The following is an 82,865-nucleotide window of genomic DNA, read 5'->3' on the forward strand; positions in this document are numbered from 1 at the left end:
GTTCATGGCCCTGAATGGCGGCGGCAACGGCACCGAAACCTTCACCTATCAGCTTAACGATCTCGACGGCGACACCAGCACCGCCAACCTGGTGTTGCAGGTGCATAACAACGACGACCCAGTGGTGTTGACCGGCCTGAACGTCAATGGTGGAGAAGTCACCGTCTACGAGAAAAACCTGCCGTTAGGCAGTGCTAACGATGGGTCTGCTCTGACCCAATCCGGCACCTTCACGGTGACGGCATTGGATGGCCTGAAAAACCTGACTGTGGGCGGCATCAGCGTCGTCACCAACGGCGTAGCCGCGACCTTCCCACAATCGGAACCCACCGGCCTCGGCAACACCCTGACCATCACTGGCTACAACGCCAGCACCGGGGTGATCAGCTACAGCTACACCCTCAACGGTATCGACAGCCACCCAAACGGCGCGGGCACCAATAGCATCAGTGAGTCGTTCGCGGTGGTCGCCACCGACAGCAACAACAGCAGCGACAATGGTTTACTGGACGTCAATGTGGTCGACGACGTGCCAAAAGCCGTCGACGACAACCCCGCTGGTATTGCTTCTGAGAGCCAGCTCATTCTGAGCGGCAGCGTGCTGGGCAATGATGTACAAGGTGCTGACCGCATAACGACCGGGCCTGTTACGCCAACTACCATCGTGGGTACCTACGGCACCCTGCAACTGTTTGCCGATGGCAGTTATGTCTACACCCTCGACAAGACTGACCCGCAGTTCATGGCCCTGAATGGCGGCGGCAACGGCACCGAAACCTTCACCTATCAGCTTAACGATCTCGACGGCGACACCAGCACCGCCAACCTGGTGTTGCAGGTGCATAACAACGACGACCCAGTGGTGCTGACTGGCCTGAACGTCAATGGTGGTGAAGTCACCGTCTACGAGAAAAACCTGCCGTTGGGTAGCGCTAACGATGGGCCTGCGCTGACCCAATCCGGCACCTTCACGGTGACCGCCTTGGACGGCCTGAAAAACCTGACTGTGGGCGGGATTAGCGTCGTCACCAACGGCGTCGCCGCGACCTTCCCACAATCGGAACCTACCGGCTTTGGCAACACCCTGACCATCACTGGCTACAACGCCAGCACCGGTGTGATCAGCTACAGCTACACCCTCAACGGCACCGATAGCCACCCAACCGGCGCGGGTGCCAATAGCATTAGCGAGTCGTTCACGGTGGTTGCCACTGACACCAACAACAGCAGCGACAATGGTTTACTGGACGTCAATGTGGTCGACGATGTGCCAAAAGCCGTCGACGACAATCCCGCAGGTATCGCCTCCGAGAGCCAGCTCATCCTGAGCGGTAGCGTGCTGGGTAACGACGTACAAGGCGCCGACCGCATCGCCACCGGCCCGGTTACGCCCAACACCATCGTCGGTACCTACGGCACATTGCAGTTGTTCGCCGATGGCAGCTATGTCTACACCCTGGACAAAACTGACCCACAATTTATCGCCCTGAATGGCGGCGGCAACGGCACCGAAACCTTCACCTATCAGCTTAACGATCTCGACGGCGATACCAGCACCGCCAACCTGGTCTTGCAGGTGCATAACAACGATGACCCAGTGGTGCTGACTGGCCTGAACGTCAATGGTGGCGAAGTCACCGTCTACGAGAAAAACCTGCCGTTGGGCAGCGCTAACGATGGGCCTGCGCTGACTCAATCCGGCACCTTCACGGTGACGGCCTTGGACGGCCTGAAAAACCTGACTGTGGGCGGCATCAGCGTCGTCACCAACGGCGTCGCCGCGACCTTTCCACAATCGGAACCCACCGGCCTCGGCAACACCCTGACCATCACTGGCTACAACGCCAGCACCGGGGTGATCAGCTACAGCTACACCCTCAACGGCACCGATAGCCACCCAACCGGCGCGGGTACCAATAGCATTAGCGAGTCGTTCACGGTGGTTGCCACTGACACCAACAACAGCAGCGACAATGGTTTACTGGACGTCAATGTGGTCGACGATGTGCCAAAAGCCGTCGACGACAACCCCGCAGGCATCGCCTCCGAGAGCCTGCTGACCCTGAGCGGTAGCGTGCTGGGCAACGACGTACAAGGAGCCGACCGCATCGCCACCGGCCCGGTTACGCCCAACACTATCGTCGGTACCTACGGCACATTGCAGCTGTTCGCGGATGGCAGCTACACCTACACCCTGGACAAAACTGACCCGCAATTTATCGCCCTGAATGGCGGCGGCAACGGCACCGAAACCTTCACCTATCAGCTTAACGATCTCGACGGCGACACCAGCACCGCCAACCTGGTCTTGCAGGTGCATAACAACGACGACCCAGTGGTGCTGACTGGCCTGAACGTCAATGGTGGCGAAGTCACCGTCTACGAGAAAAACCTGCCGTTGGGTAGCGCTAACGATGGGCCTGCGCTGACCCAATCCGGCACTTTCACGGTGACGGCCTTGGACGGCCTGAAAAACCTGACTGTGGGCGGCATCAGCGTCGTCACCAACGGCGTCGCTGCGACCTTCCCACAATCGGAACCCACCGGCTTCGGCAACACCCTGACCATCACCGGTTACAACGCCAGCACCGGGGTGATCAGCTACAGCTACACCCTCAACGGCACCGATAGCCACCCAACCGGCGCGGGTGCCAATAGCATTAGCGAGTCGTTCACGGTGGTTGCCACTGACACCAACAACAGCAGCGACAATGGTTCATTGGACGTCAATGTGGTCGACGACGTGCCAAAAGCCGTCGACGACAATCCCGCAGGTATCGCCTCCGAGAGCCTGCTGACCCTGAGCGGTAGCGTGCTGGGCAACGACGTACAAGGCGCCGACCGCATCGCCACCGGCCCGGTTACGCCCAACACTATCGTCGGTACCTACGGCACATTGCAGCTGTTCGCGGATGGCAGCTACACCTACACCCTTGACAAAACTGACCCGCAATTTATCGCCCTGAATGGCGGCGGCAACGGCACCGAAACCTTCACCTATCAGCTTAACGATCTCGACGGCGACACCAGCACCGCCAACCTGGTGCTACAGGTGCATAACAACAACGACCCGGTCGTGCTCACCGGCCTGGACGTCACTGGCGGCGAGTTGACCGTCTATGAGAAAAACCTGGTTGATGGTTCCAGCCCGAACATCCCGTTGTTGACCCAGACCGGTACCTTCACGGTGACCGCCTTGGACGGCCTGAAGAACCTGACTGTGGGCGGCATCAGCGTCGTCACTAACGGCGTCGCCGCGACCTTCCCACAATCGGAACCTACCGGCTTCGGCAACACCCTGACCATCACTGGCTACAACGCCAGCACCGGGGTGGTCAGCTACCGCTACACCTTGCTCGACAATGAAGCGCACCCCAATGCCAGCGGCGATAACAGTCTGTCGGAGCAGATCACGGTCACGGCCAGCGATAACGACACCAATACTGCGACGGGTACGATCGACATCAACATCATTGATGACCTGCCCACTGCCAACCCCGACGCGCGCTCGGTGATAGAAGGCGGTGTGGTCAGCGCCAATGTGCTGGGCAATGATGTCGGCGGCGCCGATAGCCCCACATTGGCTGGCGCGGTAGTCGGGGGGCGGGCGGGCAGCAACATCGGCACCCCGGCCTCTGGCGGCCTGGGCGCTAACATCAACGGCACCTATGGTTACCTGACTCTGGATGCCAACGGCAACGCCGTGTACCACAGCAACCCCAACGCGGTGAGCCCTCCGGGGGCGGTGGACACCTTCGTCTATACCGTGCGGGATGCCGACGGTGACCTAAGCACCACCACCCTGACGATTACAGTGACCGACAGCGGCCTCAAGGCGGTGGTTGACGGCGACGTCACGGTCTACGAGAAAGCCCTGGACCTGAACCTCGACGGCCAGGACCTAGCGCCTGGCACCGTGGTCGGCAGCGACCCGACGGCCACCACGGAAACCGCCAGCGGCAACCTCGCAGATTCGGTAACCGGCGGCAGTGGTCCGCTGAGTTTCAGCCTGGTCGGCAGCGCTACCGGCACTTATGGGCAGATCCTGCTCAACCCCAACGGCACCTACACCTACACCCTGACCTCGGCACCCAAGACCTTGCCCAACAGCAACGACGGGCCGAATGTATTGACCGAGACTTTCACTTATAAGGCCACCGACCAATTGGGCAACACCACCACCAGCAGCATTGTGGTGAGCATTGTCGATGATGTGCCCAAAGTGGTGTCCAGCGCGCGTGAAGTCACGGCGACGGAGGTGGACTCCAACCTGCTGCTGATCATTGATATTTCCGGCAGCATGAACGACGCCTCGGGGGCCGGCGGCACGCGGCTTGACCTGGCCAAGGCGTCCATCACCGAGTTGCTTAACCGCTACGACGAGATGGGTGATGTGAAGGTGCAGATCGTGACCTTCAACGACAGCTCCCAGCAATTGAGCAGCCAATGGGTCAGCGTCGCCACGGCCAAGACCCTGGTCAACAACCTCACGGCGTTCAACGGCACCAACTACGACTCGGCCCTCGGCACCGCGCAGACCGCCTATGGCACCGCCGGCAAGCTGGAAGGCGCGCAGAACGTGGCGTATTTCTTCTCGGACGGTAACCCCACCACGTCTAACACCAATAATCCGAACAACCCCGGCAACGTGGTCAACCCGGAATACGGCGACGGGATCGACGCCACTGAAGAGGGCGTATGGCGGGCCTTCCTCGATGCCAACGGCATCAAGGCCTATGCCATAGGCCTGGGGGCGGGGGTCAACAGTATTTACCTGGACCCGGTGGCCTACGACGGCAGCACCCACACCAACACCAACGCGGTGGTGGTGGCCAACCTGGCGGGCCTGGATGCGGTGCTGGCCGGCACGGTACAGGGCGCGCCGGTCACCGGCAGCCTGCTGACGGACGGCTCGTTCGGCGCTGACGGTGGCTTCGTCAAAGCCCTCACGGTGGATGGCATCACCTACACCTACAACCCGGCGGCGGGGGGCTCGATGAGTGCCAACCTGCCAGGCGGCCACGGTACGTTCGACACCGTCAGCAACAGTGTCACCATCACCACCAACCAGGGCGGCACGCTGGTGGTGGACATGGACAACGGCGAGTTCCGCTACACGCCGCCGAAGCTGACCGACTCGCTGGTCACCGAAACCTTTGGCGTGACCGTCAGCGACAACGACGGCGATCTCGCGACGTCCAGCCTGGTAGTCAAGGTCAACCCGAACGTGGCGCCGGTGGCGGGTGATGACCATGTGATCACCAATATCCTGTTGAGCAATATTGTGGTGCCTGCCGAGTTGCTGCTGGCCAATGACAGCGATGCCAACCATGACAACCTGACGGCTATCCCCACCAGTTTTCCAACCGGCTGGGTGGCCAAAGGCGCGGCCTTTACCGGGACGGGGACCAGAACGCTCACCGGTACAACTGTGGGGGATGTACGTACCTCGTTTGCCGGTGATGCGGCGAACCTCACTGCAGCACTTTTGATCACCGGCAGTCTCGGCAATGTCGGTGGCGCTACGGCCGACGATCGTTTAACGGTCACGCTCAAGGCGGGTGAGACCCTCAGCCTGGATCACAACCGGCCGGTCGGTAACATCGTCATGGCCTATTCGATCAACGGTGGCAGCGAGCTCCCTCTTGCGGATGGCACGACGCTGACTGCGTTAGCGGACGGTAGCTATCAGATTCACATTACCAACACCTCCAATCCAACAGGCGGCAACCCCAATGGCACAGAAAGCTACCAGTTGGACATGAAGATCAACTACGCCGGCGCCCAGGACTACACACCGCAGTACCACGGCAACTACTCGGTCAGCGATAACCACGGCGGCAGCGACAGCGCCGCGGTAGACATCAGCTACCAGGCCGGTACGACCCTCACCGGTACCAACGGTGATGACATCATCATGGCCGGGCCCGGCAACAACATCCTCAATGGCGGCGATGGCAACGACGTGCTCACCGCCGGCACCGGCAACAATCAGATGCACGGCGGCAATGGCAATGACCTGCTGTTCAGCGGCATCGGCAATGACCTGCTCGATGGCGGGGCGGGCCTCGACACCGTCAGCTATGCCCATGCCACGGCAGGCGTGACCGTCAACCTTGGCCTGGCGACGGGGCAAATCACTGGCGGCGCCGGAACCGATACATTGATGGCCCTGGAGAACCTGGTGGGCTCCAACTTCAATGACTTCCTCACGGGCAACGGCAACAACAACCTGATCTCCGGCGGGCTGGGCAATGACACCCTCAAGGGCGAGGGGGGCGATGACATCCTGATCGGCGGCCTGGGTAACAACACCCTGACCGGTGGCCCTGGCGCCGATACCTTCCAGTACCTGACCGGCGGTAGCGGGCACGATGTCATCACCGACTTTGCGGTGGGCACCGACAAGCTCGACCTGTCGCAATTGCTGCAAGGCGAGAATGCGACGACGGCGTCCCTGGATGACTACCTGCACTTCAAGGTGGTGGGCGGTACGACCACCATCGACATCAGCGCCGTTGCAGGTGCCACGCCGAACCAGACCATCGACCTGGCCGGGGTCAACCTGGCGACCCAATACGGCGTCACGCCGGGCGCGGGCGGGTTGATTGCGGGCGGGGCGGATACGGCGACGATCATCAATGGGATGTTGAATGACCATTCGTTGAAGGTGGATACCGTGTAATCCCCTGTGGCGAGGGAGCTTGCTCCCGTTGGACTGCGTAGCAGCCCCATTCAGGGCCGCTTCGCGCCCCGACGGGAGCAAGCTCCCTCGCCACGTCTCTCGCCACAGACAGGTACTGGCCTGTGGCTTTAGCTCATTGAGTTATAAGCACCATACTTTGCGTGATATGGCCCGCCAGCGTTTGCCGGTATGATAGGCGCCCCCGCAGTCTGGATTGCGAATACGCCATGACCCTGCAATACCCAACCATCGCCGATTGCGTCGGCAACACACCTTTGGTCCGCTTGCAGCGCATGGCGGGTAACACCAGCAATACCTTGCTGCTCAAGCTCGAGGGGAATAACCCGGCGGGCTCGGTCAAGGACCGTCCGGCGCTGTCGATGATCGCCCGTGCCGAGCAGCGCGGGCAGATCAAGCCCGGCGACACCCTGATCGAAGCCACCTCCGGTAATACCGGGATTGCCCTGGCCATGGCCGCAGCGATCAAGGGCTACAAAATGATCCTGATCATGCCCGACAACGGCAGCGCCGAGCGCAAGGCCGCAATGACCGCCTATGGCGCCGAGCTGGTCCTGGTGACCCAGGAAGAGGGCATGGAAGGCGCGCGTGATCTCGCCGAGCGCATGGCCGCCGAAGGCCGTGGCCAGGTGTTGGACCAGTTCGCCAACGGTGACAACCCCGAGGCGCACTACACCAGCACCGGCCCGGAGATCTGGCGCCAGACCCAGGGCACCATCACCCATTTCGTCAGCTCCATGGGCACCACCGGCACCATCATGGGCAACTCGCGCTACCTCAAGGAGCAGAACCCGGCGATCCAGATCGTTGGCCTGCAACCGATGGAAGGCGCGGCGATCCCGGGGATCCGCCGTTGGCCCGAAGAGTACCTGCCCAAGATCTACAACGCCGCCCGCGTCGATCGCATCATCGACATGGCCCAGCGTGAAGCCGAAGACACCACCCGTCGCCTGGCCCGTGAAGAAGGCATCTTCTGCGGCGTGTCCTCCGGCGGTGCGGTGGCAGGGATGTTGCGTTTGTCTGCAGAACTGGAAAACGCGGTGATCGTCGCGATCATCTGTGACCGAGGCGACCGCTACCTGTCGACCGGCATTTTCGACGCGCCCAACTGATGGCCAAGCAAGAGCGAGGCCTGCGCTTCCAGCCCACGGGTGGCAGCCGGGCGCCCCAAGTACCGGTCGGCAAAAAGCAGCGCCTGACCATTGAGCGCCTGGCCAATGATGGCCGGGGAATCGTGTTTTTCGAAGGCCGCACCTGGTTTGTGGTGGGTGCCCTGGCCGGCGAGGAAGTCGAGGCGCGGGTGCTGGGTGCCCATGGCAAAGTGGTCGAGGCCCGCACCGAGCGGGTGTTCAAGGCCAGCGAACTGCGCCGCCCGGCGCCGTGCGTCCATGCCGGTCGCTGCGGCGGTTGCAGCCTGCAACATTTGCCCCATGGCGAACAGCTTGCCCTGAAACAGCGCATGCTCGCCGAGCAATTGTCCCGTGTCGCCGGGGTCGAGCCCCAGGAGTGGGCCGCGCCGTTGAGCGGGCCCGAGTTCGGCTATCGCCGCCGCGCCCGTGTCGCGGTGCGCTGGGACGCCAAGGCCAAGCGCCTGGACGTGGGTTTTCGCGCCGTGGCCAGCCAGGACATCGTGGCCATCGACGATTGCCCGGTGCTGGTACAGGCCTTGCAACCGATCATGCAGCGTCTGCCCAATATGTTGCGGCGCCTGAGCAAACCTCAGGCCCTGGGGCATGTCGAGTTGTTCAGCGGCTCGTCGATTGCCGTGTTGCTGCGGCATATGGCGCCGCTGTCCGACGCTGACCTGCTGGTGCTGCAGGAATTTTGCGCGTTCCATGATGCCCAGTTGTGGCTGCATGGAGAGGGCGAGCCGCAGCCGTTCGCGGCCGGGCAGGCCCTGGGCTATCGTCTGGAGCAGTGGGACCTGAAGCTGGCGTACCGGCCGGGGGATTTTGTCCAGGTCAACGCCGGGGTCAACGAAGCGATGGTGGCCCAGGCGCTGGACTGGCTGGCACCGCGCTCCGACGAACGGGTGCTGGACCTGTTTTGTGGCCTGGGCAACTTTGCCTTGCCCCTGGCCCGCCAGGTGCGTGAAGTGGTGGCGGTAGAGGGCGTGCAGGCCATGGTGGACCGCGCGGCCCTCAACGCAGGCAGCAATAATTTGCATAATGTGCAGTTTTTTCAGGCCGATTTGTCCCAGCCTTTGAGTGACGCGCAATGGGCCAAAGCAGGCTTTTGTGCGGTACTCTTGGACCCACCCCGTGATGGTGCCCTGGAGGTTGTGCGCAAGCTCGCCACTCTGGGGGCTGATCGCCTGGTGTATGTGTCCTGCAATCCAGCCACGCTGGCGCGGGACACTGTCGAGTTGGTCAAGCAAGGCTACCGGCTAAAACGTGCCGGGATCCTCGATATGTTTCCGCAAACCGCGCATGTCGAGGCGATGGCGTTATTTGAAGCGAGCTAGGATGCTCGCTTAGTCCGACTGGCCTGCGTTCTCCTGGGCCTGTGACCTGCCAGGGAGTTCGCGTTACAAGGGTCAGCGATTTTGACGCGCTACAGGCGCGTCGTAGGGAAGGTAAGCAAGATGGTACAGGTGAGAGCACACCAGCCGATCAACACCGACGGCAGTATCAATCTCGAGGCATGGCTGGATCATGCCGTCAGTGTCGATCCGGCACTGGACCGTGAAGCCTTGAAAGCCGCCTGCGAGTTCGCTCGCGAGGCCGAACAGCAAGACAATGCGGCCAAGAATCTGTGGGCCGAAGGAACCTCCAGTTTCCGTACCGGGCTTGAAATCGCCGAGATCCTCGCCGACCTCAAGCTGGATCAGGACTCGCTGATCGCCGCGGTGCTCTATCGCGGCGTGCGCGAAGGGCATATTGCGTTGCCCTTGGTCAGCCAGCGTTTCGGCGCGGTGGTGGCCAAGCTGATCGACGGCGTGCTGCGCATGGCTGCGATCAGCGCCAGCCTCAGCCCGCGCCAGTCGATGGTGCTGGGCACCCAGGGGCAGGTGGAAAACCTGCGCAAGATGCTGGTGGCGATGGTCGACGACGTACGCGTGGCGCTGATCAAGCTGGCCGAACGTACCTGCGCGATCCGTGCGGTGAAAACCGCCGATGACGAAAAGCGCAACCGTGTCGCCCGCGAGGTCTTCGATATCTACGCGCCCCTGGCCCACCGCCTGGGGATCGGCCATATCAAGTGGGAGCTGGAGGACCTGTCCTTCCGCTACCTCGAACCCGATCAATACAAACAGATCGCCACCCTGCTGCATGAGCGGCGGCTGGATCGTGAGCGCTTTATCAGCGATGTGATGGGCCAGTTGCGCTCGGAGTTGCAGGCGACCGGCGTCGAAGCCGATATCAGCGGGCGCGCCAAACACATCTATTCGATCTGGCGCAAAATGCAGCGCAAGGGCCTGGCCTTCAGCCAGATCTACGACGTGCGCGCCGTACGCGTGCTGGTGCCGGAAATGCGCGATTGCTACACCGCGCTGGGCATCGTCCACACCCTGTGGCGGCATATTCCCAAGGAATTCGACGACTACATCGCCAACCCCAAGGAAAACGGCTACCGCTCGCTGCACACGGCGGTGATCGGCCCCGAGGGCAAGGTGCTGGAAGTGCAGATCCGCACCCACGCCATGCACGAAGAAGCCGAGCTGGGGGTTTGCGCGCACTGGCGCTACAAGGGTACCGACGTCAAGGCGGGCTCCAACCAGTACGAAGAGAAAATCTCCTGGCTACGCCAAGTGCTGGAGTGGCACGAAGAACTCGGCGATATCGGCGGCCTGGCCGAACAGTTGCGGGTGGATATCGAGCCAGACCGGGTCTATATCTTCACCCCCGACGGCCACGCCATCGACCTGCCCAAGGGCGCGACACCGCTGGACTTCGCCTACCGGGTGCACACCGAGATCGGCCACAACTGCCGTGGCGCCAAGATCAACGGGCGTATCGTGCCGCTCAACTACAGCCTGCAGACCGGTGAGCAGGTCGAGATCATCACCAGCAAGCACGGCACCCCGAGCCGCGACTGGCTGAACCCGAACCTGGGCTACATCACCACGTCGCGGGCGCGGGCGAAGATTGTCCACTGGTTCAAGCTGCAGGCGCGGGACCAGAACGTCGCCGCCGGCAAGACCCTGCTCGAGCGCGAGCTGGGGCGCCTGGGCCTGCCCCAGGTGGATTTCGACAAGTTGGCCGAAAAAGCCAACATGAAGATTGCCGAAGACATGTTCGCCGCCCTCGGCGCCGGCGACCTGCGCCTGGCGCAACTGGTCAACCTGGCCCAGCAGTTGGTGGAGCCGGAGCGCGGCAGCGAACAACTGGAGCTGATTCCCCGCAAGGCCACCGGCTACAAGCCGGGCAAGCGCGGCGATATCCAGATCCAGGGCGTGGGCAACCTGATGACCCAGATGGCCGGCTGCTGCCAGCCGTTGCCGGGCGACGCGATCGTCGGCTACATCACCCAGGGCCGTGGGGTGAGCATTCACCGCCAGGATTGTGCCTCGGTGTTGCAACTGGGCGGGCGCGAGCCGGAGCGGATCATCCAGGTCAGCTGGGGCCCGGTGCCGGTGCTCACCTACCCGGTGGACATCATCATCCGCGCCTACGACCGTTCGGGGTTGCTGCGTGACGTCTCGCAAGTGCTGCTCAACGAGCGGATCAACGTACTGGCGGTCAACACCCGCTCGAACAAGGAGGACAACACCGCGTTGATGTCCCTGACCATCGAGATTCCGGGTCTGGACGCGTTGGGGCGGCTGCTGGGGCGTATCTCCCAACTGCCGAACATCATCGAGACCCGGCGTAACCGCACGCCATGAATCGCTGGATGAGTGCGGCCTGAAATGTGGGAGCGGGCTTGCCTGCGATACAGGCGCCTCGGTCTACCCGATACCGAGGTGCCTGCATCGCGGGCAAGCCCGACGCCCACATTTGCTCGGTGGTTTTCCCACTTGATCGGATAGAGAACGATGTATTCACTTGAAGACCTGCTACACCTGATGAACCGTCTGCGCGACCCGCAATACGGTTGCCCGTGGGACATCAGGCAAACCTACGCCAGTATCGTGCCTCACACCCTGGAAGAAGCCTACGAAGTCGCCGACGCCATCGAGCGTGGGGATTTTGATCATCTGCAAGGCGAGCTGGGCGACCTGTTGTTCCAGGTGGTCTATTACAGCCAACTGGCCCGGGAAGAAGGGCGCTTCGAGTTCGCCGGCGTGGTCGACAGCATCACCCGCAAGCTGATTCGCCGGCATCCCCATGTGTTCCCCACCGGCGACCTGTATGCGCCGCTGGATATCCCTCAGTTAAGCGAAGAGCAGGTCAAGGCGCGCTGGGAGCAAATCAAGGCCGAGGAGCGCGCAGAAAAATCCGACGCCCCACAGCAACTGTCCCTGCTTGATGATGTACCCCACGCCTTGCCGTCCCTGTCCCGCGCCGCCAAATTGCAAAAGCGCGCGAGCCAGGTCGGCTTCGACTGGCCAGCGGCGCTGCCGGTGGTGGATAACGTGCGTGAAGAGCTCGATGAGGTGCTCGAAGCCATGGCCGACAACGACCCGGCAGCGATTGCCGATGAAGTCGGTGACCTGCTGTTTGCAGCGGTCAACCTGGCCCGGCACCTCAAGGTGGACCCGGAAACCGCCCTGCGCGGTGCCAATGCCAAATTCGAAAGGCGATTCCGATTTATCGAACAGGCATTGCGCGACACCCACCGTCCCATGGAAGATTGCACCCTCGAAGAGTTGGACGCCCTCTGGGGCGAAGCCAAACGCCAGGAAAAGAATGTGTCCAACTGCGGTTGAGCAGTTGCCTAAGTGAGTAAGCACCATGAGCATTTCCCTTCGCGACCAGTTGCTCAAAGCAGGCCTGGTCAATCAGAAGCAGGCCAAGCAGGTCGGCAAAGACAAGCAGAAGCAGCAGCGCCTGGTTCACAAAGGCCAGGCCCAGGCCGATGACACCCAGCAGCGCCTGGCCCTGGAAGCGCAGGCCGAGAAGGTCAAGCGCGACCAGGAGCTCAACCGCCAGCAGCAGGAAAAGGTCGAGGCCAAGGCCCGTGCCGCGCAGGTCAAGCAATTGATCGAGACCTCGCGCCTGCCCAAGTTGACCACCGAGGACTATTACAACTTCGTGGACGACAAGAAGGTCAAGCGCCTGTCGGTCAACACCTTGATGCGCAACAAGCTGAGCAACGGCTCGTTGGCGATTGTCCATCACGGTGGCGGTTACGAAGTGATTCCACGGGAGGCCGCGCTGAAAATCCAGGAGCGCGCACCTGAGCGTATCGTCCAGATGAACATCCTCACCGAGACCCAGGTGCCGGATGAGGATGATCCGTACGCCGCCTATCAGATCCCTGACGACCTGATGTGGTAAGGCGTTAAAAACAACAAACCCCGCTCAAAAGGCGGGGTTTGTGTTTATAGACACTGCGGCTGCGTGGGCCGGGTGGCTATGGGATTTCAGCGCTTCAGGCGCTTGATGCCTGGCGTCTCATTTCGAGGGTTTCGAGCTCGTTTTTATAGTTATGGGCGTCGCACTCGTTGTGAAACATACCGACCAGCAGGTCTTGTTGATGCACATCCCAGATATGAATCCCGTGGGCCAGGGCCTCGTGGGACATATGGGCATCGTCGCGTTCCGTTACTTTTACTGTCATCTGCTTGCTCCAGTCTCTGGTTGATCTGCGGCAAGGCGTCGCAGGCCTTTGTTATATATTTTGTTAGCTTGCTAAGTAAACTGACTTTGCACGCAACAATTCATTGCAGCAAACGCAACAATGCTCCAGGCCACGTAAACCGCGACATTGCGTCGCAGGGCCTGGAGTTTTATGACAAAAGCTTCATGTTCGAGTCAGGCTTTGGCCGGGTGCCAGGCCTTCCACCGCTATCCCAGGCGAGCCAGCTCCCACCTTGGAATGCACCACCTGTGGGAGCTGGCTTGCCTGCGATAACGTCAGTCGCCTCACTCCAAACGCCAGGCGAAAAAAAGCCCCGCATTTAGCGAGGCTCTTTTAAACACTCAACGATCAGCTGCCTTTCACAGCCTTGCCGTTGACCGTGCCGTCCAACAGCATGATGTTGTATTCCTTGCCGTCGGTTTCGACTTGTTGCAGGCGAACCAGCAGGTAATCCCAATCCTTGGCAAACCACATCACAGTAATGCGCTTGCTTTGCGTCGGGTCGCGCACGCGCTCAACCTTGATGGCGTCGATCTTGCCGGCCTTGGTCTCGACTTTCTCGGCACCCAGCACGCGGAAGTCATAGGTGTCGACTTCGCCGTCATCCACCACCTGGTAGCTCATGGTTTTCTTGCCGGCGGCCACGTCATGCTGCAGGGCCAACTGGTAAGTGGATTTGTCGACCATGCCACGGTTCAGCGGGATCTTCACCGCATCACCGCGATCGGTGCCGGTGACCATCTTGGCGGTCCAATCGAAGTCCAGGTCGGCTTTCTTGGCTTTACCCAGCCCACCCCGTTCAAAGTGGTAGGACTGTGGCAGCAAAGTATCCTTGTCCAGGGTCAAGGTGCTGGTTTCGGTCAGGCTGGCGATCATCATCGAGGCCTTGAAGCTGAGCTTCCAGGTACCGTCGGCGTTTTTTTCCAGGCTGCGTTCCGCAGTGCCGCTCATGGGCAACTGCTTCCAGTCGGCGGTATAGCTGGCGGAGAAAGGCTGAAGGTCTGCCGCGTGCACGGCAGGCAGTGCAAACAGAGCAAAAGCGAAGAGCAGGGCGCGACGCATAAAATCTCCTAGGTACGAATCAAGTGGCCGCTGGCCGCAAGTAACTGGCCATCCAACAATGCACCCTGTTCACCGAGAACCAAGCGGCCTTCGGCAAACCAGCGAACCGCCAGCGGGTAAATCCTGTGTTCCTGGGTGTGAACCCGTTGCGCAAGGCTCTGCGCTGAGTCCGCAGACTCTACCGGAACTACTGCCTGTACGACCAGAGGCCCGCCATCGAGTTCCTCGGTGACAAAGTGCACGCTGCAGCCGTGCTCCGTATCGCCGGCCTCAAGGGCCCGTTGGTGAGTGTGTAAACCTTTGTATTTAGGCAGCAGGGAAGGGTGGATATTCAGCAGGCGCCCCTGGTAATGGCGCACGAAATCAGCGCTGAGAATGCGCATGAAACCGGCGAGGACCACGAGCTTGGGGTTGAAGGCGTCGATCAGTTCGATCAAGGCTGCATCGAAGGCCTCGCGACCGTCGAACGCCTTGTGATCCAGGGCGCGGGTGTCGATACCCGCGTCCTGGGCGCGTTGCAGGCCGTAGGCGTCGCTGCGGTTGGAAATCACCGCAGCGATGCGCACCGGGCTGTCGCCGGCGCGCGTGCTGTCGATCAGGGCCTGCAAGTTACTGCCGGTGCCGGAGAGCAGCACCACGACATCACAGGTTGCTGGCATCAGTGAGCCTTGAGGTTCTTCAGTTCAACCTGGGCAGCACCTTCGGCAGCCGTGGCGATCTGGCCGATCACCCATGGCTGCTCGCCGGCTTCACGCAGAACGTTCAGCGCGGTTTCCACGTGCTCTTGAGCCACGCAGATGACCATGCCCACGCCGCAGTTCAGCACGCGGTGCATTTCGGTCTCGTTGACGTTGCCTTTCTCTTGCAGCCAGTCGAAGACCGCCGGGCGCTGCCAGCTGGCCACGTCGACGATGGCCTGGGCGCCTTTTGGCAGTACGCGCGGGATGTTGTCCAGCAGGCCGCCACCGGTGATGTGGGCCATGGCCTTGACCGCGCCGGTGTCCTTGATCAGCTTGAGCAATGGCTTGACGTAGATGCGGGTCGGGGCCATCAGCAGGTCGGTCAGAGGCTTGCCGTCGAGCTGGGTGTTCTCGATGTCGGCGCCGGACACTTCGATGATCTTGCGGATCAGCGAGTAGCCGTTGGAGTGCGGGCCGGACGATGGCAGGGCCAGCAGGGCGTCACCGGCCGCCACCTTGGAGCCGTCGATGATCTCGGCTTTTTCCACGACGCCGACGCAGAAGCCGGCCAGGTCGTAGTCTTCGCCTTCGTACATGCCTGGCATTTCAGCGGTTTCGCCGCCGACCAGGGAGCAACCCGACAGTTCGCAGCCAGCGCCGATACCGGTGACCACTTGTGCAGCGGTCTCCACGTTGAGCTTGCCGGTGGCGTAGTAGTCGAGGAAGAACAACGGCTCGGCGCCGCATACCACCAGGTCGTTGACGCACATGGCCACCAGGTCGATGCCGATGGTGTCGTGCTTGTTCAGGTTCAGGGCCAGGCGCAGCTTGGTGCCCACGCCGTCGGTGCCGGAGACCAGCACTGGCTGCTTGTAGCCGGCCGGGATCTCGCAGAGGGCGCCGAAACCGCCCAGGCCGCCCATGACTTCGGGGCGCGCAGTGCGCTTGGCGACGCTCTTGATGCGTTCGACCAATGCTTCACCGGCGTCGATGTCTACACCGGCGTCCTTGTAGCTCAGGGAGGGTTGCTTGCTCATGATCCAGGCCTTTAGGGGGGATTCAGGGGTAACGACCGATGCGGTGGGCACAGAAGCTGAACACTTCAGGACGCCCAGCCGTTGACGGTCTGCGAAGGCGCGCGATTTTATCAGGCTTGAGGGGCAGCGGCCATCCTCGGGCCGACGGGCAGGGGCATATGGTGCTAAAAAAACCTTAATAGGCGCCGCGATCGCCTGTATTAAGGTATAGCCTTTAACCCGCTATCGTTATGACAGTACGAAAACTTACCGGGGCCTTGTGAATGTTTTGCCGGTCGCTGTGGTCACAGCCTTGCTTAACCTTCTTCACGCGGCCTGTTCCAGCCGCTTTTTTGTCGTTCGGGAATCTTTTTTCATGGGTCTGAGTAGATACTTTTTTGTTGGCTGTTTGTCGTTGGTCAGCCTGGCCAGTCATGCCGAAACCGTTAATGGTCTTTATCAAGTGCTGGAGCCGGTCAGCAGCCAGGCGCCGGAGGAGCGTGAACAAGCTACCCAGCGCGCCCTGCAGACCCTGGTAGCCCGCCTCACCGGCGACGCCAAGGCCGCCCAGGGCCCTGGCCTGGCGGCGATCCGCAAGGATCCGCAACAGATCATCAGCCAGTACGGTTACGACGCCGGCCCGCCGGAAAGCCTGCAAGTGGATTTCGATCCGGTCAGCACCGACCGCGCCCTGCGCGATGCCGGCCTGGCGTTGTGGGGCAACAATCGGCCGTCGATCCTCGGCTGGTGGCTGAGCGATTCCACTGAAGGCAGCAGCCTGGTCGGTGATGGCCAGTCGGCTGCCGAGCCGCTGCGCCGTGCGGCGCAGCATCGCGGCCTGCCTTTGCGCCTGCCGCTGGGCGATCTCGATGAGCAGATCGTCGCCACCGCACCCACTCTTGAAAGTGCCGATCCGGCCCCTCTGCGTGCGGCCTCCGAACGTTATGGCGCCGACGCCTTGCTGGCGGTGCATGCCCGTGAAGACGCGGGCCAATGGCAAGCCAAGTGGCGCCTGTGGCTGGGTGATAAAGCCGAGCAGGGCACGGTGCAGGGCGCCGATCCCGCGGCGTTGGCCGATGCCGTGCTGCTGGCAGTCAGCGAGCGCCTGGCGCCCCGTTTTGCGGTAAAGACCGGGGTGTCCAGCGAGCAGTTGCTGCAAGTGCAGGGCATGACCCTGGAGCGCTACGCCGCCCTCGGTCATCTGCTGGAGCCGTTTGGTGCGCAGTTGCAGCGGGTGGAGGGTGACCGGATCGTCTATCGCGTCAACGGCAGCAGCGAGCAGTTGCGCAGCCAATTGAGCCTGGCCAAGTTGCAGGAAGTGCCGGCTGGTGAGGCGCTCGCGCCACAACCTGTGCCGTCGCCCGTGGCCGAAGGCGCGCAGCCGGTGCCGGTGCCGCAAGCCGAGCCTGAGCCGCAACTGCGTTTCCGTTGGTAAATGTTCTTCCTTATATAGAAGCAAATAACAGATGGAGTAGTTTATGGCGGATACGCGTCGTTGGGTGTGGCTTGGCGGGATTGTCCTGCTGTGCGTCTTGGTGTTCTTGCTGCATTCGATCCTGACGCCGTTCCTGGTCGCGTTGCTGCTGGCCTATCTGTTCGATCCGGTGGTGGATCGCCTGGAAAAGGCCGGGCTGTCGCGCACCTGGGGCGTGGTGGCGGTGTTTGCGCTGTTTACCCTGATCGTCATGGCGCTGTTGCTGGTGCTGGTGCCGATGCTGGCCAAGCAACTGTTGCGCCTGTACGAACTGGCGCCGCAAATGCTCGATTGGCTGCAGCACACGGCCATGCCCTGGGTGCAGTCCAAACTCGGCCTGGCCGATGGCTTCTGGAAGTTCGACAAGGTCAAGGCCGCGATCAGCGAGCATATGGGCCAGACCACCGATATCGTCGGGGTGATCCTCAGTCAGGCCACGGCATCCAGCCTGGCATTGATTGGCTGGCTGACCAACCTGGTATTGATCCCGGTGGTGGCGTTCTACCTGCTGCGTGACTGGGACATCATGATGGCCAAGATCCGCAGCCTGCTGCCCCGTGATCGCGAGGAGCGCATCGTGTCCCTGGCCGGGGAGTGCCATGAGGTGCTGGGCGCCTTTGTCCGTGGGCAATTGCTGGTGATGGTGGCGCTGGGGATTATCTACGCTGGCGGGCTAATGGCGATCGGCCTGGAACTGGGCCTGTTGATCGGCATGATTGCCGGCCTCGCGGCGATTGTGCCGTACATGGGCTTTGTCATCGGGATTGGTGCGGCGCTGGTGGCTGGCCTGTTCCAGTTTGGCGGCGACTTGTACCCGATGCTGGGGATTGTCGCGGTGTTCATGGTCGGCCAGGCTCTGGAAGGCATGGTGCTGACGCCGCTGCTGGTGGGCGACCGCATCGGCCTGCATCCGGTGGCGGTGATCTTTGCGATCCTGGCGGGCGGCGAGTTGTTCGGCTTTACCGGCATCCTCCTGGCGCTGCCGGTAGCGGCGGTGATCATGGTGCTGGTGCGCCATGTGCACGATGTGTACAAGGATTCGGACGTCTATACGGGCGCCGATGACCCTCAGTTGTAAGACTGATCACAAACCCGGCTCAAGGCCGGGTTTGTTGTCTGCGCGGCTTGGCATTTAGCCATCGCGCCAAACAATCTCCAAAAAATCCAATCAGTTAACGCAAACCTTTGATTTTGCTTATGGTCTGTTGCATTGTGCGCCCGGCGTCACGGGTATAAACTTTGCAAACTTTTCACAGAGGCCACTAACGGTTCGATTGGAACCGTTCAGTCAGCATGAAACCGATTCAGCTGCCCCTAGGTGTGCGTCTGCGTGACGACGCTACCTTCATCAATTACTACCCAGGCGCCAATGCCGCTGCACTCGGCTATGTCGAGCGGCTCTGCGAAGCCGACGCCGGGTGGACGGAAAGCCTGATCTACCTCTGGGGCAAGGACGGCGTGGGGCGTACCCACCTGTTGCAGGCCGCCTGCCTGCGCTTTGAGCAGATGGGGGAGCCGGCGGTGTATTTGCCGTTGGCCGAGCTGCTGGACCGTGGCATCGGCATCCTCGATAACCTCGAGCAATACGAACTGGTGTGCCTGGATGACCTGCAAGCCGTTGCCGGCCGGGCGGACTGGGAAGAAGCGCTGTTCCATCTGTTCAACCGCCTGCGCGACAGCGGCCGGCGTCTGTTGATTGCCGCCTCTACCTCGCCACGGGAATTGCCGGTCAAGCTGGCAGACCTCAAGTCGCGGCTGACCCTGGCGCTGATCTTCCAGATGCGCCCACTGTCCGACGAAGACAAGCTGCGTGCCCTGCAACTGCGCGCTTCGCGTCGTGGCCTGCACCTGACCGATGAAGTCGGGCATTTCATCCTCACCCGTGGCACCCGCAGCATGAGCGCGCTGTTCGACTTGCTCGAACAACTCGACCAGGCCTCCTTGCAGGCCCAGCGCAAGCTCACCATTCCCTTCCTCAAAGAAACCCTCGGCTGGTAGCCAGCCCTTTAAAACCGGGGTTCTTGGCAAATTACAGGCGTCAGAAAACCTGCGTTTGGGCCGCTCTGGCCACGCAAAAGGGTCTAAATGGGGTTTAAGGGCTTAGATGACATAGGTCAAACAAGAAGTCACATAGATCACGATTGAATTTGCAAATCGATGTCATAGAAGGCATAGTCTCGGCTTCTTTACATATCAGCCACGGTCGTGCCCATGCTAAATCGCTTCGCACCCCTCGTGCCTCTCGCACTCGTTACCCTGTTGTTTGGTTGCGCCACCCACCCCCAGCAGGTGGTCGAGCAGCAAAAGCCACAACAACAGCATCAAGCCAAATTCGTCGCAGCACAGTCTTCTTCTGTTTATGAAGAAGAGGTGGCGACCGAAAAAGAACTGGCCCAGTTTGCCGACAGCAAGCCTTATCAGCTGCCACTGCTGGCCGACAGTATCCTCGAACGCGGCATGTCGCTGATCGGTACCCGTTACCGTTTCGGTGGTACCTCTGAAGCCGGTTTCGACTGCAGTGGCTTTATCGGCTACCTGTTTCGTGAAGAAGCCGGCATGAACCTGCCGCGCTCCACCCGCGAAATGATCAACGTGGATGCACCGTTGGTCGCACGAAACAACCTCAAGCCCGGCGATCTGCTTTTCTTCAGTACCAACGGCCGTGGTCGCGTCAGCCACGCCGGTATCTACCTGGGCGATGACCAGTTCATCCACTCCAGCAGCCGCCGTAGCGGTGGGGTGCGGGTCGATAAGCTGGGTGACAGCTACTGGAGCAAAACCTTCATCGAAGCCAAGCGCGCTTTGGCGATGGCCCCGACTACCGTTACCGCTCGCAAGTAAAGTTAAAGTGATACTTGAAGTTTGACGCGTAAGCGCTAGAATCCTGAGATATTGTTGCGAACCAGACCGCGCAAGCTTGCTTGCGCGGTCTAGTTTTCAGCGTTCGGCAGCGAAAGCCGCATCCAGATCAGGATTGTTCTGCCCATGTCGACCTCGGCCCGCCTAATTCTTGTTGTTTGCGCCGCACTGCTCAGTGCCTGCGCCAGCCGTCCTCCACCTGCGCCTGTGGCCGTCAAGCCCAAGCCGGTATTCAACTATTCCACCCAGAACTTTTCGCCAGTGGCCGAAGATGTGCTGTTTCGCGCCCTGGGCCTGGTGGGCACGCCTTACCGCTGGGGCGGCAACACCCCGGATTCGGGGTTTGATTGCAGTGGTTTGATTGGTTTTGTCTACCGCGACGCCGCGGGCATCTCGCTGCCGCGCACCACTCGCGAGCTGATTGTGATGCGGGCCCAGGACGTGCGCGAAGACGCGCTGCAGACCGGCGACCTGCTGTTCTTCGCCACGGGCGGCGGCTCGCAGGTCAGCCATGCCGGTATCTACGTGGGTGAAGGGCGTTTCGTGCATGCGCCGCAAACCGGCGGTACGGTGAAGCTTGATACCTTGTCCAAGGCCTACTGGCAGAATGCCTATTTGAGCGCCAAGCGCGTGTTGCCGGCGGGGCAATTGGCGCGTAATCCCTAAGTCAAATATAAAACCCAATGTGGGAGCGGGCTTGCCCGCGATGGCGGTGTGTCAGTGGATAGATTCCTGACTGATCCACAGCCATCGCGGGCAAGCCCGCTCCCACAGTTGTTTTGGGGTGTTTACAAATCATTTATTTGGCTGAAGACACCCGCCACACCTTATTCCCCACATCGTCCGCCACCAGCAACCCGCCTTGCTGGTCGATCACCACGCCCACCGGCCGGCCCATGGCTTTCTCATCACTGTTGAGAAAGCCGGTCAGCACATCCACCGGCGCGCCGTTGGGCTTGCCCCCCGCAAATGGCACAAAGATCACCTTGTACCCACTGTGCGGCTTGCGATTCCACGAGCCGTGCTGGCCGATAAAAGCGCCATGGGCAAATTGCGCCGGTAGGGTGTTGCCCTCGGCAAAGGTCAGGCCCAGCGACGCGGTGTGGGGGCCGACGGCATAGTCCGGCGCAATGGCCTTGGCCACCAGGTCCGGGTCCTGCGGCGTGACCCGTACATCCACGTGTTGGCCGTAGTAGCTGAACGGCCAGCCGTAAAAGCCGCCATCCTTGACCGAGGTGATGTAGTCCGGCACCAGGTCGCTGCCGATTTCATCGCGCTCGTTGACTGCCGTCCACAGCTTGCCGCTTTGCGGCTCCCAGGCCATGCCATTGGGGTTGCGCAGCCCGGAGGCAAAAATCCGCTGCTTGCCGCTGGCCCGGTCGACTTCCCAGATCGCCGCACGCCCCTGTTCGGCTTCCAGGCCGTTTTCACCGACGTTGCTGTTGGAACCCACGCTCACATACAACGTGCTGCCGTCCTTGCTGGCCACCACGTTTTTCGTCCAGTGGTGGTTGAGCGGGCCGCCCGGCAGGTCGATGACCTTGGTGCCCTGGGCCTTGATCGCGGTTTCTCCCGGTTGATAGGGGAAGCGCAGCAGCTTGTCCGAGTCGGCCACATACAGGTCGTTGCCCACCAGGGTCATGCCAAACGGCGAGTTGAGGTTTTCCAGGAACACCGTGCGGGTCTCCGCCACGCCATCATGGTTGGCATCGCGTAGCAGGGTGATACGGTTCGGGCTGGGTACGCCGGCACCGGCACGGCCCATGACCTTTTCCATGACCCAGCCGCGAATGCCCTTGGAGTCATCCGGCTTGGGCGGCGCATTGGTCTCGGCCACCAGCACGTCGCCATTGGGCAATACATACAGCCAGCGCGGGTGATCCAGGCCTTCGGCGAAGGCGCCAACCTGGGTGCCGGCGGCGGCCTTGGGCTTGGCCCCGGCGGGCCAGCCAATCGCCGGAGCGATGTTGACGGTGGGGATCAGGGTTTTATTCGGTTCCGGCAGCTTGGGCGACGGCCCGGTGCCATCGGATACCTGCAAGGTTGAGCTTTCGCCACAGGCAGCGAGTGCGCCTGCGGCCATGATCAGTAGGGCGAGTCGGGTCTTGTGCATGTTTTTCTCCTCAATGCCTGTAGTCATAGAGGTATGGCGCGCGGCGATGGTTCAAGTACGTGGCCGGCTTTAATTGACGCTGTACCCCCAACCCACTAACCTTCGCCGCTTGTTTCAGGTGCTCTGTGGCGTACGCGCCGACCGAGTGAAACAGGGAAGCCGGTGAGTGCGCGCACTTTTCTACAGTGTGGCCACGATCCCGGCGCTGCCCCCGCAACGGTAAATGAGTCAAGACGCTGCTTTTGCCACTGTATCGCCTGCGATATGGGAAGGCGCATCGTCGGCTTGCCCTGGTCAATCGGGCGCCACTCATGAGCCCGGAGACCGGCCTGATTCATCCAACAGCATCACGGTGGGCGATGCTTGGCTTCATTTAAGTTGTCTTTTCCTGCCCGCCGTTTTTGTCCAGCCCCAACGGAGAGCTGCCATGACTGATACCCCTGATCGTGACGAACGCCACCTGGCGCGCATGCTGCGCAAAAAAGCGGTGATTGACGAGCGCATTGCCAATTCACCGAATGAATGCGGTTTGCTGCTGGTGTTGACCGGCAACGGCAAAGGCAAGAGCAGCTCGGCGTTTGGCATGCTCGCCCGGGCCATGGGGCACGGTATGCAATGCGGTGTGGTGCAGTTCATCAAGGGCCGTAACAGCACCGGTGAAGAGCTGTTCTTCCGCCGCTTCCCCGAGCAGGTGCGCTTCCATGTGATGGGCGAGGGCTTTACCTGGGAGACCCAGGACCGCCAGCGCGATCTCGCTGCCGCCGAAGCGGCCTGGAAGGTTTCCCGGGAAATGTTGCAGGATCCATCCATCGGCCTGGTGGTGCTGGATGAGCTGAACATCGCGCTCAAGCACGGCTATCTGGACCTGGACCAAGTGTTGAGCGACCTGCAAGCCCGGCCACCGATGCAGCACGTGCTGGTCACCGGCCGCGGGGCCAAACCGGAACTGATTGAAATGGCCGATACCGTCACCGAAATGGGCATGCTCAAGCACGCGTTCCAGGCGGGTATCAAGGCACAGAAAGGCATCGAACTTTGAACCAGCCGCGCCATTGCCCAGCAGTGCTGATCGCCGCGCCGGCGTCAGGCCAGGGCAAGACCACTGTCACCGCCGCGCTGGCCCGTTTGCATCGCAACCTGGGGCGCAAGGTCCGGGTGTTCAAGTGCGGCCCGGACTTTCTCGACCCGATGATCCATGAGCGCGCCAGTGGTGCGCCGGTCTATCAATTGGACATGTGGATGGTCGGCGAGCAGGAAAGTCGTCGCCTGTTGTGGGAAGCTGCGGGGGAGGCGGACCTGATCCTGATCGAGGGCGTGATGGGCCTGTTCGACGGCACACCGTCCAGCGCCGACCTGGCGCGCCACTTTGGCGTGCCGGTGCTGGCAGTGATCGACGGCACCGCCATGGCCCAAACCTTTGGCGCCCTGGCGCTGGGGTTGGCGCGTTACCAGGCGGACCTGCCGTTCGCCGGGGTCCTGGCCAACCGCGTCGGCACCGTGCGCCATGCGCAGTTGCTGGAAGGCAGCCTGACCGAAGGCCTGCGCTGGTACGGCGCGCTGTCCCGGGAAACCGGGATCGAGCTGCCCAGCCGCCACCTGGGCCTGGTGCAGGCCAGCGAGTTGAATGACCTCGACCTGCGCCTGGATGCCGCCGCCGCCGCCCTGGCCAGCAGTTGCGAGGTAGCGCTGCCACCGCCGGTGGAATTCGCTGCGCCCGAGGTGATCGAGGCCCAGCCGTTGCTGGCCGGGGTGCGGATTGCCGTGGCCCGTGACGAAGCCTTTGCCTTCACCTATGGCGCCAGCCTCGACTTACTGCGGGCGATGGGCGCGCAGTTGCACTTCTTCTCGCCGATCCATGACCGCGTGCTGCCCGACGCCGACAGCCTCTATCTGCCCGGTGGCTACCCGGAATTGCATCATCAGGCGCTGTCGCAAAACACCGCGATGCTGCAGGCGATCCGCGCCCACCACAGCGCCGGCAAACCATTGCTGGCCGAATGCGGCGGCATGCTCTACCTGCTCGACTCCCTGACCGATGTCGAGGGCACGCGTGCCGAACTGCTGGGGCTGCTGCAAGGCGATGCGGTCATGCAGAAACGCCTGGCGGCCCTGGCCCTGCAAACGGTCGAATTGCCGGAAGGCGAATTGCGCGGCCACACCTACCATCATTCCCTGACCAGCACGCCGTGGCAGCCGATTGCCCGTGGCCTGAGCCCCAATGGCGGGCGCGGCGCCGAGGCGGTGTATCGCCAGGGGCGGATGACGGCCTCCTATGTGCACTTTTATTTCCCGTCGAACCCGGTTGCAGTGGCCGCGCTGTTTGCGCCGGATCGAGACGCCGCCAACGCAGGCGATTGTATTGCAACGGTAGGCACGGGCTTGCCCGCGATAGTGTCATGACCGACAACGCCTTCCCCCAGGCCGAGCGCGACGCCATCTACCGCGCCATTGCCGAACGCCGCGACATGCGCCACTTCAGTGGCGGCACCGTCGCCCCCGAGTTGTTGCACCGCCTGCTGCACGCCGCGCACCAGGCGCCCAGCGTCGGCTTGATGCAGCCCTGGCGCTTTATCCGCATCAGCGACCGCAACCTGCGCGGGCAGATCCAGCAGTTGGTGGAAGCCGAACGCATCCGCACCGCGCAAGCCCTGGGCGAGCGCTCGGACGACTTTATGAGGCTCAAGGTCGAAGGCATCCACGACTGCGCCGAGGTGCTGGTGGCGGCATTGATGGATGACCGTGAACGGCATATTTTCGGGCGTCGGACCTTGCCGGAAATGGACCTGGCCTCACTGTCCTGTGCGATCCAGAATCTATGGCTGGCGTCCCGCGCCGAAGGCCTGGGCATGGGCTGGGTGTCACTGTTCGAACCCCGGGACCTGGCCGACCTGCTGGGCCTGCCACCCGGTGCCAAGCCCCTGGCCGTGCTGTGCCTGGGCCCGGTGACGGAGTTCTACCCGGCACCGATGTTGCAACTCGAAGGCTGGACCGAACCGCGTCCGCTGAGTGACATGCTGTATGAGAATTATTGGGGAGTGAGTCAATGAGTGTGGCCTTGCTGAGTGTCGCTGCAGTGGCGCTGGATGCGCTGCTGGGCGAGCCCAGGCGCTGGCATCCGCTGGTGGCGTTCGGCAATTTTGCCGGGCGCATCGAGCAACGTTTCAACTCCGCGGGGCGTGGCTGGCGCAGCCATGGCGTGAGCGCGTGGTTTATTACGGTGATACCGCTGACCTTGCTGGCCACGGCCTTGTCCTGGGCGCCTTACTTCGGCTGGGTGATCGAGATCCTCGCGTTGTACCTGGCCCTGGGCATGCGCAGCCTGGGTGAGCACGTGTTGCCGGTGGCCCAGGCCCTGCGCAGCGGCGACCTGGACGAAGCACGCACGCGCGTGAGTTACCTGGTCAGCCGCCAGACCAGTGAGCTGGACAGCACCGAAGTGGCCCGCGCAGCCACCGAGTCGGTGCTGGAAAACGGCAGTGACGCGGTGTTTGCCGCGCTGTTCTGGTTTGTCGTGGCCGGCGTGCCCGGCGTGGTGCTGTACCGCCTGAGCAATACCCTGGATGCCATGTGGGGCTATCACAATGAACGTTTTGAACGTTTTGGCTGGGCGGCGGCGAAGATTGATGACCTGCTGAATTACATTCCTGCGCGGCTGGTCGCGTTGACCTACGCCGTGCTCGGCAAGACGCGCCTGGCGCTCACATGCTGGCGTCGCCAGGGGCCGACCTGGGACAGCCCGAATGCCGGGCCGGTGATGGCTGCGGGCGCTGGTGCCCTGGGCGTCGAGTTGGGCGGGGCAGCGATTTATCACGGTGAGTTGCACCAGCGTCCGATCCTCGGCGAAGGGCCGCCGGCCGATGCCGATTCCATCGAGCGTGGCTGGCAGTTGGTGCAGCGCGGCGTGTGGCTGTGGGTGTTGATCCTGTGTGCGGGGGCGCATTTCTATGCTTGAACACGGTGGACGGCTGCGCAAGGCGGCGCTGCAGTACGGCATTGCCCAGGAAGACTGGCTGGACCTGTCCAGTGGCCTCGCGCCCTGGCCCTGGCCCATCCCGCCTATCCCGCTGCGGGCCTGGGCCCGCTTGCCAGAGACCGATGATGGCCTTGAACAAGCAGCCTGTGATTACTACGGCGCGGCCCAGGTATTACCGGTGCCGGGCTCCCAGGCGGCCATCCAGTTGCTGCCGCGCCTGCGCCGGGCGGGCAAGGTCGGCGTGTTGTCGCCGTGCTATGCCGAGCATGCCGAAGCCTGGCGCCGCGCCGGTTACATCGTGCGCGAGGTGCTGGAGCAGGAAGTCGACTTCTTCCTCGACAGCCTCGACGTGTTGGTGGTGGTCAATCCCAACAACCCCACCGGCCTGAGCCTCACGCCCCAGCGCCTGCTGGATTGGCATGCGCGCCTGGCCGAGCGCGGTGGCTGGCTGGTGGTGGATGAGGCCTTTATGGACAACACCCCGCACTTGAGCCTGGCGAGCCAGGCCAATCAAGTCGGGCTGATTGTGTTGCGCTCGTTCGGCAAGTTTTTCGGCCTGGCCGGGGTGCGCCTGGGTTTTGTGCTGGCCGAACGCAAACTGCTCAAGCTGCTGGCCGAACAGGTCGGGCCTTGGGCTGTAAGCGGGCCGACCCGGGAGTTGGGCCAGGTCTGCCTGCGCGACAGCGCCGGCCATACCTACCAGCGCCAGCGCTGTGAAGACGCCAGCCAGCGCCTGTTCCGCCTGCTGGAGCAGTATGGCCTGCGCCCGCAAGGTGGCTGCGCGCTGTTCCAGTGGCTGATCACCGATCACGCCGAGCAGTTGCATGAATTCATGGCCCAGCGCGGCATCCTGCTGCGCCTGTTTGTCCACGACAGCAGCCTGCGTTTTGGCCTGCCCGGGACTGATGCCGATTGGCTGCGCCTTGAACAGGCCCTGACTGCCTGGAAGCAAACCTCATGACCACCCTGATGGTGCAAGGCACCACCTCCGACGCGGGCAAAAGCACCCTGGTGACCGCACTGTGCCGTTGGGTCGTGCGCCAGGGCGTGCCGGTGGTGCCCTTCAAGCCGCAGAACATGGCGCTCAACAGCGCGGTGACGGCAGAAGGTGGCGAGATCGGCCGCGCCCAGGCTGTGCAGGCCCAGGCTGCCAACCTGGCGCCGCACACCGATATGAACCCGGTGCTGCTCAAGCCCAATAGCGACACCGGCTCCCAGGTCATCATCCATGGCCGCGCCGTGACCAGCATGAATGCCGTGGCCTATCACGACTACAAGGCCATCGCCATGCAGGCGGTGCTGGCCTCCCACGCGCGTTTGAGTGCGGCCTACCCGGTGGTGATGGTCGAAGGCGCAGGCTCGCCAGCCGAGATCAACCTGCGGGCCAATGACATTGCCAATATGGGCTTCGCCGAAGCGGTGGATTGCCCGGTGTTACTGATTGCCGATATCAATCGCGGCGGGGTATTCGCCCATCTGGTGGGCACCCTGGAGCTGTTGTCGCCGTCGGAACAGGCGCGGGTCAAGGGCTTTATCATCAACCGCTTTCGCGGCGATATCGCCCTGCTGCAACCGGGCCTCGATTGGCTTGAGGCGCGCACCGGCAAGCCGGTGGTGGGGGTGCTGCCGTATGTGATGGATCTGCACCTGGAAGCCGAGGATGGCATCGACCAGCGCCAGATCGACAAGGCGGCGCAGGTGCTCAAGGTGGTGGTGCCGGTGCTGCCACGCATCAGCAACCACACCGACTTTGACCCGCTGCGCCTGCATCCCCAGGTGGATTTGCAGTTTGTCGGGCCGGGCCAGGCAATCCCCGCCGCCGACCTGATCATCCTGCCCGGCTCGAAAAGCGTGCGCAGCGACCTGGCCTATCTGCGCGCCAATGGCTGGGACACGGCCATTGCCCGGCACTTGCGTTACGGCGGCAAGGTGCTGGGCATCTGCGGTGGCCTGCAGATGCTGGGCGAGCAGGTCCACGACCCACTGGGCCTGGAAGGGCCTGAGGGCTCCAGTGATGGCCTGGGCCTCCTGGCGTTCAGCACCACCCTGGAAGCCGAGAAACAATTGCGCAATGTGCGCGGCCGGCTGGTGCTGGAAGAGGCGCCGGTCAGCGGGTATGAGATCCATGCAGGCGTGACCCGAGGTGCCGCCCTGGCGCAGCCAGCGGTACGCCTGGATGACGGCCGCAGTGACGGTGCCTGCAGCGATGACGGGCAAATCCTCGGCACGTATCTGCATGGCCTGTTCGAAACCCCGGCGGCCTGCAGCGCCGTGTTGCGCTGGGCCGGTTTGCAGGACGTGCAGGAAGTGGATTACCACGGCTTGCGCGAGCGCGATATCGAGCGCTTGGCAGACCTGGTGGAGCAGCATCTGGATACCCGATTGCTGCGCCAGTTATGTGGGATTTGAGGGCTTGACCATGTTGCAACTGATCCTCGGCGGCGCCCGCTCCGGTAAAAGCCGCCTGGCGGAAAAACTCGCCAGCGACAGCGCCTTGCCCGTCACCTATATCGCCACCAGCCAACCCCTGGACGGTGAAATGAACGCGCGCGTCGCCCTGCATCGCCAGCGCCGTCCCAGCCAGTGGGGGTTGATCGAGGAACCGCTGGAACTGGCGCGGGTACTGCGTGAAAACGCGGCCCCTGGGCATTGCCTGCTGGTCGATTGCCTGACCCTGTGGCTCACCAACCTGTTGCTGCTGGACGACCCACAGCGCCTGGGCGTCGAGCGTGACTCCCTGCTGGACTGCCTGGCGTCACTGCCGGGCGAAATCATTTTTGTCAGCAACGAGACCGGTCTGGGTGTCGTACCGCTGGGCGAATTGACTCGCCGCTATGTGGATGAAGCCGGATGGCTGCATCAAGCCTTGGCCGAGCGGTGTCAGCGTGTAGTGCTGACCGTTGCCGGCCTGCCCCTGACTTTGAAAGGTACTGCGTTATGAGCCCATCCTGGTGGCTGGACCCGTGCAAGGCGCTGGACGCTGCGGCTTATGAACAAGCCCTGGCCCGCCAGCAACAACTGACCAAGCCCGCCGGGTCCCTGGGGCAACTGGAAGCGTTGGCGGTGCAACTGGCCGGTTTGCAGGGCCGGGTCAAACCGACGGTCGAGCAGGTGTGGATCGCCATCTTTGCCGGCGATCACGGAGTGGTCGCGGAAGGGGTCTCGGCCTATCCCCAGGAAGTCACCGGGCAGATGCTGCATAACTTTGTCAGCGGTGGCGCGGCGATCAGTGTGCTGGCCCGCCAACTGGATGCACAGCTGGAAGTGGTGGATCTGGGTACCGTGACGCCGTCGCTCGACCTGCCGGGCGTGCGCCACCTGAATATCGCCCCGGGCACGGCCAATTTTGTGCTGGGCGCGGCCATGACCGAGGCCCAGGGACAGTTGGCCCTGGCGGCGGGGCGTGACAGCGTGCAGCGCGCGATCAGCGCCGGTGCGCAGCTGTTTATTGGCGGTGAGATGGGCATCGGCAACACCACTGCCGCGAGTGCGCTGGCCTGTGCCTTGCTCGATTGCCAGGTCAGCGACCTGACCGGTCCCGGCACCGGCCTGAATGCCCAGGGCGTGAGCCATAAAGTGGCGGTGATCGAGCGGGCCCTGGCATTGCATGCCGGGCAGCGGGGCGACCCGTTGCAGACCTTGTTCAATCTCGGTGGCCTGGAGATCGCCGGGTTGGTGGGGGCCTATCTGGCCTGCGCCCAGGCGGGGGTGGTGGTGCTGGTCGACGGGTTTATCTGCAGCGTCGCGGCGCTGGTCGCCACGCGCCTCAACCCGTCGTGCCGGCCATGGCTGTTGTTCGGCCATCGGGGCGCCGAGCCGGGCCATCGCCATGTGTTGCAAAGCCTTGAAGCCCAGCCACTGCTGGAACTGGGCCTGCGCCTGGGCGAGGGCAGCGGCGCGGCGCTGGCGGTGCCGCTGTTGCGTCTGGCCTGTGCGTTACACGGGCAGATGGCGACATTCGCAGAAGCGGCCGTGGCGGACCGCCCGGCATGACCTTGCACCTGGACCTGCTACGCCATGGTGAGACCGAACTGGGCGGCGGTTTGCGCGGCAGCCTGGATGATGCCCTGACCGCCAAGGGCTGGGCGCAGATGCGCGAGGCGGTGCTGGCGCGCGGGCCGTGGGATCGTCTGGTCAGCTCGCCGCTGCAGCGCTGCGCGCGTTTTGCTGAGGAGTTGGGCGCACGCCTGAACCTGCCGGTGAGCCTGGAACAGGATCTGCAGGAACTGCACTTCGGCGCCTGGGAAGGGCAGAGCGCGGTGCAATTGATGGAAACCGATGCCGAGGCATTGGGGCTTTTCTGGGCTGATCCATATAGCTTTACGCCGCCGGATGGCGAGCCTGTCGAGGCGTTTTCCCAGCGTGTACGGGACGCTGTCCTACGTCTGCATCAGCTGTATGCCGGCCAACGGGTGCTGCTGATCAGCCATGGTGGCGTCATGCGTTTACTGCTGGCCCAGGCCCGCGGCTTGCCCCGTGAGCAGTTGCTGAATGTCGAGGTGGGCCACGGCGGCCTGTTCAGCCTGCGGGTCGAGGCCGACGGTGTGTTGAGCGAGGGCGCCTGAATGTTGCCATTCTGGATTGCCTTGCAGTTTCTCAGCAGCCTGCCGATTCGCCTGCCGGGCATGCCGCAACCCCAGGAACTGGGGCGCTCGCTGCTGTTTTATCCGCTGGTGGGGCTGTTGTTCGGGTTGCTGCTGTGGGGCTTGAACACGCTGTTGATGGGCGCGCCCTTGCTGTTGCACGGGGCCCTGCTGCTGACGGCGTGGGTGTTGCTCAGTGGCGGCCTGCACCTGGATGGCCTGGCGGACAGCGCCGACGCCTGGCTGGGTGGCTTTGGCGACCGCGAACGCACCCTGACTATCATGAAAGACCCGCGCAGCGGCCCGATTGCTGTCGTGACCCTGGGCTTGGTGCTGCTGCTTAAATTCACCGCGCTGGTGGCGCTGATCGAGCAACACAATGGCGCCGCCTTGATCCTCGCCCCATTGATCGGTCGCAGCTCGTTGCTGGCACTGTTTCTCACCACCCGCTATGTGCGTGCCGGGGGCCTGGGCCAGGCGCTGGCTGACCATTTGCCACGGATTGTCGGGCAGCAGGTGCTGATCCTCAGTGGCCTGGCGTGTGTGTTGATCGGCGGTTTCAGCGGCGGGATTGCGGTGTTGCTGGCGGCCATCTGCTTTGTGGGCTTGCGGCAGGTGATGATCAATCGACTGGGCGGCACCACCGGTGACACGGCCGGCGCCTTGCTGGAACTGCTCGAAGTGGCGGTGTTGATCGGTCTGGCTCTGTAACACTTTCTTGCATTTCCTTAATCGCGGGTATATACACGTTCCATGCTTGCCTCCCAATGTTTATGCACCAACCTGCGTCGTGCCGCCCGTGGCGTCAGCAGGCACTACGACGGCGCCCTCGATGGCTTCGGAATCAACGTCGCCCAGTATTCTTTGCTGTGTAACCTGCAGCGTCTGAATCAACCGAGTATTTCCAGCCTGGCCGATGCCATGGGCCTGGACCGCAGCACCCTGGGGCGTAACCTGCGGGTGCTGGAGGGCGAAGGCCTGGTGCGGTTGGTCGAAGGCGATGACCTGCGCAACCGTCTGGTGGTGCTCACGGAGCAAGGCAAACAGCGCCTGGCGGCCGCATTGCCGGCCTGGGAAGCGGCGCAGCAGAAACTGATCGATAAATTGGGCGTGCAAAAACGCGAAACCCTGTTGGCCTTGCTGGATGAACTCGCTTAAACGCGGGCTTGTTCGAATACAAGCGGGTATATACCCGTAGCGGAGAATAATAATGACCTCAATGTGGCGTACCAGTGGCTGGATTCTTGTCGGGAGTGCGCTGATCCTGGCCCTTTCCCTGGGCGTGCGGCATGGCTTTGGTTTGTTTCTGGCGCCCATGAGCGCCGAGTTCGGCTGGGGTCGTGAAACCTTTGCCTTTGCCATCGCCTTGCAAAACCTGATCTGGGGCCTGGCGCAGCCGTTTACCGGAGCCCTGGCCGACCGCTTTGGCGCGGCCAAAGTGGTGATGATCGGTGGCGTGCTGTATGCCTTGGGCCTGGTGTTCATGGGCTTGTCCGATTCGGCGTGGTCGCTGTCCTTGAGTGCCGGCTTGTTGATCGGTATCGGCCTGTCCGGCACCTCATTCTCGGTGATCCTCGGCGTGGTCGGACGTGCCGTGGCCCCGGAAAAGCGCAGCATGGCCATGGGTATTGCCAGCGCCGCCGGTTCCTTTGGCCAGTTCGCCATGTTGCCGGGCACCCTCGGCCTGATTGGTTGGCTGGGCTGGTCCGCCGCCTTGTTGGTGCTGGGTCTGCTGGTGGTGCTGATCGTGCCGCTGGTGACGATGATCAAGGACCGCCCGCTGCCGGTCATGGCTGGTCAGCAAACCCTGCGCGAGGCTTTGCATGAAGCCTGTTCCCATTCCGGTTTCTGGTTGTTGGCCTTTGGTTTTTTTGTCTGCGGATTCCAAGTGGTGTTTATCGGCGTGCACTTGCCGGCCTACCTGGTGGATCAGCACCTGCCGGCGACCGTCGGCACCACGGTGTTGGCGCTGATCGGCCTGTTCAATATCTTCGGCACCTACACGGCGGGCTGGCTCGGCGGGCGGATGTCCAAACCGCGTTTGCTCACCGCGCTGTACCTGCTGCGGGCGGTGGTGATCGTGTTGTTCCTGTGGGCGCCGGTGACGCAAATGAGTGCCTACCTGTTCGGCATGGCCATGGGCTTTTTATGGCTGTCGACCGTGCCGCTGACCAACGGTACGGTGGCGACCTTATTTGGTGTGAGAAACCTGTCGATGCTGGGTGGGATCGTGTTCCTGTTCCATCAGTTGGGCTCGTTCCTCGGCGGCTGGCTGGGGGGCGTGGTCTATGATCGAACCGGTAACTACGATTTGATCTGGCAGGTGGCGATCGTCTTGAGCCTGGTCGCGGCCGCCCTTAATTGGCCCGTGCGTGAGCGGCCTGTGGCCAGGTTGCAAGCGCAGATGGGGGTAGCATGAACTCGATCGGGTACTGGGTTGGCGCAGCCGGCCTGCTGACGCTATTGCTGCTGGCCTGGTGGGGCTGGCAGCGCAGCGGGCTGGCGTTGATGCAACTGGGTATGTCGATCTGTTAAGTTGTTTGCCTGACTTTGTCCAAGGACACCCGACATGTTAATGCGTTGGCTTGCAGTACCCGCCCTGATGATGGGCCTTGGTGGTGTCGCCATGGCCGCCGATTGCCCAACGTTGCTTGAGGGCCAGTTGCCCAAATTGCGCGCCAAGGAGTCCATCGACCTGTGCCAGCGCTTTGCCGGCAAGCCCCTGGTGATCGTCAATACCGCCAGTTTTTGTGGGTTCGCCCCGCAGTTCAAGGGACTGGAGGCGTTGTATCAGCGCTACAAAGGTGACGGCCTGGAAGTGATTGGTGTGCCCTCCGATGACTTCAAGCAAGAAGCCAAGACAGGCGAGGAAACGGCCAAGGTCTGCTATGTGAACTACGGCGTGACGTTCACCATGACCGAGCCACAGAAGGTCAGGGGCCCCGATGCGGCGCACCTGTTCAAGGTCCTGGCCGAGCAGAGCAACGCGCCGAAATGGAATTTCTACAAGTATGTGGTGGATCGCCAGGGCAAGGTGATCGCCAGCTTCTCCAGCCTGACCAAACCGGACAGCCCGGATCTGATCGAGGCCGTGGAGCAGGCATTGGCTTCCAAACCCTGATTATCGGCTACTAAAAAGCCCCGCCTCCTTTGCAGGAGAGCGGGGCTTTTTTATGCAGCGTTGGATCAGAACTTGTACGTCATGCCCAGGCCGAAACCGTTGGCGCTGTTTTCATACTTGGCGTTGTAAGTCTGGCCCAGCTTGTTGTGGCTGTTGACCTTGATGTCTTCTTCCTGCAGGTACGAGTAGGCCAGGTCGATGGTCATGTTATCCATGACCGCGTAGCCCAGGCCAACACTGAAGATGGTCCGGTCGCCGGTAGGGATACGTGGCGAACGATTAGTGTTGTTGGTAGGCGACTGGTCGAAGGTCAGGCCAGTGCGCAGGACCACTTGCTTGGTCAGCTGGTACGAGGTACCGACTGCGTAAGCCCAGGTGTCGTGCCAGTTCTGGTCTTCCTTGATGGTGCCCACCAGCTGTGGCCCTGCACCGCCGCCGTTGCCCGTAGTTACACCTTCGTTGTTGACGGTGATGTCTTTCAGGCGGCTCCAGCGTGTCCACGTCGCGCCGGCATACAGCTTCCAGGCATCGTTCATGTCCTGGGTCACCGACAGGTCCCAGGATTCAGGGGTGTCGATCTTCAGCGAAGCGTCGTAGCGGTTGCCGCGCAGCAGCTGCGGTGGAACGCCAGCGCCCGGGGACACTTCGGTGTGGCCTTCGAGTTTGTACTTCACTTTCGAGTGGTAGGTCAGGCCCACACGGGTGGTGTCGGTGGCTTGTACCAGCACGCCAACGTTAAAGCCCAGGGCGGTATCGTCACCCTTGATCTTGATGTTGTTGACGGCGTTAGGTGCTTGCGGCAACGAAACATCCGACTCCAGCGTACCGGCGATGCGGTTGAAGGTCGGACCAAAACCTACGGACACGCGGTCGTTGAAGGCATAGCTGACAGTTGGCTGGAAGGTAATGACCTTCACTTCGCTCTTGCTGCCAAAGCCACGGCCCTGGAAGCCACGTTCGTAGTCAGTGACCAGGCCGAACGGCGCATAGACGCCGAAACCGACTGCCCATTGATCATTGAGTTTGTTGGTGTAGAAACCGAACGGTACGGCAGTGAAAGGCACCATATCGCCTTTGTTGCTACCGGAAGTGTTGGTGTTGCCGCTGACCTGGCTGATATTGGTCGTGGCATCAATCGCCGCAACACCGCCCGTGACTTGCTGGCCTTCAAGGCGAGCCATACCGGCAGGGTTGCCAAAAACAGTGCTTGCATCATCGGCAGAAGAAGAACGGCCCGCGAACCCGGTACCCATCCCGCTGACGCTTTGTTCGTTGAGGGCAAAGCCGCTTGCGAACAGTTGGGAAGAGGCCATGGCAACGGCGAGGCTAAGTGTGGTCTTGAGCATTACTTTTTTCATTATTAGAACTCCGGGGTGATCACCGCTGCGGAAAGTATCAATAAAATTAACTTAGCGCTATAGGCTGTAATGCTGGAGATAGAGCGGTTTTGTAGGACAATCCGACCAAAATTGCCGCTTTTTGCCGAATCTTGCAAAGTGCCCGATCAGCACGCGACCTGATTCATTGGGTTTACACAGGTTTGCCAGGCCTGGGTGTAATCCCGTAGCCGACCCTGAGGGTGAAATATTTCTTTCCAGATACGCGCCATTGCCAGCAGATCGTCGGGTTGGGGCAGTTCGGGGCGATGTTGTTCCACCAGCAACCAGGCAATGGCGGTGGCGTAGCGCAGGTTGACCGTCAGCTCCAACTGCGGCCCGCTGAGGAAGGCATGCTGGCTGGCGAGGCCGCGCACCAGGCTGGCACGTTCCGGGTCGAGGGCCAGGTAGCTGTCCCATAAGGCTCTGTGGCGCGATTCGGTAATGCGATACAGGCCGTGGCCGCGCCGGTCATGCAGGGCCGAGCCCAGTTCCGATTGGCTGGCGGCAACCCCCAGCAGCAGGGATTCTGCGGTTTGGCTGTGGCGACCCAGGTAAATCAGCGTGGGTCTGATCACATAACGACACAATTCGCTGGCGGCAATGCCCATAGAACCCTCGGAACCCTTGAAAATGGTCGGCGATGCCTGAGAAGGGGGGGCTTGGCAGCGGTGGATCGGATCTCAGGCTCGCCGGAGGCGGATCATGCCGCCTGAGTTGAAGTGTAGTGTCAGATTCACGACGTAAAGGTCTGTTTTTAAAATATTTCCGGTGGGGGGTTATAAGCGTTATATCTGTTTGACCTAAAGCCAACCGACAAAAAACCGAATTCCAGGCAATAAAAAACCCTGCTTTGCGGGCAGGGTTTTCGATGTTCAGCGTCGGGTCAATCAGGCAACCAGGGCCTGACGGGTACGCTCGATCACGGCCTGCAGCGGCTCTGCGCTGGAGTATTGATCGGGGTACAGGCGTTCGCTGTGACGAGCGATGCCGTGTTCGTTGACCAGGGTGAAGCTGAAGCAGCCTTTGCGAGCGGCCATGATCAGGCAGTTCATTGGAGCAAAAGCATTGGTGAGGGTGCGAATGGCATCCTGAGTATGGATTTGAGTGGACATATTATTGGTGTTCCTACAAATGACACGGTTAAGAACCGTGCAACGTTAAAACGTTCCAGTGACGCTGATCACCATTGATCATGCGAAGAACCCGACTGGAACAAAGCAGCCAGTTTGAAGCGCTGAATAATTTGGCGCGCTTGGGCTGGCAGGTAGGTACTTAGGAGGGCAGGCAACACAACAGGGGCAAAGGTTCTGGGCCCAGGGCGAAGATCCTGATCAATTTGCAGGTTGGTTCGGTCAGAGTATGGAAACTTCGCGACACCCTTTGCATTGTTCAAAGGCAGTGTCGTCGCAAGTGATACCTGGAAACCATCGAGGTGGTCGATCCCATCAAGATTGACAAAACTTCTCTTTAGGGAAGCTACGTCGCGGGGATTTATTCGACCAGAATTGACTTTCAGCTTGGTACTAACGCTGCGGATAGTAATGGCTTGAAACCGGTAAAGCAAGTGTGTTAGCAAAAATACCTTACTTGGGCCCCTGGTACAGCCCACGCTTGTGTGTCACCCCTGTAACGTTTTGGGCCACAAAGCGGCGGCGATATAACCACCAGGCAGGTAGTTGTGCACATTGGTTGCGCAGTGTGTCACCCGGAAGGCGCATGGTCGGATTAGCCCACGAATGCCTGCATCGAAAATTTAAGTCAATGAAAAATCTGGCTTTTTTTTATTGGTGAAAAAATCGTCAGTTTAAGCGCGGCCCCCGTTCCATGGGCCTTTGCGCGAGTTAAAGCACGGTTGTCCACTGAGTTATCCACAGCTTCTGTGGATTGTCCCAAGCGCTTGCTCTAGAACGGGCGTGCCGGGTTTTTTCAGCTTTACCCGTACGAAAAAAGGAGTAGAGTGGCGCGCCTTCCGTTCTGCCCTACAGTGCTTTATGAAGTTTCGCTCAGTATCACCCGCTGTTACCGACAACCCTCCGAGTGTTACCCCGCCCAAGCGTTTCTCTTTGAAAGTCGCGCTGTGGCTGCTGGATAACCCGCGCATTGGCGATAACCCCAATATCAAGCACTTCGCCGGGCGTTTGCTCAAGCAGCCCGCCCGTGAAGGGGTGGTCGTGGCGCAGAGTCGCCTGGGCCTGTTGATGTGCCGTGAGTGCGGCAATGCCCGGGACCGCCGCATCGGCCACGACCTGCTGCGCCAGGCCGCCCGTGCCGGCGACCCTGGCGCTCAGCGTGAACTGGGTCAGATCAAAGACTGAGCTGTCCACGAAGCGCCTGCTTGGTTAACCTTCCTCTTTTACCGTAATGGCAGGAATGGCTATGGCTTTTGACTGGACCAGTGTGGCACTGGGCCTCGCCGCTGCGGCGTTGCCTCTGATGGTCCTGTGCTGGCAGATCCAGCGTCGCCTGAACGCTCGCAGCGCCGGTTGGGAGCTGTTGGAGGAGCGCCTGGCTACCGCGCAGATGGCCCAGGAAGGGCTGGCCGCACAACTGGACGCCAGCCGTGATGAGATCAGCGACCTGAGCCAGGCCAATGCGGCCAAACAGGCCGACCTGGCGGCGGTACGCCGGGAAGTCGAGCTGCTGCAGATCGACCGCGACAACGCCCGCGATGCGGCCCACGCCTGGAACCTCGAGCGCTCCGCCAAGGAAGGCGAGCTGCGCCGCCTGGACGCCTTGTCGGCCTCCCTGCGTGCCGAACTGCGCGAGCAGCAGGACAGCCATCAACAACGCCTTAACGACCTGCAAGGCTCGCGGGATGAGCTGCGCGCGCAGTTCGCCGAGTTGGCCGGGAAGATCTTCGACGAGCGCGAGCAGCGATTTGCCGAAACCAGCCAGCAACGCCTCGGGCAATTGCTTGACCCGCTGAAGGAGCGCATCCAGTCGTTCGAAAAACGCGTGGAAGAAAGCTATCAGAACGAGGCGCGGGAGCGATTTTCCCTGGGCAAGGAGCTGGAGCGCCTACAGCAATTGAACCTGCGTCTGTCGGACGAAGCCACCAACCTCACCCGCGCCCTCAAGGGGCAGAAGACCCAAGGCAACTGGGGTGAGTTGATTCTGGAGCGGGTGCTGGAACATGCCGGCCTGGAGAAGGGCCGCGAGTACCAGACCCAGGTCAGCCTCAAGGGCCCCGATGGCGAGCGTTTCCAGCCCGACGTGCTGATCATGTTGCCGGGCGACAAGCAGGTAGTGGTGGACTCCAAGGTCAGCCTCACTGCGTATCAGCAGTACGTGGCGGCCGATGACGAGGTGATCGGCCAAGCCGCCCTCAAGCAGCACGTGCTGTCGCTGCGCAATCATGTCAAAGGCTTGGCCGGCAAGGACTACAAGCGTCTTGAAGGCTTGCACAGCCTGGATTTCGTGTTGTTGTTCGTGCCCATCGAGGCCGCGTTTTCGGCTGCGTTGCAGGCCGAGCCGAACCTGTTCCAGGAGGCCTTCGACCGCCATATCGTAATCGTCAGCCCGACCACCTTGCTGGCGACCCTGCGGGTGATCGACAGCCTGTGGAAGCAGGAGCGGCAAAGCCAGAACGCCCGGGAAATTGCCGAACGCGCCGGCTGGCTGTACGACAAGTTCGTATTGTTTATCCAGGACCTGGATGAAGTGGGTAATCGCCTACAACAGCTGGATAAGGCTTACAGTGCAGCGCGCAACAAGCTCACAGATGGTCGCGGCAATCTGGTCAGCCGGGTGGAACAATTGAAGCTGCTCGGCGCGCGCGCCAGTAAAGGTCTGCCTGCGGATCTGTTGGAAAAAGCGATGACCGACGAAGATGGCGTCGCCCAGCTACCTGACTAGACGCAGAACCGAAATGCGGGAGTGGGCTTTTGTGGGAGCCGGAGGACGCGCACGCTTCAATGATCAGGTCGGCTCTAAGGCCGCCTCGCTTTGCTTGTGATTTTGATCTCAGGCGCCCCGTTAAACCACGCTGGCCGTCATCCGATATTGATTTGGGGGGTAACCCGGCAGGACGCCGGGTTAGCCGCGCTGGGCCATGGATGGCCCATCGCGGCGGCCCCCCAAATCAATGTCGGATGACGGGCACACCGAGCCTAGGCGAGGTGCCGAGTGGTGGGGCAGGAGCCCTTTTGGTTACTTTTGGGGCTCTTTTCCAAAAGTGACCCGCCGTAAGGGCGGAACCAATAGCCGCCGTGACCGTAGCAATGGATCTGTACACAACCCCAAGAACCACGAAAGAGTCGTGTAGATACCGTTGACCATCGCAGGCAAACCAACTCCCACACGTTACAACGGCAAATGCCGATTCAGCAGCGCCCGCAACGCCGCCGGTTTCACCGGTTTGGCCAGGTAATCCAACCCCGCCGCATGCACCTCGGCCACCATTTCCGGCCGGCCATCGGCGCTGATCACCACCCCCGGAATCGGTTCCGCCAGTTGTGCGCGCAGCCAACCCATCAATTCGGTACCCGTCTCGCCGTGGTCCAGGTGGTAATCCACCAGGGCCAATTGCGGGCGCATGCCTTCTGCCAGCAACACGGCGCATTGCGCCTGGTCGCGTGCGGTCCAGACCTGGCAGCCCCAGCGGCTCAACAGGCTGCGCATGCCAATCAGGATGCTGTCTTCGTTGTCCACGCACAGCACCTGGGCGCCGCTCAACGGCAGGCCCTTTTCCGGTGTGGCTTGTACCTGCACGCTGGTCTGCGCCTTGGCCAGCGGCACGCTGACGCTGAACACGCTGCCTTTGCCTGGCCATGAGCGCACGCGCAAGCGGTGGCCGAGCACTCGGCACAGGCCGTCAGCAATGGCCAGGCCAAGGCCCAGGCCCTTCTCGGCACGGGTCTGGTGGCTGTCCAGGCGCTTGAACTCTTCGAAGATGACTTTCTGTTTATCCAGCGGGATGCCCGGGCCACGGTCCCACACTTCCAGGCGCAGTTCGCCACGCCGCCGTCGTACACCCAGCAGCACCGGGCCGTGGGCATAGCGGAAGGCGTTGGTCAGGAAGTTCTGCAGGATCCGCCGCAGCAGTTTGATATCACTGTCGACGCGCAAGCGACTGCCGCGCAGGCGGAAACGCAAGCCTTGCTCCTGGGCCAGCACCTTGAACTCCGCGCCCAGGGCGTCGAACAGTTCACTCAAGGCAAATGGCTGACGCTGAGGGTTGATCTTGCCGTTTTCCAGGCGGGAGATATCCAGCAAGTCGCTGATCAGGTCTTCGGCCGAGCGCAACGAACTGTCCAGGTGCTGCACCAGTTGCCGGGCTTCGCCGGACAAACCTTCGCTCTGGTGGGAGAGGGCGGCCGAGAACAGTCGCGCAGCGTTCAGCGGTTGCATCAGGTCATGACTGACCGCGGCGAGGAAGCGGGTTTTCGACTGGTTGGCCGACTCGGCCACACCTTTGGCATCGGTCAGGGCCACGTTCAGTTGCGACAGTTCATGGGTACGCTCGGTGACCCGCTGCTCCAGACCCTCGTTGGCCTCGGTCAGGGCCTGCTCGGCCTCGCGGAAGGCAGTAATGTCAGTAAAACTCATGACGAACCCGCCACCCGGCATCGGGTTGCCGATCAGCTCGATCACCCGGCCATTGGGAAACAGTCGTTCCGAAGTATGGGCCCGGCCCTGGCGCATCCAGTGCAGGCGCCGTGCCACGTGGACTTCGGCCTCGCCCGGGCCGCACAGCCCGCGCTCGGCGTTGTAGCGAATAATGTCGGCAATCGGCCGGCCGACGCTGATCAGGCCCTCGGGATAGTTGAACAGCTCCAGGTAACGACGGTTCCAGGCCACCAGCTTGAGGGACTGATCCACCACGCTGATGCCCTGGGTGATGTTCTCGATCGCGCCCTGCAACAGCGCCCGGTTGAACTGCAGCACTTCGGAGGCTTCGTCAGCGATACGGACTACGTCCTCCAGCTGCATTTCGCGGCCTTCAATCGCTGCTTTCACCACCGCCCGCGTCGATGATGCACCCAGTACGCCAGCCAGCAGCCGTTCAGTGTGGGCGATCCAGTCGTTGTCGGCATTCTGGTTGGGGTTAAAGCCCTTGCCTTGGCGGTAGGCGAAGCGGATGAAGCTCTGTTGCGCCCGTTCTTCGCCGACAAAACGCGCGGCCAGGCTCAACAGGTCATTGATCTGCACCGAGAGCATGGAGCGGGCGCTGGCGCGCTGGCTGGTTTCCTGGCCGATGAACCGCCCGGCCTGCCAATGCTCCGAGACCCGTGTGCGCGACAGCACCGAGACCCAGGCGAACAGGGTGAAGTTACCCGCCAAAGACAGCACCACGCCCTGGGTTAGTGGGGTGATCGGCAGCCCCAGTGGGTTGCCATGCAACCAGGCCAGGCCCGGGAAGATATTCAGCGACCAGCCCAGGCTATGGGCGGCAATTGGCAACACCAGGGTGTAGAACCACAGGAAAGTGCCCGCCGCCAGGCCGGCAAACACGCCGCGCCGGTTGGCTTGCTTCCAGTACAGCGCGCCGAGCATCGCCGGTGCCAGCTGGGTCACGGCGGCAAACGCAATCTGCCCGATGGTCGCCAGGCTGGCGGTGGAGCCGAGCAGGCGGTAGCTGACATAGGCCAGCAGCAGAATGATCACGATACTGACCCGGCGTACCGAGAGCATCCAGTGACGGAAGACTTCGAACGGGCGCTCGGCGTTGGTCCGGCGCAGCAGCCACGGCAGCAACATATCGTTGGAGACCATAGTCGACAGCGCCACACTCGCCACAATGACCATGCCGGTCGCCGCCGAAGCACCGCCGATAAACGCCAGCAGTGCCAGGGCCGGATGGGCTTCGGCCAGAGGCAGGCTGATCACGTAGGAGTCCGGCAGTACCGAGCTGGGCAGCAGCATCTTGCCGCCCAGGGCAATCGGCACTACAAACAGTGCGGCCAGCACCAGATACGCCGGGAACACCCACTTGGCCAGGCGCAGGTCCTGGGGCTCGATGTTCTCCACGACAGTGACGTGGAACTGGCGGGGTAGACAGATGATCGCCATCATCGCCACGCCGGTCTGCACCACCATCGAGGGCCAGTTGACGGTCTCTTTCCAGTACTCCTCCAATCTCGGCGCAAGCATCGCCTGGCTGAACAGATCGTTGAAACCGTCGTACAGGCCGTAGGTCACAAACGCACCCACGGCGAGAAACGCGAACAGCTTGACCAGAGACTCGAAGGCAATCGCCAGTACCATGCCACGGTGGTGCTCCGTGGCGTCGAGGTTGCGGGTACCAAATACGATGGTGAACAGCGCCAGCACCAGGGACACGATCAGGGCGGTGTCCTGGGCCCGCGTGCCGGTGGCATCGGCGCCGGCGCCAATCAGCAGGTTGACCCCCAGCACGATGCCTTTGAGTTGCAGGGCAATATAAGGCAGCACGCCCACCAGGCAGATCAGCGCCACGACCACGGCCAGGGACTGGGATTTGCCATAGCGCGCGGCGATAAAGTCGGCGATGGAGGTGATGTTTTCCTGCTTGCTGATCAGAATCATCTTTTGCAGGACCCAGGGCGCCAGCACCAGCAGCAGGACGGGGCCCAGGTAGATCGGTAAAAATGCCCACAACTGTTCGGCGGCCTGACCTACAGCGCCGAAGAAGGTCCAACTGGTGCAGTACACCGCCAGCGACAGGCTATACACCCACGCACGCACCCGTGGCGGCAGGGGCGCACGGCGGCGGTCACCGTAGAAGGCGATGGCAAACATAATGGCCATATAGGCCAGGGCAACGGCGGCGATCAGCCCGCTGGACAGCGTCATGAATACTCCGGACATAAAAACGCCCAGGCATTCCAGGCCCGGGACGACAGTCTCGCATGATGGCCGGGGTTAGTCAGTGCCGACGAAGGTCGGGTAGGGGGCAGTTCCTACGATCGTGGCGGCAGGGTCTTCTGGCGCAGGATGTAGATCGTCACCAGCACCGCGCTGGTCAGCATGAACCCGCGTGCCCAGGGCAATGGCACCAGGTAGCAAGAGATGCCAATGCTCAGCCACATCAGGCCGATTGCATAGACTTTGCCCTTGAGTGGGATGCCGTTGCCATCGAGGTAATCCCGAATCCAAGGGCCCAGGCGCGGATGGTTGACCAGCCAGTCGTAGAAGCGCGGTGAACTACGGGCAAAGCAGCCGGCAGCCAATAGCAGGAAGGGGGTGGTCGGCAAGACCGGCAGGAAGATTCCGATCACCCCGAGCACTACGCTCAACCAGCCAATGGCCAGCAGCACGTAGCGCACAATCGGGGAGCGGTTGCCCATGGGCGCCACGGGCGGGGGACTCAGTGATGGCGAGGCTTGAGGATCGCCGGTTTTTCGTCGGGGGCGTTGCACAGCAGGTACAGGGCGGTCAGTGCTTCCGGGATCTGTACGATCATGTCGTCCATCAGGTTGGCATCGCTGGCGATGTCGGCGAACTCAGGCTGGTCGTCGAACAGGCCGGAACCGACCATGATCGGCAGCAGCATTTCGCTGACTTCTTCCTCGGCGGTTTCGAACCAGGCGGCTTCACGCAGGAACACACCTTCCATGAAACCAATGCACCAGCCGCGCAGGTCGGAGTCGTCCGGCTCTTCGCCGAGGTCGAGCTCGCAGGGCAGCTCGAACTCTTCATCGGAGGCCAGTTGGCGGGAGATGTGGGCCTTGAGCTGGATCAGGGTTTCTTCGATCTCGCTGCGCTGGGCCTCATCCTTGTAGTGCGGCTCTTCGGCGAACAGGGCGTCGATCCATTCACGATCAGGAACCGGTTCGGAGCAGATCGACAGCGCAGTCAGGTAGCCATGGGCGGCCACGTAGTCCAGCGCCTCGTCATGCAGCTCATCGGCATCGAGGAAGGCTTGCAGGCGGTTTAGTTGCTCAGCGAAGGACATTGAAAGACTACCTTGGGAATATACGATGCTGAATTCTAGGCTTTCTTGAGCGTGCAGGCCAGCCGCACGGCATATTTGCAAGGTTTTCAGATGGGCCGCTATTCGTCAGCGGCGCCCTTTGCCGGGGAGTGCTCGGGTATACTGCCGCGTTTTGTGATGCCCCTGCAGGCCGGATGCGGTTGCGGGAAAAGTTCGCTTACGGATTATTTTCCGGCCAGGCGTGCTTTTTCAGCCAGCCTGTACAGAGGGATTTCGGTGGAATTTGGAGTTTTTCATGCTTGAACAGGCTCAACGCGTCCTCAAGGACATCTTCGGCTACGACAGCTTTCGTGGCCGCCAGGGTGCGATCATTGAGCGCGTGGCCAGCGGCGGTGATGCCCTGGTCCTGATGCCTACCGGCGGCGGTAAGTCGTTGTGCTTCCAAGTGCCGGCATTGTTGCGCGAAGGGCTGGCGGTGGTGGTCTCGCCGTTGATCGCGCTGATGGACGATCAAGTGGCCACCCTGGAAGAACTGGGCGTCGCCGCCGCCGCGTTGAACTCTACCCTGAGCGCCGAGCAGCAGCGCGACCTGGCGGCGCGGATCCGCCGCGGCGAAGTGAAAATGCTCTACCTGGCGCCCGAGCGTCTGGTCCAGCCGCGGATGCTGGCGTTCCTGCAGAGCCTGGAAATCTCCCTGTTCGCTATCGACGAGGCCCACTGTGTATCCCAGTGGGGCCACGATTTCCGCCGTGAATACCTGCAATTGGGGCAACTGGCCGAACTGTTCCCCAACGTGCCGCGCATCGCCCTGACCGCCACGGCCGACAAGCGCACCCGCGAAGAGATCGTCGAGCGCCTGCACCTGCAGAACGCCGAGCGTTTTCTCTCCAGCTTCGACCGCCCGAATATCTTTTACCGCATCGTGCCCAAGGAACAGCCGCGCAAGCAGTTGCTGGCGTTCCTCTCGGAGCGGCGCAGCGATGCCGGGATTGTCTACTGCCTGTCGCGCAAGAAGGTCGATGAAGTGGCGGCGTTCCTGTGCGAGCAGGGCTACCCCGCGCTGCCTTACCACGCTGGCCTGCCCAACGAACTGCGGGCCTACCACCAGAAGCGCTTCCTCAACGAGGAAGGCCTGATCATGGTCGCGACCATTGCGTTTGGCATGGGCATCGACAAGTCCAACGTGCGCTTCGTGGCCCATATGGACTTGCCCAAATCCCTGGAAGCGTACTACCAGGAAACCGGGCGGGCCGGGCGTGATGGCCTGCCGGCGGATGCCTGGATGGTCTACGGCCTGCAGGATGTGGTGATGCTCAAGCAGATGCTGCAGAACTCCGAGGGCGATGAGCGCCACAAGCGCCTGGAGCAGCACAAGCTCGACGCCATGCTGTCGCTGTGCGAAGAAACCCGCTGCCGTCGCCAGACCTTGCTCGCCTATTTCGACGAAGACATGCCCCAGCCCTGCGGGCATTGCGACAACTGTGTGGATGGCGTGCAGACCTGGGATGCCACTGAGCCAGCACGTCAGGGCCTGTCGGCGATCTTCCGTACCGGCCAGCGTTATGGCGTCGGCCATCTGGTGGATGTGCTGCTGGGCAAGGACAACGAAAAAATCCGCAGCTTTGGCCACCAGCACCTGTCGGTGTATGGCGTGGGCAAGGCGCGGGCTGAAGGCGAATGGCGCTCGCTGTTCCGCCAGATGGTAGCCCGTGGCCTGGTGGATATCGACCTGGAAGGCTACGGCGGCCTGCGCTTGAACGACAGTTGCCGGCCACTGCTCAAAGGCGAGGTCAGCCTGGAGCTGCGCCGCGACCTCAAGCCGCAGACCACTGCCAAATCCAGCAGCACCAGCCAGGCCAGCCAACTGGTGCGTGGCGAAGAGCGCGAGCAGTGGGAAGCCCTGCGTGCCTTGCGCCGCAAGCTGGCACAAGAGCACAGCGTGCCGCCCTACGTCATCTTCCCCGACTCCACCTTGCTGGAAATGTTGCGCGAGCAGCCCACCACCATGGCCGAAATGGCCCGGGTCAGTGGCGTCGGCGCGCGCAAGCTGGAGCGTTATGGCCAGGCCTTCCTGGAAGTACTGGGCGGCCAGGCCGAGGCGCCGAAGGAAGTCGCCGATATCCGCCACGAACTGATCAGCCTGGCCCGCGCCGGCATGACCCCGATCCAGATCGCCGGGCAGTTGCAGTGCTCGGAAAAGAACGTCTACACCTTGCTGGCCGAGTCCATTGGCAAGCAACAGCTGTCACTGGAACAGGCCCTTGATCTGCCGGAAGACTTGCTGGGTGAAATCCAGGATGCGTTTCTCGATGGTGAAGGCGAGTTGCCACCTGTTTCCGATATAGCACCGCTGTTCACCGGGCGGGTGCCTGAGGGTGTTTTGTACTGTGTACGGGCCGCTTTGCAGTCGGAATTCGAGATTTGATGCGTCAATTACGACAATGTAACGAATCAGTACATTGCAAGCCTTGCCTACTGTCATAGGTCATGCTTAGCTGACTAATAATTAGCCACACTTTATTTTCAGTCTAACCCATGAGTTTTTTATGCCGTTAACCGATCAACACCGTTTTGGCATGCAGTTGGCGCAAATGTCCCGTGGCTGGCGCGCCGAGTTGGATCGCCGTCTGGCAGGGCTTGGGCTGTCCCAGGCCCGTTGGCTGGTGCTGCTGCATCTGGCCCGCTTTGAAGAAGCGCCGACCCAGCGTGAGCTGGCCCAGAGCGTCGGGGTGGAAGGGCCCACATTGGCGCGTCTGCTCGACAGCCTGGAAAGCCAGGGTCTGGTGCAACGCCAGGCTGTGCTAGAAGACCGGCGCGCCAAGCGCATTGTGTTGTGTGATCCGGCAAGGCCGCTGATTGATCAGATCGAGACCATTGCCACGGCTTTGCGCCAGGAGCTTTTTGTGGGGGTCGATGAGGAGGATATGCGGGTGTGCATGCGGGTGCATGGGCATATCCTGGCGAACCTGGAAAAGACCTGATCCGATTACGCCGCTGATCAAAATGTGGGGGCGGGCTTGCTCGCGATGGCGTCGGGTCAGTTACTGGATATTTGGCTGACACTCCGTCATCGCGGGCAAGCCCGCTCCCACACAAGCCTGCTCCACCTCGGCTAAGTGTTTTTCTTAGAACGTCTGCCCAAGATTCAGATACACCGCCTTCTGATTGTCATCATTGAACCCATAACTGAAATTCAACGGCCCCAGCGGTGTATCAAACCCGAGGAAGATGCTCGCGGCATTGATATAGCCACTGTCGAATTCATTGTCGTTGTTCCACGCCCGCCCCCGTTCCAGGGAGGCGCCCAGGTACAGTGGGAAGTCCAGCGGCAGGTACGAGCGTGGGGTCAGGCGGCGGTAGTAGACGGCGCGCATCAGGCTGATGTTCTGCCCGGAAATCGCATCCTGGCGGAACCCTGACAGCTGCCGCGCACCGCCCAGCAGGAAGCTGGAAATCACCACGTCTGAATTATCCAGGGTGCGCCCGTAGCGACCGCCCAATACCAGAGTGTCCGGGCCGTGGCTCATGGCCTTGTCCAGCTTGAACTCCCATTGCCGGTAGCGCTGGTCGGAGCCCAGGCCGGGTTCGAATTCGCGGTAGGCCAGGCCAATGTCTTCGCCGGTATGGGGGAAGTACACGTTATCCAGGGAGTCGAACGAGTACTTCAGTTCGTAGAAGCCCTCGCTGAAGCTCACGCTTGGCAGGTCGCGGTCGCCAATGCGCACATCGGCCTTGCCCCAGGCCTCGCCGACACCGAAGCGGATTTCGCCGCTGTTGCCGATCTGCCTACCGACGTTCAAGCCAAAACCATAGCGCTCCAGGCGGTACTCGGAGATCGGATCGTTATCCAGGATCAGTTCGACGTTCTGCGCCTGGGCGCTGATATAGGGGGCGACGAAATAGCGGGAGCCGGTATCCATCGGCTGGTAGAACTCGCTGTACAGCTCCTGGCGATCACCGATCTGCACCCGGGTCAGCCATTCGGCGCCGAGGCGGTTGATGCCGTTGATGCGGTAGCTGGCGCCGAGGTTGAAGGCACTGTCGCCGCGCATGTCATCGGACAGGTTGAGCCCCAGGCGCAGGTAGTCGGTGCCGCTGCGTTTGCCGCGCGCGCTGATGACCAGGGTGTTGTCCGGGCCTTTTTTCACCACGCGGTATTGCACCTGTTCGAAGTAATCCAGGCCGTACAGGGTGCCCATATCCGATTGCAGGCGCGCCAGGTTCAGGGGCTCGCCAATGGGTTGGCGGATGTAGTAGCGGATCACGTCGTCGCCGACTTTCGAGTCGTTCTCCACCTTGATTGCGGTAATCGTCGGGTTGCGCTGGCCCGGCGTGCGGGCGGCGGTCAGTTCGGCGTCCACGGACCCGGTTGGGCGCAGGCGTGCCAGGCGGGTATCCAGCGCGCGGGTGGCGCGGTAGCCGGCGTCGATCATGTCCTTGGCGCGGCCAAAATCGGTCACGCCATACGCGGCCAATGGTGGCTGGATCAGCACATCGCCTGCGTGCAGGGCCTTGAGTTGTTCTTCGGAATTTCGGCGGGTCATCAGGGTGATGGACTGGTTGAGCACATCCACCACCGTCGTCAATTGCTTGCGGCTGCGCAAGGGCGTGCCGATATCCACCACAATGGCGATATCGACCCCCATCTCACGCGCCACATCCAGGGGGATGTTGTCGGTCATGCCGCCATCCACCAGCAGCCGGCCGTCCAGCTCCACCGGGGCGAACACTGCGGGGATCGACATGCTGGCGCGAATCACCTGGGGCAGATGGCCCTTGCGAAACACCACTTTTTCGCCGCTGGTGATGTCAGTGGCCACGGCGCGGAATGGAATCGGCAGCTTGTCGAAGTCGCGGGTGTTGCTGCTGTGGGCGAACATGCTCTCCAGCAGCAGCGCCAGGTTCTGGCCCTGGATCACGCCCAGGGGCAGGCCCAGGCTGCCGTCATCGCGAAAACTCAGTTTCTGCTTGATCAGGAAGTCCCGGTCATCCTGTTTGCGCCGGAACGGCACGTCTTCCCTGGGCGGGGCATCGGACAGCGCCAACTGCCAGTCGATGCTCAGGGCGAGCTTTTCCAGTTCATCGATCTTGTAGCCTGATGCGTACAGCCCGCCAATCACCGCGCCCATGCTGGTGCCGGCAATCGCGTCGATGTGGATGCCTTGCTCTTCCAGGGCCTTGAGCACGCCGATGTGGGCCAGGCCGCGGGCAGCGCCGCCGGAGAGCACCAGGCCGATTTTCGGGCGCGGGGCTTCCACGGCGTGGACAAAGACAGGGAGTAGGCACAGCAACAGGCAGGACAACAGGCGGCGCATCATCAATCTCGGGGCTGGACGATAAAGGCCGGTATTATAGCCATCCGATTCACCTGTCCCGTCATGCAGGAGTCTGTCATTTCATGTCCACTGCCAAGCCTGAGATTGTCATCACCTATTGCACCCAATGCCAGTGGCTGCTGCGCGCTGCGTGGCTGGCCCAGGAACTGTTGAGCACCTTTGCCGATGACCTCGGCAAAGTGGCGCTGGAGCCGGCGACCGGCGGGGCGTTTCGCATTACGTGCGACGGTGTACAGATCTGGGAGCGCAAGGCCGATGGCGGGTTCCCGGAGGCCAAGGTGCTCAAGCAGCGGGTGCGCGACCAGATTGATCCGCAGCGTGACCTGGGGCACAACGACCGCGCCTCGTAAACGGCGCTGCCGGCGCTTGGCCGGCAGTGTCGAGTGGTTTATTTGGCGGCCATTTTATTCTTGATCCAGCCGACGACAAACGTCAGCACCAAGCCGCCCACACCACCGGCAACGATATTGCTGCCCACCGCCGCAACATCCAGGGCTCCGCCCGCCGGCATGCCGCTGATGGCCGAGACGATCTGCCCCAGCACCAGGCCGCCGACGCCGCCGACCAGGGTGTTGAGCCCGGAGCCCAGGCCTTGCTTGCTCAGGCCGGCGATATTGCCGCCGACTGCGCCGCTGATGATCTGAATGATCAGGGTGATAAACATGTCCATGGTGAAACTCCTGCAGAGCGTTAGGGGAGTGACCACTCGCATGCAGCAACTTCAAGGACCACGGCTGTCGTCGAGGAGTCTGTATCCGTTGAACGACAGCTGACTGTTGCGGATACAAAAAGTATAGATCAGGCCGCGGCCGCCGGTTGTCTGGCCTTGACAGGGCGGCTCATCAAGCCTGAGACGACTATGGCGGCAATAATCAGCACACCGCCCAGCAGCATGCGCAGGGTCGGGGTTTCGCTGAACAGCAGCCAGGCCACGGTGATGCCATACACCGGCTCCATGGCGAATACCACAGCAGCGGTGCGCGCCTTGAGCACCTTGAGGCTGGCGACAAACAAACTGTGGGCCAGGCCGGTACAGAACACCCCCAACAGGCCGATCCACAACCAGTCCAGGGCGCGTACTTCTGCGAGGCCTGGGGCCGCGACGGGCAGCAGGCACAGGGCGACTACCACGTTCTGGCACAAGGCCGCCTGCACGGGCGGGATGCTGGCGCTGGCCCGGTTGTTCAATGACAGCAGCGAGAACAGCAGGCCCGAGACCACGGCCCAGACCAGGCCGCTGGTGGCCTGGCTGGCGAGGTCGAAGTCCGGGGTGACCAGCACCAGGCCGACGCTGACCAGCACCACCAGCACCATTTCATTGGCGCGGATCCGCTCGCGAAAGATCAGCCCTTCGAGGATCACCGTAAACGCCGGGAACGTGGTGAAACCCAGCGTCGCAATCGCCACGCCGGCCACTTTCACCGCAATAAAGAAACTCACCCAGTGCCCGGCCAGCAGCAAGCCGCTGAGCAGCAGGCGCCGCAGGTCGGCGCTGTACAGCTTGTGCCAGGGTGTGTTGCTGGCGAAGCGGGCGAATAATGTCAGGGCTAGCACGGCGAAGGCGGCGCGGCCAAACACGATAATGCTCGGCGAGGCGGCGGCGAGTTTGCCGAAGACGCCGGTGAGGCCAAACATTAATGCACCGATGTGCAGGGCGCCGAGGGCAGTGCGCGGGGTCATGACAATCCTTAAAACAGTGTGCGGGCAGGCATCCAGTCTAGAGCGCCTGGCGCCTGGGTGTCTGTCGTGGGAATCGCCGGTTTTATCGCAGGACTAGCGCCGGCTGTCGAGTCGGCGCAAGGCTCCGGGCGAGCTGCCGAACTCGCGCAACACGGCGGCGGCAAACGCACTTTGCGAGGCATAGCCAACCCGCGCGGCGATCTCACCAATCGGCAGGTGGCTGTCGCGCAGCAAGCCGCGGGCCATGTGCAGGCGACGGTTGCGGATGTAGTCCATGGGGGTCAGCCCGCATTCGGCGACAAAGCGTGCGTGCAGGCGGGCGACGGACATATCCGCCAGCCGTGCCAGATCCGCGACCTGCAGCGGGTAGGCCGCATGCTGGTCGATATGGGCATTGAAGGCGCCATAGGGCAGGCGTCGTGCGCCGGTGTGCGCAGGTGGCTGGCCATTGAGCGTGGCCAGTAGCAGCACCGCACCTTGTTGGGCGATCAAGGGGTCATCCAGTGCGCCGCTCGCCAGCCAGTTGACCAACTGGCCCTGGCGGCTATCCAGGCTCACCCGCGCCGGCCGATCCAGCAGGCGGCGACTGGCATCCGCGTGCTCGCCCAAGGATTGCACCATCCACTGTTCGTCGGGCACATCCAGTACCAGGCAGTGGCTGCCCTGGGGGCTGCCGCAGGCGTGATGGGTGGAGAAGGGCAGGACCATCACCCCTTGCGGGCAAACTTCGCCGCCGATGCCTTCCACCTCGAAATCCAGGCGGCCGGCCAGGCCGAACACCAGTTGCGCATGGTCATGGCTATGGGCAATCAGGTCGTGGGTGTAATGGCGCAGCGTGAGGGTCGGTCTCATCGCAATCTCCCGGGCAGGCCGGCAGTTTACACCGCCCGACGGGCGGCGGGCGCTGTCATCTGACTGACGCAAGACTGTCATGGGCTATTAATTGCCCGGGCGCAAGCTGGCGAAAACACCCCTGAGGTATGCCCATGACCAGCGCCGAGCTCGCCAAACCCAGCCGCAAGCAACGGGTTCGTACCCTGTGGATCTCCGACGTGCACCTGGGCACCCGGGACTGCCAGGCCGAACATCTGTCGCAGTTCCTCAAGGGCTACCACGCCGACAAGGTGTACCTGGTGGGCGATATCATCGACGGCTGGAAACTGCGCAGCGGCATGTACTGGCCCCAGGCCCACACCAACGTGATCCGCCGCCTGCTGACCATGAGCAAGCGTGGCACCGAGGTGATCTACGTCACCGGCAACCACGACGAGTTCCTGCGCCGCTATTCCAAGCTGATCCTGGGCAATATCCAACTGGTGGACGAAGCGGTGCATGTGACTGCCGATGGCCGGCATCTGCTGGTGATCCACGGCGACCAGTTCGACGTGATCACCCGTTACCACCGTTGGCTGGCGTTTCTTGGCGATTCGGCCTACGAGTTCACCCTGACCCTCAACCGCTGGCTGAACCACTGGCGGGCGCGTTATGGCTATGGCTACTGGTCGCTGTCGGCGTACCTCAAGCATAAGGTGAAGACAGCGGTGAGCTTTATCAGCGATTTCGAGGAAGCCATCGCCCATGAAGTGACCAAACGCGAGCTGCACGGCGTGGTGTGCGGGCATATCCACCATGCGGAGATTCGCAAGGTGGGAGAGGTGGACTACCTCAATTGCGGGGATTGGGTGGAGTCGTGCACGGCATTGATCGAGCACTGGGATGGGCATATCGAGTTGTATCGGTTGGCGGATGCCCAGGCCAAGGAGGCGCAGGTCAAGGCCGAGATGGTTGCTGGCTGAAGATCGCCTCGGTCAAAAAATGTGGGAGCGGGCTTGCTCCCACATTTGGATAGCGTTTTGTCTTAGGGTTTACATACGTGCGCAATGGCATCGGCAAGCAACCCCAGGCGCGTCTCATCAATCCCGGCCACGTTGGCCCGCCCGGAACTGACCATGTACACGCTGTGTTTTTCCCGCAGCTGTTTCACCTGTTCGGCGCTCAGGCCGGTATAGGAAAACATCCCGCGCTGCACGCCGACATGGGCAAAACGCTCAGACAGCCCATGGGGCGCCAGCGCTTCGACCAGGCCTGAACGCAATTGCGCGATACGCGAGCGCATGCCTTCGACTTCGCTGCTCCACAGCTGTTTGAGCTCCCTATCACCGAGGATGGTCGCGACTACGGCAGCGCCATGATCCGGCGGTGTCGACCACAGGTTGCGCGCGATAAACGCCAGCTGGCTGCGCACATCCAGCAGTTTCTCGGCATCGTTGGCACACACAATCAGCGCGCCGACGCGGTCGCTGTACAAGCCGAAATTCTTCGAGCAGGAGCTGGTGATCAGCACCTCAGGCAGTTCATCGGCAAACAAGCGCACCGCCCACGCGTCCTGTTCCAGGCCATCGCCAAAACCCTGATAGGCGAAGTCGATCAGCGGCAGCAGTTGGCGCTCGCGCACGATCTGCAGGACCTGGCGCCAGTCGTCCTGGGACAGGTCGAAACCGGTGGGGTTGTGGCAGCAGGCGTGCAGCAGCACCACGTCGCCCTCGGGCACCGTGGCCAGGGTGGCGAGCATGGCTGGTACGTCGAGGCGGTTGTCACTGCCCACATAGGGGTAGTGGCTGACCTTGAGCCCGGCCTTGGCGAAGATGGTTTCGTGGATCGGCCACGTCGGGTTGCTCAGCCACACGCCACGGCCTGGCAGGCAGTGGGCGATAAAATCGGCGCTCAGGCGCAGGGCGCCGGTGCCACCTGGGGTTTGCGTGGCGCCGGCGCGTTGTGCCTTGAGCAGCGCGGAATCGGCGCCCAGCACCAATTCACTGATCAGGCGGCCGAAAGTCGGGTCGCCATGCCCGCCGATGTAAGTCTTGGTGGTTTGCTGGTCGACCAGGCGCTGCTCGGCGCGTTTGACCGCCTGCAGGATCGGGGTCAAGCCCTGGGCATCTTTATAGACGCCCACGCCCAGGTCGAACTTTTGCGGGTTGGTGTCCTTGGCATAGGACTCCATCAGCCCCAGGATCGGATCACCGGGCACCCGGCCAATCGCGGCGAAATGCATTACTTGCGGCCCTCGGCGTCCTTGGCCACTTCGTCAGTGCGAGCGGCCATGATGAAGTCGTTGCGGTGCAGGCCCTTGATGGAGTGGCTCCACCAGGTCACGGTGACTTTGCCCCATTCGGTCAGCAGGCCAGGGTGATGACCTTCAGCCTCGGAGATTTCGCCCATGGCGTTGGTAAAGGCCAGGGCGAATTTGAAGTTCTTGAACAGGAATACTTTTTCCAGTTGCATCACGCCGTCGCGCACTTCGATGTTCCAGTCGGGGATCTGCTTGATCAGCGCCGGCAGTTCTGCGTCGCTGACTTGTGGGGCATCGGCGCGGCAGGCTTCGCAATGGGCTTGGTTCAAGGTGGTCATAACGGTGTTCCTGAAATCGAGTATGTGGAATTCGGTTGCCAGTCGCGTCACCCTAAAGCAACGCGCGGCCAGGGAACAGACTCACCTGGCCTTTAAAGCATCAGTTCAAGCCGCCTTGGGCTTGGGGGGAAACTTTGGTGCATGCAACCCCAGCTGCATGCCGCGTTCGACCATGCCCATGATGTCTTCCTGCGCCACTTCGAACAGGCGCTTGAGGTTGGGCAGGGCGAAATACAGCGGCTGCAGGATGTCGATGCGATACGGCGTGCGCATGGCTTCCAGCGGGTCGAAGGCCTGATGCTCGGGCTCATCCGACAGGCAGTACACCGTCTCTTTCGGTGACGACAAAATACCGCCACCGTAGATGCGCCGGCCTTGGGGGGTGTCCACCAGGCCAAACTCGATGGTCATCCAGTACAGGCGCGCCAGGTACACGCGCTGCTCCTTGGTGGCCGCCAGGCCGAGCTTGCCGTAGGTGTGGGTGAATTCGGCGAACCAGGGGTTGGTCAGCAGTGGGCAGTGGCCGAAAATCTCGTGGAAAATATCCGGCTCTTGCAGGTAATCCAGCTCTTCGCGGGTACGAATAAAGGTCGCCACCGGAAACTGCTTGTTGGCGAGCAATTCAAAGAAGGTCTGGAAGGGGATCAGCGCCGGCACCCGCGCCACTTGCCAGCCGGTGGTTTCGGCCAGCACTTTGTTGATTTCGGCGAGTTGCGGAATACGGTCATGGGGCAGGCCGAGCTTGTCGATGCCGTCCAGGTATTCCTGGCAGGCGCGGCCCTCGATCACTTTCAGTTGACGGGTGATTAGGGTGTTCCACACCGCATGTTCTTCGGGCGGGTAGTGGATAAAACCTTGCGCATCGGGCTCGCGGGCCACGTAGTGCGTCTGTTTCATACGGCTCTCCTGCTAGGCATTCGTTCTTGTTATGTCCTGCTATGGGCTTATTGATACTCCGCCTGGCCGTGGATTCCACCCGCTGTTAAGGGAAGCCTGTAGGAAAAGTCGGCGTCTTTCGTAAAGTATTCGTTACGATTGTGCCGTCGAGCACGCTGCATTGCGTTTTGCTGGTTTGAAAAGGGCGCTGGCTGTCACATAATCTTGACGACTATCTGCGCCCGGTGACAAAAAGACGCAGCCCGATCAGCCCTCCTACAACAAACCGAGCCTTTACATGCGTATCAAAGTGCATTGCCAGAACCGCATCGGCATCCTGCGGGACATCCTCAACCTGCTGGTGGAGTACGGGGTCAACGTGGCCAAGGGCGAGGTTGGCGGCGAACATGGCAATGCTATCTACCTGTACTGCCCGAACCTGGTGAATATGCAATTCCAGGCCCTGCGCCCGCAGTTCGAGGCGATTGCCGGGGTGTTTGGCGTCAAGCGGGTAGGGCTGATGCCCAGCGAGCGTCGGCACATGGAACTCAACGCCTTGCTGGGGGCGTTGGAGTTCCCGGTGCTGTCCATCGACATGGGCGGCTCGATTGTCGCGGCCAACCGCGCGGCGGCGCAGTTGCTCGGGGTGCGGGTGGACGAAGTGCCGGGGATTCCCCTGTCACGCTACGCCGAGGACTTCGACCTGCCGGAGCTGGTGCGTGCCAGCAAGTCGCGGATCAATGGCCTGCGGGTCAAGGTCAAGGGCGACGTGTTTCTCGCCGACATCGCCCCGCTGCAATCCTCCGAACATGACGACAGCGAAGCCATGGCCGGCGCCGTACTGACTCTGCACCGCGCCGACCGGGTCGGTGAGCGCATCTACAATGTGCGCAAGCAGGAGCTGCGAGGCTTCGACAGCATTTTCCAGAGCTCTAAAGTGATGGCGGCGGTGGTGCGTGAAGCCCGGCGCATGGCGCCCCTCGATGCACCCCTATTAATAGAAGGCGAAACCGGCACCGGTAAAGAATTGTTGGCGCGCGCCTGTCACCTGGCCAGCCCGCGTGGGCAGTCGCCGTTGATGGCACTCAATTGCGCGGGGTTGCCGGAGTCGATGGCCGAGACCGAGCTGTTCGGCTACGGCCCTGGCGCGTTTGAAGGGGCGCGGGCAGAGGGCAAGTTGGGGCTGTTGGAACTGACGGCGGGCGGTACGTTGTTTCTGGATGGCGTGGGTGAAATGAGCGCGCGACTGCAGGTGAAATTGCTGCGCTTTCTGCAGGACGGCTGCTTCCGGCGCGTGGGCAGTGATGAAGAGGTTTACCTGGATGTGCGAGTGATTTGCGCGACCCAGGTGGACTTATCGGAATTGTGTGCCCGTGGCGAGTTTCGCCAGGACCTGTATCACCGGCTCAATGTGTTGTCGTTGCATATCCCGCCGCTGCGCGAATGCCTCGACGGTTTACCGCCGCTGGTCGAGCACTTTATCGACCAGGCCAGCCGCCTGATTGGCTGCCCGCTGCCCAAGCTGGCGCCGGCGGCCATGGAGCGCCTCAGCCACTACCATTGGCCGGGCAATGTGCGGCAGTTGGAAAACGTGCTGTTCCAGGCGGTTTCGCTGTGTGAGGGCGGCACGATCAAGGCTGAACATATTCGCTTGCCGGACTACGGCGTGCGTCAGCCGCTTGGCGACTTTTCCCTGGAGGGTGGCTTGGAGGAGATCGTCGGGCGGTTTGAAAAGGCCGTGCTCGAAAGCCTGTATGCCGAGCACCCCAGCAGTCGCTTGCTGGGTAAGCGCCTGGGCGTGTCCCACACCACCATCGCCAATAAATTGCGCGATTACGAAGTGCTCAAGGCCGACAAATAAGCCCCTGACACAACGGGATAAAAATGTGGGAGCGGGCTTGCTCGCGAAGGCGGTGGATCAGTCAATACAGGTACCGACTGATCCACCGCCTTCGCGAGCAAGCCCGCTCCCACAATGGATCTGTGTTAATGCCAAGACCGGTGTTTGCCGCAACCGGCAGAACTCCGCCGTTTTTCCGACTCGTCCTGCCCCTCCAATAATCCTTGATACGCCCCAACCCCTTGCCCCGCCTGCCTTTCCCCGACTTTTAAAAAGTTGGTGCGCAAATTGCTAAAGACTCCTCAGTACATCGGTGGGCGGCAAACGTCCGTCAGTAAGAGGAATGAGCGTGGACAAGTACCTTTATGTGGCAATGACCGGCGCCAGCCAGAATGCTCTGGCGCAAAAGGCCCATGCCAACAACCTGGCGAACATTTCCACCAACGGTTTTCAGCGTGACCTGGAGCAGGCCCGTTCGATGCCGGTGTTTGGTGACAGCTTTCCGGCGCGGGCGTTTGCCCTGACCGAGCGTCCTGGTACCGATTTTTCTCCGGGTTCGATGGTCGAGACCGGCCGTGACCTGGACGTTGCCGTCGGCGGCGATGGCTGGATCGCCGTGCAAACCCCCGATGGCGGCGAAGCCTACGTGCGCACCGCGAGCATGAATATCGACGCACTGGGCGTGCTGCGGGCCGGCAACGGCATGCCGATCATGGGCAATGGCGGGCCGATTTCGGTGCCACCCGAGCAGAAGGTCGAAGTCGGCGAAGACGGCACCATTAGCATCCGCGCCATGGGCGAAGGCCCACGGGTGATGGCAGAGGTGGACCGCATCAAGCTGGTCAAGCCGGACCTGGCCAATATGACCAAGGGCCTGGATGGCGCGATCCACACCAAGGACGGCCAGCCGGCGGTGGCCGATGCCAGCGTCAAGGTGAATTCGGGCTTCCTGCAGTCGAGCAACGTCAATGCCGTCGAAGAAATGACGGCGGTGCTGGCCCTGTCCAAGCAGTTCGAATTGCACGTGAAAATGATGAACAGCGCCAAAGAAGACGACCAGGCCATGACTCGCGTCATGCAGATGAGCTGATTGCAGCGCCACTGACTACTAATTTTGTAACGCGGCGCCAACAAACAGGCGCACGAAGGAGAACAGCATGCTTCCGGCTCTATGGGTTGCCAAAACCGGTCTGTCCGCCCAGGACACCAACCTGACCGTTATTTCCAACAACCTGGCGAACGTTTCGACCACGGGCTTCAAACGTGATCGCGCCGAGTTCCAGGACCTGCTCTATCAGATCAAGCGCCAGCCGGGTGCGCAGTCGACCCAGGACAGCGAATTGCCGTCGGGCCTGCAAGTGGGTACCGGTGTGTCCATCGTCGGCACCCAGAAGAACTTCACCGCCGGCAACCTGCAGCAAACCGGGCAGCCGCTGGACATGGCGATCAATGGCCGTGGCTTCTTCCAGATCCTGCAGCCGGATGGCACTACCTCCTACACCCGTGACGGCACCTTCCACCTGGACTCCAACGGCCAGGTCGTGACCGCCAACGGTTTTGCCCTGGAGCCGGCGATTGTCGTGCCCAACGATGCCCAGACCTTCACGGTCGGCGCCGACGGCACCGTGTCCGTTACCATCGCCGGCAACCCGGCGTCGCAAGTGATCGGCAACCTGCAGACCGCCGACTTCATCAACCCGGCCGGCCTGCAAGCCACCGGGAACAACCTGTTCCTGGAAACCGCTGCCAGCGGCGCGCCGCAAGTCGGCACGCCTGGCCTCAACGGGTTTGGCACCACCCTGCAAAGCACCCTGGAAACCTCCAACGTCAGCACCGTGGAAGAGATGGTCAACATGATCACCACCCAGCGTGCCTACGAGATGAACTCCAAGGTGATTTCCACCGCCGACCAGATGCTTTCGTTCGTTACGCAGAATCTGTAATCCAGTCTATGGGGCGCTCATAAGGCGCCTGCAACACCGTGAGGTAAGGGTCATGAGTCGCTTTGTTTCTGTTCTGGCATTGAGTGGGATTGCCGTGCTCGCGGGCTGTGTCGCCCCGACGCCAAAACCCAATGACCCGTACTACGCGCCGGTGTTGCCGCGCACGCCACTGCCAGCCGCTGCCAACAATGGCTCGATCTACCAGGCCGGTTTTGAGCAGAACCTGTACAGCGACCGCAAGGCGTTCCGTGTTGGCGACATCATCACCATCACCCTCAACGAGCGCACCACGGCGAGCAAGAACGCCAACTCCCAGGTGGCCAAGAACAGCAAGACCGGCATCGGCCTGACCTCGCTGTTTGGCGGTGGCTTGAACACCAACAACCCCCTGGGCAGTGGTGACTTGAGCCTGGACGTGGGCTACAGCGGCGACCGCGCCACCAACGGCAGCAGCAAGGCCGGGCAGGGCAACAGCCTGGTAGGTTCGATCACCGTAACCGTGGCCGACGTGCTGCCCAACGGCATCATTGCCGTGCGCGGCGAGAAGTGGATGACCCTCAACACCGGTGACGAACTGGTGCGCATCGCCGGCATGGTGCGCGCGGACGATATCGCCACCGACAACACCGTGCCGTCCACACGGATTGCCGATGCACGCATTACCTATTCGGGTACGGGTTCGTTTGCCGACGCCAGTCAGCCGGGTTGGTTCGACCGTTTCTTCCTTAGCCCGCTGTTCCCTTTCTAGGTGATCACTTTGAATCTCAAACAGCTGATGGCAGCGGTGTTGTTGCTCTCCCTGAGCGTTGCTGCCCAGGCCGAACGCCTGAAGGACATCGCCAGTATTTCCGGGGTGCGCAGCAACCAGTTGATCGGCTACGGCCTGGTGGTGGGGCTCAACGGCACGGGCGACCAGACCACCCAGACCCCGTTCACCCTGCAGACCTTCAACAACATGCTCTCGCAGTTCGGGATCAAGGTGCCGCCAGGTTCGGGCAACGTGCAGTTGAAGAACGTCGCGGCGGTGTCGATCAGTGCCGATCTGCCGGCATTCTCCAAGCCGGGGCAGGTGGTGGATATCACCGTATCCTCCATTGGTAACTCGAAAAGCCTGCGTGGCGGCACCTTGCTGATGACGCCGCTCAAAGGTATCGACGGCAACGTCTACGCCATCGCCCAGGGCAACCTGGTGGTGGGCGGGTTTGATGCCGAAGGGCGTGACGGTTCGAAGATCACCGTCAACGTGCCATCGGCCGGGCGGATTCCTGGCGGCGCTACGGTGGAACGTACCGTGCCCAGCGGTTTCAACCAGGGCAACAGCCTGACCCTGAACCTCAACCGTTCGGACTTCACCACCGCCAAGCGTGTGGTCGACAAGATCAACGACATGCTCGGCCCAGGCGTGGCCCAGGCCATCGACGGCGGCTCGATCCGCGTGACTGCGCCGCTGGACCCAAGCCAGCGTGTGGACTACCTGTCGATCCTGGAAAACCTTGAGGTCGATCCGGGCCAGGCGGTGGCCAAGGTCATCATCAACTCGCGTACCGGCACTATCGTGATCGGCCAGAACGTCAAGGTGTCGCCGGCGGCCGTGACCCACGGCAGCCTGACCGTGACCATTACCGAAGACCCGATTGTCAGCCAGCCCGGGCCGTTGTCCGGTGGCCAGACCGCCGTGGTCCCGCGTTCGCGGGTCAATGCCCAGCAAGAAGCCAAGCCGATGTTCAAGTTCGGTCCCGGCACCACCCTGGACGAGATTGTCCGTGCGGTGAACCAGGTGGGCGCGGCGCCCGGCGACTTGATGGCGATCCTCGAAGCCCTGAAACAGGCCGGCGCCTTGCAAGCCGACCTGATCGTGATTTGAGGCCATGGCCATGGACATGCGCAAGAGCGGTATCGCCAGCACGGCAGACTCGGGGTCCTACTCCGACCTGAACCGGCTTAACCAGCTCAAGTTCGGCGACAAGAACAGCGACGGCAACATGCGCAAAGTGGCGCAGGAGTTCGAGTCGCTGTTTCTCAATGAGATGCTCAAATCCATGCGCTCGGCCACCGATGCCCTGGGCAAGGACAACCCGCTGAATACTCCGGCGGCCAAGCAGTATCAGGAAATGTACGACCAGCAACTGGCGGTCTCGCTGTCTCGCGAGGGCGGCGGTATCGGCCTGGCGGACGTTTTGCTGCGCCAGATGCAAAAGAACAAGCCGGTGGAAGGGCAGGCCTCGACCCTGCAGGGCCCGGACGCGGCAGAGAAGAAAGTCGACGTGCCGACCCCGATTGCCGCCGGCACCCAGGCGGATGGCCCGTTGGGTCGTTCCAATGGCCAGCGTGCGCTGTGGGCGGCGCGGGTCGAAGTGGCGCCGCGGGCCGATGAAGGCACCCTGCGCAATGACATGGCGCTGATGAATCAGCGGCGCATCGCCCTGCCGAGCAAGCTCACCGATCGCCTGCTGGCCGGTATCGTGCCAGGTGTCGAGGCGGCGGGCGCCGCCAAGGCTGCGCCACTGCGTAACAGTGCCGCCGAAGATGGCGTGATCAACGGTGCTGCGCGCACCTTTGCCGCCCGCGATTCGCGCATGCAGATTTACGGCCGCGCCGTGGCCCAGCCACCGCTGGCCCCGGCGAAAAAAGCCTTCAGTTCGCAAGACGAGTTTGTCGCCACCATGCTGCCCATGGCCAAGCAGGCGGCCGAGCGCATCGGCATCGACCCGCGCTACCTGGTGGCCCAGGCTGCCCTGGAAACCGGCTGGGGCAAATCGGTAATGCGCCAGCAAGACGGCAGCAGCAGCCACAACCTGTTTGGCATCAAGGCCGGGCAGAGCTGGCAGGGCGCCCAGGCGCGGGCGATCACTAGTGAGTTTCGCAATGGCGAGATGGTCAAGGAGACGGCGCAGTTCCGTTCCTACGACTCGTACCAGGACAGCTTTCACGACCTCGTGACTTTGTTGCAAAGCAATGAAAGATATAAAGAAGTCTTGAAGTCGGCCGATAACCCGGAACAGTTTGTACGCGAGTTGCAAAAAGCCGGGTATGCAACGGATCCGGCGTACGCCAGCAAGATTTCGCAGATCGCCAAAACCATGAACAGCTACCAAAACTACGCTGCCGCTGGCGCATCCACTCATTTATAAGGTTTGAACCATGGGTTTGCTCAATATCGGGATGTCAGGACTCAATGCGGCTCAGGGATCGCTTGCGACCTTGAGTAACAACATTGCCAACGCCAAGACCCCTGGATACTCGCGTCAGCAGACCATGCAGACCGCCAATGGCATGTCCGCGGCCGGTGGGGTGTTCGTCGGCACCGGCACTACGCTGTCGGATGTACGCCGGGTGTATAACCAGTTCCTCGATACCCAGTTGCAGACCACCACGTCGCTGAATTTTGATGCCAAGGCCTACCTGGACCAGATCGGTTCGGTGGACAAGCTGCTGTCCGACAAGTCCACCGGTGTCGGTGCGGCCTTGAACAGCTTCTTCGCCGCGTTGCAGACGTCTTCGGCCAACCCCAGCGACAACTCCGCGCGCCAGTTGGTCTTGACCATTGCCCAGACTCTGGGCAACCGCTTCAACTCGATTGCGACCGAACTGAACAAACAGAAAGAAGGCATCAACAGCCAGTTGGAGACCATCACCGGCCAGGTCAATCAGTTGACCTCCTCGATTGCCTCCCTCAACCAGCAAATCTTCCAGGCCAAAGGCCAGGGCAACGGCGAGCCGGCGAACCTGCTGGATGCACGCAACGAAGCGGTGCGTTCGCTCAACGAACTGGTAGGGGTCAAGGTCACTGAGTCGGACGGCCATTTCAATGTCTCCCTGGGTACCGGGCAGACCCTGGTCGCGGACGGTGTGTCGAACAAGCTGTCGGCGGTGCCGAGCAAGGACGACAAGAGCCAGTACTCGGTGGTGTTGACCACCAGCGGGCAACCCATGGACGTCAGCTCGGTGATCAGCGGTGGCTCCATCGGCGGCTTGCTGCGTTATCGCCAGGACGTGCTGATGCCGGCCATCAACGACCTGGGGCGTACCGCCATGGTGGTCGGCGAGGCCATCAATACCCAGCTGGGGCAGGGCCTGGACGCCAACGGGCAGTTCGGCGCCGCGCTGTTCAATGACATCAACAGCGTATTTGCCATTGGCCAGCGCAGTGTTGGCGGCTCGAATAACAGTGCCGGCTCCGGCAACCTGAACGTCACGATCAAAGACACCAGCAAACTGAGCACCTTTGACTACAAGGTGACCTTCAGTGACGACAAGAATTACACCGTGCTGCGTTCCGACGGTAAGTCCATGGGCGCCTTCGACATCACCCAAACGCCACCGGAAATCGACGGCTTCACCCTTGCCCTGGATGGCAAGGGCCCGGTGGCTGCTGGCGATACGTTCAAGGTCAGCCCGACCGCCGGTGGCGCGATGGACCTCAAGGTGGTGATGACCGATCCCAACAAGCTGGCGTTTTCTGCGCCGCTGTTGGCCGAGGGCAACAAGAACAACAGTGGTACTGGCGTGTTCGAACCGCCGACGCTGAGCTTGCCCCTGGATATCCATGGCGGTGCCGGCACCGCACAGCTGGAAGCGGCGATCAAGGGCGCGATGCCGGTCAAGATGACGTTTGGCGAGCGTGCCGCCGATGGCACCCAGAGCTATGTGATCAATAACGCCCAAGGCCAGCCCATTGGCACCGGCACCATCGTGCCGGGCCAGGACAACAAGCTGACGATCAACGTGCCGTACGTAGACGGTAATGGCGACCCACAGACATTCGGGGTCGACACGGTCATCCGTGGTGAGCCAAAGCCGAACGATAGCTACACCGTGTCGTTCAACAGTGGCGGCAAACTGGACAACCGCAATGCCTTGCAACTGCTCGACCTGCAAACCCGCAAGACCGTGGGCGCCACCGATGGCAATGCCGGCGTGAGCATGAGCACCGCGTACAGCCAGTTGGTCTCGTCCGTGGGCGGCAAGGCCAGCCAGGCCAACGTCGATAACAATGCGACCGGGGCCATGCTCGCGGCCGCCACGTCCAATCGCAGCTCCGTGTCCCAGGTCAACCTGGACGAGGAGGCCGGCGATATGATCCGTTTCCAGCAGTACTACACCGCGTCGTCGCAGATCATTAAAGCTGCGCAAGAAACCTTCAGCACGCTGATCAACAGTCTTTAAGGGAGTTTGAGACGATGCGAATCTCGACAGAACAGTATTTCAATACCACGACTGCGCGTTATACCAACAACTTCTCCAACGTCACCAAGACCCAGCAGCAGATCGACTCCGGCGTGCGCATCCAGACGGCGGCAGATGATCCGGTGGGCGCGGCGCGTTTGCTGCTGCTGCAGCAGCAGCAGGATATGTTGGGGCAGTACGCAGGCAATATCAGCAGCATGAAGAACTCGCTTTACAGCGAGGAAAGCGTGCTTGCCAGTATCGACACCGCCCTGGCGCGCGCGGGTGAGTTGTCGCTCAAGGTGGCGGGCAAGGGCGGTGGCGGTATCAGCGATGACGACCGCAAGGCCGTTGCCGCCGAGATTGGTGAAATCGAAAAGCAGGTCCTGAGCTTGCTCAACAGCAAGGATTCGTCCGGTCATTACCTGTTTGCCGGCGGCAAGAGCGACACCCCGCCATACGCTCGCAACAGCAACGGCACCTACAGCTATCAGGGCGATGAAACGCCGCTGAGCCTGAAGGTTTCCGACACCTTGTCGATGGTGGTCAATGACACCGGCAAGTCGATCCTGGAAGGCACGGTCAATGCGGGGCGTACCCAGGCGACCGGTTCGGTCAACGATGGCAAGGTGCTGGTTTCGGGCGGCATCGTCACGTCGCCGTCGACTTATGACAGCAGCTTCACTGACGGCCAACCATACAAACTGACGTTCCTCAGCAGCACCGAATACACCGTGACGGATGCGGCGGGCAACGACATCACCGCGCAAACCCCGGGCAACGGCAAGTTCGATGCGACCAAGGAAGGCAGTGCTTCGGTCACCGTGCGCGGCGTGACTTTTGATGTCGACCAGAATCTGGGGGACGCCAAGCCCGGTGCTGAGGCTGACGCGGTGTACAAGGACCGTGAATTCACTCTGCAAAGCAAGCCGGACAGCTTCAGTGTCTCGCGTACGCCGAGCAACCAAACCTCGGCGCAGTTGTCGGGCGGCACCGTCACCAGCCAGGCGGACTACAGCAGCACCTTCCCGAACAAAGGCGCGGTGATCAAATTTACCTCGACCACAGAATATGAGGTGTATGCCCAGCCGATCACCGCCGATAGCAAGCCGGTTTCCAGCGGCACTGTGGTGCCTGGTACGCCAGCCCAGCCGGGTCCACCGCCTGTGCCCGCCACGCCAGACAGCATCACGGCAGCTGGCGTGAAGTTTGACATCACCGGCGCACCGGGCACCGGTGACCAGTTCGCCGTGGGCTCCAACACCCACAAGACGCAAAATGCCCTGGATACCCTCAGCCAACTGCGCCAGGCCCTGGAAACCCCTTCTGACGGCGACCCGATTGCCCAGGCCAAGCTGACCGATGTGGTCAATGCTGCCATTACCAATATCAAGGCCTCCCAGGCCCAGGTTGATGGGGTGCGGGGCTCCATTGGTGCGCGGTTGAATTCGCTGGCGATCCAGGAGACGGAGAACACCAGCATGGTGCTGGCCAACAAATCGACCACCGCCGCCATTGGTGATACCGATGTGGCTACCGCCTCGATTGACCTGGCGTTCCAGAAGGCAATGCTGGAGGCCTCGCAGCTGGCCTTTGTGAAAATCTCCCAGTTGAGCCTGTTCAGCCGGATGTAATCGGCCTGGCAAGACCCGACGGCCCACCCTGGAAACAGGGGGGGCCGTTGTCGTTTCTGGCGCAGGCTTTTAAACAAAGCGCACAAAAATGAGTGACCTATGAGTCATAAAGCGCATCTTCACTGTATCGTGTGAAAAGGCCAGGGCATCTTTCAGGTCCAGGTCAAGGCGACTTCGATGATTTTTTGCGGGGTTATCCCCTTTATTGTCAGCACTCCTGAAGGATTTTCAGGGGTGTTCTCCAGCTATTTTGTATTGGGAAGCCACAATGATTGGCATAAAAAGCATCGCCAGCTACGTGCCGGCAGAAGGGCTGGACAACTACGCCCAGGGTGCCAAATTCGCCAAGGATGAAGAGTTCATCATTGGCAAGATCGGCTCGGCATTCCTGCCGCGCAAGGATGTTGCACAGGAAACCTCGGATTTGTGCGTCGAGGCGGTCAATGCCTTGTTTGCCAACAACCCCGGGCTCAAGCGTGAGTCGATTGACGCGCTGATCGTTGTGACCCAGAACGGCGACGAAGAAGGGCTGCCGCACACTGCCGCCATCGTTCAGGACAAGCTGGGCCTGCCGACCCACGTCGCGGCCTTCGATATCTCCCTGGGCTGTTCCGGCTACGTCTACGGCATCTACGCGATGAAAGGCTTCATGGAAGCCGCCGGCCTGAAAAACGGCCTGCTGGTGACTGCCGACCCGTACTCGAAGATCGTCGACCCGGAAGACCGCAACACCACCATGCTGTTCGGTGACGCCGCCACCGCCACCTGGATGGGCGAAGACGCCCCCTGGCAGTTGGGCAAGGCCAAGTTCGGCACCGACGGCTCCGGTGCGCCGCACTTGAAGGTCAGTGATGGCGTGTTCTTCATGAATGGCCGCCAGGTCTTCAACTTCGCATTGCTCAAAGTGCCGGCGCATTTGCACGAGCTGCTCAAAGAGTCGGACCTTGTGGCCGATGACATCGATGCGTTCTGCATCCACCAGGGCAGCGCGGCGATTGTCGACGCCGTGGCGCGGCGTTTTGAAGATGCGCCGGTGGAGAAATTCATCAAGGACATGGTCGAGACCGGCAACACCGTGTCGTCGAGCATTCCGCTGCTGCTGGAAAAGCACGTGATGGACGCCGAGTGGAAGCGCGTCGCCCTGAGCGGGTTTGGCGTGGGCCTGTCGTGGGGCTCGGCGATTATCTATCGGCCGTGATGCTTTGATAGGCTGCATAAAAAACGCCCAGGGTCGAAAGATCATGGGCGTTTTTTTATGCAGGTGTCGAGGCGGTGTTCTGGCGCCAATAACCCGTGGCTGCTGGCATTTCGGCCATCTATAAGGCCTTGAAATACAAGGGGTGGCATAGGGCTAGCAAAAAAATTCAAAAAAATCCTCAAGCAACCTGCATTCACGACGATAACTATTACGAAGGTTCTCTAGGCCACACCCGGCGGTTGCCAGGGCCGGAAGCCGCAGTATCCAACTCACGAGGATTTCGTCATGGCAATGTCCGTAAACACCAACATCACTTCCCTGGGCGTCCAGAAGAACCTGAACAAAGCCTCCGACGCTTTGAGCCAGTCGATGAACCGTCTGTCTTCCGGCCTGAAAATCAACAGCGCCAAAGACGACGCCGCTGGCATGCAGATCGCCAACCGTCTGGGCAACCAGGTCAAGGGCCTGAACGTGGCTATCGCCAACGCCAACAACGGCGTGTCGATCGCTCAGACTGCTGAAGGCGCAATGCAAGAATCCACCAACACCCTGCAGCGTCTGCGTGAACTCGCCCTGCAAGCGGCTAACGGTGATAAAAGCGACGCTGACCGTGTTTCCCTGCAGCAAGAATTCACCGCTAAAGTGGGTGAGCTGACCCGTATCGCCAACACCACTAACTTCGGTGGTCGTAACCTGCTGGACGGTTCGTTCAACAACGTAGCGTTCCAGATCGGTGCTAACGCCAACGAAACTATCTCGTTTGGCATGACTGCTGTCGGCGCTACTGCTCTGAAGGGCGAGTACAGCGAAGCGACCGCTAATGGTGCTGCTCTGGCTGGTATCAGTGCCACTGCCATCGGTTCTTCGCTGTCAGGTGCCAAGGCTACTTCTGGCGCTGCTGTAGCTGCCCTGCAAACCGCTGGTGCTGGTATTGCTGCTGGTGGTGCAACAGTCAACATCAACGGTAAAGATATTGCGCTGACCGCCGCTGACAAAGGTGCTGCCGTTGCGACTGCGATCAACACCGCTAATGCGGGTGTAACTGCGTCCTGGGACGAGACAGCTGGCAAAATCAGCCTGTCTTCCGCATCGGCTATTACTGTTGCTGGCGGCACTGCAATTGGCATCGCTGATGGCAAAACCCCTGCTGCACCTGCTACCGGCGCCACTACTATCGCTTCGGCCGGCGACATTAAGGTGAACGGCAAGGATGTGACTTGGGCTGCCAACGCTACCATCACTACCGTGCTGGCCAGCATCAAAACTGCTGTAGGCGGCACCGGTGATGCAACCATCGGCAGCGATGGTCGTATTCAAGTCAAATCGAATGGTGGTAGCGACGTAGTTCTGTCGAACAACGACGCGGGTTCTCTGGCTGCTCTGGGTCTGTCGGCTGGTACTTCCCAGGCCAAACTGACTGCTGACACTTCGGTAAACCTGAACGGCGTTGAAGTGAAGTTCAAGAAGGGTGACACCACTGATGCGATCGTTTCCTCGATCAACAGTGCCAGCACCGGCGTGAATGCAAGCAAAAACGGTGACGGCAGCCTGTCCCTGTTCTCCAAAAAAGACATCGTCATCGCTGATGGTAGCGCAGGCACCGGCCTCACCGCTCTGGGTCTGGTTGCTGGTACCACTGCTTCGACTACTCTGGAAACCAGCGTTGCCGACCTGAGCATCCTGACTGCGGCCAGTTCGCAACAGGCTATCCAGGCTCTGGAAGGCGCCATGCAGCAGATCGACAGCCAGCGTTCGCAGCTGGGTGCGGTGCAAAACCGTTTCTCCAGCACCGTGGCCAACTTGCAGAGCATTGCACAGAACTCCGCAGCGGCCAAAGGCCGTGTAGAAGACGCTGACTTCGCTGCTGAAGCCGCTGAACTGACTAAGCAACAAACCCTGCAACAGGCTTCCACTGCGATCCTGTCCCAGGCCAACCAACTGCCATCCGCTGTACTGAAGCTGCTTCAGTAATATCGGCTAGCGGTTAATCAACGGGGGGGTGCTAACGTGCCCTTCCGTTTTTTCAGTTTGGAGGTGATGACATGGACATGAGCATCAAGCTGAACGCGTCTTACCCGGCTGCTACCACCCAGGCTCGTGCCGCGACTGCAACACAGGCCAAGCCTGTCCCGCAGGCCGATACCGAGCCCGCCGAAGAGCCGCAGCGCGTGGCACTGGAAAAAGCTGTAACCGATATGCGTGAGTTTGTGCAGGCTTCACAGCGCAACCTGGATTTTTCCATCGATGACTCCACCGGCAAAGTAGTGGTCAAGGTGATCGCTACCGACAGTGGTGAGGTGATCCGACAGATTCCATCGGAGACTGCGTTGAAGCTGGCGCAGAACCTGAGCGATGCCAGCAGCCTGTTGTTTGATACAAAGGCTTGAGTTGGCACGAAACATGTTTCTGATTGCTGCTTGGGCGTTCATACGCCAAAAAAGCGGCAACCGCAGGACAAGGAGAGTAGCAAATGGCTAGTTCAACGATTTCCGGCCCAGGTTCGGGCTACGACACCCAAGCCATCGTCAAGGCGTTGGTGGGGGCCGAACGCGCGCCCAAAGAGGCGCAGATCACCGCCCAGCAGAAGGAGACAACCGTCAAGCTGTCGGCTGTGGGCTCGGTGAAAACGGCGCTGGAAGCCTACCAGGCGGCAATCACCAAGTTGAACAACGTCGCCTCCTTCAATGGTCTGGCCGCTACGACCTCCGAAGAAAAAAACGTCAAGGTCACCCTGGGTGAGGGTGCCTCCAGTGGCAAGTACACCGTGCTGGTGACCGACCTGGCAACGTCCTCGAAAGTGACCAGTAAAGTGTTCGAGGGGGGGGCATCGGGCAAGGCCAACAACAGTGATGACAACCAGACTTTGACTATTACCCAGTCGGGTAAAAGTTATGACGTGGTGGTTCCCGGTGGAGCGACCCTGCAGCAGGTGCGCGAGTCCATCAATACCCAATTGTCTGCCCAAGGTATAAGCGCCAACGTCTTGAGTGATGCCAACGGCGCACGCCTGGTAATCGGCTCCTCGACCAGTGGCGTAGGGACCGACATTACCCTTAGCGGTGATTCCGAGCTGGCGACGGGTTACAATGCTGGCAGTCCCGCGCAAAATGCCAAGTACTCCATCGACGGCATTGCCATGGAGTCCACCAGTAACAAAGTGACCGCCGCTATTAGTGGTGTGACCCTGGATCTGGTGGCCGCCGACGGTGATAAAAAGCCCATCACCATCACGGTGGCCAGCAACACCGACACGCTGAAGACCTCGGTGCAGTCGTTCGTTACCGCCTATAACGCGCTGATGACCGCCATCAACACCCAGACCAAGGTCACCGCGACAGGCGATACGTCTACCACCACGGCGGGCGCCTTGACCGGTGATGCCTCGATGCGTCAGTTGGTGTCCAGTTTGCGCTCCGAGCTGACGAATGGTTCCGGTGCGGGCGGCATCGGCAGCCTGGCCCAGATGGGGATCACCACTGACCAGAAAACCGGTTTGCTGAGCCTTGATGACAAGACGTGGGACAAGGCTGTGGTCAAGGGCGCAGGGGATATCGCCAAAATGTTCACCGGCGATACGGGTTTGATCACGCGCATGAGCAAGGCGACTGCCAGTTACGTAGGCGCCACCGGCACCCTGGCGACTCGTGCGACGGATCTCAACACCAAGCTGACTGACCTGACCACCGAAAAGGCCGACCTGGATCGCCGCATGGAAGCCTTGCAGAAGTCCCTGTCGGCCAAGTACACGGCCATGGACACGATGATCGCGCAGATCAACTCCCGCAGCTCCAGCATCATGACTACCCTCAACTCGTTGAACAATCCGAAGTCGAGTTGATAAACGGCGCGCCAGGGGCCCTGAAAGAGGGGCCTGGCACCGGGTCATGAATTAAAGTTTTCCCTGGCGCAGTCGAAAAACTGGTTAAGTAAACCTATTTGACTGTGACCTGTAACGAGGCAACAACATGAACCCTATGAGAGCCCTTCGCCAATACCAGAAGGTCAATTCCCATGCCCAGGTGTCCGAGGCTAGCCCTCATCGCCTGATCCAGATGCTGCTGGAAGGTGGGCTGGAGCGTCTTGCCCAGGCGAAGGGTGCGATGGCTCGTGGTGATACCCCGCAAAAGTGCCTGCTGCTCACCAAGGCTATCGATATTATTACTGGCCTGCGTCAAGGCCTGGATGAAGACAAGGCCGAAGACCCCGCTGCAATCCAGCGCCTGGCGAGTCTGTATGACTATATGAATTCGCGCCTGCTTCAAGCAAATGCCAGCAGCGATCCGGAAATTATCGACGAAGTTGCACGTTTGCTGATCACTGTCAAAGAAGGCTGGGATGCCATCGCGCCACAATAGGGCCGTCGGCCTTGAGGAACACAGCATGAGCCACGCACTGCAACGGATCGACGAAACCCGCGACGCCTTGGTTGGCGCGCTGGCAGAGCGCAATTGGGATGCGATCAGCGAATTGGACATGGGCTGCCGTGTCTGGATCGACGAGGTGCTCAGCGAAGCGCCGGTGGACGAGGACGCGCTGCGGGAGAAGCTGGAGAGCCTGTTAGCGGTCTACCAGCAGTTGCTGGAGGTGACGACCGGCGAGCGCCAGGCGATATTTGAAGAGATGTCGCAGATCAACCAAGCGAAAAATGCGTCAAAGGTTTACCATCTGTTCGGCTGATCTGGCTCAGTTAATCCGAACATGGCGCGTCATAAATTTGACTGTTCGCATAATTTTGACTTAACTAGTGCTATTTTCAGACGTCAGGTATCCGTAGCGCAGAAAACGCCTACAGCTATCTAGATTGCCCCGATTCGAGGGCATTAGAGTTTTACTAGGGAAGTTGCTATTGCATGTGGCGTGAAACCAAAATTCTGCTGATCGATGACGATAGCGTTCGCCGCCGCGACCTGGCGGTGATTTTGAATTTTCTTGGCGAAGAAAATTTGCCCTGCGGCAGCCATGATTGGCAGCAGGCTGTCAGCTCTTTGTCGTCGAGCCGTGAAGTCATCTGTGTGCTGATCGGGACGGTAAACGCTCCTGGTGCAGTTCTGGGCCTGTTAAAGACACTCTCAACCTGGGATGAGTTCCTTCCGGTGTTGCTGATGGGCGATATTTCTTCCGTGGATTTGCCGGAAGACCAGCGCCGCCGTGTACTTTCCACCCTGGAAATGCCCCCCAGCTACAGCAAATTGCTCGACTCCCTGCACCGTGCCCAGGTCTATCGCGAGATGTACGACCAGGCCCGCGAGCGCGGACGTCACCGCGAACCCAACCTGTTCCGCAGCCTGGTCGGCACCAGCCGTGCGATTCAGCACGTGCGCCAGATGATGCAGCAAGTGGCCGATACCGACGCCAGCGTGCTGATCCTCGGCGAGTCAGGCACCGGCAAGGAAGTGGTCGCACGTAACCTGCATTACCACTCCAAGCGCCGCGACGGACCTTTTGTGCCAGTCAACTGCGGGGCGATCCCGGCAGAACTGCTCGAAAGCGAACTGTTCGGCCACGAGAAGGGCGCCTTTACCGGGGCGATTACCAGCCGTGCCGGGCGTTTTGAGCTGGCCAACGGCGGCACCCTGTTCCTCGACGAAATCGGCGATATGCCATTGCCGATGCAGGTCAAGCTGCTGCGCGTGTTGCAGGAGCGCACCTTCGAGCGCGTGGGCAGCAACAAGACCCAGAGCGTCGATGTGCGCATCATTGCCGCGACGCACAAGAACCTCGAGAGCATGATCGAGGTCGGCAGCTTCCGCGAAGACCTGTACTACCGCCTCAACGTATTCCCCATCGAGATGGCCCCGCTGCGCGAGCGTGTGGAAGACATCCCGTTGCTGATGAACGAACTGATCTCGCGCATGGAGCACGAAAAGCGCGGCTCGATCCGTTTCAACTCCGCCGCGATCATGTCCCTGTGCCGCCACGGCTGGCCGGGCAACGTGCGCGAGCTGGCCAACCTGGTGGAGCGCATGGCAATCATGCATCCATACGGGGTGATCGGCGTGGTCGAGCTGCCCAAGAAGTTCCGCTACGTCGATGACGAAGACGAACAGCTGGTGGACAGCCTGCGCAGTGATCTCGAGGAGCGGGTGGCGATCAATGGCCATACCCCGAACTTCGGCGCCACCGCCATGCTGCCGCCCGAAGGCCTGGACCTGAAGGACTACCTCGGCAGCCTCGAACAAGGGCTGATCCAGCAAGCCCTGGACGACGCCAACGGCATCGTTGCCCGCGCCGCCGAGCGCCTGCGCATCCGCCGCACCACGCTGGTGGAGAAGATGCGTAAGTACGGCATGAGTCGTCGTGAAGGTGATGAACAGGCGGATGATTGACGCCTGTTTTTTAACCTTCTGAAAAATAAGGATATTTTTTCCGGCACGGGTATTGCTATAGCACTCGCAACGTTCCGTTTAACTGACGGTCAGCCAAGCGAGAGAGCACGATGCCCCACGCCGCCCACCTTTCTTCAGTCCCTGACACCCAGGGACTTGTCCCGTCCGTAGAGCAGATCAGCCGGCAAGGGCTTGAGCAGGCGTTTTCGCTGTTCAGCCAGATGTCCAGCCAGTTGACGGACTCCTACAGCCTGCTGGAAGCCCGGGTTTCGGAGCTCAAGGGCGAGCTGGCGGTGGTCAGTGCCCAGCGCATGCAAGAGCTGGCCGAGAAAGAGCGCCTGGCCAACCGTCTGCAAAACCTCCTCGACCTGTTGCCCGGTGGCGTGATCGTGATCGACGACCAGGGCCGCGTACGCGAAGCCAACCCCGCGGCCTGCGACCTGCTGGGCCTGCCGCTGGAAGGCGAGCTGTGGCGCCATGTCATCACCCGCTGCTTTGCCCCCCGTGAAGACGACGGCCACGAAATTTCCCTCAAGGATGGGCGCCGCCTGTCCATCGCCACCCGTTCCCTGGACGCTGAGCCCGGCCAGTTGGTGCTGCTCAACGACCTGACGGAAACCCGGCACCTCCAAGACCAATTGGCGCGCCATGAGCGCCTGTCGTCCCTGGGGCGGATGGTTGCTTCTTTGGCGCATCAGATTCGCACACCGCTGTCCGCCGCGTTGATCTACGCCAGTCATTTGACTGATGAGCAATTGCCGGCTGCCACCCATCAGCGGTTTGCCGGACGGCTCAAGGAGCGCCTGCATGAGTTGGAGCATCAGGTACGCGACATGCTGGTCTTCGCCCGGGGCGAGTTGCCTCTGACCGACCGGGTCACGCCCGCCGCCTTGCTGCAGGCGCTGCAGGCTGCCGCTGCCACCCATGTCCAGGAAGCCTCGGTGCGCTGGCAGTGCGACAGTCATTGGGGCGAGTTGCTGTGCAACCGCGACACCCTGGTGGGCGCGCTGCTCAACCTGATCGAAAACGCCAGCCAGGCCAGCGGCCCGGGGGCGCGCCTCAAAGTGCACCTGTACAGCCGCGAGCAAACCCTGCGCCTGTGCATCAGCGACAGCGGCAGTGGGATTGATCCGGCGGTGTTGCAGCGCCTGGGTGAACCCTTTTTTACCACCAAGACCAATGGCACCGGCCTCGGGCTGACCGTGGTCAAGGCAGTGGCCCGTGCCCATCAGGGAGAATTGCACTTGCGTTCCCGTGTGGGGCGCGGCACCTGTGCATTGATAACGCTGCCGCTGTTTTCCGGCGCGGCCAGCGCGGAGTAAAGAACACGCATACGACCTGTGGTGAGGGGGCTTGCCCCCCTCACCACGGGGCACCAAATGCAGCTGCCTTTTCAAAAACCTTGGAAAGGATGGGAGTAAGGATAAATGGCTATCAAGGTTTTACTGGTTGAAGACGATCGCGCCCTGCGTGAAGCACTGGCTGACACGCTGCTGTTGGCGGGCCATGACTATCGGGCGGTCGGTTCGGCCGAGGAAGCCTTGCAGGCCGTGGAGCAAGAGTCCTTCAGCCTGGTGGTCAGCGACGTCAACATGCCCGGCATGGACGGCCACCAGTTGCTCGGCCTGCTGCGTGCACGCCAGCCGCAACTGCCGGTGCTGTTGATGACCGCCCACGGCGCGGTGGAGCGCGCCGTCGATGCCATGCGCCAGGGCGCGGCAGACTACCTGGTCAAACCCTTCGAGCCCAAGGCCCTGATTGAGCTGGTGGCGCGCCATGCGCTTGGCGTCGTGGGTGTGGCAGACGGCGAGGGCCCGATTGCTGTCGAGCCGGCCAGTGCGCAATTGCTGGAGCTGGCGGCCAAGGTCGCCCGCAGTGATTCCACGGTGCTGATCTCCGGCGAGTCCGGCACCGGCAAGGAAGTGTTGGCGCGCTACATCCATCAGCAATCTCACCGCGCCAGCCAGCCGTTTATCGCGATCAACTGCGCGGCGATCCCCGACAACATGCTCGAAGCCACCTTGTTCGGCCATGAAAAAGGCTCGTTCACCGGCGCCATCGCCGCCCAGGCCGGCAAGTTCGAGCAGGCCGATGGCGGCACCATCCTGCTCGACGAAATCTCCGAAATGCCCCTGGGCCTGCAAGCCAAGCTGCTGCGCGTGCTGCAAGAGCGCGAAGTGGAGCGGGTGGGCGCGCGCAAGCCGATCCAGCTGGATATCCGCGTGGTCGCCACCACCAACCGCGACCTTGCTGGCGAAGTGGCAGCAGGGCGCTTCCGGGAAGATCTGTTCTATCGGCTCTCGGTGTTCCCGTTGGCCTGGCGCCCGTTGCGTGAACGCCCGGCCGATATCGTGCCGCTAGCCGAGCGCCTGTTGAGCAAGCACGTCAATAAAATGAAGCACGCCCAGGCGCGCCTGTCGGCTGAAGCCCAGGCTTGCCTGATCAGTTACCCATGGCCCGGCAACGTGCGCGAGCTGGACAACGCGATCCAGCGCGCGCTGATTTTGCAGCAGGGCGGTCTGATCCAGCCCCAGGACTTCTGCCTGGCCGTCGGCGCCGGTAGCGCGCCAATGCCGAGCCTGGCCCCGGCCCCGCAGGAAAGCGCCCCGGCCGAGGCCGCTGGCGGTCTTGGCGACGACCTGCGTCGCCGTGAATTCCAGATGATCATCGACACCCTGCGCGCCGAGCGTGGCCGCCGCAAAGAAGCGGCCGAGCGCCTGGGCATCAGCCCGCGCACCCTGCGCTACAAGCTGGCGCAAATGCGCGATGCCGGGATGGATGTGGAAGCATTCCTTTTCGCGAGCTGAGATACACATCAGCTGACAAGGTTTGTCGGCTTTTCTTACGAGTTGCCAAGGAGCTGGCACCCTTGTTGCTACTACCCGTACTAACCGCTGCGTAGTGTCAAAAAATTGCGGGTCGTCGGAGAGAGAAGTTCATGAGCCAAGGTGTTGAGTTCAATCGGTTGATGTTGGATATGCGTTCCATGCAAATGGACGCCATGTCCCAGCCGAAATCCGTCGCACAAGCGCCGGAATTGGGCCAAAGCAGCTTTGCCGATATGCTCGGTCAAGCCATCAACAAAGTCAGCGATACCCAGCAGGCCTCCAGCCAACTGTCGACGGCCTTTGAAATCGGCAAGAGCGGCGTGGACCTCACCGACGTGATGATCGCTTCGCAGAAAGCCAGCGTTTCCTTCCAGGCCTTGACCCAGGTGCGTAACAAGCTGGTTCAGGCTTATCAAGACATCATGCAGATGCCGGTTTAAGGACGAGATTTAAGTCATGGCAGAAGCAGTCGTGGATAACGTACCCGCCAAGACAGACGGCAAACCGCCGCTGTTTGGCCTGTCGTTCCTGGAAAACCTCTCCGAAATGACCATGTTGCGTCAGGTGGGCCTGATGGTCGGCCTGGCTGCCAGCGTGGCAATTGGTTTTGCCGTGGTGTTGTGGTCCCAGCAGCCTGATTACCGGCCACTCTATGGCAGCCTGGCGGGGATGGACGCCAAGCAGGTCATGGAAACCCTGGCCGCCTCCGATATTGCCTACACCGTCGAGCCCAACTCCGGCGCCTTGCTGGTCAAGGCCGACGACGTCGCCCGTGCCCGCTTGAAGCTGGCCGGCGCAGGCGTGGCACCGACCGATGGCAACATCGGCTTTGAGATCCTCGACAAAGACCAGGGCCTGGGTACCAGCCAGTTCATGGAAGCCACCCGCTACCGTCGTGGCCTGGAAGGCGAACTGGCGCGCACCATCGCCAGCCTGAATAACGTCAAGGGTGCCCGTGTGCACCTGGCCATCCCGAAAAGCTCGGTATTCGTACGCGATGAGCGCAAGCCCAGCGCCTCGGTACTGGTCGAGCTGTTTGCCGGGCGCTCCCTGGAACCGGGCCAGGTCCTGGCTATCGTCAATCTGGTGGCGACCAGCGTTCCCGAGTTGAGCAAATCACAGATCACCGTGGTCGACCAGAAAGGCAACCTGCTTTCCGACCAGGCGGAAAACTCCGCGCTGACCATGGCCGGCAAGCAGTTCGACTACAGCCGCCGCATGGAAAGCATGCTCACCCAGCGCGTGCACAACATCCTGCAGCCGGTACTGGGTAACGACCGCTACAAGGCCGAAGTGTCTGCCGACGTGGACTTCAGCGCTGTCGAGTCGACCTCCGAGCAGTTCAACCCCGACCAGCCGGCCCTGCGCAGCGAGCAATCGACCAGCGAACAGCGCACTGCCGCCAATGGTCCTCCGCAAGGCGTACCCGGCGCCCTGAGCAATCAGCCGCCAGCCCCGGCCAGTGCCCCGCAAACCACCGGTGGCGCCGCCGCGACCGCCAGCGCGATCCAGCCCGGCCAGCCGCTGTTGGACGCCAACGGCCAGCAAATCATGGACCCGGCCACCGGCCAGCCAATGCTCGCGCCATACCCGGCTGACAAGCGTCAGCAGTCCACCAAGAACTTCGAGCTGGACCGCTCCATCAGCCACACCAAGCAACAGCAAGGGCGCTTGAACCGCCTGTCGGTGTCGGTGGTGGTGGATGACCAGGTCAAGATCAACGCCGCCAACGGCGAAACCACCCGCGCGCCGTGGACCGCCGATGAATTGGCGCGCTTCACGCGCCTGGTGCAGGACGCCGTGGGCTTCGATGCCAGCCGTGGCGACAGTGTCAGCGTGATCAACATGCCGTTCTCCCTGGAGCGCGCTGAGGTGATCGCCGATATTCCGTTCTACTCTCAACCCTGGTTCTGGGACATCGTCAAACAAGTGCTGGGGGTGTTGTTCATCCTGGTGCTGGTGTTCGGCGTGCTGCGCCCTGTGCTCAACAACATCACCGGCCACGGCAAGAAGCAGCTGGCGCCGTTCGGCGATGTCGAGTTGGGTGGCATGGGCGGCCTGGATGGCGAACTGGCCAACGACCGCGTCAGCCTCGGCGGGCCGCAGAGCATTCTGCTGCCAAGCCCGAGTGAAGGGTATGACGCGCAGTTGAATGCAATCAAAAGTCTGGTGGCAGAAGACCCGGGTCGTGTGGCCCAGGTCGTGAAAGAGTGGATCAACGCAGATGAGTGAGAATCGAGCCTCTGTTGCCAAGCTGACCCGGGTCGACAAAGCCGCCGTGCTGCTGCTGTCCCTGGGTGAGACCGACGCTGCCCAAGTGCTGCGCCATATGGGCCCCAAGGAAGTGCAACGGGTCGGCGTGGCCATGGCGCAGATGCGCAATGTGCACCGCGAGCAAGTCGAGCAGGTGATGAGCGAGTTCGTCGAGATCGTCGGCGACCAGACCAGCCTGGGTGTCGGCTCCGACAGCTATATCCGCAAGATGCTCACCTCGGCCCTGGGCGAAGACAAAGCCAACGGCCTGATCGACCGCATCCTGCTGGGCGGCAACACCAGCGGCCTCGACAGCCTCAAGTGGATGGAACCGCGGGCGGTGGCGGACGTGATCCGTTACGAGCACCCGCAGATCCAGGCGATCGTCGTGGCCTACCTGGACCCGGACCAGGCCGGCGAAGTGCTCGGCCATTTCGATCACAAGGTGCGCCTGGACATCATCCTGCGCGTCTCGTCGTTGAATACCGTGCAACCGGCGGCCTTGAAAGAACTGAACACCATTCTGGAGAAGCAGTTCTCCGGCAACTCCAACGCGGCCCGTACCACCCTGGGTGGTATCAAGCGCGCGGCCGACATCATGAACTTCCTCGACAGCTCGGTGGAAGGCCAGTTGATGGACTCGATCCGCGAGATCGACGACACCCTGTCGGTGCAGATCGAAGACCTCATGTTCGTGTTCAACAACCTGTCCGATGTCGACGACCGTGGCATCCAGGCGTTGCTGCGTGAAGTGTCCTCCGATGTGCTGGTGCTGGCCCTCAAGGGCTCGGACGAGGGCGTCAAGGAAAAGATCTTCAAGAACATGTCCAAGCGTGCCTCGGAACTGTTGCGCGACGACCTCGAAGCCAAGGGTCCGGTGCGCGTCAGCGACGTGGAAACCGCACAGAAAGAAATCCTCACCATTGCCCGCCGTATGGCCGAAGCCGGAGAAATCGTTCTCGGCGGGAAGGGCGGCGAAGAAATGATTTAAGGCGCAGCGCATGTCGAACAATGATGAGACGCCCAGCGATCTGATTCGCGCCCGGGACGTCGGCGGGTTCGACGTCTGGTCGCTGCCCAGCTTCGACCCGCATAAGCCTGAGCCCGAGCCTGAGCCGGTCGAAGAAGTGCCGGTGGAGATGGAAGAAGTGCCCCTGGACGAAGTCCAGCCACTGACCCTCGAAGAACTCGAAAGCATCCGCCAGGAGGCTTACAACGAAGGCTTTGCCACCGGCGAGAAAGAAGGGTTTCACAGCACCACGCTCAAGGTCCGCCAGGAAGCTGACGCGGCCCTGAGTGCCAAGCTGGCCAGCCTGGAACGCCTGATGGGCAGCCTGTTCGCGCCGATTGCCGAGCAGGATTCGCAGTTGGAAAAGTCCATGGTGGGCCTGGTGGAGCACATCTCCCGCCAGGTTATCCAGCGTGAGCTGGTGCTGGACTCCAGCCAGATTGAAAGCGTGATGCGCGAAGCCCTCAAGTTGCTGCCCCTGGGCGTTGGCAATGTGCGGCTGTACATCAACCCCCAGGATTTCGAGCAGGTCAAAGCCTTGCGCGAGCGCCATGAGGAGACTTGGCGGATTGTCGAGGATGCCGCGTTGCAGCCTGGCGGTTGCCGGGTCGAGACCGAGCACAGTCGGATCGACGCTACGGTCGAGACGCGCATTGCGCAGATCATGGCCAAGCTGTTCGACCAGTTGCACGAGCAGGTGCTGCATCCGGCGGCGCCCGACCTGAGCATCGACCTGGACGCCCCGGATGCGCCTTGACCGCACCAGCTTCGCCAAACGCCTGGGCGCTTATGCCGAAGCCACCGAGTTGCCCGGCCAACCGATCCTAGAGGGCCGCCTGCTGCGCATGGTCGGCCTGACCCTCGAAGCCGAGGGCCTGCGCGCCGCCATGGGCAGCCGCTGCCTGGTGATCAACGATGACAGCTACCACCCGGTGCAGGTGGAAGCGGAAGTCATGGGCTTTTCCGGCAGCAAGATATTCCTGATGCCTGTGGGCAGTCTTGCCGGTATCGCACCGGGGGCGCGGGTCGTGCCACTGGCCGATACCGGGCGCCTGCCGATGGGCATGAGCATGCTCGGCCGGGTACTCGACGGCGCCGGCCGCGCCCTTGACGGCAAGGGCGGGATGAAGGCCGAAGACTGGGTGCCGATGGACGGCCCGACCATCAACCCGCTCAAGCGCAACCCCATCAGCCAGCCGCTGGACGTGGGTATTCGCTGTATCAACGGTTTATTGACGGTTGGTCGCGGCCAGCGCCTGGGCCTGTTCGCCGGTACCGGTGTGGGCAAGAGTGTGCTGCTGGGCATGATGACGCGCTTTACCGAGGCCGACATTATCGTGGTCGGCCTGATCGGCGAGCGGGGCCGTGAGGTCAAGGAGTTCATCGAGCATATCCTCGGTGAAGAGGGTCTCAAGCGCTCGGTCGTGGTGGCCTCGCCGGCGGACGATGCGCCGCTGATGCGTCTGCGCGCGGCTATGTACTGCACGCGGATTGCCGAATATTTTCGCGACAAGGGCAAGAATGTCCTGTTGCTGATGGACTCCCTCACCCGTTTCGCCCAGGCCCAGCGGGAAATCGCCCTGGCCATTGGCGAGCCGCCAGCAACCAAGGGCTATCCGCCGTCGGTATTTGCCAAGTTGCCCAAGCTGGTGGAGCGGGCGGGTAATGCCGAGGCCGGTGGTGGTTCGATCACGGCGTTCTACACCGTACTCTCTGAAGGCGATGACCAGCAGGACCCGATTGCCGACTCGGCGCGGGGCGTGCTCGACGGGCATATCGTGCTGTCCCGGCGCCTGGCCGAGGAAGGGCACTACCCGGCCATTGATATCGAAGCGTCCATCAGCCGGGTGATGCCGTCGGTGGTCAGCGCCGAGCATATGACCCGCGCCCAGCAGTTCAAGCAGTTGTGGTCGCGCTACCAACAGAGCCGCGACCTGATCAGCGTGGGGGCCTATGTGGCCGGTGGCGACCGTGAGACCGACCTGGCGATTGCCCTGCAACCGCAACTGGTGACCTACCTGCGCCAGGGCCTGAACGACAATATCAGCATGGCCGAAAGCGAAGCGCACCTGGCGTCGGTGTTCGCCCCTGCGCCTGGCGGTTAACCGGCCATGGCAACCAGTCGCGCCGCGCGCCTTGCTCCCGTGGTGGAGATGGCCGAAAGCGCCGAACGTACCGCCGCCCAGCGCCTGGGGCATTTCCAGGGCCAGGTGCGCCTGGCCGAGAGCAAGCTCGGTGACCTGGAGCGCTTTCGCGGCGAATACCAGCAGCAGTGGATTGACCGCGGCAGCAAGGGCGTTTCCGGGCAGTGGCTGATGAACTATCAGCACTTTCTCAACCAGTTGGAAAGCGCCGTCGGCCAGCAGCGCCAGAGCCTGGCCTGGCACCAGAACAACCTCGACAAAGCCCGCGAAGGCTGGCAACAGGCCTACGCCCGGGTCGAGGGCTTGCGCAAGCTGGTGCAGCGTTACATCGATGAGGCGCGGGCCCTGGAGGACAAGCGCGAGCAGAAGTTGCTCGATGAACTGTCCCAGCGCCTGCCGCGCCAGGATCAGTACTAGCCGCGTCGGTAGGCAAAAATTGCGATAGCTATGAGTGTCTACACAACTGCTCTTTTTTGGTTGTTGGGGATGTGTGCATATCCATTGCTGCGGTCACGGCAGCTTAGGGTTCCGCCCTTACGGCGGCTCACTTTGGAGAAGCGCCAAAGTAAGCAAAACGCTCTTGCCCCACCACTCGGTGCCTCGCCTAGGCTCGGCATGCCCGCAGTCAGGCATTGCTCCGTGGGCCCGCCGCGATCGGCCATCCATGGCCGTGTCGCGGCTACCCCGGCATCCATGCCGGGGTACCCACTGCGCACT

The 82,865-nt window shown here is 61.6% G+C and carries 71 protein-coding genes and 1 riboswitch; of the genes, 53 read left to right on the forward strand and 18 right to left on the reverse strand.

The annotated features are described in order from the left end of the window. The 6 genes from HBO24_RS25210 to HBO24_RS25235 form a co-directional block, all read left to right on the forward strand. A partial coding sequence (locus tag HBO24_RS25210; protein ID WP_170060557.1) for a VCBS domain-containing protein occupies window positions 1-6,685 on the forward strand: 6,685 nt, incomplete at its 5' end. Window positions 6,686-6,912: 227 nt separating this feature from the next. Further along, entirely contained in the window at window positions 6,913-7,815 is a 903-nt protein-coding gene (gene cysM, locus HBO24_RS25215; protein ID WP_057438752.1) for a cysteine synthase CysM, read from the forward strand. Continuing rightward, window positions 7,815-9,167, forward strand: coding sequence for a 23S rRNA (uracil(1939)-C(5))-methyltransferase RlmD (rlmD, locus tag HBO24_RS25220; RefSeq protein ID WP_170060558.1), 1,353 nt, complete (start codon window positions 7,815-7,817; stop codon window positions 9,165-9,167). The genes cysM and rlmD overlap by 1 nt, the downstream gene beginning before the upstream one ends. A 120-nt stretch (window positions 9,168-9,287) precedes the next feature. Further along, window positions 9,288-11,531: a GTP diphosphokinase gene (gene relA / locus HBO24_RS25225; protein WP_038446847.1), complete on the forward strand. Its 2,244-nt coding sequence runs from the start codon at window positions 9,288-9,290 to the stop codon at window positions 11,529-11,531. Window positions 11,532-11,681: 150 nt separating this feature from the next. After that, the gene (gene mazG, locus HBO24_RS25230) at window positions 11,682-12,515 is read left to right on the forward strand and encodes a nucleoside triphosphate pyrophosphohydrolase (protein WP_170060559.1); all 834 of its coding nucleotides are present in this window, start codon (window positions 11,682-11,684) and stop codon (window positions 12,513-12,515) included. Between the two features lie 25 nt (window positions 12,516-12,540). Then, window positions 12,541-13,086, forward strand: a complete 546-nt coding sequence (locus HBO24_RS25235) for a DUF2058 domain-containing protein (protein WP_057958846.1) — start codon at window positions 12,541-12,543, stop codon at window positions 13,084-13,086. 94 nt (window positions 13,087-13,180) lie between these two features. On the opposite strand, the gene HBO24_RS25240 is transcribed toward HBO24_RS25235, so the two are convergent. The 4 genes from HBO24_RS25240 to purM form a co-directional block, all read right to left on the reverse strand. After that, the gene (locus tag HBO24_RS25240; protein WP_057438755.1) at window positions 13,181-13,369 is read right to left on the reverse strand and encodes a hypothetical protein; all 189 of its coding nucleotides are present in this window, start codon (window positions 13,367-13,369) and stop codon (window positions 13,181-13,183) included. A gap of 369 nt (window positions 13,370-13,738) precedes the next feature. After that, window positions 13,739-14,452, reverse strand: coding sequence for a DUF3108 domain-containing protein (locus HBO24_RS25245; protein ID WP_057444555.1), 714 nt, complete (start codon window positions 14,450-14,452; stop codon window positions 13,739-13,741). Window positions 14,453-14,460: 8 nt separating this feature from the next. After that, complete coding sequence (gene purN, locus HBO24_RS25250) at window positions 14,461-15,111, reverse strand: phosphoribosylglycinamide formyltransferase (RefSeq protein WP_057438756.1); 651 nt, start codon at window positions 15,109-15,111, stop codon at window positions 14,461-14,463. Then, window positions 15,111-16,169: a phosphoribosylformylglycinamidine cyclo-ligase gene (purM, locus tag HBO24_RS25255; protein WP_032857036.1), complete on the reverse strand. Its 1,059-nt coding sequence runs from the start codon at window positions 16,167-16,169 to the stop codon at window positions 15,111-15,113. The genes purN and purM overlap by 1 nt, the downstream gene beginning before the upstream one ends. A 355-nt stretch (window positions 16,170-16,524) precedes the next feature. Between purM and HBO24_RS25260 the strand changes: the two genes are divergently transcribed. The 5 genes from HBO24_RS25260 (at window position 16,525) to HBO24_RS25280 (ending at window position 21,147) form a co-directional block, all read left to right on the forward strand. Beyond that, window positions 16,525-17,583 (forward strand): DUF2066 domain-containing protein, encoded by a 1,059-nt coding sequence (locus HBO24_RS25260; protein WP_170060560.1) that lies wholly within the window; start codon window positions 16,525-16,527, stop codon window positions 17,581-17,583. Between the two features lie 43 nt (window positions 17,584-17,626). After that, a complete protein-coding gene (locus tag HBO24_RS25265; RefSeq protein WP_115127636.1) occupies window positions 17,627-18,700 on the forward strand; it encodes an AI-2E family transporter in 1,074 nt (357 codons plus the stop codon). A 215-nt stretch (window positions 18,701-18,915) separates the two neighbouring features. After that, window positions 18,916-19,620, forward strand: a complete 705-nt coding sequence (hda, locus tag HBO24_RS25270) for a DnaA regulatory inactivator Hda (protein ID WP_032857040.1) — start codon at window positions 18,916-18,918, stop codon at window positions 19,618-19,620. A gap of 213 nt (window positions 19,621-19,833) precedes the next feature. Continuing rightward, on the forward strand, window positions 19,834-20,463 hold the full coding sequence (locus HBO24_RS25275) for an NlpC/P60 family protein (RefSeq protein ID WP_057438759.1): 630 nt from the start codon (window positions 19,834-19,836) through the stop codon (window positions 20,461-20,463). Window positions 20,464-20,607: 144 nt separating this feature from the next. Beyond that, window positions 20,608-21,147 carry a C40 family peptidase gene (locus HBO24_RS25280; protein ID WP_057444557.1) on the forward strand — a complete coding sequence of 180 codons (540 nt, stop codon included), beginning with the start codon at window positions 20,608-20,610 and terminating at the stop codon, window positions 21,145-21,147. Window positions 21,148-21,280: 133 nt separating this feature from the next. On the opposite strand, the gene HBO24_RS25285 is transcribed toward HBO24_RS25280, so the two are convergent. Beyond that, the gene (locus HBO24_RS25285; protein WP_170060561.1) at window positions 21,281-22,594 is read right to left on the reverse strand and encodes a sorbosone dehydrogenase family protein; all 1,314 of its coding nucleotides are present in this window, start codon (window positions 22,592-22,594) and stop codon (window positions 21,281-21,283) included. A 99-nt stretch (window positions 22,595-22,693) separates the two neighbouring features. Continuing rightward, window positions 22,694-22,942: riboswitch (cobalamin riboswitch) on the forward strand. Between the two features lie 79 nt (window positions 22,943-23,021). On the opposite strand from HBO24_RS25285, the gene cobO reads away from it, so the two are divergent. From cobO to HBO24_RS25350, 13 genes are all read left to right on the forward strand, one after another. Further along, on the forward strand, window positions 23,022-23,633 hold the full coding sequence (cobO, locus tag HBO24_RS25290) for a cob(I)yrinic acid a,c-diamide adenosyltransferase (RefSeq protein ID WP_170060562.1): 612 nt from the start codon (window positions 23,022-23,024) through the stop codon (window positions 23,631-23,633). Then, a complete protein-coding gene (locus HBO24_RS25295; RefSeq protein WP_170060563.1) occupies window positions 23,630-24,994 on the forward strand; it encodes a cobyrinate a,c-diamide synthase in 1,365 nt (454 codons plus the stop codon). Before cobO ends, HBO24_RS25295 begins: the two co-directional genes overlap by 4 nt. Then, on the forward strand, window positions 24,991-25,641 hold the full coding sequence (bluB, locus tag HBO24_RS25300) for a 5,6-dimethylbenzimidazole synthase (RefSeq protein ID WP_057438763.1): 651 nt from the start codon (window positions 24,991-24,993) through the stop codon (window positions 25,639-25,641). Before HBO24_RS25295 ends, bluB begins: the two co-directional genes overlap by 4 nt. Then, window positions 25,638-26,546 carry an adenosylcobinamide-phosphate synthase CbiB gene (gene cbiB, locus HBO24_RS25305; RefSeq protein WP_170060564.1) on the forward strand — a complete coding sequence of 303 codons (909 nt, stop codon included), beginning with the start codon at window positions 25,638-25,640 and terminating at the stop codon, window positions 26,544-26,546. Before bluB ends, cbiB begins: the two co-directional genes overlap by 4 nt. Then, window positions 26,539-27,528 (forward strand): threonine-phosphate decarboxylase CobD, encoded by a 990-nt coding sequence (gene cobD, locus HBO24_RS25310; protein WP_170060565.1) that lies wholly within the window; start codon window positions 26,539-26,541, stop codon window positions 27,526-27,528. The genes cbiB and cobD overlap by 8 nt, the downstream gene beginning before the upstream one ends. Continuing rightward, the gene (locus HBO24_RS25315) at window positions 27,525-28,976 is read left to right on the forward strand and encodes a cobyric acid synthase (protein ID WP_169960377.1); all 1,452 of its coding nucleotides are present in this window, start codon (window positions 27,525-27,527) and stop codon (window positions 28,974-28,976) included. Before cobD ends, HBO24_RS25315 begins: the two co-directional genes overlap by 4 nt. Window positions 28,977-28,986: 10 nt before the next feature. Further along, entirely contained in the window at window positions 28,987-29,508 is a 522-nt protein-coding gene (gene cobU / locus HBO24_RS25320) for a bifunctional adenosylcobinamide kinase/adenosylcobinamide-phosphate guanylyltransferase (protein WP_170060566.1), read from the forward strand. Further along, window positions 29,505-30,560, forward strand: coding sequence for a nicotinate-nucleotide--dimethylbenzimidazole phosphoribosyltransferase (gene cobT, locus HBO24_RS25325; RefSeq protein WP_115127644.1), 1,056 nt, complete (start codon window positions 29,505-29,507; stop codon window positions 30,558-30,560). Before cobU ends, cobT begins: the two co-directional genes overlap by 4 nt. Next, window positions 30,557-31,132 carry an alpha-ribazole phosphatase family protein gene (cobC, locus tag HBO24_RS25330; RefSeq protein WP_057958856.1) on the forward strand — a complete coding sequence of 192 codons (576 nt, stop codon included), beginning with the start codon at window positions 30,557-30,559 and terminating at the stop codon, window positions 31,130-31,132. The genes cobT and cobC overlap by 4 nt, the downstream gene beginning before the upstream one ends. Next, window positions 31,133-31,861, forward strand: a complete 729-nt coding sequence (locus HBO24_RS25335) for an adenosylcobinamide-GDP ribazoletransferase (protein WP_057438769.1) — start codon at window positions 31,133-31,135, stop codon at window positions 31,859-31,861. A gap of 42 nt (window positions 31,862-31,903) precedes the next feature. Continuing rightward, the gene (locus tag HBO24_RS25340; protein ID WP_057438770.1) at window positions 31,904-32,308 is read left to right on the forward strand and encodes a MarR family transcriptional regulator; all 405 of its coding nucleotides are present in this window, start codon (window positions 31,904-31,906) and stop codon (window positions 32,306-32,308) included. A gap of 61 nt (window positions 32,309-32,369) precedes the next feature. Continuing rightward, window positions 32,370-33,569 carry an MFS transporter gene (locus HBO24_RS25345; RefSeq protein ID WP_170060573.1) on the forward strand — a complete coding sequence of 400 codons (1,200 nt, stop codon included), beginning with the start codon at window positions 32,370-32,372 and terminating at the stop codon, window positions 33,567-33,569. Between the two features lie 150 nt (window positions 33,570-33,719). After that, entirely contained in the window at window positions 33,720-34,271 is a 552-nt protein-coding gene (locus tag HBO24_RS25350; protein ID WP_057438772.1) for a redoxin domain-containing protein, read from the forward strand. 65 nt (window positions 34,272-34,336) lie between these two features. Here the strand turns inward: HBO24_RS25350 and HBO24_RS25355 are convergent, their stop codons facing one another. The 3 genes from HBO24_RS25355 to HBO24_RS25365 all read right to left on the reverse strand — a co-directional run bounded on the left by HBO24_RS25355 (window position 34,337) and on the right by HBO24_RS25365 (window position 36,762). Beyond that, a complete protein-coding gene (locus tag HBO24_RS25355; protein WP_057438773.1) occupies window positions 34,337-35,629 on the reverse strand; it encodes an outer membrane protein transport protein in 1,293 nt (430 codons plus the stop codon). A gap of 146 nt (window positions 35,630-35,775) precedes the next feature. After that, window positions 35,776-36,258, reverse strand: a complete 483-nt coding sequence (locus HBO24_RS25360) for a hypothetical protein (protein WP_057958860.1) — start codon at window positions 36,256-36,258, stop codon at window positions 35,776-35,778. 279 nt (window positions 36,259-36,537) lie between these two features. Then, entirely contained in the window at window positions 36,538-36,762 is a 225-nt protein-coding gene (locus HBO24_RS25365) for a hypothetical protein (RefSeq protein WP_007898912.1), read from the reverse strand. An 879-nt stretch (window positions 36,763-37,641) separates the two neighbouring features. Here HBO24_RS25365 and HBO24_RS25370 point away from each other — a divergent pair. Together HBO24_RS25370 and rmuC are read left to right on the forward strand one after the other, a co-directional pair. Further along, complete coding sequence (locus HBO24_RS25370; protein ID WP_057438775.1) at window positions 37,642-37,965, forward strand: sel1 repeat family protein; 324 nt, start codon at window positions 37,642-37,644, stop codon at window positions 37,963-37,965. A gap of 175 nt (window positions 37,966-38,140) precedes the next feature. Further along, window positions 38,141-39,505: a DNA recombination protein RmuC gene (gene rmuC / locus HBO24_RS25375; RefSeq protein WP_169960423.1), complete on the forward strand. Its 1,365-nt coding sequence runs from the start codon at window positions 38,141-38,143 to the stop codon at window positions 39,503-39,505. A gap of 447 nt (window positions 39,506-39,952) precedes the next feature. On the opposite strand, the gene HBO24_RS25380 is transcribed toward rmuC, so the two are convergent. The 3 genes from HBO24_RS25380 to HBO24_RS25390 form a co-directional block, all read right to left on the reverse strand. Continuing rightward, a complete protein-coding gene (locus HBO24_RS25380; RefSeq protein ID WP_115127648.1) occupies window positions 39,953-43,423 on the reverse strand; it encodes a PAS domain-containing hybrid sensor histidine kinase/response regulator in 3,471 nt (1,156 codons plus the stop codon). Between the two features lie 107 nt (window positions 43,424-43,530). Further along, window positions 43,531-43,917 carry a YbaN family protein gene (locus HBO24_RS25385; RefSeq protein ID WP_057438777.1) on the reverse strand — a complete coding sequence of 129 codons (387 nt, stop codon included), beginning with the start codon at window positions 43,915-43,917 and terminating at the stop codon, window positions 43,531-43,533. A 20-nt stretch (window positions 43,918-43,937) separates the two neighbouring features. After that, window positions 43,938-44,525: a YecA family protein gene (locus HBO24_RS25390; RefSeq protein WP_057438778.1), complete on the reverse strand. Its 588-nt coding sequence runs from the start codon at window positions 44,523-44,525 to the stop codon at window positions 43,938-43,940. A gap of 274 nt (window positions 44,526-44,799) precedes the next feature. Between HBO24_RS25390 and recQ the strand changes: the two genes are divergently transcribed. Both recQ and HBO24_RS25400 read left to right on the forward strand, forming a co-directional pair. Beyond that, window positions 44,800-46,929 carry a DNA helicase RecQ gene (gene recQ, locus HBO24_RS25395; protein WP_057438779.1) on the forward strand — a complete coding sequence of 710 codons (2,130 nt, stop codon included), beginning with the start codon at window positions 44,800-44,802 and terminating at the stop codon, window positions 46,927-46,929. Window positions 46,930-47,050: 121 nt separating this feature from the next. Next, entirely contained in the window at window positions 47,051-47,485 is a 435-nt protein-coding gene (locus tag HBO24_RS25400) for a MarR family transcriptional regulator (protein ID WP_057438780.1), read from the forward strand. 144 nt (window positions 47,486-47,629) lie between these two features. Here the strand turns inward: HBO24_RS25400 and HBO24_RS25405 are convergent, their stop codons facing one another. Further along, complete coding sequence (locus HBO24_RS25405; protein WP_115127649.1) at window positions 47,630-49,819, reverse strand: patatin-like phospholipase family protein; 2,190 nt, start codon at window positions 49,817-49,819, stop codon at window positions 47,630-47,632. 83 nt (window positions 49,820-49,902) lie between these two features. Here HBO24_RS25405 and HBO24_RS25410 point away from each other — a divergent pair, with 83 nt between their 5' ends. Continuing rightward, window positions 49,903-50,190, forward strand: a complete 288-nt coding sequence (locus HBO24_RS25410; RefSeq protein ID WP_057438781.1) for a SelT/SelW/SelH family protein — start codon at window positions 49,903-49,905, stop codon at window positions 50,188-50,190. A 38-nt stretch (window positions 50,191-50,228) separates the two neighbouring features. Here the strand turns inward: HBO24_RS25410 and HBO24_RS25415 are convergent, their stop codons facing one another. The 3 genes from HBO24_RS25415 to HBO24_RS25425 all read right to left on the reverse strand — a co-directional run bounded on the left by HBO24_RS25415 (window position 50,229) and on the right by HBO24_RS25425 (window position 52,372). Further along, a complete protein-coding gene (locus HBO24_RS25415) occupies window positions 50,229-50,510 on the reverse strand; it encodes a hypothetical protein (protein ID WP_170060567.1) in 282 nt (93 codons plus the stop codon). A gap of 128 nt (window positions 50,511-50,638) precedes the next feature. Next, on the reverse strand, window positions 50,639-51,520 hold the full coding sequence (locus HBO24_RS25420) for a DMT family transporter (RefSeq protein WP_115127650.1): 882 nt from the start codon (window positions 51,518-51,520) through the stop codon (window positions 50,639-50,641). A gap of 93 nt (window positions 51,521-51,613) precedes the next feature. Continuing rightward, entirely contained in the window at window positions 51,614-52,372 is a 759-nt protein-coding gene (locus tag HBO24_RS25425) for an AraC family transcriptional regulator (RefSeq protein WP_170060568.1), read from the reverse strand. 134 nt (window positions 52,373-52,506) lie between these two features. Between HBO24_RS25425 and HBO24_RS25430 the strand changes: the two genes are divergently transcribed. Next, window positions 52,507-53,316: a UDP-2,3-diacylglucosamine diphosphatase gene (locus HBO24_RS25430; protein WP_057438785.1), complete on the forward strand. Its 810-nt coding sequence runs from the start codon at window positions 52,507-52,509 to the stop codon at window positions 53,314-53,316. Between the two features lie 62 nt (window positions 53,317-53,378). Here the strand turns inward: HBO24_RS25430 and HBO24_RS25435 are convergent, their stop codons facing one another. The 3 genes from HBO24_RS25435 to phhA form a co-directional block, all read right to left on the reverse strand. Beyond that, the gene (locus tag HBO24_RS25435; RefSeq protein WP_115127652.1) at window positions 53,379-54,575 is read right to left on the reverse strand and encodes an amino acid aminotransferase; all 1,197 of its coding nucleotides are present in this window, start codon (window positions 54,573-54,575) and stop codon (window positions 53,379-53,381) included. After that, entirely contained in the window at window positions 54,575-54,931 is a 357-nt protein-coding gene (locus tag HBO24_RS25440; protein ID WP_115127653.1) for a 4a-hydroxytetrahydrobiopterin dehydratase, read from the reverse strand. Before HBO24_RS25440 ends, HBO24_RS25435 begins: the two co-directional genes overlap by 1 nt. Before the next feature lie 105 nt (window positions 54,932-55,036). After that, window positions 55,037-55,828 carry a phenylalanine 4-monooxygenase gene (gene phhA, locus HBO24_RS25445; RefSeq protein ID WP_057444562.1) on the reverse strand — a complete coding sequence of 264 codons (792 nt, stop codon included), beginning with the start codon at window positions 55,826-55,828 and terminating at the stop codon, window positions 55,037-55,039. Window positions 55,829-56,105: 277 nt separating this feature from the next. On the opposite strand from phhA, the gene HBO24_RS25450 reads away from it, so the two are divergent. From HBO24_RS25450 to fliJ, 23 genes are all read left to right on the forward strand, one after another. Beyond that, window positions 56,106-57,668 (forward strand): sigma-54-dependent transcriptional regulator, encoded by a 1,563-nt coding sequence (locus HBO24_RS25450; protein ID WP_057438789.1) that lies wholly within the window; start codon window positions 56,106-56,108, stop codon window positions 57,666-57,668. Window positions 57,669-57,996: 328 nt separating this feature from the next. Continuing rightward, on the forward strand, window positions 57,997-58,737 hold the full coding sequence (locus HBO24_RS25455) for a flagellar basal body rod protein FlgF (RefSeq protein ID WP_057438904.1): 741 nt from the start codon (window positions 57,997-57,999) through the stop codon (window positions 58,735-58,737). Window positions 58,738-58,804: 67 nt separating this feature from the next. Beyond that, window positions 58,805-59,590, forward strand: coding sequence for a flagellar basal-body rod protein FlgG (flgG, locus tag HBO24_RS25460; protein ID WP_057958870.1), 786 nt, complete (start codon window positions 58,805-58,807; stop codon window positions 59,588-59,590). 52 nt (window positions 59,591-59,642) lie between these two features. Further along, window positions 59,643-60,338, forward strand: a complete 696-nt coding sequence (flgH, locus tag HBO24_RS25465; protein WP_032859002.1) for a flagellar basal body L-ring protein FlgH — start codon at window positions 59,643-59,645, stop codon at window positions 60,336-60,338. A 27-nt stretch (window positions 60,339-60,365) separates the two neighbouring features. Then, entirely contained in the window at window positions 60,366-61,454 is a 1,089-nt protein-coding gene (locus HBO24_RS25470) for a flagellar basal body P-ring protein FlgI (RefSeq protein ID WP_081044199.1), read from the forward strand. 4 nt (window positions 61,455-61,458) lie between these two features. Further along, window positions 61,459-62,721 (forward strand): flagellar assembly peptidoglycan hydrolase FlgJ, encoded by a 1,263-nt coding sequence (flgJ, locus tag HBO24_RS25475; protein WP_057438792.1) that lies wholly within the window; start codon window positions 61,459-61,461, stop codon window positions 62,719-62,721. Window positions 62,722-62,731: 10 nt separating this feature from the next. Further along, window positions 62,732-64,756: a flagellar hook-associated protein FlgK gene (flgK, locus tag HBO24_RS25480; protein WP_170060569.1), complete on the forward strand. Its 2,025-nt coding sequence runs from the start codon at window positions 62,732-62,734 to the stop codon at window positions 64,754-64,756. Between the two features lie 14 nt (window positions 64,757-64,770). Next, the gene (locus tag HBO24_RS25485; RefSeq protein ID WP_170060570.1) at window positions 64,771-66,390 is read left to right on the forward strand and encodes a flagellar hook-associated protein 3; all 1,620 of its coding nucleotides are present in this window, start codon (window positions 64,771-64,773) and stop codon (window positions 66,388-66,390) included. Between the two features lie 268 nt (window positions 66,391-66,658). Continuing rightward, the gene (locus tag HBO24_RS25490) at window positions 66,659-67,588 is read left to right on the forward strand and encodes a ketoacyl-ACP synthase III (protein WP_115127655.1); all 930 of its coding nucleotides are present in this window, start codon (window positions 66,659-66,661) and stop codon (window positions 67,586-67,588) included. Window positions 67,589-67,873: 285 nt separating this feature from the next. Continuing rightward, entirely contained in the window at window positions 67,874-69,559 is a 1,686-nt protein-coding gene (locus tag HBO24_RS25495) for a flagellin (protein WP_170060571.1), read from the forward strand. A gap of 71 nt (window positions 69,560-69,630) precedes the next feature. Further along, window positions 69,631-69,975 (forward strand): flagellar protein FlaG, encoded by a 345-nt coding sequence (locus tag HBO24_RS25500; RefSeq protein WP_170060572.1) that lies wholly within the window; start codon window positions 69,631-69,633, stop codon window positions 69,973-69,975. Between the two features lie 83 nt (window positions 69,976-70,058). Beyond that, a complete protein-coding gene (gene fliD, locus HBO24_RS25505; protein ID WP_115127657.1) occupies window positions 70,059-71,426 on the forward strand; it encodes a flagellar filament capping protein FliD in 1,368 nt (455 codons plus the stop codon). A gap of 127 nt (window positions 71,427-71,553) precedes the next feature. Continuing rightward, on the forward strand, window positions 71,554-71,943 hold the full coding sequence (gene fliS / locus HBO24_RS25510) for a flagellar export chaperone FliS (RefSeq protein ID WP_115127658.1): 390 nt from the start codon (window positions 71,554-71,556) through the stop codon (window positions 71,941-71,943). Between the two features lie 25 nt (window positions 71,944-71,968). Further along, the gene (locus HBO24_RS25515) at window positions 71,969-72,265 is read left to right on the forward strand and encodes a flagellar assembly protein FliT (RefSeq protein ID WP_057438799.1); all 297 of its coding nucleotides are present in this window, start codon (window positions 71,969-71,971) and stop codon (window positions 72,263-72,265) included. Between the two features lie 173 nt (window positions 72,266-72,438). Continuing rightward, window positions 72,439-73,914 carry a sigma-54 dependent transcriptional regulator gene (locus HBO24_RS25520; RefSeq protein WP_057960246.1) on the forward strand — a complete coding sequence of 492 codons (1,476 nt, stop codon included), beginning with the start codon at window positions 72,439-72,441 and terminating at the stop codon, window positions 73,912-73,914. Window positions 73,915-74,024: 110 nt separating this feature from the next. Then, window positions 74,025-75,236, forward strand: coding sequence for an ATP-binding protein (locus HBO24_RS25525; RefSeq protein ID WP_057438801.1), 1,212 nt, complete (start codon window positions 74,025-74,027; stop codon window positions 75,234-75,236). Between the two features lie 105 nt (window positions 75,237-75,341). Next, window positions 75,342-76,721, forward strand: coding sequence for a sigma-54 dependent transcriptional regulator (locus tag HBO24_RS25530; protein WP_057960245.1), 1,380 nt, complete (start codon window positions 75,342-75,344; stop codon window positions 76,719-76,721). Window positions 76,722-76,852: 131 nt separating this feature from the next. After that, entirely contained in the window at window positions 76,853-77,182 is a 330-nt protein-coding gene (gene fliE / locus HBO24_RS25535; RefSeq protein WP_057438803.1) for a flagellar hook-basal body complex protein FliE, read from the forward strand. Window positions 77,183-77,198: 16 nt separating this feature from the next. Next, complete coding sequence (fliF, locus tag HBO24_RS25540) at window positions 77,199-78,974, forward strand: flagellar basal-body MS-ring/collar protein FliF (protein WP_115127660.1); 1,776 nt, start codon at window positions 77,199-77,201, stop codon at window positions 78,972-78,974. Next, window positions 78,967-79,986, forward strand: a complete 1,020-nt coding sequence (fliG, locus tag HBO24_RS25545) for a flagellar motor switch protein FliG (RefSeq protein WP_057438804.1) — start codon at window positions 78,967-78,969, stop codon at window positions 79,984-79,986. The genes fliF and fliG overlap by 8 nt, the downstream gene beginning before the upstream one ends. Before the next feature lie 10 nt (window positions 79,987-79,996). Next, window positions 79,997-80,761, forward strand: a complete 765-nt coding sequence (fliH, locus tag HBO24_RS25550) for a flagellar assembly protein FliH (RefSeq protein ID WP_057438805.1) — start codon at window positions 79,997-79,999, stop codon at window positions 80,759-80,761. Further along, window positions 80,751-82,109 carry a flagellar protein export ATPase FliI gene (gene fliI / locus HBO24_RS25555; protein ID WP_057438806.1) on the forward strand — a complete coding sequence of 453 codons (1,359 nt, stop codon included), beginning with the start codon at window positions 80,751-80,753 and terminating at the stop codon, window positions 82,107-82,109. The genes fliH and fliI overlap by 11 nt, the downstream gene beginning before the upstream one ends. Before the next feature lie 6 nt (window positions 82,110-82,115). Continuing rightward, complete coding sequence (gene fliJ, locus HBO24_RS25560; RefSeq protein ID WP_057444567.1) at window positions 82,116-82,565, forward strand: flagellar export protein FliJ; 450 nt, start codon at window positions 82,116-82,118, stop codon at window positions 82,563-82,565. Window positions 82,566-82,865: the final 300 nt, after the last annotated feature.

It is taken from the genome of Pseudomonas sp. WS 5410 (genome assembly GCF_012985645.1).
GTDB lineage: Bacteria > Pseudomonadota > Gammaproteobacteria > Pseudomonadales > Pseudomonadaceae > Aquipseudomonas > Aquipseudomonas shahriarae.

Excerpts from the sequence above, each read along its gene's own strand:
- cysM (WP_057438752.1), top strand. The coding sequence starts at position 6,913 with ATGACCCTGCAATACCCAACCATCGCCGATTGCGTCGGCAACACACCT.
- rlmD (WP_170060558.1), top strand. The coding sequence starts at position 7,815 with ATGGCCAAGCAAGAGCGAGGCCTGCGCTTCCAGCCCACGGGTGGCAGC.
- relA (WP_038446847.1), top strand. The coding sequence starts at position 9,288 with ATGGTACAGGTGAGAGCACACCAGCCGATCAACACCGACGGCAGTATC.
- mazG (WP_170060559.1), top strand. The coding sequence starts at position 11,682 with ATGTATTCACTTGAAGACCTGCTACACCTGATGAACCGTCTGCGCGAC.
- HBO24_RS25235 (WP_057958846.1), top strand. The coding sequence starts at position 12,541 with ATGAGCATTTCCCTTCGCGACCAGTTGCTCAAAGCAGGCCTGGTCAAT.
- HBO24_RS25240 (WP_057438755.1), bottom strand. The coding sequence starts at position 13,369 with ATGACAGTAAAAGTAACGGAACGCGACGATGCCCATATGTCCCACGAG.
- HBO24_RS25245 (WP_057444555.1), bottom strand. The coding sequence starts at position 14,452 with ATGCGTCGCGCCCTGCTCTTCGCTTTTGCTCTGTTTGCACTGCCTGCC.
- purN (WP_057438756.1), bottom strand. The coding sequence starts at position 15,111 with ATGCCAGCAACCTGTGATGTCGTGGTGCTGCTCTCCGGCACCGGCAGT.
- purM (WP_032857036.1), bottom strand. The coding sequence starts at position 16,169 with ATGAGCAAGCAACCCTCCCTGAGCTACAAGGACGCCGGTGTAGACATC.
- HBO24_RS25260 (WP_170060560.1), top strand. The coding sequence starts at position 16,525 with ATGGGTCTGAGTAGATACTTTTTTGTTGGCTGTTTGTCGTTGGTCAGC.
- HBO24_RS25265 (WP_115127636.1), top strand. The coding sequence starts at position 17,627 with ATGGCGGATACGCGTCGTTGGGTGTGGCTTGGCGGGATTGTCCTGCTG.
- hda (WP_032857040.1), top strand. The coding sequence starts at position 18,916 with ATGAAACCGATTCAGCTGCCCCTAGGTGTGCGTCTGCGTGACGACGCT.
- HBO24_RS25275 (WP_057438759.1), top strand. The coding sequence starts at position 19,834 with ATGCTAAATCGCTTCGCACCCCTCGTGCCTCTCGCACTCGTTACCCTG.
- HBO24_RS25280 (WP_057444557.1), top strand. The coding sequence starts at position 20,608 with ATGTCGACCTCGGCCCGCCTAATTCTTGTTGTTTGCGCCGCACTGCTC.
- HBO24_RS25285 (WP_170060561.1), bottom strand. The coding sequence starts at position 22,594 with ATGCACAAGACCCGACTCGCCCTACTGATCATGGCCGCAGGCGCACTC.
- cobO (WP_170060562.1), top strand. The coding sequence starts at position 23,022 with ATGACTGATACCCCTGATCGTGACGAACGCCACCTGGCGCGCATGCTG.
- bluB (WP_057438763.1), top strand. The coding sequence starts at position 24,991 with ATGACCGACAACGCCTTCCCCCAGGCCGAGCGCGACGCCATCTACCGC.
- cbiB (WP_170060564.1), top strand. The coding sequence starts at position 25,638 with ATGAGTGTGGCCTTGCTGAGTGTCGCTGCAGTGGCGCTGGATGCGCTG.
- cobD (WP_170060565.1), top strand. The coding sequence starts at position 26,539 with ATGCTTGAACACGGTGGACGGCTGCGCAAGGCGGCGCTGCAGTACGGC.
- HBO24_RS25315 (WP_169960377.1), top strand. The coding sequence starts at position 27,525 with ATGACCACCCTGATGGTGCAAGGCACCACCTCCGACGCGGGCAAAAGC.
- cobU (WP_170060566.1), top strand. The coding sequence starts at position 28,987 with ATGTTGCAACTGATCCTCGGCGGCGCCCGCTCCGGTAAAAGCCGCCTG.
- cobT (WP_115127644.1), top strand. The coding sequence starts at position 29,505 with ATGAGCCCATCCTGGTGGCTGGACCCGTGCAAGGCGCTGGACGCTGCG.
- cobC (WP_057958856.1), top strand. The coding sequence starts at position 30,557 with ATGACCTTGCACCTGGACCTGCTACGCCATGGTGAGACCGAACTGGGC.
- HBO24_RS25335 (WP_057438769.1), top strand. The coding sequence starts at position 31,133 with ATGTTGCCATTCTGGATTGCCTTGCAGTTTCTCAGCAGCCTGCCGATT.
- HBO24_RS25340 (WP_057438770.1), top strand. The coding sequence starts at position 31,904 with ATGCTTGCCTCCCAATGTTTATGCACCAACCTGCGTCGTGCCGCCCGT.
- HBO24_RS25345 (WP_170060573.1), top strand. The coding sequence starts at position 32,370 with ATGTGGCGTACCAGTGGCTGGATTCTTGTCGGGAGTGCGCTGATCCTG.
- HBO24_RS25350 (WP_057438772.1), top strand. The coding sequence starts at position 33,720 with ATGTTAATGCGTTGGCTTGCAGTACCCGCCCTGATGATGGGCCTTGGT.
- HBO24_RS25355 (WP_057438773.1), bottom strand. The coding sequence starts at position 35,629 with ATGAAAAAAGTAATGCTCAAGACCACACTTAGCCTCGCCGTTGCCATG.
- HBO24_RS25360 (WP_057958860.1), bottom strand. The coding sequence starts at position 36,258 with ATGGGCATTGCCGCCAGCGAATTGTGTCGTTATGTGATCAGACCCACG.
- HBO24_RS25365 (WP_007898912.1), bottom strand. The coding sequence starts at position 36,762 with ATGTCCACTCAAATCCATACTCAGGATGCCATTCGCACCCTCACCAAT.
- HBO24_RS25370 (WP_057438775.1), top strand. The coding sequence starts at position 37,642 with ATGAAGTTTCGCTCAGTATCACCCGCTGTTACCGACAACCCTCCGAGT.
- HBO24_RS25380 (WP_115127648.1), bottom strand. The coding sequence starts at position 43,423 with ATGACGCTGTCCAGCGGGCTGATCGCCGCCGTTGCCCTGGCCTATATG.
- HBO24_RS25385 (WP_057438777.1), bottom strand. The coding sequence starts at position 43,917 with ATGGGCAACCGCTCCCCGATTGTGCGCTACGTGCTGCTGGCCATTGGC.
- HBO24_RS25390 (WP_057438778.1), bottom strand. The coding sequence starts at position 44,525 with ATGTCCTTCGCTGAGCAACTAAACCGCCTGCAAGCCTTCCTCGATGCC.
- recQ (WP_057438779.1), top strand. The coding sequence starts at position 44,800 with ATGCTTGAACAGGCTCAACGCGTCCTCAAGGACATCTTCGGCTACGAC.
- HBO24_RS25400 (WP_057438780.1), top strand. The coding sequence starts at position 47,051 with ATGCCGTTAACCGATCAACACCGTTTTGGCATGCAGTTGGCGCAAATG.
- HBO24_RS25405 (WP_115127649.1), bottom strand. The coding sequence starts at position 49,819 with ATGCGCCGCCTGTTGTCCTGCCTGTTGCTGTGCCTACTCCCTGTCTTT.
- HBO24_RS25410 (WP_057438781.1), top strand. The coding sequence starts at position 49,903 with ATGTCCACTGCCAAGCCTGAGATTGTCATCACCTATTGCACCCAATGC.
- HBO24_RS25415 (WP_170060567.1), bottom strand. The coding sequence starts at position 50,510 with ATGGACATGTTTATCACCCTGATCATTCAGATCATCAGCGGCGCAGTC.
- HBO24_RS25420 (WP_115127650.1), bottom strand. The coding sequence starts at position 51,520 with ATGACCCCGCGCACTGCCCTCGGCGCCCTGCACATCGGTGCATTAATG.
- HBO24_RS25425 (WP_170060568.1), bottom strand. The coding sequence starts at position 52,372 with ATGAGACCGACCCTCACGCTGCGCCATTACACCCACGACCTGATTGCC.
- HBO24_RS25430 (WP_057438785.1), top strand. The coding sequence starts at position 52,507 with ATGACCAGCGCCGAGCTCGCCAAACCCAGCCGCAAGCAACGGGTTCGT.
- HBO24_RS25435 (WP_115127652.1), bottom strand. The coding sequence starts at position 54,575 with ATGCATTTCGCCGCGATTGGCCGGGTGCCCGGTGATCCGATCCTGGGG.
- HBO24_RS25440 (WP_115127653.1), bottom strand. The coding sequence starts at position 54,931 with ATGACCACCTTGAACCAAGCCCATTGCGAAGCCTGCCGCGCCGATGCC.
- phhA (WP_057444562.1), bottom strand. The coding sequence starts at position 55,828 with ATGAAACAGACGCACTACGTGGCCCGCGAGCCCGATGCGCAAGGTTTT.
- HBO24_RS25450 (WP_057438789.1), top strand. The coding sequence starts at position 56,106 with ATGCGTATCAAAGTGCATTGCCAGAACCGCATCGGCATCCTGCGGGAC.
- flgG (WP_057958870.1), top strand. The coding sequence starts at position 58,805 with ATGCTTCCGGCTCTATGGGTTGCCAAAACCGGTCTGTCCGCCCAGGAC.
- flgH (WP_032859002.1), top strand. The coding sequence starts at position 59,643 with ATGAGTCGCTTTGTTTCTGTTCTGGCATTGAGTGGGATTGCCGTGCTC.
- HBO24_RS25470 (WP_081044199.1), top strand. The coding sequence starts at position 60,366 with ATGGCAGCGGTGTTGTTGCTCTCCCTGAGCGTTGCTGCCCAGGCCGAA.
- flgJ (WP_057438792.1), top strand. The coding sequence starts at position 61,459 with ATGGCCATGGACATGCGCAAGAGCGGTATCGCCAGCACGGCAGACTCG.
- flgK (WP_170060569.1), top strand. The coding sequence starts at position 62,732 with ATGGGTTTGCTCAATATCGGGATGTCAGGACTCAATGCGGCTCAGGGA.
- HBO24_RS25485 (WP_170060570.1), top strand. The coding sequence starts at position 64,771 with ATGCGAATCTCGACAGAACAGTATTTCAATACCACGACTGCGCGTTAT.
- HBO24_RS25490 (WP_115127655.1), top strand. The coding sequence starts at position 66,659 with ATGATTGGCATAAAAAGCATCGCCAGCTACGTGCCGGCAGAAGGGCTG.
- HBO24_RS25495 (WP_170060571.1), top strand. The coding sequence starts at position 67,874 with ATGGCAATGTCCGTAAACACCAACATCACTTCCCTGGGCGTCCAGAAG.
- HBO24_RS25500 (WP_170060572.1), top strand. The coding sequence starts at position 69,631 with ATGGACATGAGCATCAAGCTGAACGCGTCTTACCCGGCTGCTACCACC.
- fliD (WP_115127657.1), top strand. The coding sequence starts at position 70,059 with ATGGCTAGTTCAACGATTTCCGGCCCAGGTTCGGGCTACGACACCCAA.
- fliS (WP_115127658.1), top strand. The coding sequence starts at position 71,554 with ATGAACCCTATGAGAGCCCTTCGCCAATACCAGAAGGTCAATTCCCAT.
- HBO24_RS25515 (WP_057438799.1), top strand. The coding sequence starts at position 71,969 with ATGAGCCACGCACTGCAACGGATCGACGAAACCCGCGACGCCTTGGTT.
- HBO24_RS25520 (WP_057960246.1), top strand. The coding sequence starts at position 72,439 with ATGTGGCGTGAAACCAAAATTCTGCTGATCGATGACGATAGCGTTCGC.
- HBO24_RS25525 (WP_057438801.1), top strand. The coding sequence starts at position 74,025 with ATGCCCCACGCCGCCCACCTTTCTTCAGTCCCTGACACCCAGGGACTT.
- HBO24_RS25530 (WP_057960245.1), top strand. The coding sequence starts at position 75,342 with ATGGCTATCAAGGTTTTACTGGTTGAAGACGATCGCGCCCTGCGTGAA.
- fliE (WP_057438803.1), top strand. The coding sequence starts at position 76,853 with ATGAGCCAAGGTGTTGAGTTCAATCGGTTGATGTTGGATATGCGTTCC.
- fliF (WP_115127660.1), top strand. The coding sequence starts at position 77,199 with ATGGCAGAAGCAGTCGTGGATAACGTACCCGCCAAGACAGACGGCAAA.
- fliG (WP_057438804.1), top strand. The coding sequence starts at position 78,967 with ATGAGTGAGAATCGAGCCTCTGTTGCCAAGCTGACCCGGGTCGACAAA.
- fliH (WP_057438805.1), top strand. The coding sequence starts at position 79,997 with ATGTCGAACAATGATGAGACGCCCAGCGATCTGATTCGCGCCCGGGAC.
- fliI (WP_057438806.1), top strand. The coding sequence starts at position 80,751 with ATGCGCCTTGACCGCACCAGCTTCGCCAAACGCCTGGGCGCTTATGCC.
- fliJ (WP_057444567.1), top strand. The coding sequence starts at position 82,116 with ATGGCAACCAGTCGCGCCGCGCGCCTTGCTCCCGTGGTGGAGATGGCC.